This is a genomic window from uncultured Pontibacter sp., from assembly GCF_947492645.1.
Taxonomy (GTDB): Bacteria; Bacteroidota; Bacteroidia; order Cytophagales; family Hymenobacteraceae; genus Pontibacter.
Map to the genome: position 1 here is coordinate 288356 of NZ_CANLMZ010000003.1, position 115343 is coordinate 403698.

Consider the following 115343-nt stretch of genomic DNA (forward strand, 5'->3'; position numbering starts at 1 on the left):
TCCCAATCAAAAACCAGGTTTGTGTACGAGAGCACAGGGCAATTCAAGTTGGTGCTCAGCGACGACGGCAGAGGTTTGCAAGGAGGCTACCATTACGACCCTCAAAACCACATCCTAAGTATAAAGTATGGCTCGCACACCGATACCGCCCTTGTAAGCTGGGTAAACAAAAACAAAATGATACACATGACCAAAGACGGAAAAACAAAAACCGTGTTGGAGCGTGAGTAAAGTATACTTACCGGCTGCTGCCCAAAGCGTTCATACGCCACAAATTAGCATTCTATCATAAGCCTTTGCAGCAGTTCACAATTTAAATTAGAATCTGCAGCCTTACCTGCTGCTGCAGGGTTGCTTTACAATGTGCAAACACGTAATTTGCCACATTGCAATTGTCTTACTATTACAAAATCAAGGCTGTGTCTTCTGTTTTCACTACATACGTAAAGCTGGGCTTTCATCATATTTTCAACCTTCAGGCCTACGACCACCTATTGTTCTTGTTGGCGCTTTGTGCCATTTACACGCTAAACGATTGGCGCAAAGTATTAGCTTTAGTTACCAGCTTTACTATTGGCCACTCTATTACGCTGGCACTGTCCACGTTCAATATCATTAAGTTTGATACTGCGCTTATCGAGTTCCTGATCCCGGTAACGATACTTTTTACCTGCTTCACAAACTTCTTTAAACTTAAGGGGGCAGCTACAAAACAACGTACTATTCTGTCGTTTCATAACCTGTTGGCCATTTGCTTTGGGCTGATACACGGCATGGGCTTCTCTAACTACCTGAAGTCTTTGCTGGGCCGCGGCTCTGACACCTGGATGCAGTTGCTTGCCTTTAACATAGGCATTGAGCTGGGCCAGCTCCTGATCGTGGCTATCCTGCTTCTAATTGCCTTTGTCCTCATGAACGTCTTCAACGCCAAGAAACGCGACTGGATTATGGTGCTGTCGAGTGCAGCAGCAGGCATTTCGCTTATCCTGATTATGGAAACCAATATTTTTTAGCACACAATACCTAAACTTAATAGCTCTTAATGCTGATGAGAAAACTATTTACTGGCTTAGCTTTGGTTGGTTTGCTTGCAGGCCCTGCTATAGTGCAGGCCCAGGACAACACCGATAAATCTAAGTTTAAGCAACTGCAGCAGGAGCTGCCAACGCCAAACACGTACCGTACCGCCTCTGGCGCACCGGGCCACGAGTATTGGCAACAACGTGCTGATTATACTATAAAAGTTGAGCTGGACGATAAGAACCAATCCATTAAAGGCTCCGAAACCATTACCTATACCAATAACTCCCCGGATGTGCTCTCCTACGTGTGGGTGCAACTGGACCAGAACATCTACGAGCCCAACTCGATGACGAACCTGACCCAGACCGGCGGGCTAAACGACCGTATGTCGTTGCAGGCCGTGGAGCACCTTACCCGCGAGAAGTTTGACGGAGGTTTTAAGATTGAGCAGGTAAAAGACCGGAACGGCAAAGCGCTGAAGTATACCATCAACAACACCATGATGCGTATAGACCTGCCTTCGCCGCTTAAAACAAAACAAAGCTTCACTTTTAGCATCGACTGGCACCACAATATAAACGATCAGAAAGCCTTGGGTGGCCGCTCAGGTTATGAGTATTTCCCGGAAGACGGAAATTACCTGTACGAGATGGCGCAATGGTTCCCGAGAATGGCTGTTTATGACGATGTAAATGGCTGGCAGCACAAGCAGTTTTTAGGCAGCGGCGAGTTTGCTTTGCCTTTCGGAGACTATAAAGTAAGTATAACCGTACCTGCCGACCATGTTGTTGGCGCAACCGGCGAGCTCCAGAACGCGAGCCAGGTACTTACATCAACACAACAAAAGCGCTGGGCCGATGCTGCCAAAAGCGATAAGCCTGTAGTAATTATCACACAAGACGAAGCTACAAAAGCAGAAAAAAACCCGGTAAACAACAAAAAGACATGGGTTTATGCCGCTAAAGATGTACGCGATTTTGCATGGGCAAGCTCCCGTAAGTTTATCTGGGATGCCATGAACGTGAAAGTGGCCGGCAAAAACGTGCTGGCCATGTCGTATTACCCAAAAGAGGCTAACCCGCTCTGGGGGCAATACTCTACTGAGGCAGTTGCGCACACGCTAAAAGTATATTCTAAGCATACAATTGATTACCCTTACCCGGTGGCCATATCGGTTCACGGGCCTGTAGGTGGCATGGAGTACCCGATGCTTTCGTTTAACGGGTACCGCCCTGAGGCAGATGGCACCTATTCTGACCGTACTAAGTATGGTTTGATCTCTGTGATTATACATGAGGTAGGCCATAACTTTTTCCCGATGATCATCAACTCGGATGAGCGCCAATGGACCTGGATGGATGAAGGCCTGAATACGTTTATGCAATACCTGGCAGAGCAGGAGTGGGAAAAGAACTACCCATCGCGCCGCGGTGAGCCTGCCAACATTGTGGAGTACATGAAGAGCGCTAAAAATATGCAGGTGCCTATCATGACGAATTCTGAATCTATACTTCAGTTTGGCAACAATGCCTATGGCAAGCCAGCTACGGCTCTTAACGTTTTACGTGAAACAGTAATGGGCCGCGAGCTTTTCGATTATGCTTTCAAGGAATACTCCACCCGCTGGGCCTTTAAACACCCAATGCCAGCTGATTTCTTCCGTACCATGGAAGATGCCTCAGGCGTTGACCTGGATTGGTTCTGGAGAGGCTGGTTTTATACAACCGATCATACAGATATCGCAATCGAAAACGTGAAATGGTTTACCATTGATTCGCAGAATCCGGAGTTTGTAAACGCACAGCTACGCGAGCAGCAAAACAAGGCACCTAAAACGTTATCGCAGCAACGCAACCTAAGCGCTATACCTAAAACCAGGCTGGACGAAAGACCAGAGCTAAAGGATTTCTACAACAGCTACGACCCGTTGGCTACCACAGCCTCAGACCAGCAGCGCTACCAGGCTTTCCTGAAAGACCTGACACCGGCACAAAGAAAAGTGCTTGACTCTGGCTTGAACTTCTATGAAGTGGGCTTTAAGAACCTTGGAGGGTTGGTGATGCCATTGATCGTGCGCATGGAGTTTGAAGACGGATCAGAAGAGATTGTGAACATTCCGGCAGAAATCTGGCGCTACAACAACGAGGAGATCACCAAAGTGTTTATTACAGAGAAGCCGGTGGTTAATTTTGAGCTAGACCCATACCTGCAGACTGCGGATACGGAACTATCTAACAACGCCTACCCTCGTCGTGTAACGCCATCAAGATTTGATATTTACAAGCAGCAGCAGCGCGAACAGCAAAACCCAATGCAACGCGAACGCGCCACCAGCCGCAACAGCACGAACAAATAAGCTTATTTCACTTCAAACAGCAAAGCCCCGGAGCACATCCGGGGCTTTGCTGTTTGTAAACCTTAAAGCACTTATACTTTCAGTTGCTATTTAATCCTATACATCATTACTTTACCAGATGCGGAGCAAAAAAGAAACGACAGTAGCTACTCGTGCTGGTTGCCGCTTCTGGTTAATCGCCGCCATACTTATTTATAAAGCTTTGCGACACTCTGTCCCCTTTTCTAACATAAGGCCTGATAATTAAGCGCGTGCTGTTTTCGTAAGTAAAGAATTTATAAACCCAGTTACTAAGCACTACAAGTTTGTTCCGGAAACCGATGAGGTACATGATGTGCACGAACAGCCAGATAACCCAGGCAAAGAAACCGCCCAGGTGCATGTTGTTTGGCAGGTCTGCCACAGCGCGGTTGCGCCCGATAATAGCCAACGAACCCTTATCATAATATTTAAAAGGCTCGAGCGGCTCTTTTTTGATAATGCGTTTCAGGTTCTTTGCCAACAACTTGCCTTGTTGTATGGCTGGTTGGGCTACGCCTGGGTGGCCTTTCGGGAACTCAGGCGTTTTCATCATGGCCACATCTCCTATGGCAAAAATATTGTCGTATCCCACTACCTGGTTAAACTCATTCACAAGATACCGTCCGCGCTCTACGCACTCTTCTGGCAAGCCCCCGATAACAGCACCAGAAACGCCAGCAGCCCAGATCAAAGTATTTGTCTTTATTTGTTCACCACCCTTCAAAATAGCCGTTTCGCCATCATAGCCCTCCACTAGTGTGCTTAGCTTAATGATGATGCCCATCTCGTTCAGGTACTTGTAGGTTTTTTGGCTAGCTTCCGGCGACATCGGGGGCAATACCCTATCCATGCCCTCTACCAGGTAGATGTTCATTTTAGTAAAATCCACGCCGGGATAATCAGAAGGCAAGATATGCTTTCTCATTTCGGCAAGCGCTCCGGCAGTTTCTACACCGGTGGGGCCCCCTCCCACAATCACAAAGTTAAGCAGGCTTTGCTGTGCCTCCGGGTCGGTCGTCATGCTGGCCTGCTCAAAGCATTGCAGCAGCTGGCTGCGCAGGTTTAATGCGTGGGGTATCTGCTTTAGCGGGAAACCGTACTTCTTTATCTGCTCATTGCCAAAGTAGTTTATTTTAGTGCCTGTGGCAATTACAAGAAAATCGAATGCAAGGTCGCCTACAACTGTTTCCACAGTTCTGGCAATAGGGTTTATGTTGGTAACCTTCACCAGCCTGAAATAAAAGTCTTCGTACTCGTCGCCGCCAAACATCTTGCGGAGCGGCTCGGCAATGGAATCCGGTTCTAAGCCGGCGGTGGCTACCTGGTACAAAAGCGGCCAGAAGCCATGGTAGTTTTGCCTGTCGAACATCACCACCTGGAAGTTTTTATCAGAAAGCTTTCGGGCTAAATTAATGCCTCCGAACCCCCCTCCTATTATTACCACCCGGGGTTTAGTGGTAGCGGGTATATTAAGCGATAGCTTATCAGGTTTAAGCATAGTTTATTTTGTTTAGGTCGTGTTACAGCAAGCTGAAATTTGCTGCGCTGCGTGTACAGAACATACAGCTCTCTATCGCAAAATAACGCAGGGGACTGCAGTAAGTTACTTTTATACTTGCTATAGCGCTTGCATAAGGTAATTAAAAGTATAAATCAGCACCCAAAGTATAAGCTACAGCCTTAGCGGCATGGCTTACCACCCTGTATAAACCGTTGATAAAACTATACTTGCAGGTACGGGCTACTTGTTGTTGCCTTTAAATATCGCATCGATAAGTGCCGGAATGGCAAAGGGACTAATGGTAGGGTACATAACCCTGTTTTGCTGTTGCTGTATTTGCTGCTGGTTCCAGAACCTGAAGTTGGCGGCACCATCCATTGGGGTATTCTTAAATAATTCTTCCAGCCTTTCGGGGTCGAGGTTGCGCATGGCCATGGCGCGGCCCTCGTCTGGCAACTTCACATTTGCGACAGCTTCTCTAAAATCACGTTCTGTTGGCCACGGGAAAACATCTACCGTCGGAAGCTCGGTTGGGTCTTCCTGCATCTGCATAATAATAGAGTAGCTCTCGCTGCTATAAGTTTTTGGGATGATGAGGTATTGCTTTTTATACCCCAGGGCACTAAACAAAACGCTATCACCGGCCACTACGGGCATCGAGAAGAAGCCGAATTCGTTTGATTGGGTTCCCCGGTTGGTTTTAGGAACATATATACTCACGCCAGCCACCCCATAAAGGCTATCGCCGGTAGCTACAAAACCAGATAGCTGCACCACACGCTGTTTGCTTTGTGCCACTGCTTTTTCGGGCATGGCAACTAGCAGTAAAAGCATAACGATAATAGCTCCCAGGCTCTTTCTAAAGTATTCTTTAGCTGTTGTGTTGTGGTGCACTCTAAAAATCATTTCGTACAATAATATGATTTATTATTTTATAATAGCAGCTTTTACCTAATTTTGTTTCTGTTTCCACAGCAACCATGAGGCTCAAACACTTCAGTATATCCTTTGGCGAACAGATTCTTAAAGCGCTCGCAGACGAATCTCGCATCCGCATCCTCAACTTGATTTTGCGCAACAAAGAGATGTGCACTTCTGACCTGGAGCAGGTGCTTGACTTTACCCAGACAAAAACCTCCCGCCACTTAGCTTACCTGCGCAATGCCAGCCTGGTAACCAACCGAAAGATAGACCAATGGGTATTTTATACTATCAAAGAGGAAGGGGCAGACTTTACAACTCAAATCTTTAATTACCTGGAGCGCGACACGTTGCTTCAAAAAGACCAGGAAACATATGAGATTCTATACTCTAACCGCGAACTGGCCATCAATAAATTACAGACCCGCCGCTGGGTGGCGCCATAGGTTTTAGGGTGTTGCTATAACTGTTAAACCGCTGTTTTATTGTAAGGTTTAATTTAAAGCACCGCCATCGTCTCAAACTTAAGCGCAACATAGCTGTTTAAGGTTCGTTCACGAGATTTTCTCCTTATATTTTGCCCGCATGAAAACGTACCAGCACATCCTCTTCGACCTTGACCACACCCTTTGGGACTTCGAGAAAAACTCGGAAGAGACTATTTATACTTTGTACGACCAGTTTGAGCTTGCCGGCTTCGCAAAGTTTGACCGCACCTCTTTTTACAAGAAGTATAAATTTGTGAACACGCTGATGTGGGACCTCTACAACAAGGGCAAAATAAACCAGAAGGAACTGCGCGAGTACCGGTTTAAGAAAACGCTGATGGGTTTGGGCTTGGAGGAGCATGAAGTGCCGGCAGGCATATCAGAAGCATACACAGATCTTTGCCCTACAAAAAAGGCAGTTTTTCCTTATACTTACGAGGTGCTGCAGTACCTGCAACCAAAGTATGACCTGCACATAATCACCAATGGCTTTAAGGAAGTGCAGCATGTAAAAATGGCATCTTCTCAATTACAAAGCTATTTTAAAGAGATTGTAACATCTGAGTGCTGCGGCTATAAAAAACCAGACCGCCGTATGTTTGAGCATCTCTTAAACCGCATAGAAGTTAAACCCGCTGATTGCCTGATGATTGGTGATAACTTTGAATGTGATATTGAGGGTGCCATGGCATGTGGGATAGACCAGGTATATTTTAACCCTGAAGGTGTTCGTAGCAAAAAACGTCCAAAACCCACTTACGAAATCATGTGCCTGAGTGAGCTGAAAGCCATACTGTAAAGTATAAACTAGTCCTTGCTGTTGCTTTTAGCTTCTATGGCCTTAAACTCATCCTGTATGTTTCTGATCTGGGCTTTATCAGCAACTCTTAACAATTGATCCATGGAGTTTTTCCTGGAGTCTAGTTTTGCCATCACAGATTTAACCTGCTTCCATTCTGTTGCAGACCAAACGCTTTGCCGGCTACGCACTTTTCCGATAAACGTAATGTAAGCATGTTGTAGGTTTGATGCAGTAAGAGCACTTATGTCAGCATAAGGCCCTAATAGTTCTTTTTCAAAGCTTTTAGCGGCAGGCTCCGTTTGTAGCAGTTCTTGAGAGAGATGATTGCATATAACAGGGCTAGCTGCCTCTACTGCAAAAGAAAAAGCCAGAAGCAGTAAGGCTCTACTATAATGCGTAGCAATTGCTTTCATAAACTTGTTGCTCCCTCCTTGTAGGTTTACGAAACTGTAAAACTAAAGTATGTAACGCATCCCATGGGGTTGCTCCAGCGGCTTATCCGGCTCCAGAAACGCCGGCATCCCTGGCCTGCTCATGCAAAAAAATCGAATAATAAGCCTTACCTTTGTATATACCCGCTCCTAAAGCGCGTTAAATCTGAATTTTATCTTTAAATCTGTAACTATAAAACAAATGGCAACCGGATTTTTTAAAGTACCCACTCCAGTAAACGAACCTGTAAAGTCTTATGCACCGGGGTCGCCGGAGCGCGAAGAGCTGCAGCGCACTTATAAAGAACTTAAGTCGAAGAAAATCGATGTGCCAATGTACATTGGCGGCGACAAAGTATACACCGACAACAAGCACCCAATGCTGCAGCCACACGACCACCAGCACATACTGGGTCATTTCAGCTATGGCGATGCGTCACACGTGGAACAGGCTATCAATGCGGCTTTGGCTGCACGCGAGGCTTGGGCTAGTATGGGTTGGGAGCACCGTGCTTCTATCTTCCTGAAAGCCGCTGAATTATTGGCAGGCCCTTGGAGAGCACGCATGAATGCAGCCACCATGCTGGGGCAGTCTAAGAACGCATACCAGGCTGAGATTGATTCTGCTTGCGAGTTGATCGACTTTTTGCGCTTTAACGTGCAGTACATGACGGAAATTTACCAGATGCAGCCAGAGTCATCTCCGGGTATATGGAACCGCATGGAGCACCGCCCACTAGAGGGATTTGTGTTTGCGCTTACGCCATTTAACTTTACAGCCATTGCCGGTAACCTGCCTGCTTCAGCAGCTATGATGGGTAATGTGGTAGTTTGGAAACCTGCTAACACGCAAGTATATGCCGCTCAGATGATCATGGAGCTTTTCCGTGAAGCTGGCTTGCCAGATGGCGTTATCAACCTGGTTTATGTAGATGGCCCAACTGCTGGCGACGTTATTTTTAACCATGCTGATTTTGCCGGCATTCACTTTACCGGCAGCACAGGCGTATTCCAAAACATCTGGAAAACAATTGGCAATAACATCCATAAGTATAAAACTTACCCACGCATAGTTGGCGAGACAGGAGGCAAAGACTTTATACTTGCTCACCGTTCTGCTGACGCTAAAGCATTGGCTACAGGCATAGTGCGCGGTGCATTTGAGTACCAGGGCCAGAAATGCTCTGCTGCCTCTCGTGCTTACATCCCGAGCAACCTTTGGGAAGAGGTAAAAGGCTATGTAATAGAAGACCTGAAAACCTTTAAAATGGGTGCTCCGGAAGATTTCAGCAACTTCATTAATGCCGTTATTGACGAGAAGTCTTTTGATAAAATTGCCAAGTACATTGATGATGCCAAGGCAAGCAACGAAGTAGAGATAATCGCAGGTGGTAACTATGATAAGTCGAAAGGTTACTTTGTGGAGCCTACTGTACTGTTCTCTCATAACCCGCAGTACATCACCATGTGTGAGGAGATCTTCGGGCCTGTAATCTCGATTTATGTGTACGATGAGAATAACTTTGAAGAAACAATTGAGCTTGTAAACGCTACTTCGCCTTACGCCCTAACAGGAGCTATCTTTAGCCAGGACCGTTACGCTGCCGAGTATGCTACTAAGAAATTAGACCAGGCTGCCGGTAACTTCTACATTAACGATAAGCCTACAGGCGCCGTTGTGGGCCAGCAGCCGTTTGGTGGCGCGCGCGCATCCGGAACTAACGATAAGGCCGGCTCTATGCTGAACCTGCTCCGTTGGGTATCGGCACGTTCTATAAAAGAAACGTTTGCACCGCCAGTAGATTACCGTTATCCATTCCTGGGAGAGAACAAGTAAAAAAGTATACCTTATTAAGTATAAATCCCCTATTAGCATTTGAGTTGATAGGGGATTTTTTATTACCTGCCATTTGGCACATAATTTATACTTTTGTTTTTTTAATAGACATACCTTGTAACACCGACTCCAACACGATGATATGAAACAACTTATACAACTAAAGCTAACTCTAATTTGTACGGCTATCATACTTTTAGTGGCAGGCTTTACTACTACTGCGCATGGCCAAGTTTTACCTGGCTCCAACGATCCAAGTTTTAATACAGCAGATGTAACATACAGAGCGGGAGAAGGCTTTAACGGTACTGTTTATTCTGTAATTCCGCAGCCTGATGGCAAGTTGGTGATGGGTGGAGAGTTTACCTCCTTTAACGGCACCACCACGAACAGGGTCGTACGCCTTAATGCCGATGGTTCGCTTGATAATACCTTTAGCTCCGGAACAGGCTTCGATGGTTTTGTTCATGCCATTGCCCTGCAGCCTGATGGAAAAATACTTGTTGCAGGAGGCTTTTCTTCCTATAAAGGTACCTTCAGTCGCAAAATTGCTCGCCTAAACGCAGACGGTTCACTTGACGAATCTTTTGATATAGGATACGGCTTCTTCAATGACATTTTATCTATGGTCCTGCAACCTGATGGCAAAGTGATTGTGGGAGGAACTTTTACGTCTATAAATAGTACCGCTCGTAACAGAATAGCGCGTTTGAATGCAGACGGCTCCCTGGATACATCTTTCAATCCAGGCCAGGGATTTAATAGCAATGTTCAGGCAATGGTTTTGCAGCCGGACGGTAAAGTAGTGGTAGGAGGTTATTTTTCAACCTTCAACGGTGTTTCCCGCAGCAGGATTGCCCGTTTAAATGATGATGGTTCGCTGGATGTTACTTTTACAGTCGGTACAGGCTTTATCACAAGCCAGAACAGTTTTATCAGAGCCTTGGCATTGCAGCCTGATGGTAAAATTGTGGCGGGAGGTGCAATCGCCCAATACAACGGCACTAACCGTAGAATGATTGCCCGCATTAACGCCGATGGCTCGCTAGACAATTCCTTTAATGCAGCTATTAAATCTGGCACATCAGTAGGCTTTAATGATTATGTAAGTTCTATAACCCTGCAGTCTGACGGCAAGATAATGGTGGGTGGAGAATTTACTGCCTTCTACGGAAATAGCTCGAACATCAACATAAACAGGATTGCCCGTTTACATACAAATGGCTCTCTCGATACATCTTTTAATCCGGGAACAGGCTTCAGTCACTATGACGACAATATTTATGCTATAACTATACTACCGGATAGCAAAATGATCGTGTCCGGTTCATTTTGGTCATTTAACGACTTACCCCGTTCACGCATTGCCCGGCTAAACGCAAATGGCACCGTTGATAAAACTTTTAATCCCGCAACAGGAGTAAGCCATTCAGTAAGCGAAATGATCTTACAACCCGATGGGAAAATACTTATAGAAGGATCATTTGGATCTTATAATGATGTTGTGCGCAATAGTATAGCCCGCCTCAATGCCGACGGGACATTAGACCCTTCTTTTAATCTTGCCCAGGGATTTGACAATAGAACTTCCGCAATGATTTTGCAACCCGATGGTAAGATTATAGTCGGAGGAGCGTTTACTAAATTTAACGGAATTGCCCGGCGTAACATTGCCCGTCTAAACGCCGATGGCTCCCTGGATACTTCCTTCGATCCTGGATCAGGTTTTAAAAAAGATTATCAGGATAGCGGTGTTGGTTCTTTGGCAATACAACCAGATGGTAAAATTGTGGTTGGAGGCAATTTCACATCGTTTAACGGAACCGCCCGACACTACATCGCGCGTCTCAACGCCGACGGGTCCTTGGATGCTTCTTTTAACCCAGGGAATGGTTTCGATGGTAGTGTTTATAAGCTTGCTCTACAGCCTGATGGTAAGATAGTCGCAGTATATTCAAGTTATTATCTTTCAGGATCAATTTTAGTTCGCCTTAACGAAGACGGCTCTCGTGATAATTCATTTTATTCAAAAAAAATTAATTATACCGTACATTCTGTTGCTCTACAGCCAGATGGAAAAATTATAGCAGGCGGAGCATTCACAAATAATTATGACCCAATATACTACAGGATTATCCGACTAAACGCCAATGGAAGGCAAGACGAATCATTTGTTACAGGAACAGGTTTTAACAATGATGTTTTAACTATTGCTCAACAGCAGGATGGGAAGATAATAGTGGGCGGAAATTTTACCTCCTTTAACGGCACCTCTACCAACCGTATTGCCCGCTTGAACGATAACGGAACATTGGATACTTCTTTTGATCCGGGAACAGGCTTTGATGGTAGTGTTGAGGCAGTCGCCTTACAGCCTGACAATAAAATTGTAGTAGGAGGCGGCTTCTTGTCTTATAACGGAACGCCCAGGAGAAGAATTGCCAGGTTATATGGCGCAGAAGACACACCTTTAAGCACAGATAAAGCTGTAAGGAAAAAGTTAGACGTGCAGGTATATCCTAATCCAACCTCAGGAGACATTAATCTAGTTTTCGATGGTTCGGAAGCTACTACCCGTATTGTTGAATTAATACTGTACAACAATATCGGCCAGCCTGTTTTGCAGCGGGTAATTACACCGGAGCAGGCGAAAGCAGGAGTAAAGTTACCTACAACTAACTTTGCAGCAGGAGTTTACCACCTGAGGGTAAAATGGAATGGCAGAACCATATCTACGCAAGTGGTGCTGCAGAAATAATATCATTTAATTCAACCACATCAGAAAGAACAGTATACATAATCTTGCATTAAAGTATAAAGCCCTGCTAAGTTATTTGGCAGGGCTTTATACTTTAACCTAAAATCATCAAAAAGGGGTATTTTACGCTATTCTTCTTTTGCCTTACTTTACAAATAATTTAGTCGTGCTATAAGCAAGGCAAACTAGCTGCGATGCTTAGTCAAATTACGGGTGCAGACGTCATACCCCATATGGCAGAGCAGCTGCAATCTGTACGCTTGAATATCCCTTACTATAAACCCAACCCTTTACCCGAAAGCCATACTTATTAAAGTATGGCTTTTTCATGCCCCCTGAGGAGGTCGTGCAGGAAACTGCGGCATTAATAGCTGTATCAACACGAAAGTGCAAACTTAACCTCTATTTACACCACAGTTATCCTTTTGATTAATGGCTATTTATACCTAATTTTGCTCCCAAATTTCAAGAAACGATTACAGAGTTATGGAACCAACTGTAAATCAGTATGTACCATCGGACTACCTGCCGATAATTATTCAGTTTGCGGCTGCACTCGGATTTGTGATTTTTGCACTTGTGCTAACGCATTTGCTTGGCCCGAACCGCAAAAGCGAAGTAAAAGGAGCCTCTTGGGAAAGTGGTATCGAGTCTGTGGGTGATGCCCGTACGCCAATCTCCTACAAGTACTTTATGACAGCCATTCTGTTTGTGCTGTTCGACGTGGAGATTATATTCATGTATCCGTGGGCGGTAAACTTCAGAGAGTTTGGATTAGACGGCTTTCTGCAGATGTTTGTGTTCATGAGCATGCTGCTGGCTGGCTTCTTCTACGTGATCAAAAAAGGAATTCTGAAGTGGGAATAACCCATTAAACTTTTCACAAGGCTTCTGTGTTCAGATAGTCGGTGTAATTGCACCGAAACAAGACACAAGCAACCATATTGAAATGAGCGATAATAACGATATTAAACTAGTAGAGGCACCGGATGGCATTTCAGGTGCAGGTTTCTTTGCCACCTCATTTGAGAAAGTAATTGGATTGGCCCGTAAGCACTCGCTTTGGCCTTTGCCGTTTGCTACCTCTTGCTGCGGTATCGAGTACATGGCCACTATGGGCGCTAACTACGATATTTCCCGCTTTGGTTCAGAGCGCCCAAGCTTCTCGCCACGCCAGGCAGACATTCTGATGGTGATGGGTACGATTGCTAAGAAAATGGGCCCTGTAGTAAAGCAGGTATACGAGCAGATGGCTGAGCCGCGCTGGGTTATCGCCGTAGGTGCATGCGCCTCTTCTGGTGGTATTTTTGATACTTACTCTGTACTGCAAGGTATTGACCGCATAGTGCCTGTAGACGTGTACGTACCAGGCTGCCCTCCGCGCCCTGAGCAAATTTTGGATGGACTGATGCGTGTACAAGACCTGGCAGAAAATGAATCGCTACGCCGCCGCAACTCTCCGGAGTATCAGGCACTTTTAGCCTCTTACAATATTAAATAAGCAAATGGAGCTTACGAACGAAAACGTACTCGGCAAGATCATAAGCGAGTTTGGTGAAGAGAATATCTGGGATGCATTAAACCCGGATGGCATCATGACTATTACAACTAACCGCGAATCGATTCACGAGCTGATCAAATACTTGCGTGATGATGAAGAGCTGCAGATCAGTTTCCTGACTACCATGTGCGGTATCCACTTCCCGGACCACAAAGACAAGGAAATGTGCATGATGTACCAACTGCACAGCCTGCGCCACAACTATCGCATCCGCATCAAGGTATTCATGCCTGCTTCGGACCCGGTGATGCCTACTATGACAGACCTTTACGCCACCGCCAACTGGATGGAGCGCGAGGCTTTCGACTTTTACGGCTTTATCTTTACCGGCCACCCGAACCTGACGCGCATCCTGAACATCGAGGAGATGGAATACCACCCGATGCTGAAGCAGTACCCGCTGGAAGACCAGACAAGGGAAGATAAAATCAATACATATTTCGGACGCTAAGCCAAAGGAGTAAAACATGGCTACTGAAAATAAAAAAGCCGAGCTTACTGACCTGGAACAATTCCGCCTAGACCACGGACTTGCCCTGAAAGAAGAGCCGCAATTAACCACGCTTAACCTGGGGCCAACGCACCCGGCAACGCATGGTATTTTCCAGAACATCCTGCAAATGGACGGTGAAAAGATCATGGACGCAGTTCCTACGATTGGCTACATCCACCGTGCTTTTGAGAAAATAGCAGAACGCAGACCATTCTACCAGATCACACCGCTTACTGACCGCATGAACTACTGCTCATCCCCTATCAATAATATGGGGTATCATATGACGGTAGAGAAGCTGTTGGGTATTACTATACCAAAGCGTGCGCAGTATATCCGCGTGATCATGATGGAGCTGGCACGTATTTCGGACCACCTGATCTGTAACTCAATTCTGGGTGTGGACTCTGGTGCCTTTACAGGCTTCCTGTACGTGATGCAGGAGCGTGAGCACATCTACGACATTTACGAAGAAGTATGCGGTGCCCGTTTGACAACAAACATGGGCCGTATCGGCGGCATGGAGCGCGATCTTTCTCCAAAGGCATTGCACCTGATCGACGAGTTCCTGAAGCGCTTCCCGAAAGTATGGGCAGAGTTTGAGAAAATGCTTACACGCAACCGTATCTTCATCGACAGAACGACAGACGTTGGCGCTATCTCTGCAGAGCGTGCACTTAGCTACGGCTTTACCGGACCTAACCTGCGTGCTACGGGTGTAGACTACGACGTGCGCGTGATGAACCCATACTCTTCTTACGAAGACTTTGAGTTTGAAATTCCGGTAGGCTCTAAAGGCGATACCTATGACCGCTTCTTAGTAAGAAACGAGGAAGTATGGCAAAGTTTAAAGATCATTGAGCAGGCGTACAAAAACCTGCCTGAAGGATCTTATCACGCTGATGCACCGCACTATTACCTGCCTCCAAAACAGGAAGTATACCGAAACATGGAAGCCCTGATCTATCACTTTAAAATTGTGATGGGTGAGATTGATGCTCCGGTTGGCGAAGTATACCACAGCGTAGAGGGCGGTAACGGCGAATTAGGTTTTTACCTGGTTAGCGACGGTGGCCGCACACCTTATAGATTGCACTTCCGCAGACCATGCTTCATTTACTACCAGGCATATACAGAAATGATCAAAGGTGGCCAGCTGGCTGACGCGATCCTGACGCTGAGTAGCCTGAACGTAATTGCTGGCGAGCTGGACGCTTAATTAGAATTATAAATTACCATTTAACATTGGCCTTTGGCCGGTGACAATATAAAAATGGCAGAGACTATAAACGAAGTAAAGTTTTCTGATGCGGCCATGGCCGAAATTCAGCGCTATATAAGCCACTACCCAGAAGGACGCCAAAAATCAGCCTTGCTGCCTATCCTGCACATTGCGCAGGCGGAGTTCGGCGGGTGGGTTAGCCCGGAGGCAATGGACAAGGTAGCGGAGATCCTGAACATCAAGCCGATCGAAGTATACGAAGTAGCTACTTTCTATACGATGTTCAACCTGAAGCCAGTTGGCAAGCATGTACTGGAAGTATGCCGTACTGGCCCTTGCTGCCTGCGTGGTGCCGATCAGATGATCGATATGATCAAGCAGAAACTGAACATTGAAGAAGGCGAAACAACGGCAGATGGTATGTTTACCCTGAAGCCGGTTGAGTGCCTTGCTTCATGCGGCAGCGGCCCAATGCTGCAGGTGCGCGAACTATACTATGAGAACATTGATTCAGAAGAGAAACTGGACCAGTTCCTGGAGATGATGCGCAACAAAGAGCACGAAACGCCAACCTGGGCTAAGTAATTTTTGATTTTGTGACAAAGACTTTTTGACAAAGACTTAGTATGTTATCTCTTTTGTCCTTTGTCTTACAGTCCATTGTCAATCAACAATAAAGTATAATCAGGCAGGCTGCCGTTAAAGCAACTGTCAAGCTATATATCCTGCTAAAATGGGACTTAAAATATTAACCGAACATATTAACGTACCAGGCATCGAGACGCTGGAAGTATACCGTAAGCATGGCGGCTACAAATCTGTAGAGAAAGCCCTGAAAACGATGTCTCCGGATGAGGTGGTGGAAGAGGTAAAAACATCAGGCCTGCGTGGCCGTGGTGGTGCTGGTTTCCCTACTGGTATGAAGTGGAGTTTTTTGGCTAAACCAGAAGGCGTTCCACGTTACTTGGTTTGCAACGCCGACGAATCGGAGCCGGGCACTTTTAAGGACCGTTGGTTCATGGAGAAAAACCCGCATGCTTTGGTTGAAGGTATGATTACCTCCAGTTACGCGTTGGGAGCCAATACCTCTTACATTTACATCCGTGGCGAGTTGTTGTTCGTGCTTCGCATTCTGGAAAAAGCCATCGCTGAGGCGTATGCAGCCGGTTTGCTGGGCAAAAACATACTTGGCTCAGGTTACGACCTGGACCTGCACGTTGCTCCGGGTGGTGGTGCTTATATCTGCGGCGAGGAAACAGCTTTGCTGGAATCTCTGGAAGGTAAGCGTGGCAACCCACGTAATAAACCTCCTTTCCCAGCGGTAAAGGGTCTGTTCCAGTCTCCTACGGTGGTAAACAATGTGGAGACCATCGCTTCTGTGCCCTGGATCGTGAATAATACTGGTGCTGAGTATGCCAAGATTGGTGTGGGCCGAAGCACAGGTACAAAACTGATCTCTGCCAGCGGTAACATCAACAACCCAGGAGTATTCGAGATTGAGCTGGGCGTGCCGGTAGAGGAATTTATTTACTCTGACCAATACTGCGGCGGCATCTGGAAAGGTAAGCAACTGAAGGCAGTAGTGCCTGGAGGTTCTTCGGTTCCAATTCTACCAGCCAACCTTATACTTAAAACAGCAGCCGGCGAAGATCGCCTGATGTCCTATGAATCATTGTCTGACGGTGGTTTTGTGAGCGGCTCTATGCTGGGTTCAGGTGCCTTTATCGTGTTTGACGAAGACCAATGCATCGTGCGTAACACGTGGAACTATGCCCGCTTCTATCACCACGAGTCATGTGGTCAATGTAGCCCATGCCGCGAAGGTACAGGCTGGATGGAGAAAGTGTTACACCGCATCGAGTACGGTCACGGACATCAGCAGGATATCGACCTGTTGGTAAGCGTAGCCAAGCAGATTGAGGGTAACACGATTTGCCCACTTGGTGATGCAGCTGCATGGCCGGTAGCAAGTGCAGTGCGCCACTTCCGTGATGAGTTTGAGTGGCACATCAAGCATCCGAAAGAAGCAACAGCTCCGGGTGCCGTGTACAGAGGCCAACTTGACGCAATTACAGCTTAAGAAATTAACTACTGCTATACTTTAGTAGCTTAAATACAGCACAATTTATACTTGTGCGCCAATAATAGGAAACTTACAAATGGCTAAAATAACATTCGACGGCATCGAGGTAGAGGTAGAAGATGGAACTACCATTCTGCAGGCTGCTAGAAAAATTGGTGGCGATGTAGTGCCCCCTGCCATGTGTTTTTATACACCTTTAAAAGGTAGTGGCGGTAAGTGCCGCGTGTGCCTTGTAAAAGTAACACAGGGCTCTGCAAAAGACCCACGCCCTATGCCTAAGCTGGTGGCCTCGTGCATTACGCAGGTTCAAGACGGTATGGTGGTAGAGAATACTACAAACGAGGATGTACTGAACGCAAGAAAAGGTATCGTAGAGATGCTGCTGATCAACCACCCGCTGGATTGCCCTGTTTGCGATCAGGCTGGTGAGTGCGACCTGCAGAACTTGTCTTACGAGCACGGCGTGAGCGCTACACGTTACGAGGAAGAGCGTCGTACGTTTAACAAAGTAGATCTGGGCCCTTACATCCAACTGCACATGACGCGTTGCATCCTGTGCTACCGTTGCGTGTATACAGCTGATCAGATTGCTGATAACCGTGTGCATGGTGTGCTTGGCCGTGGCGATGCCGCTGAGATCGGTACTTACATTGAGAACGTGATCGACAACGAGTTCTCTGGTAACGTGATTGATGTGTGCCCGGTTGGTGCTTTAACAGACAAGACATGGCGCTTTAAGAACCGCGTTTGGTTTACGAAGCCAATGGATGCACACCGCGATTGCCCTACCTGCTCTGGTAAAGTAACGCTTTGGACGCGTGGCGAGGAAGTTCTTCGTGTAACAGCCCGCAAAGACCAATATGCTGAGGTGGAGGAATTTATCTGCAACACCTGCCGCTTTGATAAAAAAGAGGTGAAGGACTGGACAATCGAAGGGCCGCGTCACATTGACAGAGGCTCTGTAATTTCGGCTAACCACTATGAGCTGCCGGTTGTCAACGTTCCGATTGTACCAAATTTACCAGTATCCACTAAGAAAAACCTTCCACAGGAATAAGAAATGGAGTCTGTAGACCTATTATACAAAGCGATATACATTCTGGCGATTTTCGGCATAACCCTGTTGATCGCTACTTACTCAACATACTTTGAGCGTAAGATAGCTGCCTTCATCCAGGACCGCGTAGGCCCTAACCGTGCAGGTCCGGCTGGTTTGCTGCAGCCTTTAGCCGATGCAGGTAAGTTGTTTTTTAAAGAAGACTTTATACCTAATAAGGCAAGTAAAGCGCTTTTCATACTAGGTCCTGGTATAGCCATGCTAGTTGCTACCATGTCTAGCGCAGTAGTACCCTTCGGAGATAAACTTATTATTGGTGGCCATGAGATTAATCTGATTGCCATTGATGTAAACATAGGTGTACTTTACGTATTCGGTGTTGTATCGCTTGGTGTATATGGTCTGATGGTAGGTGGATGGGCATCCAATAACAAGTTCTCGCTGTTGGGTGCCATTCGCGCGGCATCACAGAACATCAGCTACGAACTGGCAATGGGGCTTTCGCTTATCGCTGTTTTAATGCTTAGCGGAACATTGTCTCTAAGAGAAATTGCAGAGCAGCAGAGTGGCTTTAACTGGAACATCTGGTACCAACCGCTTGGCTTTATTATTTTCCTGGTATGTGCTTTTGCAGAGTGTAACCGCACCCCGTTCGACTTACCTGAATCTGAAGCAGAACTTATCGGAGGATACCACACAGAGTATGGCTCTATGAAACTGGGTATGTACCTGTTTGCGGAGTATATAAACATCTTTGTAGCGTCTGCAGTAATGGCAACGTTATACTTTGGTGCTTACAACTTTCCGTTCATGGAAGATCTTCGTGCCGCCATCAGCGATCCTGTTTTAGCGAACAACGTGGTAACTATAGTTGGTCTGGTTGCAATGTTCACTAAAATATTCCTGTTCATTTTCTTCTTCATGTGGGTTCGCTGGACGCTTCCGCGTTTCCGTTACGACCAATTGATGAAGCTTGGCTGGCAGATCCTGATTCCGCTTGCGATACTGAACATTATGCTGACAGGCGGCGGTATTCTGTTAAAAGAGTATTTATTTTAAACTATAGTACCGAAATTTGAATGTTGCCGGGAGTATACCTGTTGAAAGTATAAACCTGCTACCCCAACACTCATAATCGAAATAGAGATGGAACCACTATCAAATAGAAGCAAGAAAGTGCAGAAAAGGGAGATGACCTTTACAGAAAGGGCTTACCTTCCTGCTATTGCACAAGGTCTTGGTATCACCCTAAAGCATTTCTTCAAAAAGAAAGCAACTGTACAGTACCCGGAACAAACACGCGAAAGAAGCGATGTATGGCGTGGCCTGCACGTGCTTAAGCGCGATGAAAATGGTGCTGAGCGTTGTACTGCGTGTGGCTTATGCGCGGTGGCTTGCCCTGCCGAGGCCATCACCATGACGGCTGGTGAGCGTAAGGCTGGTGAAGAGCATCTTTACCGCGAAGAAAAGTATGCAGTAACCTATGAGGTGAACATGCTGCGCTGCATCTTCTGCGGACTATGCGAGGAAGCATGCCCTAAAGCTGCCATTTTCCTGCAAGACGACAAATTAGCGCCTGCACGTTACGAGCGCGATGAGTTTATATATGGCAAAGACCGTTTGGTTGAGCCTCTTAAGACTACAGAAACAAAATAGCCCGATGACAGAGAACCTGTTCTATTTCCTGACTTCGCTTACGCTGCTTAGCGCCCTGATGGTAGTAATATCAAAGAACCCAGTACACAGCGTACTGTTCCTGATCATTACCTTCTTTACGATATCCGGCCACTACATTCTGCTTAATGCGCAGTTCCTGGCAGCGGTAAATATTATTGTGTATGCTGGTGCTATCATGGTTTTGTTCTTGTTCGTGATCATGTTTCTGAATATGGGCAAGAATGCTGAAAATGCTGTAAAAACCTCTGTCATCAGTAAAATAGCCGGTACACTAGCCGGTGGTTTACTTTTTGTAGTGATGATAGCTGCTCTAAAAGATGCCGCCATAGTTGGCTATAACCCTGAAACTTACAACTCGCAGGTGGGTATGGTAGAGAACTTGGGTAAGGTACTGTTTACACAATACCTGCTGCCATTTGAGCTTGCCTCCGTGCTGTTCCTGGTGGCTATGGTTGGTGCTGTGATGTTAGGCAAAAAGGAAACAGGAGAACAGCATTTTTAAGAAGTACTTTTCGATTTTTAAATACTGAAAGGGTGCTGCCATTGTGGTAGCACCCTTTTTTTATGACATTCTGAAGTGTTATATGATTTACAAGTATAGCATAAGGGAAATCCTCAAAGTAGAGAAGGTGGCGGCAAAGCTTATCCTCTACTCCACCGTTAACTCTACCTCCAGTAACTCAGACCCTCCTTTATCATCGTCGGTAACAATAATTGCTTTATACTTATTTTGATTTTCAGGCATTGTTACAATCAATGATTCTGCTTTGCCTTTATAAACGCTGCCATTTGTGTTCGTTAACTGCACAGCTGGCACTTGCAAAGGATTTGCAGCATCAGAGGCATAAGGCAAAGCCAATAAATCTATCACCCCTATAAAACTACCCAGCACTTCTCCGTCATCAATGGCATTAGAAGTAGCTTCAACTGACGCTGTGACGAAAAGCTTGCCTTCGGAAGTATAAGCACCTGAAAAGCCTGCACCGTTCTGCCCAACTGCAGGTAGCATAAAATAATAGGCTGCAGCGGCAGGCAACCCAGCATTACCTAAAATATAATCCTTAAAGTCTCCAGTATCAAACCGGAAAAGCACATTCGCCTTATTACCTATAGAACGGTGAAGCAAGTAAGTATAAATCTCGTCGGTGGCTAAACCTTCAATATTCAACTCGCCTTCGGTTTTAATTTTGAGAATACTTTTCAGGAAAGTAAAGAACCTGCTAAAATCAACCTCCCGCACTTTCATGTTCTCAGACAAATTAACCCAATAAGCTTTGTTCCTACTTTCGCTTGAGCCGGACCCTAGCAGCAGCAGCATGTTATCGCGGCCATACGTGAAGTGTGCCATACTTTCCAAGTCAGGCTTTTCCGCTTTCGGGATACGCCCGTTTTTAAAGGCTGTAGTATCAAAAAGAGGGTATTTGCGCTTTAACTCGAATGCCTCCCCTAACTGGTAAAGGTAAGGCGAATCGTCTCCGAGCACATAGTAGCTGCCCTCCACATATTCGATACCGGATGCGGAAGGGATTTGCTGTAACATGCGCTGTTGTAAAATAGACGCTTCTAGTTTCATACTTTCCAACTTGGTTAATACAGGGGCTTCAGTTGCAACAGGCCCCGTTGATTTGCAGGAACCAAGCACAATCAAGGCAATAGCAAAGCAAATATTATATTTATTAAGCATAGCAGCAGGAGTCAGAATTTAACATAGCTACGCAAACATGAAGCAAAAGTATAAATCTTCCAAAACTGCACCTTGAAATGGAGCTTCCCAAATTATTTAACTTAAAGCTTGAAAAGGGGCAAAAACCATAAAGTACTGATCCGAAGAAGTATGGAAATAAGTTATGGATTTTACAAAAATGCCGGTAACTTTGCGACTTGATTTTTGGACAGTAATTTATCAGTAATACGTTCAGTCCCATATAAGATGAACCAAATACCTGAGGTAATCAGAACCATTCCGTTAGAGTATTACCTGTTCTTTAGCACCGCCTTGTTTACAATCGGTGTGATCGGAGTGCTCACACGTCGTAACGCCATCGTAATTTTCATGTGCATCGAGCTTATGCTTAATGCAGTTAACCTGCTTTTAACAGCCCTTGCCTCTTACAGAGCCGATGCAAGTGCACAGGTTTTCGTGTTCTTTATCATGGCAGTAGCAGCAGCCGAAGTGTGCGTTGGCTTGGCCATAATCGTGATGACGTACCGCAACATCCGCTCTACCGATGTGCAACTGCTGAACTACCTGAAGTGGTAAACAGCCTCTAAATAACTCTGAATTAGCTTAAACATATACACAGATGCAAGAAATTGTAATGCCGCTTAACAACCAGGGAATGGCACTACTTTGTCTGCTTGTTCCGATACTGCCCCTGCTGGGCTTTATTCTGAACGGCCTGGGCAACCGCAAACTGGCAAAAGGCTTGGTAAGTATGATCGGGTGTGGCACCGTACTGGCGTCGTTCCTGATCTCGATTTACCTTTTCCTTGATTTTACCGCTAATGGCAGCCGCGCCTACATGGTGGATTATTACAACTGGATATCAGCAGGCGATATGCAGATTGGTTTCTCGTTTATGATTGACCAACTGACGCTGCTGATGATGCTGATGGTAACAGGTATCGGATTCTTTATCCACCTGTATTCTGCCGGCTACATGAGCCACGACGAGAACTTTGGTAAGTTTTTCTCCTTCATCAACCTGTTTATGTTCTCGATGTTACTGCTCGTAATGGGCTCTAACTACGTGATGATGTTCGTGGGCTGGGAAGGTGTAGGGCTTTGCTCCTATTTGCTGATAGGTTTCTGGAACAAGAACACCAACTACAATAATGCCGCTAAGAAAGCCTTCGTGATGAACCGTATCGGTGACTTAGGCTTCCTGCTGGGTATTTTCCTCATCTTTATCACATTCGGCTCCGTTAGCTACCCGCAGGTTTTCGCTGAGGCTGCCCGTTATACAGGTGGTATCGATTCTACGGTAATGATCGCGATTACCCTGCTGCTGTTTGTTGGCGCCATGGGTAAAAGTGCTCAGATTCCGTTGTTTACCTGGTTACCAGATGCGATGGCGGGTCCAACTCCGGTTTCGGCCCTGATACACGCGGCAACCATGGTTACGGCTGGTATTTACATGGTGCTTCGTTCCAACGTGCTGTATGTACTGGCTCCTACTACCCTGGAAGTTATCGCTATTGTTGGTGTAATTACAGCTGTAGTAGCCGCTACTATAGGTCTTGCTCAAAACGATATCAAAAAGGTACTGGCTTACTCTACTGTATCACAGTTAGGTTACATGTTCCTGGCACTTGGTGTGATGGCGTTTTCTTCGTCTATCTTCCACGTACTTACACATGCATTCTTTAAAGCGCTTCTGTTCTTAGGTGCGGGTTCGGTTATACATGCCATGAGCAACGAGCAGGACATCCGCAACATGGGTGGCTTGCGCAAGTACCTGCCAATAACCTTTGTTACCTTCCTCATCGGAACACTTGCCATTGCTGGTATTCCTCCGTTTGCTGGTTTCTTCTCTAAAGATGAGTTGCTGGCGCATGTTTGGGAACACAACAAATTATTATGGGGCTTAGGTATGCTGGCCTCTTTTATGACTTCATTCTACATGTTCCGACTGGTATTCCTGACCTTCTTCGGAACATTCAGAGGCACAGAATCACAGAAAAGCCACTTGCACGAGTCACCAATGTCTATGACATTACCGCTTATCGTCCTGGCTATACTTTCTACAGTAGGTGGTTTCCTTGGAATTCCGGCTGTATTTGGCGAGAACATGCACGTGCTGCAAAACTACCTGGCTCCTATTTACGGTTATGCCCAGGTAGCTAACGCTGCTGCTGTAGCGCCGCTTCATATAGATCACGCTACAGAATGGATGCTGATGGGCATGTCTGTAGCGGTGGCAGTTATAGCCGCAATCATCGCTTATGTTATGTATGTAAGCAAAAGAACGGTTCCGGTTGCAGAGGGTACGAAGCTTTCTCCTATCCACAACCTGATTTACAACAAATACTACATCGACGAACTATACGACACCATTATTGTACGCCCGATCATGTGGATGTCATCTGCCTTCCATCGCATACTTGATGTGGTTGTAGTAGATGGCATTGTGAATGGTTTTGGTAAACTTGTAATGCAAAGCGGACGATCGCTGCGCTACGCACAAAGCGGCGTTATCGGGTTCTACATTTTAGTAATGGTGTTCAGCATCGTTCTGATTCTATTTTTAAACTTCTTTATCGGATAAGGTTTTAAGAAGATGATTACAGCTCTTTTACTTTTCTGGCCTGCCTTAGCTGCACTACTGGTGTTGCTAATAAAAGGACAAGGTGCCAAGAAAGTGGCTTTTGTAGCAGCGCTTATTGAGTTCGCGCTGTCACTTTTCGCTCTCTCTGGATTTGACGCCCAAAATGGCAATACACAGTTAATGCTTAACCTACCATGGGTAGAGAGCGCAGGCATCAGCTTTAGCATCGGCATGGACGGCATTAGCATACTGATGGTACTGCTTACAACATTCCTGGTGCCGCTTATCGTGCTTTCGTCTTTCAAGCACGATTATAAGAACCCGAACGTTTTTTATGCCCTTATACTCTTCATGCAAACAGGCCTGATTGGTGTATTTGTGGCCATGGATGCTTTCCTTTTCTACTTTATGTGGGAAGTGGCGCTTATACCAATATACTTTATCGCAGCAGTATGGGGTGGCGAGAACAGAATCAAGGTTACGTTTAAGTTCTTTGTATACACCATATTCGGATCGCTGTTTATGCTGGCCGCTTTTGTATACTTGTACTTACAAACACCGGGCACACATACATCAGATATAAACGCGTTCTACCAGTTAGCACTTAGCAGCGGAGAGCAAAGCTGGATCTTCTGGTTCCTTTTTATTGCCTTTGCTATTAAAATGCCAATATTCCCTTTCCATACCTGGCAACCAGACACCTACACAGAGTCGCCAACACAAGCTACGATGCTACTTTCCGGTATCATGCTTAAAATGGGTATATATGGCGTAATCCGTTGGTTGCTGCCGGTAGTACCAATGGGGGTTAGCGAGTGGACAAACCTGGTGCTTATACTTTCGATTATTGGTATCGTTTACGGTTCTATCATTGCCATTCGCCAGCGCGACCTGAAGCGTTTAATTGCTTACTCTTCTATCGCACACGTTGGCCTTATCGCAGCAGGTATCTTTACTTTAAATGAGCAAGGCTTGCAAGGAGGCGTTATACAGATGCTAAGCCATGGTATCAACGTGGTTGGCTTGTTCTTTATCATCGACATCATCTTTACACGCACTAACACAAGAGAGATCTCCAGCTTAGGCGGTATCACACAGAATGCAAAGGCACTTTCGATCTTCTTCATGATCTTATTGCTTGGATCTGTGGCGCTACCACTTACAAACGGCTTTGTGGGTGAATTCCTGTTGCTATCTGGCGTGTTCCAGTACAATTATATTTATGGCGGTGTAGCTGGTTTAACCATTATACTTGGTGCAGTATACATGCTGCGTATGTTCCAGGGCGTAATGTTCGGTACCAAATCTGAGGCTACTGAAAACTTTACAGATCTTACATTTAATGAGAAGGCTGTATTGATTCCGTTGGTGATCATGGTGTTCTGGATTGGTTTGTTCCCGAACACCTTCCTGAGCATATCGGAGCCTGCTGTAATGAACCTGCTAACCATAATCAACCGCTAGCAGCTTAATAAAGAATAACGAGTTTATCAGAAATACGACGACATGACTTCGATTATACTTCTATCCGTATTTGGCATTGCGAACCTCTTTATAGGATTCACGAAGTCTAAGAGGATATTGTTGCCCCTGGCGCTACTGTTTTTGATAGTAGTGTTCGGTGTTAACTTGCTTAGCTGGAACGATACCCAAACCTACTTTAATAACATGATTACCATCGATAATTATGCGGTGGCTTTTACAGGTATCATGGTATTAACAACGTTGCTGCTTATTCCTTTCTCGCAGCGTTATGTGGAAGAAGGCGACTCTAACCTTGCCGAATATTACAGCCTGCTGCTATTCTCGCTGGTTGGTGCCGTTATGATGGTAAGTTACGAGAACATCATCATGCTGTTTGTTGGTATAGAGATACTCTCTATTGCCATGTATGTAGTAGCAGGTAGCAACAAAAAAAGCCTCCGCTCAAATGAGGCAGCCCTGAAATACTTCCTGATGGGTTCGTTCTTTACTGGTATACTTTTGTTTGGTATTGTGCTGATTTACGGCGCAACCGGAACATTTAATATAACAGAGATTGGAGCAGCGCAAATTGCCACAGACGGTGTGATGAGCTCTATGTTTATACTTGGACTGCTAATGGTAGTGATTGGTATATCCTTTAAAATTTCTGCCGCTCCATTCCATTTCTGGGCTCCGGATGTGTATGAAGGATCGCCTACATTCTTCACAGCTTTCATGTCTACTGTTGTAAAAACAGCTGGTGTGGCCGCATTCTTTAAGCTAATGGCAGCTGCTTTTGCTGCATCTTACGCAGCTTGGTTCCCAACGCTTATCGCCATCACGGTACTAACGCTTGTAGTTGGTAATATTGGGGCAGTAGTTCAGTCAAGTGCAAAGCGTATGTTGGCTTACTCCAGTATCTCGCATGCTGGTTACCTACTCATGTCTTTGATCGCTTTTAACAGCAATTCTGCCTCGTCTATACTTTTCTACTCTTTATCATATGCTTCCGCATCGATAGCTGCATTTGGCGTGTTAATGTTAGTAGCAGACCAAAAAGGCTCTGACAAGTATGAAGCATTCAATGGCCTTGGTAAATCAAACCCGTTGCTAGCTTTCGTTATGACGGTTGCCATGTTGTCACTAGCGGGCATCCCGCTTACAGCCGGCTTCTTTGCTAAGTTCTTTGTGTTCTCTGCTGTATTAGAGGACCCTAATATGCTATGGCTTGTAGTTATCGCGGTTATACTTGCAGCTGTAGGTATCTACTACTACTTCAGAGTAGTTATAGCGATGTACATGCAGCCGGCAACTAATTTTGAGAAGGTTCGAGTGGGTAGCTTTGCCTCTTTCACACTTATCTTTATTACTGTATTAACACTACTTCTAGGTATAGCCCCAGCGCTCATCAACGACTTGCTGTAGTATAAAAGCTATATTCACAGAAGAGGCTGCCCCACAAAGGCAGCCTCTTCTGTTTTAAGCAACTCCTGCTGAACCACTTGCAACAAAAGTTAGTACACCCTACTAGCTAATAACCGGGTTGGGCTATGAAGAACGCTTTGGGTTTATACTTTAAAATAGCCATACTTCTGGCAGCTAGCAGTTGCAATGGTCAAACACAACCAGACTCTGGTATCAAAAACCAAACGAATGCAAGAGTAGGTGGGCCCTGCGACACTTGTGAGCTAATGTATGTTGGTATGCCCCAAAGTATAGATGCTACAGACACGAGTAAAGCCTGGAGTGGTGACGGCGACAAACTCGTTTTAACAGGAACTGTTTACAGATCCGATCAAAAGACTCCTGCCCCAGATATCTTGCTATACTACTGGCAAACAAATGAAGATGGTTTATATGCAGATAAGCAAGGTTTAAACCCAGATGTTAAACGCCATGGCTATATTCGGGGATGGGTAAAAACAGATAGACAAGGGAAGTATACTATTTATACTATTCGCCCGGCACCATACCCAAACAATACTATGCCAGCCCATGTGCACATGCTGGTAAAAGAACCTACTCTTGCCAATGAGTATTACATTGACGATGTCGTTTTTGAAGATGACCCGCTACTAACATCACAGGAAAGAAATCAATTTAATAACATTGGAGGAAGCAGCATTGTAAAACCACGCTTGCTACATGATGTGCAGTATGTAAATCGTGACATTATACTTGGACTGAACGTTAAAGATTACCCGGAGCAATAGCTTATACTACAAATTTGCTAACCCGCGCCCAGCATCATCTTTCGGTTGGATAGGCTTAAGCACAACTCTACCATAAGGGCATATTCACATGCGTGTATACTTACTGTGTAATCAAGCCGGCAAGTTATACACAACACTTATCAACCAATGTTATCCACATATCCACAATTACAGCCAAGTTTATACTTTGGATAGTCAGGAAAAGTGATCTATTGAATTCTTTATTGTAGAGTTATCAACAAACAGTAAGTGGATAAGTGTAAATATGTGGATAAACAAGAAGGCCTGCCTCATTTTGTGAGGCAGGCCTTGCTATCTATTGTTGATATATGCTCTTACTGATGCGGTACGTTTTTCATTCTGATGTGTAATTCATCAAGCTGTGTACCCGCAATTGGGGAAGGAGCGTCGATCATTACATCGCGGCCAGAGTTGTTTTTAGGGAACGCAATGTAATCACGGATTGACTCCGATCCACCAAACAATGAGCAAAGCCTGTCGAAGCCAAACGCAATGCCACCATGCGGAGGAGCACCGTACTCAAAGGCATTCATCAGGAAGCCAAACTGAGCCTCAGCCTCAGCGTGCGAGAAGCCTAGCAAGGTAAACATCTGCTCCTGCAGTCTGCGGTCATGGATACGAATAGAACCACCGCCTACTTCTACACCATTGATAACCATGTCGTAAGCATTTGCTCTGATATCTCCCGGACGATCATCAATCAGTTCGATATCTTCTGGTTTAGGCGACGTGAACGGATGGTGCATGGCGTGCCAGCGATTGGAGTTCTCGTCCCACTCAAGCAATGGGAAATCAACTACCCAGAGTGGAGAGAATACGTTCTTATCGCGCAGGCCAAGGCGCTCTCCCATTTCCAGGCGAAGCTCGTTTAGCGCTTTACGGGTTTTATCTTTGTTGCCTGCAAGTATAAGCAGCAGGTCGCCAGGTTCAGCATTAAAGGCTTTACCCCACTCCTGCAGATCTTCAGGAGAATAGAACTTATCTACAGATGATTTTATACTTCCGTCTTCGTTAACTCGTGCATAAACCAAACCTGTGGCACCAATCTGAGGTCGCTTCACAAAGTCAGTCAGCTCATCGAGTTGCTTACGTGTATAGCTTGCTGCACCTTTAGCATTGATGCCGACCACTAACGCTGCGTCATCAAAAACTTTAAAGCCTTTGTTCTTCACAAGCGGGTTCAGTTCCACAAAACGCATATCAAAACGTGTATCCGGTTTGTCGGATCCATAGTATTTCATGGCGTCGGCATAGGTCATGCGCGGAAGCTTATCCAGATGCACGCCTTTCACTTTATCGAAAAGGTGCACGATAAAGCCTTCAAAAGTATTTAGGATATCCTCCTGCGTCACGAAAGACATTTCGCAGTCTATCTGTGTAAATTCAGGCTGACGGTCAGCACGCAAGTCCTCGTCGCGGAAACATTTCACGATTTGGTAATACCTGTCGAAGCCCGACACCATCAGCAACTGCTTAAACGTTTGCGGCGACTGCGGCAGCGCGTAAAACTCACCTGGGTTCATGCGGCTAGGCACCACGAAATCACGGGCACCCTCTGGTGTAGATTTAATCAAAACCGGAGTTTCTACTTCAGTAAAGTAATGGTTATCCAAGTAATCGCGGGTGGCACGCATCATGCGGTGGCGCAGCTCCAGGTTACGGCGCACAGGCGTACGGCGCAGGTCCAGGTAGCGGTATTTCATGCGCAGGTCGTCACCTCCGTCTGTCTCGTCTTCTATCAGGAAAGGCGGCAGTTTGGCTGGGTTTAGCACCTCTAGTTTGTGCACAAAGATCTCGATATCGCCTGTAGGTATTTTATCGTTTTTAGAGTAGCGCTCCACTACTTTACCTACCACTCTTATTACGTATTCGCGGCCAAGCGTGCGGGCCTGGTCTATTAAGTTTTGTGGTGTAACCCCTTCTTCATAAGTTAATTGCGTAATACCGTAGCGGTCGCGCATATCAACCCACAGCATGCCGCCTTTGTCGCGCAGGCGCTGTACCCATCCAGTTAAAATAACTTCTTCACCAACGTTGTCGAGGCGCAGTTCGCCGCAAGTATGAGATCGGAGCATAGTGTCTTATTTTGTTTTATGCAAATGTAATAAATAGCTGTATCGTTTACTTTAACAAAGTTAAAGTTGTTTATTCAAGCAGGTCGCGCATGGCTTCCACGTTGTTTACCTGTATGGCGTCTGGTTCAAGCTTTATCATTTTGGTAATGCGCGAGCGGGATTTGCCACCAAACAGCGATACAAAAACGCCCTGTTCCTTCGCCTGTTTTATCTGCTCAAAAGACGCGCTTTTACCTTCGGCACAAATTCCCTGAAATTTACGCTCCACCACAGTCTTTAAGGCTGCATCAAAGTTGCCTCCAGTATCAAGCATAAGCGGGGCCTGCGGGTTTACCTGCCGGAAAGCCTCCAGAAAATCAGGGTCTGGCGAAATGAACATCAGCTTTGCGAACGGGTAATCATACTTCTGCAGCATCGCCAAGAGAGTTTGTGCATAGTATAAATGCCGCTCTGGGTTGTGGTTGCGCAAATCTATCTGCAGCACCGGTGGCTCAGGGTAAGTGGCAAAGCGTTGCAGCATGGCTTCCATTGTAATGATTTCTTCATCATGAAAAAGATCATAGAATAAGCCTCCTTTATACTTTAGTCCAATTACGTCGGCAGCTTTATGGTTCTCTATAAAGCCGTTTTGCGCTGTCATCGAACTCAAATCTACATCATGATAAAGTATAAGCACACCGTCCTGGCTCAGCTGCACATCCACCTCTACCCCATCAGCCCCATGTTCTTCCATAGCCTTTACAATAGAGGCCATACTATTGGAAGGAAGCGGGTTAAACGGGTTTAACGGCGACATAAAGCCAGAACCAGCATGGCCCAGCACCAGCACATCAGCCTTTATTTTAGCGCCCAGACCAAAAGGGTAATATATAAAGGAAAGCGCGCCTAGAACAAGAACCAGTAAGATCGCTGCACCCCATCGGGATTTGCGTTTACGAGTAGCATTCAGGCTGATTTTTTCTGCTGTTGTTTTCAATTTAAAAATGCTTTTGCAATTATAAAGCTAAGGTAACACCAAATCTTTTTAAATACCCTTAAATTTGCACCTGCACAATTTTAACCTTATGCCAAGCACAAGCAAATCATCTGTAGCTAAAGCGTTTACCGCCGATGCCGACACCTTGGGGGAGCAACCCCAGGAACGTTACCTTATACCTTTGTCTGTTATACTTGTAATAGCTTTTGTCATTCGTATGCTGGCTGCCTTTTTCTCGAGGGGCTATGCTTTCAGCGACGATCACTTTGATGTGATTACGATTGCGCAAGGTTGGTTGGATGGCCTGCCGCTGTGGCTGAACGAGCCTATGCCGCCCCGCCACAGCATGCTGTATGTGCTGCTGCACTATGGCTTGTTTTATGTGATGGAGGCGCTGGGTATATTTAGCCCGGAAGTAAAGATGACGGTGGTGCGCGTAATTCATGGGCTGTACTCGCTGCTGATCGTTTACTTTGGCTATAAACTGACGGAGCGCTTATCTAACAAAGCCAATGCGAGGTTAGTAGGATTAATGCTGGCGTTGGTGTGGTTTATGCCTTTTATGAGTGTGCGCAACCTGGTGGAGATGGTGTGCATTCCGCCTTACATGGCTGCCTTTTACCTGCTGCTAAGGCAAGACCAAGCTACTCAAAAACGCCTGATGCCATACTTCTGGGCAGGTGCTTTGTTTGCCCTGTCGTTCACCTTTAGATACCATACTGTACTATTGGGTGCCGGTGCCGGCCTGGTTATACTTTACCGCCAGCAATGGAAAGAAGCAATTACTTTACTAGTAGGTTTTTTAGTTGCTGCTACCCTTATCCAGGGTACGATCGATATTATTTTCTTTGATTACCCTTTCCACTCCATTGTGGCTTATTTCCTGTACAACACCGAGCATGCCTATGGCTACAGCACAGGCCCTGTTTACCGCTTTGCCCTAACTGTACTTGGGTTTCTGGTGCCGCCGGTAAGCGCTTTCCTGGTGATGGGTTATTTCCGTACGGCCAGGTTGGCTCCTGCGCTTTTCTGGGGAGGCTTAATCTTTTTTGTGGCTCACTCGCTGTTCCCAAACAAGCAAGAGCGATTTATACTTCCGATGCTGCCGCTTGTGATGATACTTGGTGTGATTGGCTGGCAAAGCTTTGTTCAGACCTCTGGCTTCTGGCATAAGCGCCGCAAGTTACTTGCTGCTTCCTGGGGCTTTTTCTGGGTGCTGAACATCCTGGCTGCTGTTGGCCTTGCCTTTACTTATACTAAAAAAAGCCGCGTGGCTCCGTTGGTATACCTGTCCGAAAAGCAGAACATGGATGCCGTTGTGCTGGAGTTTGGCAACCACAGCGTTAAAACGCCTCCGCTGTTCTACTTAAACCGTATCAGCGCCGATTACGACCTTTACATGATAGATGATGACATGGTGTGGGAGGAGTACCTGAATGGCAAAAAACCATTACCAGAAGAGTTTGTGATGATTTATACTTTAAACGGCGATAAATCAACTGCCACGTTAGACTCAGCCATACAAACTACGCCATACAAGCCAGATTATGTAGTGGTAGTTGGCACCGATGAGATGGAAGAACGTATGGCACGCCTAAACAGCGTATTTCCGAACCTGAAACTGGAGCACACCATAACGCCATCATTATACGATAAAGTACTGCACTTCCTGAACCCGCGCGTGCACAAAGATGAGCGTGTACAGATTTATGAGGTGGTGCAGAAATAAAGATCAATACTTTCTGCTGTCGTTTCGGGCAAAACGGGAAACCTACCAGGGGCTCTGTAAGGATTTCTCGCTTTGCCTGAATCGACAATAAGTACAGCCCGCCACTACAGGCGTTTATACCGGCAGTTTATACTTTACAATCGCTGTTATACTTGCAAGTATCCTAAGGTTAGCTTACTTACCTCGTAAAAGTATACAGGTAATTAATCGAGAAATTCCAGAAGAACACGATAACGATGGCGCAGAATTTGGCCACGTAAAAGTTAAAGCGAAGGCGCTCGGTAAGGACGTAGATAATAAGGTTATTCAGCAGCAGGCCCACAACAGCCACAATAAAAAACTTGGAGAACTGCCACCCGATTTCAGGATCGAGGCTGCGGAAGGTCCAGATGCGGTTAAGAAAGTAGTTGCTGGTGCTGGCAAGTATAAATCCTAAACTGTTGGCCACATACTTGTTCCAGCGCAGCTTCTCTTTGGCGACATAGGTAACGCCAAAATCGAGTAGCAGGCCTGAGAACCCAACTGTTCCAAACTTCAGAAACTTAAAGAAGAGACTTTGCAGGTATTCTGACATCTTACTTTTGTTACTGCTGCAATGGTGTAACTGCAGCAGCAATTACAAAAGTAATATACTTCGCACAGGCAACCAACCCTAAAAGCTTATTCTGTACAGCCAAGTTTATTCAGTTACTGCTGTATCTGGCCAGTTGCAAGTATACTTTGTCGAGAAAAGTATCGTGTTTGTATAGTTTATTTTGAATGCTTGCTAAGAATTATTTAATTGATTATTAGTAAGTTTCACCTAACACAAACACCGCTCATGGAACTAGTTATTCAGAACCTCTCCAAAACTTACCCTAACGGCACAAAGGCTCTAAAAAATATAAACCTGACCATCCCAAAAGGCATGTTTGGTTTACTGGGGCCTAACGGCGCTGGTAAATCGTCGCTGATGCGTACCATTGCCACCCTCCAAGAGGCAGACACGGGCAGTATTATGCTCGGCGACCTGGATGTACTCCGCCAGAAAGAAGAAATGCGAAAGGTGTTAGGCTACCTGCCACAAGAATTTGGCGTTTACCCAAAAGTATCAGCAGAAGAGATGCTGGAGCATTTTGCAGTACTTAAGGGCATCAGTAACTCCAAAGAGCGCACAGAGGTGGTAAAAGCTCTGCTGCAGCAAACAAACCTGTACGATGTGCGCAAAAAGAACCTTGGCGGCTACTCTGGAGGTATGAAACAGCGTTTTGGCATTGCACAGGCGCTATTAGGCAACCCTAAAATCATTATCGTAGATGAGCCAACTGCCGGCCTGGACCCTGCCGAGCGTAACCGTTTCCATAACCTGTTAAGCGAGATTGGCGAGAACATCATTGTTATACTTTCCACCCACATTGTAGAAGACGTAACAGACCTTTGCCGCAATTTCGCCATTATCAACAAAGGAGAAGTGTTATTGGAGGGCGATCCGCTGCAGGTAATCGACAACCTGAAGGGCCGCATCTGGCGCAAGTTCATCAACAAAGACGAACTGGTGCAGCACCAACTGCAGCACGAGGTTATTTCATCGCGCCTATTTGCCGGTAAAACCATTATCCATGTCCTATCAGACGTGCAGCCTTCCCCTGAGTTCGAAGCAATTGCCCCTGACCTGGAAGATGTATACTTCAGCAAGATACACGAGGCTAGCCTTCGCGAAGAAGCAGCGCCTGCACATGCAGTAATGAATTAGCTCTCCTGAAAATTTACCCACCGCTGCCCCTCCAAAGAGGGGCAGCGGTGGGTAAGCAACAGTTGCAGGGCAAGGAAAAACTCCTGTTCTGTATCCACGATTCTACAATTCATCATTCCTAAAATTTAGAAGATGTTTAAAGAGATATTTCTTTTCGAACTGAAGTATAGGCTTAAACGGCCTGCTACTTACATATACTTTGGGCTGCTTTTCCTGATGGCTTTCCTGGCGATGCTGGGCTTAGCCGGAGCTTTTGGCGGTAACATCATCATCGGCGATGCCAGCGGTGGTAAAGTGTTCGCTAACTCTCCTTACCAGATAAACTGGATCGTGACGCTGCTAAGCTGGTTTGGCGTGCTGATAACCTCAGCTATGATGGGAACGCCCATCTTCCGTGACTTTGAGCATAAAACCCATTCGCTATACTATACAACACCTATCAGCAAAGCAGGTTATTTGTTTGGCCGCTTTTTTGGTTCGTTCCTGATAACGCTGCTGGTATTTCTGGGGGTGGCAGTTGGTGCCTGGGTAGCTACGGTAATGCCATGGGTAGAGCCAGACAAAATTGGTCCGTTTAACGCCATGTGGTACCTGCAGCCTTACCTGACCATCATTATACCTAACCTTATTTTTACCGGTGCCATTTTCTTTACCCTCGCTACCTTAACCCGCAGCGGGTTATCTATTTATGTAGGTGGTGTTATTTTCCTGGTACTTTATGGGGTTTCGAGCAGCCTCACCGGCGATTTAGATAACGAAACTGTAGCTAACCTGTTGGACCCACTCGGAGCGTCTGCCATTTACTACACCCAGCGCTACTGGACCACCGCCGAGCGCAACACCCTCATGCTACCATTCAGCGACTATGTCGTGGCAAACCGTGCCCTGTGGATGGGAATTGGCCTGGCACTTCTGGCCCTTTGTTATTTCCGGTTTAGCTTCTCGTTTGCAAATGCAGGTATAAAACTTTTCCGCAGGCGGGATAGCGCTGAGGCTGCAGGTGCCTTTGTGCCGTCAGAGCGTTTGCAACTGCCTAAGGTTAGCCAAAACTTTTCGTTTAACCTGAGCTGGCAGCAGTTCCTGAAGCTTGCCAAACTGGAGTATAAAGGAGTTGTAAAAAGCGTATACTTTGTGGCGATTGTGCTGGCCGGGGTTATCTTCCTTTTCGTGTCCGGCTCTCAGATCGGGAAGATGTATGATACCAATTTCTTCCCGGTAACATCGCAGGTGGTGCAGATCCTTAGCGGCACGTTTGCTTTATTCTTCCTCATCATCATCACGTTTTATGCCGGCGAACTGGCCTGGCGCGAGCGCGACAACAATATCAACCAGATTTACGATGCCTTGCCCATACCTAACTGGGTGCCTTTTGCCTCTAAATTACTGGCCCTAATGCTGGTGCAGGTAACGCTGCTGTTCGTTATCATGTTCTGCGGCATCATCATCCAAACCTTTAAAGGCTACTATAATTACGAGCTGGATGTGTATGTAAAAGGCCTGTTTGGGATACAGCTGATAGACTACCTGCTGCTGTGCGTGCTGGCTATGCTGGTGCAGGTAATCGTAAACAACAAGTACCTAGGGCACTTTGTGATGGTGGTATACTTCCTGATGAACATCTTTAAAGGACAGTTAGGCTGGGAGCACAACCTTTACAGCTACAACTCCGACCCAGGCATTACTTACTCTGCCATGAACGGCTACGGGCATTTTGTGTGGCCATTTACAATCTATAAGATTTATTGGGGAGCATTTGCGCTTATACTTGCGGTGCTTGCAAACATGCTGTGGGTGCGTGGCTCGGAGTCTATGCTGAAGTGGCGTTTTAAACTGGCAAGTATGCAGCTAAGTAAACCAACAATGGCTGTAACAGGTGCGGCTATGGCTATTTTTATGGTTACAGGTGGCTACATATACTACAATACCAACATCCTGAATACCTTCCGGACCTCCGACGAGCAGGAAAAACGTTTGGCTGAGTTCGAAAAAACCTACAAGAAGTATGACGGTATTCCGCAGCCCCGCATTACTGACGTGAAGCTGGACGTAGACATTTACCCTGAAGAACGTGCTTTTGCTTTCAAGGGTCATTTCTGGCTCAAGAACAAACATGCGCAGCCCATAGATTCTATCCACATGATGCTGAGCGATGAAGCAGAGGTGAAAACCATGTCTTTTACAAAACAGGCCAAACTGGTGCTCGACGATAAGGATAATGGCTACTACATTTATAAACTGGCCCAACCGCTGCAGCCCGGCGACTCGCTTAAACTGAACATGGATTTGCTTTTTGAAACGAAAGGCTTCCGGAACAGCGGCTCCAACACAGGTATAGTATACAACGGTACGTTCATCAACAGCCAGTATTTACCTAAAATCGGTTACCAGGATGGTATAGAGTTATCTGACGACGATATTCGAAAAGAGCATGGCCTTGCACCTAAGCCGCGTATGGCAGCTGTAAACGATGCCGAGGCTCGCAAAAACACCTACATCAGCAACGAAGCCGACTGGATAAATTTTGAAGCCACCGTAAGCACCATACCAAGCCAGATGGCCATTGCCCCTGGTTACCTGCAGCGTGAGTGGACTAAAGACGGCCGCCGCTACTTCCACTATAAAATGGATGCACCTATACTTAATTTCTACTCCTTTTTATCGGCAGAGTACGAGGTTAAAAAAGATAAGTGGGTAGGCAAAGACGGAAAAGAAGTGGCTATTGAGATCTATCACCACAAAGACCACACCTATAACCTGGACCGCATGCTGAAAGGCGTGAAAAAATCGTTGGATTACTTTACAGAGAACTTCAGCCCGTACCAGCACCGCCAGGTGCGCATTCTGGAGTTTCCGGGGTACTCCTCTTTCGCGCAGGCTTTCCCGAACACAATCCCGTTTTCAGAGTCGATTGGTTTTATAGCCGACGTAGACGACAGCAACCCGGAAGATATTGATTATCCGTTTTACATCACCGCCCACGAGGTGGCGCACCAATGGTGGGCACACCAGGTAATTGGGGGTAACGTACAGGGCTCGGTGCTGATGTCGGAAACCATGAGCCAGTACAGCGCCCTGATGGTGATGAAACACGAGTATGGCCCGGAGCGCATGAACAAGTTCCTGAAGTATGAGCTTAACTCTTACTTATTGGGCCGAACATCAGAACGAAAAAAAGAGATGCCGCTATACTTGGTGGAGAACCAAGGGTACATACATTACCGAAAAGGAAGCGTGGTAATGTATGCTCTTGCCGACTTTATCGGCGAGGAGAAACTGAATAAAGCCCTGCAGGAGTACATCCAGCAGGTTGCCTTCCAGGAAGCGCCTTATACTAACTCAATTGAGTTTATGCAGCACATCCGCGCCGCCACTCCAGACTCGCTGCAGTACCTGGTAAGTGATATGTTTGAAAACATTACACTTTACGAAAACAAAACCACCGAAGGGAAGTATGAGCGCCTCAAGAACGGAAAGTATAAAGTAAGCTTTACCGTAGATGCCAAAAAACTTTATGCCGATAGCCTAGGCGCTGAAAGTGAAACTACGATGAACGATTGGGTGGATGTAGGCGTGCTTGCGCGGGAGAAAGTGGATGGCCATTGGCAAGACCAACCGCTTTACATCAAAAAGCACCAGGTAAAGTCAGGGATCAACACGTTTGAGTTTGTAGTTGATAAAAAGCCGTCTAAAGCAGGCATAGACCCTTACAATATTCTGATAGACCGTAATCCGACGGATAACACAAAGTCGTTGTCGGAGAATTTGTAAAGGCTCACCAGCAAGACAGCTTTGTTAAGGTGAGGTGGAAGAATGCCGCTTAGAGTTTAGCTTTAGCCAATATGCCCTTAGCTTGCTTTGTATTTTCACCAGCAAGCTAAGGTAGCTGAAGTATGAGTTACTGGTGAGAACACCAGCTTGGGGCGCTGAATACTACATTAGCTATAACTCTAAAAAGCCTTGCATTACCTAGTGGCCCAAACTTTACAAATCACTATAAATCAAGAAGCCATACCTGTTAGGTATGGCTTCTTGATTTATACTTTAGCTCCGGCTTATGTTATTTAAACATGCCCCCCAGCTTACTACCCAGGCCTTTGCCAAGCGTATCTTTTATATTGCCGCCAACCAGGCTGCCCAATATATCAGATTGCCCCAGGTTATCGGATGCCATTTTGCCAGATACCTTCTGCATGATAAAGTTGATGGCGAACGGCGCCACCTGCTTTGCTACATTCTCTGGTATGCCTAGCTTAGAAGTAAGGTCAGTTACATACTTGCTGATCATGTTATTTGTGCCTGCACCTTCTGTAGCACCCTGGCCACCTTTCAACATATTCATAATACCACCGGTATCACCGCTGGAGGCGCGGTTTTTCACCTCATCCATCAGGTTGTCTTTTGCCAGGTCCACAGACCGGTTCGCGGTATCGGGCTGCAGCTGAAACTTATCCTGTAACTCTCCGGTTAACTGGCCTTTTACCTGGTTTATTATATTTTCTAACATAACTGCTGCTTTATACTGTTAATTCTTGAGATTCAGTTCTATTAAAGTATAACGGCAATATTGGCCTTAGGATGTCTTAAAGGAATTTTAACAACGGCTTTTGCGTTTAAAAACCTGGCAAAGTAATTGTACCATAACCGCCGACAACGCCACTTTGAGCAATATTTTATAGCTTTGCGCTACTATACTTATGAACATGCGATATTTAGCCTTTTTGATGATACTTATGCTGGCAGGAGCAACATTTGCCCAGTCTAAGTTAAAGAAAACACAGATCAGCAAAGAAATCTCTGTGATGCTGCCAAGTGATTTCAACCCTATGCCCGACGACGGTATAGCCCGCCGCTACCCTGCCACTACCAAGCCTCTTGCGGTGTATACCAGCCCCAACGGCCAGATAGACTTTAGTGTAACGCAGAAGCACACCCAGTTTAGATCAAAAGACCTGAACATGCTGCAGGAGTTCTATAAAGCCAACCTGCTGGAGAAATTCACAGACGTTGATTTTATACGTGAGGAGATCGTTGAAATTAAGGGCGAACAGTACATTGTGTTTGAATTTGTATCCAGAATGGCTGATGAGCGCGGTGTAACAAACCTGGCTCCTGTTCAGAAATACAGCATCATCCAGTACACCATCAAAGGAAACCAGCTGATGATCTTTACCATGCATGCGCCTTTCATGCTTAAAAATGACTGGCAGCCAACCATGCGCGAAGTGATGGGATCTGTTAAACTAAACGTAAAGTAAACTAATCATACTTACACAAAAGCCTCTCTTTTGCCAAAGGGAGGCTTTTTTATTTGTGCTGATTTTACCAATTCGCCAGGCCGGTCAAAATCCTGCTGCAGGAACAGACCGCGACCTGCAGCGGCTCCTCCTAAAATAGTCGTAAATTTTATACTTTAGTTCTTAACCCAAGTATAGCTTTTGTAAATCAGCATAACTTATACCTTTGCAAGTATGGCAACAGACTTTTTATCGATACACAGCGACGAACACTACATGCAGCAGGCATACCTGCAGGCGCAGCAGGCTTTTGAAGAGGGCGAAATACCGATTGGGGCTGTGGTAGTGGCCAATAACCGCATTATAGCCAAGGCATACAACCAAACTGAGAAGCTAAACGATGTAACTGCCCATGCCGAGATGCTGGCCCTTACCTCTGCCGCCGAATACCTGGGCAACAAATACCTGAATGATTGCACCCTGTATGTAACCGTAGAGCCTTGCGTGATGTGTGCCGGTGCCAGTTACTGGGCGCAGTTAAAACGTGTGGTTTTCGGAACATCTGAGCCCAAACGCGGTTATAGACGTGTAGGTAATTTGCTACACCCTAAAACAGAGATGGTAAGCGGCATAATGGCATTAGAGTGTGCCGAGCTGATGTCGTCTTTCTTTGCAGGTAAAAGAAATTAACTAACTTTGAAACGAAGTCGTACACGTAAAAACTTTGTACGGCATCTAATTTTCCACACATAAATATATAAAAAACTATGGCTTTCGAACTTCCGAAACTACCTTATGCTTACGACGCTCTGGAGCCGCACATCGATGCGCGCACCATGGAAATCCACCATACAAAACACCACCAGGCTTACACCGATAACCTGAACAAGGCCATCGCTGGTACCGACATGGAGAACATGAGCATCGAGGAGATCATGCGCAATGTTAAAGAAGACAACAAAGCTGTTCGCAACAACGGTGGCGGTTACTACAACCACAACCTGTTCTGGACGGTGCTTTCTCCGAACGGTGGCGGCCAGCCGTCAGGCGAGATAGCTGATGCGATCAACTCTGCCTTTGGTTCATTCGACCAGATGAAAGAAAAGTTTAACGCAGCTGCGGCTACACGTTTTGGTTCTGGCTGGGCATGGCTTTGCGTTAAAGACGGTAAGCTGGAGATCTGCTCTACTCCAAACCAGGACAACACTTTGATGCCGTTTGCAGAAGGTTGCGGCGGTCAGCCAATTCTTGGCCTTGATGTATGGGAGCACGCTTATTACCTGAACTACCAGAACCGTCGCCCTGATTATATCAGCGCCTTCTGGAACGTAGTAAACTGGGAAGAAGTAACGCGCCGCTACAACGAAGCGAAGTAAGTATACTTTATACTCATCAAAAAAGCCCTGCCGGAAACGGCGGGGCTTTTTTGGTTTTGAGTTATTACAGCAAAGTATAATTGCAAACTTCGGATACGCTAAGCTTCTCTTACTCATAAACTTCGTAGTGCACCTGTACACGCTTAACAGTTGTTGGCACCATGGCATGCACCTGCTTTTGGTTACCGTCTACTAAAAACTGATCTACAGGTATGGCTCGGCGACCCTCTGCCTCAAACTCAGCTTTGCTGTATACTTGAACGAGTACCTTTTTGCCTCTGTACTGTTGGGGTAAGGGTACTTTAGTAGCTCTTTTTGTCGGGTCTTCTGTTAGCCAACGTGGTCGGGGCCCTGCTGATGCCGCAAACGGGTGTACCACTTGTATATCCACAAAGTCTTTCTTAGATCCGATTGTTACTGGATTTATGCCACCCGAAGTCAGAGCAACTGGTGAGTTACCTTTAACGCAGCTGCAAGTTGTAACCTGGTCTATCGTAAGGGCATCTACATTTGCATCCCTTAGGTAAGCACCTAATCTTTTATACTTATCCCGCTCCTTTTCCAGGATATGATCATAGCCCACATAACCTAACACTTTAGCCTCTGGGTTTGCTTTGATGGTAGCTAATAAGTTAACTGCCTGCAGAGAGTCGCGGTAATTAGAGCGTGCCATCGGGTCAGCTATTTCTTTTTCCTGGCTGCTCCTGATTTCATGCCCCACTACCTTGAATCCTTTGGCAAGGGCAGCTCTGATAAAGTTGGCAAACGCAGGCTCTTTGGTATAAAACCCCGATGAGGCCACAGGATATTTACGGCTGTTAATCGCTGTATCTTCTTCCGATAGCGCCTCCAGAGAAAGGACAGTATAACCGGCAGCATAAAGAGAGTCCAGGAGTGTAGCTGCAAAGGCCCGGTGCGCCGGCACATGATGCGCCTCGTTAATTAGAACTACAGAAGTGTTCCTGGCTTTAGGCATGATCACAGCAAACGGATCAGCCATCTGTGCATTCTCTGCCAAGCCCTTATCAAGTAAAAAGTTATTTTTTGTGCTATCTGTTGCGCCTACAAAAGACTGATAGGTAGCAAGCGCCTGCTCGTATGCACCTTTATCAAATGATGCCTCGTTAGCTTTCAAATACTTTAATGGAGCCACATAGTTCAGGTTTCCTTTGGCATCAGTAAGGCGCTCATAGGCTCCTCTGAACGGCGATTGCTGTGCTATTCCAACTGTAGGCAAGGCTACGAGGCATATGAGTAACATCACGTATGTTTTCATCCTGAAGTAGTTCATTATCTATATAGTTTGATGAATATAAGGAATTCAGATATCTTTTCTGAAAATAACCCTCAAGTTCTTCAGCGTTTTAGAATACCCGCAGCACCTGCATACTCATTGCCTGACCAATACCCAATAAAGTATAAATCCCTGCCGTAGCACGCAGCCACAGCAGGGATTTATACTTTATACTTTACCTGTAGCTTACTGCTGCGCTACCTGCTTTTTTGCCTTGTAAGCAGCCACACCAGCATCCAAAAACTGCACGAAGTTATTTACATTTAAATCGTAAGCGGTTGGCTTCACCAGTACGTTTTCGTTTTCATCCATCAGCACATAGTATGGCTGTGCATTTACGTTAAATTTGGTTATCTGGTAATCAGCGTACTTTTTACCGATAGTCGCTTTCTCTTTTCCGTCGTAGTCGCTTATGTACTTCTCCGACGCTGCCAGTTCTGTTTTATCGTCCACGTACAAAGCCAGGATAACATAATCTTCGCGCAGGCGCTGCAACACAGCAGGATCAGACCATACATTGGCTTCCATTTCGCGGCAGTTCACGCAGCCGTGGCCGGTAAAATCGATAAAGATCGGCTTGCCTTGCGCAGCGGCGCATTTTTTTGCCTGCTCCAGGTCAAAGTAGCCTTGCAAGCCGTGTGGCAGGTGCAGAAAGTCGGCATACTTTGGTGTATCACAAAGCTGGTTTGTTGTACTTGCTACAGCTGTACCTCCTCCACTTTGCCGGATAATTTTATTGATGTCGAAATCCTGTGTTGTTTGAGGTGGCAGATAACCTGAAAGTGCTTTTAGCGGTGCACCAAACATGCCTGGGATTAAATAGACTACAAATGCAAACGTTGCTACTGCAAAAAACAAGCGCGGCACGCTTAGGTAAGGCAGATCAGAATCGTGAGAGAATTTTAGCTTGCCTAGCAGGTAAAAACCCATTAAGGTAAAAATCACAATCCATAAGGCTAAGTATACTTCGCGGTCTAAAATTCCCCAATGGTATACCTGGTCGGCTACGCTCAGGAATTTTAACGCCAGGGCCAGCTCTATAAAACCCAACACCACCTTAACCGAATTTAACCAGCCACCAGACTTTGGCAGGCTGCTAAGCCACGACGGGAAAATAGCGAATAAGGTAAAGGGCAAGGCAAAAGCCAACGAAAAGCCAAACATGCCTACTACAGGGCGTAGGGTTTCGCCTCCGGCAGAGGCTACCAGTATACTTCCCACAATAGGGCCAGTACACGAAAACGAAACCAACACCAGGGTAAGCGACATAAAGAACACGCCTAAAAGGCCGCCCCTATCTGCCTGAGCATCTACTTTGGTTAAAAAAGAGCTTGGTAAGGTTATCTCAAACAAGCCAAAGAAGGACATGGCAAAAATGATGAACACGGCGAAGAACACCAGGTTCGGAAACCAATGCGTGCTGATAAAGTTAGCGCCATCTGCCCCAAATAATTTGGCCACTACCGTACCTACCAAAGTATAAATGGCTATGATAGACAAGCCGTAAATCAATGCCTTAAATACTGCCTGCCCTCTGTTCTGGCTATTGCCTGTAAAAAAGCTTACCGTCATGGGTATCATCGGGAACACGCACGGCGTTAACAAGGCACCCAGACCAAACACAAAAGCAATCAGCATAAACGACAAAAGCCCCTCGGCCTCGTCGCCGGGAGCTGGCTCTGAGAGTGCGGCAGGTATACTTTCAGGAGCGGCAGCATCGGCAACAGCAGCAGCCGTAGTGTCTACAGCGGTTCCTTCACTTGCGGCATTGTCTGCAGGGGCTGTAGTTACCTCATCTGTACCAAAAACAGCAGGAGTGGTTGGGTTCTGCGGCTCATTTTTGAGTTCAGGCTTTGCTGTTTCCTCAGTAGTATTCTCTTTGCCGGCTGGTGCTGGTGCTGCCACACCGCTTATACTTATTTGTTTATTTGTGAAGGTAAAATCGTCATCAAAAGGGATGCAACGGCCATCCACATCTGTGCAAACCTGGTATTCGTATGTGCCTTTTACCTGCAAATCCGGCTTTAGCACGCGTATCTTTTGTTTGAATTGGGCTGTGCCTACAAAATAAGTATACTCTCCTTCCCACAGGTCGTCGTACTTTTTCTTTGGCTTTACCGGTACAATTTTGCCTACCAGCTCATAAGACGGGTGCTTCTGAAATTTAAACTCTGTAACCATAGGTCCCAGGTCCGGGTCAAAGTCAGAAGAATACAGGTACCAGTCTTTATCTATGCGTACATTAAATATAAGCTCTACCTCCTCGCCTACTGCGGCCTGCTTTTTAGACACATCGTAGCTCCAGGTGGCGGGTTTTAATACCTGCGCCTGCGCAAAGGCAACTGCCAGTATTAAAAACAACCATGTTGCTATAAGTTGCTTTACAACGTTCTTTTTATTCATGGGTGATACTAAAAATAAAGATTAGTGCCAGTTTTATACTATATGCCTGCACTTGTTTCTGTTTCACAGTTTATACTACAAAAGTATACAATTTTAACCGGACAAGACTTATGCAAGCCGGCTTTCAGATAAACAACACGTATGGCTGCCTTAACGCTCCTTAAACTGCTCTAAAAACCTTGCCTGCCTATACGCTCCGCCTAAGTTCCAAATTTGGCTTATGCAAGCAGTAAACTTTATAATAAAATCAACAATGCAATTTTGTACAATAAACAAAGCTCTCTATGCAGCACCAGGGCTAATTTTATACTTTATAATCAATATATAAATACAAAAAAGCATAAATTTTATAAATAATTACATATAAATACAACCATACTCCTATATATACCGTATTAAATACTATAATAAATCAAAATATTTCCATTTACCAGCAAAAGTACGCTATATACTCTTGGAATTGTAACTTTTACGGATAAGAGAGCACTAATAAGAATTAGCACGGAATTAAAGGGGCTACAATTATGTATAACAGTAATAAGAATGAATGTAATTATACCACCAACTATGGAAAGTAATGCCAATCTGCAGCAAGAGCTGTTGTTACGTACAGTATGTGGGAGAGAGTACAGCAATGTATTTAAAGCCATCAAACTTGTGCGCGATGAAAAGCATAACTTCCATGTCGTTTACAGAACGTATTCTGATGAATACATTTATTCTTGCTGTAACCCCTTCCAGGATACTTACGCAGCCGATACTTACAAATTGATTTCTGAGACAGAGGCAAAGCAGATTTTTATGCCCCGCCTCTCTCAGAGCAACGCTCGTGAGTTATTTAATACCGCAGAAGCGTCCTCAAAACAGATAGTCCTCTGAACTGCTGTTAAGTATCCCAAAACAAAAAGGTGCCTTCGGGCACCTTTTTGTTTTATACTCAATAGAAAAAAATCTATATTACAACTGGTGGGGCAGTTTACTTAAGTATAAAGTTTAGCAAATACTGCGCTTTCGCACCTACCCTTGTAGCACAAGCACGTATTTTAATTAATTTTACGGCTTGCTACTTCTATAAGCTGAGCACATAACTATGATATTAGACATCCTGTTAACCATTTTCCTGGTTTTACTGAACGGTTTCTTCGTAGCCGCCGAATTCGCGATCGTGAAAGTGAGGTCTTCGCAGATTGAGCTACGGGCGCAGGCAGGAAACAATATGGCTAAGATGGCCCACCGCATGATTACCCACCTCGACGCCTACCTTTCGGCTACGCAGCTTGGTATTACTCTTGCCTCGCTTGGCCTGGGTTGGATAGGCGAAAGCGTCGTTTCCAGAATGGTAATTAACGTAATGGAGTTCTTCGGCTTTAGCGGCGGCGAAGCATTGGCTCATACTATAGCGCTTCCGGTTTCGTTTGCCATCATCACAGTATTGCACATTGTGTTTGGCGAGTTAGCCCCAAAATCGCTGGCCATACAACGCTCCGAGGCCACATCGCTGGCAGTTGCTTACCCGCTTCGCTTCTTTTATGTAGTTTTCAGCCCTTTCATATGGCTGCTTAACGGCCTGGCAAACCTGGTATTGCGTGCTATGGGCATACAGCCTGTGCACGGCGCCGAAGTGCACACAGCAGAAGAGCTAAGGCTGCTTTTCGAGCAAAGTGCCGAAGGGGGCGCTATACACAACAGCCATCATGAGCTAATCGAAAATGTGTTCCTCTTTAACGAGCGCATGGTAAAGCAAATACTGGTGCCCCGCACTAAAATGGTGGCCATAGATATCAACATTTCTGAAGATGAGTTGATGGATGTGATCTTTAACGAGGGTTACTCTCGCCTGCCTGTTTACAGCGGCAACATTGACAATATTGTAGGTATACTATATGTAAAAGATATACTGAGCATCATTCGCCAGGGCAAAGGCATTAACATAGAACAACTGATGCGCCCTGCTTATTTCGTACCCGAAACCAAGAAAATCAACCTGCTCTTAAAACAGTTCCAGCGCCGCCACATGCACATGGCAATTGCCACCGATGAGTTTGGCGGTGTATCGGGCATCGTGACCATTGAGGATATTATCGAGGAACTGGTTGGCGAGATACAGGATGAGTATGATGAAGAGGCTCCTATAGTTGAGCGCATCAATGATTTTGAGTACAAGGTAAACGGCTCTGCGGCCATAACCGATGCAAACGACTACCTGCCTTACCCATTGCCTGAGGGTGAAGATTATGAAACTGTAGGCGGCCTGATGAACTTTATTTACGGGCACATACCAGAAAACCTGAACGACGTAACCAGCTTTAACGAGTATGATGTACGCGTTTTAGAGAAATCGGAGCGCCGTGTGGAGTGGGTGCTGCTGGCTGTGAAAGAGGAGTTCCGCGAGCAGATCAGTTCCTGATAATGAAGCGCCACCAAAGCCTGATACCGATTTCGCGGCAGCACCACAGCGGCCTGCTAACGGCAAGGCTGTTGCAACATGGCGCACCTCCTTATAAGGGCATGCCTGCTACCCCAGAAGCAAAACGAGACTATACGTTGGGTTTTCTGCAGGAGCACTTGCTGCCGCACTTTAAGCTGGAAGAAGAAACAGTATTTACACTTGCCCCGGGCATATCAGAAGATCTTGCGCAGCAAACCCGGCAACTGCAGGAGCAGCACCGGCAACTTGAAAAGCTGATAATTGCCTTACCCCATGCTACCAGCCTGGATTTACCTGAAAAGCTACACCAAATTGGAGAGCTGCTGGAGCAGCACATTCGCCTAGAGGAACGCGTGTTTTTTGAGCAGTTGCAGCAGGATCTATCCGACGAACAATTGCAGGTGCTGCAACAGATGGTGCTGCAGCATTTAGGTTAAAAAGCCGTTGTGCTTCTATACCTGCCCCGTAAACCAGCCGCTGTACATCACATAGTTATTGGCTACATTTTCCAGGCCTGCTATCTGTTCCTGGCTTAGCTGCTTTACTTTTTTGGCCGGTATACCCGCGTAGATCCACCCCGATTCGCAAACGGTATTCTCCAGCACAATGGCGCCTGCGGCTACAATACAATTTTTCTGCACCAGCGCATTGTCCATTACAATAGAGCCCATGCCTATCAGCACATTATCCTCTACGGTACAGCCATGCACAATGGCATTGTGCCCGACAGATACATTGCTGCCAATGGTGGTAGCGGTTTTCTCGTAAGTGCAATGTATCACAGCGCCATCCTGGATATTGGTTTTATCGCCTATCCGGATGCTGTTCACATCGCCACGTATAACGGCGTTAAACCACACAGAGCAATGGCTGCCCATAATCACATCGCCTACAATGGTGGCGTTTGGCGCTATAAAGCACTCATCTCCCATCTGCGGCTTTATTCCCTTTACCGGAAGTATAACTGGCATACTTTTAAATTATGTAGTAAGAATTATGAATGAGGCAAAGTTACACCTTATCCTGTATATCCTGATTCAGACAACCAGGCGCTTCCAGGTGCCTTTCATGTAATTATATTTTAACGTGCTGGGTAAGGCTTTCCAGAAGTATTTGTTCATTTCTACTGCAAAACTGGGTTGCATGTAGCAGTTAATGGTGCAGCCTTCGCATTCGGGTAGCCGCCCCTCCTGCTGCTTTAGCGCCTCTACTTCCTGGCTCAAGTATAAACGGTGCAGGTTACCTTGTATCGGAAAGCTTTTTGTGCCCAGGTGGTAACACGGCAGCACCAGTTCGTTTTCAGGAGAGATAACAAGGGTAGTGCTTGCTGCTTTACAGACTGGTTTTGCGGTATGGTTGCCTCCATCGCGCCGTAATTGTATAAAACCCTCGTTTAAGTATACTTGCCGGCGCTTGCCAAAAGCCGACAGGTAATCTAACTCCTGTTCTGTTAGCTGCTCCCCGGTTTCTACCTGGTTGTACTCAAAGGCCGGGTTAAGTATAAGCACAAGCTTGTTCGGAAGTATAATTTTCTGGTACACTTCCTCTAGCTGGTGCAAATTGCTTTTAAATACTGTAAATAGTATATCCGGTTTCTCCCCGAGCCGCTTCGCCACCTCTATAGACTCCATCACGAAGTCGTAGCAAGCCACGCCCCGGCCAGTATCATGCTCGGTTTTATCGGTAGAGTCCAGGGAAAAGTGCAGCATGTCTACTTTGCCTTTCAGGCGCTCGGCCAGTTTGGGGTACAGCAGGCCATTGGTGGTAAGTGTTGTTATAAAACCCATCTCATGCGCCATGCCCAGCATCTGGTCTATGTGCCGGTGCAGTAGTGGTTCGCCCCCGGTAAAGTCTATCACCTGTACGCCCAGCCGCTTTAGGTCCAGCAGGTTTTGGTGCACATCCTCCAGCGTAATGTATGGCGATGGCTTTTCCCAGATGTCGCAGAACGAGCACTTTGCGTTACAGCGGTAGGTAACGTAGTAGTTGCAAAGCACAGGTTTCGATCTCAGGCGCATTAGTTAGGTTTTAAGAATCCAAAATTAAGGATTATGACTGAAGTATAAGGTACGAAAGTATAGATGTGTTTGTCTTTTATACTATCTACAGCACCTAGTATTTATATTTACATACTTAAACACAGCCCATTATACTATGAAAAGACAAAACATTTCTTCCGGTGCAGTTTGGGAAGACACTATTGGCTACAGCCGTGCCGTGCGCGTGGGCAATACCATTGAGGTAGCCGGCACCACCGCCACCAATGGCAACGAGGTTATTGGCAAAGGCAGCCCGTACGAGCAGACAAAATATATCCTGCAAAAAATTGAGCATGCATTGCAACAGGCCGGTGCCTCGCTGAACGATGTGGTGCGCACACGCATTTTTGTAACCGACATCAGCCGTTGGGAAGATGTCGGACGTGCCCATGGCGAGTTCTTTGGAAGTATAAAACCTGCCGCTACAATGGTAGAAGTAAGCGCATTGATCAACCCTGAGCATTTGGTAGAGATAGAGGCGACCGCCATACTTGCCACTACATAGGCAGCTACAAAACCCGTTTTTTATCGTTTTTAAAAGCAATACTGCCTGCAATGCACAGGTAACACAAGCTGTTTATCTGGTTTTTGGCTGCAATTGTATAGAGATGTAGGCGCTTTGTATAAAAAAAATTTATACCGGTGTTAAACCTTTAATTTTGTAATGCATCTAATATGCAAGGGGTATTCTTGGTTAAGGTGAGATATAAGTAAGAGCCCATCCATCAAAGGCCGCATCTTCGGGTGCGGCCTTTGTGTTTTTTAAAACTGCTGATGCGGACGTTTTTGCTGTTCAGGATAATTTAGCGCAAAGCAGCCGTACTTGTGTAAAACAATAAGCGCCTGAGCATTGCTGCTCAGGCGCTTTCCTTATAAACTAAGTTACCCTTACGGCATATACAGGTTTGCACCCGGTCCTATTGGCAGGTCTAGCAAGATCCAGATAATAAACATGATGATCCAACCGATCAGGAACACGATGGAGTACGGCAGCATGGTAGAAATTACCGTACCAATACCCGCTTTCTTATCGTAGCGCTGTATAAAGGCCACAATCAACGCAAAGTATGACATCATCGGTGAAATAATGTTGGTAACGCTATCTCCGATGCGGTAAGCCACCTGCGTAAACTCTGGCGTATAGCCCAGCAACATAAACATCGGAATGAAAACCGGCGCCATAATGGCCCATTTCGCAGAAGCCGAGCCCATTACCATGTTGATAGAGGCCGCTACAAGTATAAACATGATCATCAACGGGATACCGCTTAAGCCCATGGTTTTCAAGGTATCGGCACCGTTGATGGCAAGTATAAGCCCCAGGTTTGTCCAGTTAAAGTATGCCACGAACTGGGCGGCAAAAAACACCAGTACAATGTAAGAGCCCAGCGTTTCCATGGATTTGGACATGCCGCGCATCACATCGCTGTCGTTTCTGATAGTTTTGGCCCCGATACCGTAGGCAATACCCGCAATACCAGCCAGCAGGAAAATAAAGGCCACAATACCCGACATAAACGGCGAGTTCAGGATATCACCTGTCTCCGGGTTGCGCAGGTAACCGTTCTCCGGAATAAGACCACCAAGTATAAAGGCAACCATTAAAAGTATGGCAATGGTAGCATACAGTATACCGCGCTTCTCCTGTGGGGTTAGGCGGTCTATACTTTGCGGCTTCTCATCGCCTTCGTACTCGCCCAGCCTCGGTATTACAATCTTCTCCGTAACCCAGGTGCCTAGTCCTGCAACAACAAACGTAGAGGCAAACATGAAGTAGTAATTAGCCGCAGGGTTAACTGTATAGTTCGGATCAATTATACGGGCCGCCTCTGTAGACAGACCAGCCAAAAGCGGATCGATGGTGCCTAGCAGCAGGTTGGCGCTATAGCCCCCCGACACACCGGCAAACGCAGCGGCCAGACCAGCCAACGGGTGGCGACCAGCAGCCAGGAAAATAACCGCAGCCAAAGGCACCAGCAATACATAGCCAACCTCAGATGCTGTATTAGAAATAACACCCGAGAACACAATCACAAATGTGAGCAAACGCTTCGGTGACGAAAGCACTACCAAACGCAGCACCGCCCCGATCAGGCCTGTGCCCTCGGCAATACCAATACCAAGCAAGGACACTAACACCGTACCCAGCGGCGCAAAGGCTGTAAAGTTGGTAACCATGCGTGTCAGGATCATGTGGAGGCCTTCTGCAGAAAGCAGGTTAACCGGTGTTACTGTTTCGCCGGTGCCTGGGTGCACCACAGCCAGGTCAAACTGGCTGGCCACCCACGACAGGATAATTACCAGTAAGGCAAAGCCGGCAAATAGCGTAGCAGGGTGCGGCAGGGCATTGCCTATGCGCTCCACCACCGACAGGAACTTATCTATTCCTGATTTTTTCTTCTGAAGTTCAGTCATAAAAGATTGGTATTGGTTGGTGTGACAGCACAAAAATGGAAGGTATTTGTGTGCCGCCATCCTTTAAAAGGTTTTCGAATTTGGCAAAAAAAAGCCACCTCCCCAAATTTTACCTAAAAAGCCATATATTAGCCAACCTGTATTAACACGTGTTTACCCATGATACCACCTCTACAACCCGGCGACCGTATTGCCATACTTTCTACTGCCCGCAAAATTACAGCTTCAGAAATAGAGGCTGCTGTATCTGCTTTTGAGAGTTGGGGATTAGAGGTTGTGCTGGGCGAAACCATTGGGGCCAGTTATAACCAATTTGCCGGCGACGATGCGCTGCGCTTGCAAAACCTGCAGCAGATGCTTGACGATGAAAGTATAAAAGCCATCGTTTGTGCCCGCGGCGGCTACGGCACTACCCGCATTATAGACCAGGTTGATTTTACCGGCTTTAAAAAGCACCCGAAGTGGCTCGTTGGTTTTAGTGATGTAACTACGCTGCACAGCCACATACATAACCTTGGCTTGCCTACCATACACGCCATTATGCCGGTACTTTTTGCAAAAGAAGGAGCCGGGCCGTCTGTAGAAAGCCTGCGCCAACTGCTGTTCGGCGAAGAGATATGTTATTCACTTGCCCCACACGCCTTTAACCGATCGGGCACAGGCACGGGCCAGTTGGTGGGTGGCAACCTGTCTATGCTGCACACGCTTACCGGCACCCGCTCCGATATCAGCACCGATGGTAAAATCCTGTTTCTCGAAGACCTGGACGAGTACCTCTACCACATAGACCGTATGATGGTGCACCTGGACCGCAGCGGCAAACTAGCTAACTTAGCTGGCCTTATCATTGGCGACATGAGCGACATGCATGACAACACCGTTCCTTTTGGCAAAACTGCCTACGAAATTATACTAGAGCACACCGGCAAGTATAACTACCCTGTTTGCTACGGTTTTCCGGTTGGGCACGAGCCCCTTAACCTGGCGCTTGTTTGTGGCAGAGAGGCTACTTTAGCGGTAAGTGAGGCTGGCGTGAAACTAAGTTATTGTTAAACACCTACATGTATAGTGCAGATAAGCGTATGTTTACTGTTATCCGGTGGTTGTAGCAAATTTGAATTAAGAAATGGAATACCCAGAAGAGTATGAATTGATGGCAATATTTGAGAGCGAGCCTGATATGCTTGACTCTACAACTGATGTTCCGTTTTACTATAACAAATCAACTTACAAGTACAGCAATCCTGAAAAAGAAGTAATTACTTTCTCAATGACGCCTTCCTATGATGAAGTTTCAATTAAAGTGTCAAAGGAAAATTTTGAGATTGCTAACATGAATCTGCAACACATTTCTTCCTTAAGTGTGCTTAGTGACAATAAAGAAGAAAAAAGAATAATGTTAACTGGAAGAAACTATGTACTAAAGGTTCAGTTGAAACCAAGGTTTAACATCCAATTTGCGGAAGAGTTAGCAATATAAAAACTGGCTACAACACGGCACAGGCTCCATACTCGGCTGCGCCTCGTTCACAGCCTGTACTAATCCGTTAATCGAAACTCAATTTACATTAATTAAATGGTTTGGGGTAGCTACGTCTCTATTGTACCTCGTGTCTGTTTTTTTAATATCATGTACATGCACGCCAACCTCTTTCAAGCAGCTTTATCTATACCCTTCTGTCGCACATCCTGGTAATAATTACAGATACTATTTAGCACGCATTGCTCACATTTGGGGCCGAAGAAGGTGCAGATGCGCTGCCCGTGGCGCAGCATGTGTATATGGAAGTTATAGAGTTCTTCAGGTTCCGGAGGCAGCATCTCTAAAAGTATGGTGTGGGCTTTGTTGGCTGTTGCCTTCGCTCCTATAAGGCCTACGCGCTGGCTAATCCGGAACACGTGCGTATCAACGGGCATTACCGGCTTTTTAAAATTGAAGAGCAGCACCAAAGTTGCCGTTTTCAAACCAACACCGGGCAAGCGTGTCAGCCACTCCATCGCCTCTGCCACAGGCATATCCTCCAGAAAATCTATACTTATCTCGCCACGTTCTTCTTTTATAATGCGCAAGGCTTGCTGTATCTGGGGCGCTTTCTGGCCGGGGTAGCGGGTGGTTTGTATTGCATCTACCAGTTCATCTACATCAGCGTTCATAATTCCTTCCCAGTCCCCGAAGCGCTCCATCATGGTATAGTATGCCTTCTCCTCGTCTTTGTGGTTAGTGCGGTGCGATAGCATGGTAGAGATAAGCTCATGCATGTGGCTGCGCCTTGGGTCAAGTATGCGGCGTCTGTATTCCTGGTTCAGCAATTCGTGGGTTAGCTGTGTTTTTTCGTCGGCAGGTAATTGGTGCGCGTCCATGGGTTAAGCAATTAAATGGATTATCTCTTTACGGTTTCGCCGGAACCATGTTAAGCAGAACCTGAGCAATAATCTGTAACACTATGTAAAATAAACACTTCTGATGAGCAACCGTTTGCACAGGGTTTGCACTTTTCCTACCCAATTATACTGTACGCACACAACTATTTACATCTTTTAACGCTATACCTCATGGTAATTTGGCTTTATACTGCTCTTACTGTATGCAAATAAAATTTCTGGGAACTGGCGGCGCTTTCGATACAGACTACCTGAACTCGGCTGCCTTGTTGGATTATAATGACAAGCACTTTCTGATAGACTGTGGCTTTACTGTTTTCCCGACGCTTATAAAAAAGAGCCTGATTAACAGAGTTAATTATATTATACTTACCCACCTGCACAACGACCATTGCGGTAGCCTTGCAAATTTGCTGCTTTACAAGAGCATCGTGGAGAAGGTAAAACCGCCTGTTATACTTTACCCCTCCGAAAGCTTTAGGCAAGAAGTGTACAAGTTTTTGAAGATACAGTTAAAACAACCCGATAAGTATGCAGAGTTTGTGCCCCTGGAGCAATTTGAAGGCATAACAGCAGTAGATACATTTGGGCAACACTCAGAGGGTATGCAAACTTACGCCTACATCTTCGACAACGATATCCGGTATGTGTACTCCGGCGACCTGGGCAAGCCTGAGGTGCTGTTTGAGAAACTGGAGAAGATGCCACACAAGCCAACCTACGTTTTCCACGACATCACCTTTAACCCCGAAAACGATGGGCACACCTACTACAAAAAGCTGCTGCCCTACTTAAACGGCCTGGACATGTTTGGTTACCACTGCGACCCTACACAAAACCCCTCGGATAACCCCATACGACTTGTATTTTATGAAAAAGACCTGATGGCGTAGTGGCTGCTGCTGTATTTAACAGTACTGCAGCCAGCGGCATACTTTGCTTCTGAGCCACAGCCTAAATCAGCTTGGCAATGCTTGCGCCGGGTGCCTCAAAGGGCCTTTAAAGTATAAATCTATAAAACCCTTTCGCTGCATTTCAGGTTATCAACAAACAAATTATGCCGCCCTGCAAAACGCTATGAATACAACGCAAAGACAAGCCAAATCAGCCAACAAACCTTTCCTGGGCCAGCCACTACACATCGCCTATAGCATACTTTTAGGTTTATACTTAATTTATACCGGCCTTACCACTCCAGACCTTAAAAACTGGGCACTCGAGAATACATTAACGCTATCGCTGGTAATTTTCCTGATTGCGTTTTACAACATTTTCCGGTTTTCAGACCTCAGCTATACTTTGATTTTCCTGTTTCTGCTGCTGCACATGTATGGCAGCCAGTACCAGTACGCCGATAATCCTTTTGGAGAGTGGCTGAAGACAGCCTTTAACCAACCCCGCAACCAGTATGACAGGATTGTGCACCTGGGCTTCGGCTTGCTGCTGGCATACCCCCTGCACGAAGTACTTCTGGATGGCTTTAAAGTAAAACGCGTTTACAGCTACTTGCTACCCATGGAGTTAACGCTTTCGTTTAGCGCCTTGTATGAGCTGGTAGAATGGATTGTAGCTGACCTGGTATTTAAAGACCGCCAACGTGGTATGGATTTTCTGGGGATGCAAGGGGATATTTGGGATGCCCAAAAGGATATGGGGCTTGCATTGGCGGGTGCTTTTGTAGCGATGCTGCTTGCCGTTTTTCTAAAAAAAAGACCTGCTCCACAAAGTAGGCAGGCCTGATATGCATAAGTGACGTTAAAAGCGCGTTTCTATTTCGCCTCATCGCCTGTATACTCTATTTTAACTTTACCCTTCCGGGTTTCTATCCGCATTTTATCCTGTTCTATTTTTATACTTACCTCATCATCCTGGTACAACAGGTTGTGGTGCCGGTAAAAGCTATGGCGCTTTTTCATGTGGCGGGCAAACTGCTTCAGGGGCATGCCATGGGCTAGTTGCGCATCCTTCCGCAGCGCTGCCTGCATTGCGGCGGCTTCGTCGTCAGCGATGGCAGCTGCTCCTGCATTATCTCGGCTACTCCCCAGCAAAGCATATGCATTTGCGTCGCTTATGCGTTCGCAGGCGCTAAAAACACTTACCAGCAGCAGGCTTAGCAGGCCCATTTGTATATACTTTTTCATACTTGTACTTCTCTCAGGCCAAAGGCATCTCCTTTGGTACTTTATCAGCTTTTACAGGATGCTTTATAAAAAACCAGCCGCACCAAGAGGTGCGGCTGGAAAATCATCCAATATTCACTTTAATCAATAAGATCTTATAAATCGCCACGCTCAGCGGCTTTTCTCATTTTCTCGTTTGCATAAATAGCTATCTCTACGCGGCGGTTTTGCGCACGGCCAGATTCTGTAGAGTTATCCGCTACAGGCTGATCGAAAGCATAGCCTTGCGTGGTAATACGGCTGCGGTCTACACCCATTTGAGCGGCATAGTTTGCCACAGACTGCGCACGACGCTCCGATAAAGCTTGGTTTAGGTCACGTGAACCAGTATTGTCGGTATGGCCCTCGATAAGGATATTTGTGTCCGGATACTTTTTAAGTGTAGTAGCTAGCTGCGATATCTCTGTTTTAGCACCAGACTGCAACTCCGCTGAGTTTGTGCTGAACAGGATGCCAGAGTTGAAAGTGATCTTGATACCTTCTCCTACACGCTCAACCTTTGCATTTTCAAGGTCGCGCTGCAACTCTTCGGCCTGCTTATCCATGCGGCGACCGATAAGGGCACCTGCTGTACCACCCACGGCTGCACCAATAATAGCGCCTGTAGCGGTGCTACCTGTTGCTTTACCAATGGCGCCACCCAATACAGCACCAGCACCAGCACCAATTGCACCGCCCTTAGCAGTACGGCTGGCATTACACGATGTAAAAAGTATAGCAATCAAGGCAAAAGCTGCCAGATAAATTCTCATGTTTTTCATGGTCTTCATATTTTGTTTCATTTACGAACAATTAAGTTCTGTGCTTAATACTCCTATTTTTTTAAAATGTTCCGTGCTCTTGCCATACTTGAGCACGGCAGTAAGTATGAATGGGTGCAATAATTTTAGCTTGTACCTGGTACATAACACGTTATATTGCCTATACTATATACTTTAACGTCTATAATTAATTCTTGTTTATTATAAGGCGTTGCTTTCGGTGCAATTTAGTGTATGCCATGCTGTAGCAAGTATAAACGCAGCAGGGCCCGACGGAAGAATCCGTCGGGCCCTGCTTTTAGCTTTTTAAAGCTGTACTAAATGCGCCTTATTTTACTTGGCCGCTTTCAGCTGCTTTTTTAAGTTCATCGTTTGCAACGATGATGATCTCTACACGGCGGTTCTGCGAACGGCCTTCTGCAGTTGTGTTGTCAGCAATTGGCTGGTCGTAGCTGTAACCTTTTGCTTGCAGGCGTGAGCCATCCACACCTAAGCTTCTGGCATAAGCAGCCACAGAGGCAGCACGTCTTTCAGAAAGCTTTTGGTTTAACTCATAAGAGCCTGTATTATCGGTGTGTCCTTCTACAATTACGTTAGTGCCTTCGTACTCTTGCAGCGTTTTAGCCAGCTTCTCGATATCGCGTTTTGCGTTAGCGCTTAGTTCTGCTGAGTTAACCGCAAATAAAATACCTGAGTCGAAGTTTACGCGGATAGCCTCGCCAACACGCTCAACTTTTGCATTCTCCATGCTCTTCTCCAGCTCTTCGGCCTGCTTATCCATGCGGCGACCGATAACAGCGCCTGTTGCGCCACCCACGGCTGCACCAATAATGGCACCTGCAGCTGTATTACCCATTCTGTTACCGATAATACCACCTACAACTGCACCACCACCGGCACCAATCAAACCACCTTTCGTAGTTTTATTCATACCTTTTTTATCCGCATCGGCTGTATTGTTATCTGTAGTTGAGCCTGTTGTGGTACCTGTATTACCGCCATTGCTTGCCGTTGGGGCAGTTGTTTGGCAAGATGTGAATAGCATGGTAACAGCTAAAAGCGAGCTCAAAGAAAATTTTACTAGTTTCATGTGTTTGTTGGTTTGGTAAATGTTTTTTTCTGTTTTTACTTTAGATAAGGGCTCATACATGTATCTGTTGATCGCCTTTGCAATCGTTGTGCCAAAACTATATTAAGCTTTAGCTATACACGAAAAAATATATCTTTTTATTTTATTCCAGCCCATATAAATATTCTTGTTTTACGGGCTAGCAACCATTTCGGTAAAATAAAAGCGCCTGCCGTTTTGATGGTGGCAGGCGCTTTTATCTATGCAGCATCCATCATAATTAAGATGCTTTTGATGTTTTGGCAGCCTTAGGTTTTGTACTGCTGTTTGCTTTATCCTCCACAATCATACTTAATAGGTCGGATAGTTTGCTCTTTAGTTCTTTGCGGTCCACTATAAAATCAAGGAAGCCGTGCTCTAACACGAACTCAGCGCTTTGGAAGCCCTTAGGTAAATCCTTGCCAATTGTTTCTTTGATAACGCGTGGGCCGGCGAAACCAATAAGTGCGCCTGGCTCTGCAATGTTAAAGTCGCCTAGCATGGCGTAAGACGCTGTTACACCACCTGTAGTAGGATCTGTCAGCATGGAAATGTATGGCAGCTTCTCTTCTGCCAGCAATGCCAGTTTTGCAGAGGTTTTAGCCATCTGCATCAACGAGAAACCAGCTTCCATCATTCGGGCACCACCAGACTTAGAAATCATCATAAATGGTGTGCGGGTTTCACGGGCATGATCAATGGCGCGCGCAATCTTCTCTCCTACCACAGAACCCATAGAGCCACCAATAAAGTTGAAGTCCATACAGGCAATGGTAATTTCCTGGCCGTTCATTTTACCGTAAGCTGTACGCACGGCATCTTTAAGGCCCGTTGATTTTTGGGTAGCGGCAATACGGTTAGGGTATGGCTTGGTATCTACAAAGTCCAGCGGGTTGCCTGAGGTCAGGTTCTCGTCCAGCTCTGTAAATGCGTTATCATCAAAAAGTATGGCAAAGTATTCTTTAGAGCCGATGCGGTCGTGGTAGTTACACTTAACGCAGGTGCTCATGTTTTTGCGGTGCTCGGCCATACTGGCTACGGTTTTGCAACTTGGGCACTTGTACCACAATCCGTCCGGCGTTTCTTTCTTCTGCTCTGTAGGTGTAATAATTCCTTTTTCAGCTCTTTTAAACCAAGGCATCATAGTAAAAAGCGTGCTTGCAGCACTTTAAAGTTAATATACGACTGCCACACAGCACCGTATCAAAATGAAGTGACCTGCTTTTACCAGCCCGTAATCCGGAGCTTTGGATAAAGCAGGTCACAAAAATATGTAATAATCAGCAGTTCTGCTACAAATTATGCCAATGTAATATCGTTGCTCAGATACACATCCTGGATAGCGTTAAGTAACTCCACGCCAACCTTCATGTCTTTCTGGAACGCTTTACGGCCAGAAATTAAGCCCATGCCGCCTGCGCGCTTGTTTATAACCGCTGTGCGTACTGCATCTGCCAAGTCAGATTCGCCTTTAGACTCACCGCCAGAGTTGATCAGACCGGCACGGCCCATGTAGCAGTTTGCCACCTGGTAGCGCGCAAGATCAATCGGGTTGTTAGTAGTCAGCTTGTCGTACATCGCCTTATGAGACTTAGCGAAGTTAATAGCTGTAAAACCGCCGTTGTTCTCAGGAAGCTTTTGCTTGATGATGTCTGCCTGGATGGTTACGCCCAGGTGGTTGGCCTGCGCTGTAATATCGGCAGCTACGTGATAATCGGTACCGTCTTTTTTAAAGGCGTTGTTACGGGCATAGCACCAAAGTATAGTTGCCATACCTAACTGGTGTGCTCTTTCAAAGGCCTCAGCTACCTCAATTATCTGGCGAGAAGATTCCTCAGAACCAAAGTATATGGTTGCTCCTACTGCTGCAGCTCCTAAATTCCAGGCCTCATCCACAGAACCGAACATGATCTGGTCAAACTTATTAGGGTAAGTCAGCAGTTCGTTGTGGTTGATCTTAACAATGAAAGGAATTTTGTGCGCGTATTTTCTGGACATCATGGCCAGGTTACCAAACGTTGTGGCAACGGCATTACAACCGCCCTCTATGGCAAGCTTAATGATGTTTTCCGGATCAAAGTAAATAGGGTTTGGCGCAAACGATGCACCGGCTGTGTGCTCTATGCCCTGGTCTACAGGTAAGATAGAAACATAACCTGTCCCGCCCAGGCGGCCATGGTCAAATAACTGCTGCAGGCTGCGCAGCACCTGTGGGCTACGGTTTGACTGAGCAAAGATGCGGTCCACAAAATCAGGGCCTGGTGCATGCAATTGCTCTTTAGAAATAGTTTTGCTTTCATACTGCAGCAGGTTTTCTGCTTCAGAACCAAGTAAAGAAACGATGTTATCGTAAGTCATTTGTCTTGTTATTTTGTGATAGAGACACTTTGATTTGGTGATACAAATATATAATCAAAAATTTAATTCTTTATATACTTTGATTTTACGATACAATAGAGGCTTCAGAAGTATAAAAGGTGGCTTAAAACGCTACTGCACCCTTCTCCCAAGTATAAAGCATATGTTCATAACCCCAACATCATACTTACAATTGGTTAAAAAGTTATAGGCAACCCAGCCTAATTTTCAGTTTTGGTGCAGCTGTTTTTTGCCGCTCAGGCCAATAGATTAGATTTAAACTGCCTAAGATCATTTTTATACTTGGCAACGGCTTATCTTATACTTCCACCTGCTGCGCCGTTAAACCGATGCTTACACCCTGTCATATTATTACATCTTATCCTCAGGTTGGCTCGTTTATATATACTGCTAACAAACTAACCATCTGACACCTATGAAAACTCTTGGCAAACGCTTCATACATAAGGCATCTTACCTGTTACTTACCACGCTGGTACTTATACTTTGGACTTGCACCCCTACAACCAGAATAACCGGCACCTGGAAAAGCCCTGAGGCAACAAGTAAGCCGTTTAACAAAATTGTGGTTGCCGCACTTACGGACAATGTGCGTGCAAGAGAAACAGTAGAGGCTGATATGCAGGCACAGTTTCAGGCCAGGGGCCTGGCCGTTACCAAAAGTATAGATTTGTTTCCGCCAAACGCAGCGAGCAAAAATGGCCCTGATGTAGACTTATTACTAGACAGGCTGAAGGACGATGGCTATGATGGCATCATGACGATTGCCCTTATTGACGAAAAAACAGAGACAAGATATGTGCCCGGCACCCAGGGATATGCCCCCATGACACGCTTTGGCTGGTACGGCAGGTTCAGGGGATATTATTCGTATTGGTACCCCACCTTGTATGACCCCGGATATTATACCGAAGACAAAGTGTACTTTCTGGAAACTAACCTATACGACGAAGCAACAGAGAACCTGGTTTGGTCGGCGCAGTCGCAATCATATAGCCCATCAAGTTTAAGAAAAGCCTCTGAGAAGTTAGCCGAAATTACTGTAAACAGGATGTCTCAGGATGGAATTATAAAATAACCCAAAATAGAAGCGGTGCACCTGGTTTAGGTGCACCGCTTCTATTTTATACTTGCCTAAGTGCTTTGTTACTCGTTATACAACACATGCAGCACCGTTTGCCCTACTGCTTTTAAGGTATTCTTACTGATCACATCCATGTTGTCCGTATGCCGGTGGTGGTAAGGCCCAAAGTAATCGTCTGGGTTGCTCATGTTATACTCGATGATGTCGATCATGCGGATATTCCCCCAGGCGTTCACATAAGTATGGTCGTCAGTAATGCCGGGTGCGTTTACATACTTAAAGTAATCGGAGTACCCAATGCTGTTACCTGCTTTCCATACTTTATCCACAATCTCTTTGGCATATTGCAGCGAAGTGCCTTCCCTGGCAAACTTAGCGTTCTCGGCACCTACCATATCCAGGAGTATGCCGTAGTTGGCACGGTAGTTTGGCGTGTGCTTGTTCTTGCTCCAGTACTGTGACCCCAGGCACCAGTCGTTGTCCATGTTAGGATACTTGCTGTCATCAGGCCTGCCGTAATCCTCCCCGTCAAAGAAAATCATGTCTACTCCAATTTCCGGCTTTTGCTCCGAAGTATGGATGGTTCTGGCAATCTCCAGTAAAACCCCTACGCCGCTTCCTCCGTCGTTGGCTCCGTCTATCGGTTTGTCCTGGTTTTCGTCGTCTTTATCAGCAAACGGCCGTGTATCCCAATGTGCGGCCAGCAACACGCGGTTAGCAGCCTCGGGTTTGTAAGAAGCAATGATGTTGCGCAGGTTCAGCATTTTGCCATCGAAAGCACGCATCTGAAAATTCTGCACCTTTACCTCGGCACCATATGCCCGCAGCTGTTGTATAATCCATTCGCCGGTAGCATAATGTGCCGGTGTGTTTGGCACGCGTGGCCCAAAGGCTACTTGCTCCTGAATAAAAGTATAAGCTGAATCGGCGTTAAACGCTGGTGCCTTAACTGCAAGTACTTCCTTTTCTGCTACAGCAGCTTGCTTTGCTCCGCCCTTCTCGGCAGAGTCGCAGCTATACATAGCCAAAGCGCCTGCAGCTAAAAGTACCAGCGTTTTCAAATTATTCTTCATAAGCCCAGTCTATTCCGGTTTTCATGTCTTTGATCACGATGCCCTGTTTCTTGAGTTCTGCACGGATGGCGTCTACTTTATCATAGGCTTTGTTTTCTTTAGCCTCTTTGTAAAAACCAAGCACCAGGTGCAGCATATCGTCCATGTCGCCAACTTGCTCTTCCTGCAGCCCCAGCACATTTAGCACCAGCTCCCCGTAAGTGCTGCGGATGGTATCAAACGTGCCCCTTTCAAGCTGCGCAATATTGAGCTGCCCTAAGTGCAAACTGTTTATTTTTTTGAGCAGATTGAACAAAGATGCAATGGTACGGGCCGTATTCATGTCATCGTTCATGCCACGGAAACAGTCCTCTGTCAGCTTCAACAAATCTTCGTTCAGCTTTGCATCCGGCGCTATTCCTGCTCCATCTTCAGGGTACTGCAGCTTCTTCAGCACATTCAGCCCGTTCATCAGCTTTGTATACCCTTTGCGCGCTGCCTGCAAGGCCTCGTTGCTAAAGTCGAGGGTGCTGCGGTAGTGTGCCTGAAGTATAAAAAAGCGTATTGTCATCGGAGAATACTTCTCCTCCAGCATGGCGTGGTTGCCGCTAAAGAGCTCGCTCAGGTTAATAAAGTTGCCCAGCGATTTACCCATCTTCTGCCCGTTTACCGTGATCATGTTGTTATGAACCCAGTATTTGGCGGCATCGGTGTGGTTGTTGCTGGCCTGGCTTTGCGCTATCTCGCATTCGTGGTGCGGGAACATCAGATCCAGTCCTCCCCCATGAATATCAAAGGTAGTTCCCAGGTATTTTCGGCTCATGGCAGAGCACTCCAGGTGCCAGCCCGGAAAGCCATCGCTCCATGGCGAAGGCCAGCGCATGATATGCGACGGCGAAGCTTTTTTCCAGAGCGCAAAGTCCAACGGAGAGCGTTTGTCACTTTGTCCTTCGGTATCGCGGGTGTTTGCCATCAAATCCTCTATCACTCTCCCCGAAAGCTTGCCATACTTGTTGTTTTTATGATACGCCTGCACATCAAAGTATACCGAGCCATTTACCTCATAGGCCATACCGTTGCCCAGTATTTCCTGTATCATCTCTATCTGCTCGATGATATGGCCTGAGGCGCGTGGCTCAATATCAGGGCGCAACACGTTCAGTTTGTCCATGTCCTGGTGGTATACATTGGTGTAGTGCTGCACTACCTCCATTGGCTCCAGGTGCTCCAGCTTCGCTCTCTTCGCAATTTTATCCTCCCCTTCATCGGCATCATTTTCCAGGTGCCCTACATCAGTAATGTTTCGCACAAAGCGTACTTTATACCCCTGATACTTCAGGTAGCGGTAAAGCACATCAAAAGTAACGGCGCTACGGGCATGGCCCAGGTGAGGCTCTCCGTAAACAGTTGGGCCGCACAGGTACATCCCAACAAAGGGCGCGTGCAAGGGCTCAAACTCTTCTTTCTTTCGCGTAAGCGTGTTGTATAGGTTCAGTTTCTGTTGCATGGTTATTTTAAAGTATAGGCACCATTGGCAGCCGTACTTATTTACTTGCCATTATACTTGGCTATTGATGGTTCAAAACTATAAATATTGTGCCCCTTCTCCTAACGCTAGTCCTGTACTTTAGGCTGCAAAACATACTTTGCTGATATAGGAAAATGGTCAGACAGCCCCATTTCGTAGTGAGTTTCGTAATCATACGCTTTCAGGGCCTCGCTATAAAACTGGTTATCGATACGCAGAAAAGGCAATGGCCCATTATACGTGGCGCCCACACCGGAACCGGCCTCTACAAAGGCATTATTCAGCACTTTCGCCAGCTCGTTATAAGTATAACTGAAAGGAATATCGTTAAAATCGCCGCACACAATTACAGGGTAAGGCGACTCGCTGATATGCTCCAGCAGCAGCTCCACCTGGTTGCCTCTGGCAATAAACCCACGCTTTAAACGCCGGGCCAGGTTACGCCCTTCTTTCTTAAAGCTTTCTTCGTTTCCTATAGCCGAGTAAGTGTTCTCTATGTCCTGCGACTTTATGCTCATCGATTGTAAATGCGCCGTGTATACTCTTATAGTGTCGCCTTTTACGTTCACATCAGCCCAGATGCCGCGATTATGGTTAGACTCGCCAAAACGAATAACGCCTTTATTCACGATCGGGTATTTCGAGAAAATAACAATACCAATATCAGCTTTGTTGCGATCAACATATGAAACGGAAAAGAACCTGTACCTGTCGTAGCGCGTGCCGATTTTACTTACGGTGTTGTAGGTATCGGACCCACGGTTACTGTAAAACTCCTGCAAGCAGATAATGTCAGCAGGGTGTGTCGCAACCCACTCCACCATGTCCATCGAAGCTTGCCGTTCGCTACCGTCTTTATCAGCGTAAGCATTAAAAACATGCGTGTTAAAGCTTAGCACCTGCAGCCGCTTTGCGCTTTCGTTTACTTCTTCTGTTGCGTTAACGGAAACCAAGCGGGCATAATAATTCCAGCCAAGTATAAGTACTGACAGCGGCAGCACCAAAAGCCACGAACGGCGCAACAGCCAGTATATCAGGAAAAAAAAGTTGAGCACCAGCGGCCCCGGCAATGAGAAAGAGATAAAGGCAGCCGGCCAGAAACGCTGTGGCGGCACCTGCAGGCATACCACGCCCAGCAATATCCAAAGCACCACCAGGGTGTTCAGAATTAGCCACACGCGCCTACGGATTGTCTTGAAAGTTGCCGCCATAAAAGCAAACATACAAATTATGCTTTTATCTATACCACACCTACCCTCAGAATATGTTCATACAGGTGCACGCGTCTACACTTTGTAAGCGGGTGCACGAACTATTAATATGGCAGGTTTGTTAGTTTTTACTTGCCCTTGGGTATCTGATGATTCACTTGAAATTGCGAAGGAACGGAGAGCCTAAATTATTTAAAAGCTTAACTACGCGCACTATGTTGTATATATAATGTTTTTGTAGTAAATTTGTGGCGTTATATCCAAGGAGTGAGGGGACAAATAAAGTCCCCTTCTTTATTTCTTAACCATTGACTATGGCACTTACCGCGCAAATTATAAAAGCAATGGCGGAGGACAGCCTCCCCGACAGCGATCTTTTTATAGTAGATATTTCTGTTTCAGATTCTGCGGTACGCCCTAAGATAACGGTGCTTGCCGACGGAGAGCAGGGAATTACAATAGACCAATGCGCGACCATTAGCCGCCGTATCAACAAGAGGATTGAAGAAACCTTCGGTGAAGAAATCAGCTATGTGCTTGAGGTTAGCTCACCGGGCGTTGATTTCCCGCTTACACAGCCACAGCAGTATAAGCGCAACGTTGGCCGCAATCTTAAAGTAAAGATGCAGGATGGCACCGAGAAGACAGGCAAGCTGGAAGAAGTAACGGAAACAGGAATAAACCTGCTGGAAGAAAAAAAACAAAAAGGCAAGAAGGCAACGTATGAGCCTGTGCAAATACCCTACGGGGACATTGTGAAAGCAAATGTTGTAATATCATTTAAATAAAAAGATAATGAACAGTTCAGTCCTGATCGAGTCGTTCGCTGAATTTGCGAAATTCAAGAACATTGACCGTCCGACCATGATGCGTATACTCGAAGACGTATTCCGCACCATGATCCGCAAAAAGTGGGGTACCGACGAGAACTTTGACATCATCCTGAACGTGGAGAAGGGTGACCTTGAGATTTGGCGCAACCGCGAAATCGTGGACGATAATTCTGAGGACATCTGGGACCATGATAAGATTGCTTTATCTGATGCACGCAAGATAGAGCCTGACTTTGAAGTTGGTGAGGAAGTATCAGAAGAGATACAACTGGAAGACTTTGGCCGTCGCGCAGTTCTTACTGCCCGCCAAACGCTTATCCAGCGCATCAAAGACATGGAAAAAGAACTGCTGTTTCAGAAGTATAAAGACCAGGTAGGTGAAATCATCTCTGGGGAAGTATACCAGGTATGGAACCGCGAGGTGCTATTGCTTGACCAGGAAGAGAACGAACTGCTTATACCTAAAGGCGAGCAGATCCCGAAAGACCGTTACCGTAAAGGCGACCAGGTGCGTGCTGTTGTACAGCGCGTGGAGATCGTGAATGGTAACCCGAAAATCATACTTTCTCGTACATCTCCAGCATTCCTGGAGCGTTTGTTTGAGAACGAGGTACCGGAGATTTTTGATGGCCTTATCGCTATTAAGAAAATTGTTCGTGAGCCAGGCGAGCGTGCTAAAGTAGCCGTAGAATCTTTTGATGACCGCATTGACCCGGTAGGTGCCTGTGTTGGTATGAAAGGCTCTCGTATTCACAGCATCGTACGCGAACTGGAGAACGAAAACATCGACGTTATCAACTATACAGATAACCTGGAGCTTTACATTCAGCGTGCCCTTAGCCCTGCTAAGATCAGCAGCATGAAGATAAACGAAGAAACCGGACGTGTGTCTGTGTTCCTGAAGCCAGATCAAGTGTCGTTGGCTATCGGTAAAGGCGGCCAGAACATCAAGCTTGCCAGCAAACTTGTTGATATGGAGATCGACGTATTCCGTGAGTCTGAATCGTATGAGGAAGACATCAGCCTGGAAGAATTTACTGATGAGATTGAAGACTGGGTAATTGCAGAGCTTCGTCGCATTGGCCTTGATACAGCAAAAAGCGTATTGGCAATAAGCAAGGAAGATTTGCTGCGCCGTACAGAACTCGAGGAAGAGACCATTGATGATGTGCTCTCTATACTTCGGGAAGAGTTGGAAGAAGAAGACAATCAATAGTTGTTAGTTGTGCTTCGTTAGTATAATTTTGAAATAATTTTACTGCGGGGCACAGCTTAACCTTATTACAAGGCAGCTATACTTTTACATTAGAATTAATAAGACAGCATATAGAACAACATGGCAGAAGAAACAACAAGGAGGCTTAAACAGGTTGCGACTACTTTAAACATTGGTACATCTACCATTGTGGACTACCTCTCTGCTAAAGGTTTTGACGTGGAGAACAGGCCAACCACCAAAATCACAGCAGAACAGTTCCATATGCTGGCTAAAGAATTCGCATCTTCTATGCAGGACAAGCAGGAGGCAGAGGAGTTAAACATCGGCAAGAAACCACAGAGCAACCAGGTTATCGAGTCGGAGCCTCAGCACCAGCCAGAAGTTAAGAAGCCAAACGAGCCCGAGCAGGAACTGCAGATTAAAACAGTACACCAGCCCAAGGCAGCGGCGGAAGAGCCTAAAGCACCTGAGCCTGTTAAAACAGAAGAGCCGGCAGTTGAGGCTAAATTGCCAGGCATTAAAATATTAGGTAAAATCGAACTGGACTCTAAAGGACGTCCTGTACAGAAGAAACCAGAGCCAAAAGCGGAAACACCTGCACCAGCAGAAACTCCGGCTCCTACTCCGGCTCCGGCACCAACTCCTGCGCCAGCTGCTGAGGTAAAAGCAGAAGAGGCTCCAAAACAAGAAGTACCGGTACAGCCAGAAGCGCCTAAAGCGCCAGTAGCAGAAAAACCGGCAACCCCTGAGGCACCTGAAGCACCAGAGCCAAAACCAGAGGCAGCAGCCTCGCCTAAAGCGGAAACTCCGCAGCAGGCACCAGTAGCTGAAAAGCCTGCTGAAGCTCCTAAAGCTGAAACAACTACACCGCCTGCTGAACAGCAAGCACCTGCAACACCTGCACCAGCTAAACAAGCTGAGCCAGTTGCTGCAGATAACGAGAATAAAGGACCAATAGAAACGATTACAGGAAAAGCCGACCAGCTAAAAGGTCTGACTGTACTTGGCAAAATAGAACTGCCAACAGAGTCCAGAAGAAAAGGATCCAAGCCGGTAGCATCTTCTGACGAGAAGAAAGGCAAAAAGAAAAAACGTAAGCGCATTATGGTGGCCACAGAAGGCCAGCAGCCAGACGGACAGCCAGGACAGCAGCAGCAAGGTCAGCGCCCTCAAGGCGGTGGTCCTCAGCAAGGCGGCCGCCCTGATAACAGAAACCAGCCAGGACAAGGCCAGAACCGGCCAGTTAGACCAGCTGGAGGTAAAGGAGGCCCACGTAATGCACCAGCTCCACGACCTGATAAGAAAGAGGTTACTGACAAAGAAATTCAGGAGCAGATTAAGGCAACGCTTGCCAAACTTAGTGGTGGTAAAGGTGCCGGTGGTAACCGTGCCAAATATCGCCGCGAAAAACGCTCAGCTATTGCAGATGCAACAGAAGAGCGCCGTATGCAAGAGCAGGCCGAGTCTAAAACACTAAAAGTAACTGAGTTTATCTCTGCCAACGACCTTGCGTCTTTAATGGATGTGAGCGTGAACGACGTTATCAAAGTGTGTATGCAGCTTGGTATGTTCGTTTCCATCAATCAGCGCCTCGATGCCGAAGCCATCACAATTATTGCTGATGAGTTTGGCTACGATGTTGAGTTTATGACATCGGAAGAAGAGCAGGCCCTGGAAGAAATGCAGGAAGAAAACGAGGATGACCTGGAAGAACGCGCTCCGATTGTAACGATCATGGGACACGTTGACCACGGTAAAACTTCCTTGCTAGACTACATCCGTAATGCAAATGTAACAGCCGGTGAAGCCGGAGGTATCACACAGCACATTGGTGCTTATAAAGTAAAAACTGAAAGTGGACGTACAGTTACTTTCCTGGATACTCCTGGTCACGAAGCCTTTACAGCGATGCGTGCCCGTGGTGCCAAAGTAACGGACGTTGTTATTATTGTAGTTGCAGCTGATGACTCGGTGATGCCTCAGACAAAAGAAGCAATCAACCATGCACAGGCAGCAGGCTCTCCGATAATAATTGCACTAAACAAAATAGATAAGCCTGGCGCAAACCCAGACAAAGTTCGTGAAGAGCTTGCCCAATTAAACGTATTAGTAGAAGAGTGGGGTGGAAAATACCAGGCACAGGAAGTTTCTGCTAAAACCGGACAAGGTATACCTGAACTCTTAGAGAAGGTATTGCTTGAGGCAGAATTGCTGGAGCTAAAAGCTAATCCAAGCCGTCAGGCAATCGGTACTGTAATTGAGGCATCGCTTGATAAAGGCCGTGGTTATGTAGCTACCATGCTTGTTCAAACTGGTACACTACACATCGGTGATATTGTGTTGGCAGGCTCGCACTACGGTAGAGTAAAGGCCATGACAGATCACCGTGGCAGAAAAATGAAAGAAGCAGGCCCATCAACTCCAGTACAGTTACTCGGTTTAGATGGAGCACCGCAGGCAGGCGATAAGTTCCTGGTAATGGAGTCGGAGCGTGAAGCCCGTGAAATTGCCTCTAACCGTTCGCAAATGCAGCGTGAGCAAAACCTTAGAACACGTAAGCACATTACACTTGATGAAATCGGCCGTCGTTTAGCGATCGGTACATTTAAGGAGCTTAACGTGATTGTAAAAGGTGACGTGGATGGTTCAGTAGAAGCACTTTCTGACTCATTATTGAAACTGTCTACTCCAGAGGTGCAGGTAAGCATCATCAACAAAGGTGTAGGTGCAATTTCTGAATCTGATGTATTACTAGCTTCTGCTTCTGATGCCATCATCATTGGCTTCCAGGTTCGTCCGTCACAAAACGCGCGTAAACTGGCAGAGCAAGAGCAGATTGATGTGCGACTGTACTCTATTATCTACGATGCGATAAACGAGGTGAAAGACGCCATGGAAGGTATGCTTGCACCAACACTTAAAGAAGAGATTGTCGGTAACGCTGAGGTTCGTGATGTGTTTAAGATAACCAAAGTTGGTACAATTGCCGGCTGTATGGTTACAGATGGCGCCATCCAGAGAAACTCTAAAGTACGTTTAGTACGCGACGGTATAGTAGTGCTTGATGGGGAGATATTAGCATTGAAACGCTTCAAGGACGATGTGTCTGAAGTGAGACAAGGCTATGAGTGCGGTATCAGCCTGAAAAACTACAACGACATTCAGGTAGGCGATATCATTGAGGCTTACACAGAGAAAGAAGTGAAGCGTAAACTTTAATAAAAGTAATAAATAACAGAAACGCCCCGGCTGCCATAGTAGTCGGGACGTTTCTGTTATTACCTGTTTATAAAAAGAGCCACTCTGCTAGGAGTGGCTTCTATACTTTAGTTTCTTCTTTTCTGGCGTTTCTTCAGCTGTTTTTTATCACGCTTGTGCTTTTTCATCATCTCCTCTTCCTTCTTCAGGATCTCCTTCATCTTTTTGCTTTTGGCAATTTGCCTTTTCTCAAAAGACTTACGGCGGCTACCTTTCTCTTCATACTCATTAAAGCGCTTATCCATTCCCTCGCCTCTTCTGCCAACGGCATCAACGGAGGCTCCTTTAGTTTTTACTTTAGAGGTACCCCAATACTCATCTTTAGAGCTTGTACTACTCTGGGCAGTAGACTGAGCCTTTACCTCAGAGAAAGCAAGAAAACAACCGAAGGTAAGTAGCGATAAGATTATTTTTTTCATAAAACCTGCATGTGTTTGGTAGTACAACGCACAAAAGGGTGCAATGTATACATTTAACGGAAGAACAAAGTATAAAACTTTAAAAGTTCAGCTACTTAAAACTATAAGAAATACCTATACCAAGTGTCTCCTTTAACTGCAGGCGTGGCCCTAGCTTTACAGTCTCATCATTTTCTACTCTGTCAATGTTAATATCGTCATCGTAAATCATGTGCACAAACAAACTCGCTGAAACTAGCTTATTTACTTTAAAGTTGATGAGATTTTCCCAGTTCATATCGACATTTTTTGGGTTATGAAGGTAGTTCGAAAACAGGTCTAACTTCGACTGAAAAATTATATTCTGCATGATTTCTTCTCTATACCTGATATTGACATAGCCACCAAATTCCTCACGCAGCCGCTCTCCCGTACCAGGTATAGGCTCTCCCAGTATGTTCCGCTCAGCAGGTTTAACTCCAAAAGCACCTAAGTCAGCGAGCCTTTGCTTGCCCACAATAGTAAACTTACCTGTAAACGGAGATATAAAAACAGACAGCTTCTCATTTGGCTTATAATCCATACCTATGGATGCCAAAGCAAAAGCAGGCGCAAAAAAGTCTGACAGCATACTATCGCGTGATGGCGTGTAAGTTGGTGTAAGCTGGGTTTTTACGTTTACCTGGGCTGTATAGAACCAATCTTCAGATGCACGGTGGCCATACTTAAAGTTCAGCTCCAACTTATCATCGCTTTTCTGTAACCGCTGCTTCTCTAGCTTTAAAGTGCCATAGGTAAGATCTAAAGAGTTATGCCAGGTGTTATGCCCCTTGGCATACTTAGCAAAAACATTAGCTATGCCTAAAACAGACAAAGAGTTCTGGCCGCCAGCTGCCCAATTGCTTAAGCTTACCTGGCTAAAGTTGATAGTTCCGGTACCACCGAAGTCCCATGCTTTTGTTGTGTCTGCTACAACAGGAGTAGTAGCCTGAGCAAAAGCCGAGGCACCCGCTGACACTAGAAGTATAAAAGAGATAAAGGCGTTTGTAAGAATTGATCGAATCATGAAGAAAGTAAAAAATGAGCAATAGTTAAGTGAAGCAGATATAACTCAAAGCTTTGTAGAGCTGTTTTGCTTCAGGATATCCCTAATTTCAGAAAGAAGCATTTCTTCCTTGTTAACTGGCGGTGCTGGCTTGGCAGCCTCTTTCTCGCGTAAGCGGTTAATTGTCCGAACAAGTACGAAGATGGCGAAAGCAATTATAAGGAAATTAACCACGGCCTGTATAAAATTACCGTAGTTAATGGATACTGCATGCTCCACCACGGCACCGTTCTCTACTACAGCCTCCTTTAGCACAAGCTTTAAGCGTGAAAAATCAACGTTACTTATTAGCAAGCCCAAAGGTGGCATAATCACATCATCAACAAGAGATTTCGTGATACCGCCAAAAGCAGCACCAATCACTACACCAACTGCAAGATCGATCACGTTGCCTTTTACAGCAAACTTTTTAAACTCGGAAAGAAAAGCCATTTCTCAAATTTAGTGGTAAAACAAAACTTTACTTCGGCACTTTACTTATACACAGAAGCGCGATTGTGACAGCCGGCAGCAAAGGGCAAAACATGCCTAAACTAATTTGCTGCTCACGAAATTAACTAAATCACTATATTTGTGCTGAAAAATAAGAACAGAAAAGGCGAAAAAAACCTATGGCTACTTACGAAAACCTACTGCTTGACCTTAATAATGGCATCCTAACAATCACGATAAACAGGGCAGATAAGCTGAATGCGCTGAATATTGAAACAATCCGGGAAATCAAAACTGCCATACAGCAGGTTTATGACGACGAGGACGTGAAAGGTGCTATTTTTACAGGTGCAGGTCAGAAAGCGTTTGTGGCAGGTGCTGATATTTCTGAGATAGCTGAGCTAAGCGAGTTAAACGCGCGTAGTTTTGCAGAAAGAGGCCAGGAGGTTTTTGCCATGATAGAGCGCTGTAACAAGCCTGTAATTGCCGCAGTAAATGGCTTTGCACTAGGCGGAGGCTGCGAACTTGCAATGGCTTGCCACATGCGAGTAGCCAGCGAAAACGCTCGCTTTGGCCAGCCGGAAGTAAACCTTGGCGTAATACCAGGCTACGGGGGCACGCAGCGCATGACACAACTGATCGGTAAAGGCAAAGCTATGGAGCTGATGATGACTGGCGACATGATTACAGCTGAGGAAGCGAAAGCGCTTGGGCTTGTAAACCATGTAGTGCCACTAGAGGACCTGCTGCTGAAATGCAATGAGATTTTAGGTAAGATTCTGGGTAAAGCACCTTTGGCTATAGGGTTAGTTATTGAGTGTGTTAACGCTGTGTTCAACAAAGATGAAAACGGTTACCAAACAGAAGCCAACTCATTTGCGCGCTGCTGCTCTTCTGATGACTTTATAGAGGGCACTAACGCTTTCCTTGAAAAACGCAAGCCTGTCTTTAAAGGGATTTAATCTTATCTATTCTCAACCCCGACCCTTTAAAGTATGAGTATAGCCAAGAAATTGGTCGGGCAGACTGCTGCCTATGGTTTAAGCAGTATCGTAGGCAGAGCTCTTAATTACCTGCTCGTTCCGATTTACACTAATGTTTTCCTGCCGGAAGAATATGGTGTATTTTCATACTTGTATGCTTTTGTAGGCTTCTTAAACGTGCTGTACACATTTGGCATGGAAACAGCCTTTTTCCGGTTTGCCAACAAGCCTGGTGCAGACAGGCACAAGCTCTACAACCAGGTATTAAGCATTATACTTTGCACCAGCGTTATACTTTCGGGTATACTGATGCTGCTCTCCGGGCCTATTGCAGACTATAAAAACTTTACGCCACAGGAGCAGAATTATATAGTATGGCTTGCAGCCATACTTGCCATAGATGCCATCGTTGCCATACCTTTTGCCTGGCTTCGGCTACAGAACAAAGCTATCAAGTTTGCCTCCATCAAAATGGCAAACATACTCATTGTTATAGCCGCCAATTTATTTTTCCTGGTGCTGTGCCGCGACATTTACAACGGTGCGTACCTGCAGGAGCTACGCCCCCTAATCACCTCTATTTATGACCCAACGCTTGGCATTGGTTATATAGTCCTGATAAACCTTTGTGCGAATGCACTACTTATACCAATGCTCTGGAAAGAGCTGCGAATATTTAGATTTGAGCTGAACCTGGAATTACTGCGCCCTATGTTGGTGTATGCTTATCCGCTTATGCTGATGGGCATGGCCGGCATGGTTAATGAGTTGATAGACCGTATACTTTTAGAAGAGCATCTGCCTGAAAACTTTTACCCGGGCCACAGCAATTATGCAGCAGTAGGTATTTACAGCGCCTGCTACAAACTGTCAATTTTCATGACGCTTACGCTGCAAGCCTTTCGCTATGCTGCAGAACCGTTTTTCTTTTCACAGGCCGAGGACAAAAATTCACCAAACACCTTTGCCCTCATCATGAAATGGTTCGTGATTGCCTGCGCTTTCATATTCCTGTTTATCTCGGCTAACATGGAGATTTTTGCCAAGCTATTCCTTCGTAAGCCGGAGTATCATGAAGGGCTGATGGTAGTACCAATACTGCTGCTGGCAAACTTGTTCCTGGGGGTGTACTACAATTTATCAGTCTGGTTTAAACTGACAGATAAAACAAAGTATGGCACTTATATTAGTTTTGCCGGAGCGGCGGTAACTATACTTTTCAATTTATTGCTGATACCCATACTTGGCTACATGGGCTCGGCTATTGCTACCTTTATTTGTTACTTTGGTATGGCCCTTGCCAGTTACTTGCTGGGCAACCGCCACTACCCTATTCCCTATCCCGTTAAAACCATAACCGCCTATATTTTATTTGCAATTGCGCTGGTGTGGTTGGCTTTGGCCGTAGAAATTGATAACTTCTGGCTGCGTCATGCGTTTCAGTTGGCTGTGTGTGCTGTCTTTCTGGCAGTAGTATGGCTTCGCGAACGCTCCCGCTTCCTTACATTTTAAGCTTTTTAGATAAGATGAACAACAAGAACCTGAAGGTTAACGTCATTAACCAATCTAAGCACGCGCTTCCGTCTTACCAAACCATACACTCGGCTGGCATGGACCTGAGAGCAAACTTAGAAGCACCCGTTACACTAAAGCCATTGCAGCGAGCCTTATTGCCAACAGGCCTTTTTATAGAGCTGCCCGAAGGCCACGAAGCGCAGATCCGCCCTCGCAGCGGACTTGCATACAAACACGGTATATCTATCGTAAACAGTCCGGGCACGATAGACGCAGATTACCGTGGCGAGATAAAAGTACTTCTGGTAAATCTATCTGACCAGGACTTTGTAGTTGAAGACGGAGAGCGCATTGCTCAGATGGTAGTCGCAAAGTATGAGCGTGTAGCATGGGCTGAGGCAGAAGCGCTTACGGACACAGCACGTGGTGCAGGAGGATACGGAAGCACAGGTACAAAGTAGTATAGTTACGCGTTTAAAGTATACTAGTAACTACTGCCCCGGACAACGACCAAATAATAAACAGTAGAAAATACTGCGGCAGACGCTGCAAACTTAAATTATACATTGAACCATAAAAAATAGCTATGAGGATAATAATACCGATGGCAGGTATGGGCAAGCGCATGCGCCCACACACATTAACGGTACCGAAACCACTTATTCCTATTGCAGGTAAGCCCATTGTGCAGCGCCTTGTAGAGGACATCGCAAAAGTATGCCAGGAGCCTATAGAAGAAGTAGCCTTTATAGTTGGGCGCTTTGGCGATAAAGTTGAGGCAGACCTTAAAGGTATAGCCGAAAAGATTGGCGCAAAAGGCAGCATCCATTACCAGGATGAAGCTCTTGGCACAGCGCACGCCATTATGTGTGCTCAGGATGCTTTATTGGGTAAGGTAGTAGTGGCTTTTGCCGATACTTTGTTTAAGGCAGATTTTCAGCTAGACACTAATGCAGACGGCACTATTTGGGTACAGCGCGTAGAAGACCCGCGCCCTTTTGGTGTTATCAAACTAAACGAAAACAACGAGATTACCGATTTTGTAGAGAAGCCGCAGGAGTTTGTTTCTGACCTGGCTATTATCGGCATCTATTATTTCCGTGACGGAGCGTACCTGCGAAGCGAGTTGCAATACCTGCTGGACAATGACATCAAGGATAAAGGTGAGTACCAACTTACTAATGCCTTGGAGAACATGAAGAATAAGGGCACTAAGTTTATACCTGCCGTTATCTCAGAATGGTTAGATTGTGGAAATAAAAACGCAACAGTTTATACTAATCAGCGCTATTTAGAGTATATAAAAGACGAAGAAGGCTTGGTTGCCTCTTCTGCGAAGCTGGAGAACGCGGTGATTATACCTCCTGTATACATTGGCGATAATGTTCAGATTACTAATTCGGTAATTGGCCCACATGTTTCCATCGGAAACAATAGCAGCGTATACAATTCTATAGTGAGCAATTCTATTGTTCAGGAGAGCACCAACCTTAAAAACGGCAATGTTGCAAACTCAATGCTTGGCAATTTTGTTGTGTATGAGGGTCGTCAGTCCGATCTCAGCCTCGGCGACTACAACACGCTTATAGACTAGAGTACCATGAACACATTCCGAAACATCCTATTCGCTACTTGCTGCGTTTCTATGCTTGCAGCAGCAGATGCCCATGCGCAGTCTTCTAAAAAGAAGGCCAAAGCAGCTAAGGAGGCAGCTACTGCACAAGCCCCAATGGTTAAAGAACCATCGGAGCAGGAAAGGCAGATTAGCGAAGCGTTGTTTCTGGATGGCCTGAAATATTTTATGCTGGAGGACTACCAACAAGCCCTCCAGCTTTTTCAGAAAGCCCATACGGTAACGCCCAATAACGCAGGGCTAAACTATAAAATCGGCGAAACTTACCTGTTTCTGAAAGATGCCAGAGCTGCCGTGCCATTTGCGCAGGCAGCTGTTGCCTTAGACAGCAAAAACCCATACTATTACCTGCTGCTGGCGCAGCTCCACACAGACCAGAAACAGTTTGATGCCGCTGCACAGGCTTACAACGACTTGTTGCGCAACGTACCTGATTCGGAGGAATATCTTTTTAACCTGGCCGATTTATACTTGGCACAATCGCGATATGATGATGCCCTTAAAACGTATGAGCGCATCGAAAAACAATTTGGCGAGTTAGAGCAGCTAACAGTAAGCAGGCAACAAATTTACCTGCGTCAGAAAAACATAGAAAAAGCAATTCAGGAGGGCGAAAAGCTAATTGCCAACTACCCTACTGAGCCACGTTACTTCTTAGCGCAGGCAGAACTGTACAATGCCAGCCAAAAGCCGGATCAAGCTATTTCCGTACTGGAAAAGGCGCTTAACCTGGACCCCAATAACCCATTTGCACACCTCATGCTCTCTGACCTGTACCGCCAGAAAGGCAACCAGGCTGAGTCTGAGAAAAGAGTAAAATTAGCGTTTGCCAGCGCTGAACTGGATATTGATACCAAGGTGCGTATTCTGGTGGATTTTATACGCCAATTACCTAACCCTGCTATCGAGGAGGTATCCTTGGAATTAGTAGACCTTACTATCAAGAACCACCCTCAAGAAGCGAAGGCTTATGCAGTAGCCGGTGACCTGCAAACAATTGTTGGCAAAAAGGAAAAGGCGCGAAACAACTATCTTGAAGCCGTTAAGTTAGATGACTCCCATTTTAAAATATGGCAGCAAATTGTACTGCTAGACGCGGAACTGGCACAGGCTGACTCATTAGTAATTCATTCAGATAAAGCGCTGGAGCTGTTCCCGAACCAGGCTGTTTTCTGGTTTTATAATGGTACCGGCCATATGATCGAGAAAAACTACACGAAAGCAGTTAAAGCACTAGAGCAAGGCAAGCGCTTATCGGTTGGCGAGCCAGAACTGGTAGCACAATTTAACTTGCAACTCGGAGACAGCTATAACTCCCTTAAGGAGCACGCAAAGTCTGACGCAGCTTACGAAGCTGTGCTAGCGCATGATGCCAACAACGCACACGTGCTAAACAACTACAGCTACTTCTTATCGTTGCGTGGCGAGCACATGCAAAAAGCCAGAACCATGTCTGAGCGCCTTGTAAAGCAGCATCCCACTAACCCAACCTACCTGGATACTTACGCTTGGGTACTTTACAGATTAGGGGAATATACTGAGGCCCGGAAATACCTGGAACAGGCAGTTGCCATATCAGATGATGCCACCATTGTTGAACACTACGGCGACGTATTGTATAAATTAGGCAAAAAGGAAGAGGCCGTAAGCCAATGGCAGAAGGCAAAACTAAAAGGAGAGGCCTCAGCCCATATCGACAGAAAAATAAAAGACAAAAAGCTTTATGAGTAAACACCTTTTGGTGGCATTGTTGGCAGTACTCCTGTTAGCAGGCTGTAAAAAAGAGACCCTGCCTAGCACAGCCTCAGAATCAACAGCAACTGTAGGTCGCGTTACAGTAAATAACCTGGATTTCACATACCTTAACTCCAAGGCTCAAATCACTTTTTCAGATAAGAACGATAATTTGTCATCTGGCATCTCTATGCGCATCAAGAAAGACAGCGTCATCTGGATTTCGGTGCAGCCGGGCCTTGGTATCGAAGCGGCTCGCATGAAGCTAACCCAGGACTCTGTTTACATGATTAACCGTTTACAGAAAGAATTTGCCGCTACCGATTACAGCTTTCTAAGAAGCAAACTTAACGTAGATGTAAATTTTGATGTGATACAATCTATTTTATTGGGCAATTACCAGTCGCAGGGTACTGAAAAGGTGATGGCAGCCAATGATATGCAGCACATACAGCAAACGCGCCAGCACATGCTTTTCGACTATTTTATCAACCTTAGTAACAGTAAACTTAAGCAGCTAAATGTACAGGATAACAGTAATGGCAATACAATTACTGTAAAGTATGACAGCTTTAATAAAGTAGGTACTGTTCCTTTTGCTCATGATTTAGCGGCACAGGTACTGCAAAAAGGCCAGGTTACAGATTTTACGTTGAAACATAGCCGCATCTCTATTACAGATCAAAATTTGGATTTCCCTTTCTCCATTCCGAAAGACTATAAACGCCTTACTTTTAATTAAATCTGACACCGCATTGGTACTTCACTTATAGTTTTGCCATATTTGTAGACTAAGTGCATACCAACCTATAGTTTAATGAAGGCCCTTTACCGATTAGTCTTTTTACTGAGCATACTTTCTATACCCTTGGCTGCTCAAGCCCAGAAGGTAAAATCCAAAGCACAGCTCGAAAAAGAGAAAAAGGAAAACCTTAACAGGATAAAGCAAGCGAACCAGATTCTGCAGCAAACCAAAAAGCAGAAAGAAGCCTCTATTGGCCAGCTTAATGCCATCAAGGAAAAAATCACCGTTCAGACTGGTGTCATCACCAACATATCCCGGGAGATAACATACATACAATCTGATGTGCAGGAAACAGAAGGCATTGTAAAATCCCTGCAAAAAGACCTGGACAACCTGAAGGCAGAGTATGCCACAATGGTATACGCGGCATCAAAAACAGCTAATAGCTACAACAAACTAATGTTCCTGTTTGCCGCTGAATCTTTTAATCAACTGGTGATGCGCCTGCGCTACCTGCAACAATACTCTGATGCGCGCCATAAACAGGTAGAGCAGATAAGCAAGGTACAGGCTGCACTAACAGGCCAGCTTAATCTTTTAGAGTCAAAGCGAAAGCAGAAGCAAAACCTGTTAAGCAAACAAATTGCAGAAAGCAAAAACCTGCAGACGCTAAAAGTGCAGCAGGACAGCGTAATTAACCGCCTGAGCAAGCAGGAAACTAATTTAAAGCAGGAGGTTGCGCAGCGCCAACAGGCAGTAAAGAAGCTTGATAAATTAATTGCCGACATTGTACGCGAGGAAATAGCAAGAGCGGCACGAGCAGCGCGTGAGGCTGGCAAAGCCTCTAGTGGCAGCAGCAGCAAAATGACACTAACTCCAGAGGCTGCTTTGATATCATCTTCGTTTGCCGGAAACAGGGGAAGGCTGGCATGGCCTGTAGAGCGTGGCTTTATATCACAGAAGTTTGGTCGCCACAATCACCCTGTATTAAAAGGTGTAGTTGTAGAAAACCGCGGCATCGACATCCAAACCTCACAGGGAGCAACAGCAAGAGCTATATTTGAAGGTAAAGTACTTACAGTTGCATCTGTACCGGGCATGAACAATATTGTAATGGTACAACACGGTGAGTACTTTACTGTTTACGCAAAGCTTAAATCAGTTAATGTGACCACAGGCCAGACGGTAAAGATAAAAGACATTATAGGCACCATATACACCGATACAGACGGGACAACTGAACTCCAGTTCCAGGTATGGAAGAACAGCGACAACATGAACCCGGAACTTTGGCTACTTAGAAAATAACTCCTGCTGCCATAAATGGGAAATGCACGGCTTTAGCCGTGCATTTCCCATTTATGGCAGCAGGTAATACCTATTTATACTGTTAACCACTCTATGATTAGAGGCGTACGCACAAAGTAGTATTTATTCCATATAGCCCTAAAACAAAAAAACACCCTACAGTGCAGGGTGCCTTTCCAAGCTATGAAAACAAACTTAATATTTTATATATAAGTGCATCTTTGGGTTTCCAAAACTTGCACTATCATTTCTAACTCTAAATTACTACGTAAAGATTAAATCTGCAAATAATAAGCTAATAATTCAGCATTTATGATTAATCGTTGTATAGCTATACTACTATCTTATTCCTTTTGTTACTGAAATATATATATTTTTTTTAAGATATAAGTTTCCTGCACAAGAAGAAGTCAAATTCATATCTCTCTAATCAGAGATAATGTTGCTTTAAAACAGGTAATATAATTTTAAGAGTATACTTCCCTATTTAATGATCTTACAACAAGTATAATGCCAACAACTCTCAGAATATATAACCTGCTGATAAACAGCAATAAGCATAATAAAACAACAAACCCATCTTCCCAATTTGGGACAATATACTTCATACACCTCCCATCTTTAGATAACTTCATCCTCTATCGGAACCCAACACTTGAAATATAGAAGCGACCTACTTTAATACAAGCTCTGAAATGTATTGCAGCTATTTAAGCTATAGTATACAGTAATTAAACTTATCTCGGTTGTTGTGGGTTTATTTAAAATATTAACCCTAATTTTGCGATATACATTTTTAAATTTAACAACATGGAAATCACTAACATTTTCCTATTTATTGGTGGTCTTGGCGGCACAGAAGTAATCCTAATTCTGGTTGTTATTCTTTTACTTTTCGGTGCAAAGCGCATCCCTGAACTTGCTAAAGGTCTTGGTCGCGGCATCAGAGAATTTAAAGACGCTACGAAAGAAGTTAAGAGCGAGATTGAGTCTTCTGTAAAAGACGACGATCGCACAAAATAAGCTAACCAAGTAGCAGCTATTACAGAGGCTATGTGTTTAACTACTGTTTTCCTTTTCCTGGGGGACCTGGGGGGAGGAGAAATGCTTGTTGTAATGACAGCAGTCCTATTATTGTTTGGCGCAGATCGTATACCCAGCATTGCACGCTCTTTTGGGCGAGGTATGAGGGAGTTTAAAGATGCGACAAATGAAATCAAAAATGAATTAGAGCGTTCTGTCGAAGACGAAAAGAAGTCAAAATAGATTGAAACAGTATAACTCGCTACAGGATATTCGCACTGCCATAGCCAATGAGCAGCTCACGTGCCGGCAGTTGGTGGATCATTACATCCACAACATCAAGGAAAAGGCTGAACTAAATGCATTCCTCGAAGTATTTGAGCAGGAAGCATATACACAAGCCGATATCGTAGACCATAAATTAGCCAACGGCACCGCCGGAAAACTGGCAGGTATGGTTATAGGCATTAAGGATGTGTTAGCCTTTGAAGGCCATAGCCTTCAGGCTTCCAGCCAGATCTTAAACGGGTTCAAATCGTTGTATACTGCTACTGCGGTGCAGCGTTTGATTGCTGAGGATGCCATCATTATCGGACGCCAGAACTGCGATGAGTTTGCGATGGGTGCCTCTAACGAAAATTCATCTTTTGGCCCTGCATTAAATGCAGATGACACCACACGGGTTCCGGGTGGCTCTTCAGGTGGTTCCGCAGTTGCTGTTCAAGCGGACCTTTGCTTAGCCTCTATAGGCTCAGACACGGGTGGATCAGTACGCCAACCAGCGTCATTCTGTGGTGTGGTAGGGCTAAAGCCGACTTACTCGCGTATTTCCCGCTACGGCCTGATAGCTTATGCTTCTTCATTCGACCAAGTTGGTATAATTTCTAAAAGTGTGTCGGATGCGGCGCTGTTGTTAGAGGTAATGGCTGGCAAGGATGAGTATGACAGCACGGTAAGCCAGCGCGAAGTGCCTGCCTATAGCCAGCAGTTAGCTACTGATAAGAAGTATAAAATCGGGTACATCCGCGACTGCTTCGAAAGCGAAGGCTTAGATACAGAAGTTAAGGATGCTATACTTGGCGTGAAAGACATGCTAAAAGAGTCGGGCCATGAAGTAGAGGCTGTAGATTTCCCGTACCTTGACTACATCGTACCAACCTACTACATACTGACTACAGCAGAAGCCAGTTCTAATTTAGGCCGCTACGATGGCGTAAAGTATGGCTACCGCTCAGAAAACGCTACAGACCTTACGTCACTTTACAAAAAAACAAGATCTGAAGGTTTTGGTGCTGAAGTACAGCGTCGTATTATGCTGGGCACTTTTGTGTTAAGTGCTGATTATTACGATGCATACTATACAAAGGCTCAGCGCGTTAGAAGACTGATAAAAGAGAAAACAGACGAGTTGCTGCAGGCTTACGATTTCCTTATCTTGCCTACAGCTCCTACTACTGCTTTTAAGTTAGGAGAAAACACAGCAAATCCGTTAGCTATGTACTTAGCTGATATATTTACTGTACAGGCCTCTCTAGCAGGTGTCCCAGCCATTTCTATACCGGTTGGCCGTGATGCCAACGGCCTTTCCATCGGGTTGCAGCTGATGACCCGCTCATTTGAAGAGTCGCAGATGCTTGCTCTTTCAAATTATATACTGGATAAGATAACCGTTGAAGCATAAACTCCAATGACATATTATAGACTATTTATAGTAGTAGCCGCCTTGATTGGCAGCTTGAGTGCTACAGGCACACAGGCTGCCAATTCTGGTTTTATTAGCGACACGTTACAGCCCGAAGCAGACACCACTTTCCTTTCCCAGGATGAGTTGGCGTTAATGGTTGAGTACATCCCTAATGAACCTAATGAAGTAATCCAGGATCGCTTAAGCTGTATTGCGTCTGATATACCTCTTGAGTTTAACAAGTATGTTAGAGCCCATATCGATTACTTTACCATTCGCAACAGAAAGTATACCCGCACCATGCTGTCGCGCGAGAATGTATACTTCCCTTTGTTCGAAAAGTACCTGGAGAAGCACAACATGCCGCAAGACCTGAAATATCTTGCTATAGTAGAATCGGGTCTTAACCCGAAGGCAGCTTCGTGGGCAAAAGCAGTAGGACTATGGCAGTTTATACCTGTAACCGGTAAAGAATATGGCCTGGAACAAAACCAGTACATTGATGAGCGCATGGACCCGGAGAAATCCACAGATGCGGCAATGCGTTTCCTTAAAAGACTTTACAGAACCTACGGCGACTGGGAACTGGCTTTGGCTGCCTATAACTGCGGACCTGGAAACGTAAATAAGGCTATCCGCAAGGCAGGCGGTGGCAAAAGAACCTTCTGGGAGATTTACCCTTACCTTCCGCGCGAAACTCGAAACTACATACCGTCTATGACGGCTGTTATTTATGCCATGAATTATGCTCCTGAGCATAACATCTTCTCAGATTCTATACTTTATACCCCAGATGTAGCCTACCTAGAACTTAACAAGGTAGTAGACTTGGAGAAGCTGGCAGAAGAACTGCACCTGGCACCTGAAGAGTTGATGGCGCTGAACCCGGAGATAAAGAAGACCAAGATTCCGGAGCATCTACTTAATTATAGAATTCGCATTCCTGCCCAAACCGCAAAGTTGGTAGCATCGATTAACGACAAAGAGTGTATACTTATAGCAGCTGCACCAGTTAAGCAACCCGAATCAGAAGCAAGCCCGGAGCCAGCAAAAGCAACCGTATTACTGGCTAGCACAAAGGCTGAGGCTGCTGAAGAAGGAGCACAATCAACAGCAAAAACAACTTATACTGTACGCAACGGAGACAACTTATCTGTTATCGCTCAAAACTATAACATATCTGTTGCAGAGCTAAAAGAATGGAACAGCATTAAGGGCAGCAGCATTATGCCAGGCCAAAAGCTGTCGATCCACAAGCCTGCTGATGAAGTTGCTGCCACACCATTGCTGGCATCAAGTGAAAAGACTGGCAGCTCAGCAAAGGAAAAACCTACCAAAATAACCACAGAGCGAGTAAAAAAAGACAAGCTGATTTACCACGTGCAACCCGGCGATACACTTTGGACTATTTCACAGCGGCACAATGGCCTTACAGTAGAGCAAATCAAAAAGCTTAACAAGCTAAAGACTAACGCTATTCAGCCTGGGCAAAAACTCATACTTGGATAGAATTTATACTTTGTACCTCAACTAAAGAGCACCTCTTAATGCAAGAGGTGCTCTTTAGTTTATAATTCAGGCTGTTTCATTAGGCTAAGGAGTTAAATAATTGTAATTTCTGCTGCACAATGGAGAAGAGCGCTTATCTTTGGAGGCTTGATTTTGGATTAACGCGAAAAACTTATGAAATTGGTCTTTAGCAAGATATAATTTGTAAAAAGCCCAAAAGTGTTGTCCTGAATTGAGCTGTAACAACACAAACAACAACGCATACAAATGATTAAAGTAAACAAAGAAGACGCCTTGAACTACCACATGCAGGGCCAGCCTGGCAAAATAGAGGTAGTTCCTACAAAAATGTTGAGCACGCAGCACGATCTTGCGCTTGCATACTCTCCGGGCGTTGCCGAACCTTGCAAAGAGATAGCCGCTGATAAAGACAACGTTTATAAGTATACAGCCAAAGGAAACCTGGTAGGTGTTATATCAAACGGCACAGCTGTGCTTGGTTTGGGTAACATAGGTCCAGATGCCTCAAAGCCTGTAATGGAAGGAAAAGGCGTTCTTTTCAAAAAATTTGCTGGTATTGATGTATTTGATATCGAAATTGACTGTACCGACCCGGCAGAGTTTGTACGAATTGTAAAGTCTCTGGAGCCAACATTTGGTGGCATCAACCTGGAAGACATAAAGGCCCCTGAAAGTTTTAAAATTGAAAATGCGCTAAAGGAGCAGATGAATATTCCGCTCATGCACGACGACCAACATGGCACAGCCATTATCTCATCTGCAGCACTTTTAAACGCCCTGGAGCTTGCTGATAAAAACATCGGCGATATTAAAATGGTAGTAAACGGTGCCGGTGCCGCCGCTATTGCCTGTGCCAAGCTATACGTTGCTTTAGGCGTAAAAATGGATAACATCGTCATGTTCGATAAAGACGGCATTATCCGTCCGGAACGCGACGACCTGGATATTTACAGAGCTCAGTTTGTAACGCTGCGCAAAATAACCACACTCGAAGAAGCCATGCGAGATGCTGACGTCTTTGTTGGCTTATCGGCAGGCAATGTGCTTCCGCCGGAGTATGTAAAACTCATGGCTCCAAATCCGATCATTTTTGCGCTGGCAAACCCTGATCCTGAAATTGCTTACGATGTGGCAATGGCAACCCGTGAAGATCTTATCATGGCAACAGGCCGCTCCGACCATCCTAACCAGGTAAACAACGTACTTGGTTTCCCATACATTTTCAGGGGTGCTTTGGACGTGCGTGCCACCGAGATAAACGAAGCGATGAAACTGGCTGCTGTACACTCGCTTGCAGCGCTTGCCAAAGAGACTGTACCAGAGATAGTGCATAAAGCTTACGGTGACAACACCATATCTTTTGGCCGTTTCTACTTGATACCTACACCACTAGACCCTCGCTTGATTACTACCGTATCACCGGCAGTAGCAAAAGCGGCTATGGAAAGCGGTGTTGCGCGCACTCCTATTACCGATTGGGTAAAGTATGAGCAGGAGCTTAAAGAGCGTATCGGCATTGATCAGAAGTTAATGACACGCATCACCAACCAGGCAAAGGAAAATCCTAAGACGGTTGTTTTTGCAGAGGCCGATCATTACAAAATTCTGAAAGCAGCACAAACCGTAAAAGAGCAACGCATTGCGAATCCGATACTGCTAGGTAACCGCAAACGCATTCAGGCTATCATCGAAGAGACGAAGCTGGAACTGCAGGGTGTTACTATCATCGATCCGTTTGAGGAAGATGCCAAACGTGAAGAGTATGCCCAGTTGCTTTACCTGAAACGCCAGCGTAAAGGCCTTACCTTGTTTGATGCCCGCCGCCAAATGCGTGATAGAAATTACTTTGGAAGTATGATGCTAGAGTGTGGAGAGGCTGATGCGCTGATTTCGGGCTTAACCCGCGATTACTCTAAAACCATTGTACCGGCGCTCCAGGTAATTGGCGTAGAGGAAGGCATCAACAAAGTGGCAGGCATGTACATTATCCTGAGCAAAAAGGAGCCATACTTCTTCGCTGATACTACCGTAAACGTTAACCCAACAGCCGATGAGTTAGTGGATATTATAGGACTAACAGCGCGTACTGTACGCTTTTTTGATACTGAGCCACGCATGGCTGTGCTGTCTTACTCTAACTTTGGATCGGTACAGGGCGACATACCTAAAAAAGGCGCAGAGGCCGTACGAAAAGCAAAAGCTAAATACCCTAATTTACTGATTGACGGGGAGATGCAGGCCAACACAGCACTTAACCGAAACCTGCTACGCGAACACTACCCGTTTAGTGAGTTGGCTGAAAAGGGTGCTAATACACTTATATTCCCAACACTTACTTCGGGTAACATTGCTTACAAGGTGCTGCAAGAAATTGGGGGTGCCGAAGCCATTGGTCCTGTACTGATGGGCATGCGTAAGCCTGTACATATTTTACAGTTAGGCAGCTCCATCAGAGAAATTATAAACATGGTAGCTATTGCTGTCGTAGATGCTCAAAACTATAACAATCAACATATATAGATGATAGCCTATATTGATGGCAAATTAACCTATAAAGATCCTACCTACGTCATCATCGATGTGAATGGCGTGGGGTATCAGATCAAAATATCGCTGGGCACTTATTCTTCGCTGCCAACTGGTGAACGCTGTAAACTGCACACGTACCTGCACATCAAGGAAGATGCGCATACGCTTTATGGCTTTACTACTGCAGCAGAGAAAGAAGTGTTCCTGCTTTTAATATCTATCTCAGGAGTGGGCCCCAATACGGGGCTCATGATCCTGTCTTCTCTCTCAGTGGATGAAGTGCAGCAAGCAATTATCAGAGAAGATGTAAGAACGATTCAGCAAGTAAAAGGCATTGGCGCTAAAACGGCCCAGCGTGTTATACTTGAGCTGAAGGATAAGATGAAGAAGGAAGCGCTGCTGACGGATACATTAGTGCCTGCTGCCTCACACAATACGAACAGAGCCGAAGCGTTATCAGCGTTAGTTACTTTAGGCTTTGCTAAGAACGTGGCTGAGAAAACACTAGACTCTATTATCAAAAGAGAGGGAGGCAATCTGAGTGTGGAAGAGTTGATAAAGTTTGCCTTGAAATCGTCTTAAACAGGTATACCCAATTTGATCTGGAAAAGTAAAAAACACAACCTGCTCCTAGTATCGGTTGCAGCTATTTCTATGCTGACTTGGTGGTCGCAGGCGGAAGTACTGCGCTCACCCGGAAGGATTAAGTATACCATTCTCCAAAACCTGCTATCCCGTCAGGATACAGTTAAAAAAGATACTGCTTATATTCCAAGCAGGAGGCCAACTTTTGTGCCTAGCGATAGGCGCGGCAACCCTTTTAGCACACGCTCCACCTCCTCTCCTCTTCTACTTGGCCAACCAAGCAATCTAAAGTTAAACGTAGAGCTAGACGATAGCCTGCAACTTTATAATATTACGGAGACATTAGGAGACGTAAATTATCGTCCACCATCCTCCATGACGCTGCAGCAATATTCTGAGTGGCAGCAACGTGAATCTATCCGCAGTTACTGGCGAACCAAATCTGCCGGCCTGGATGGTGAAAGCGTGGTGAGCAGCAACAGGCTTATACCTAAAATATATATCAGCCCTGCCTTCGACCGCATTTTTGGTGGCAACTATGTAGATATACAGCCAAATGGTAACGTTTCGCTTAAATTTGGCGCACGCTTTAACCGGAACCAGAACCCAACTATACCCCTACGCCAGCAGCGCACCGGCGACTTCGATTTCGATCAGAACATCTCCCTAAACCTGGTGGGTAAGGTAGGTGAGAAAATGCGCATCAACTTTAACTGGGATAACAACGCCAACTTCGACTTCGAAAATAACATGAAGTTGGATTATACGGGCTACGAAGAAGAGATAATTCGCAAAGTGGAGGCCGGTAACGTAAGCTTGCCACTAAATAACTCGCTTATTACAGGTGCCCAAAACCTGTTTGGTATAAAAACGCAACTGCAGTTTGGCCGCCTGGGTGTTACTACTATTGCATCTAATGTGCGTGGGCGTAACGATGAAGTGATTATCCAGAACGGGGCACAGAACAAACCTTTCCAGATCAGGATAGATGAGTATGACAAAGACAGGCATTTCTTCCTATCCCAGTTTTTCAGGAACCGCTATGACCAGGCGCTCGCTAAGCTGCCGCTGGTAAGCTCGGGCATTGTGATCCGTCGCCTGGAGCTGTACGTTACCAATAACAACCGCTCCACCGAAAACCTGCGCAACATGGTGGCCCACATGGACATCGGTGAGGCCGACCCGTTTAGAAACAGGTTTGAGACGCGGCCACCAACGGCACCAGCAGATAATGATAACAACTCGCTTTATAGCTTATTAAATAACACGCAGGCCCGCAACAACAGCACCGTAGATGATTACCTGCGCAGCCAGGGCTTACAGAAAACAATCGATTTTGAGCACGTACGTGCCCGCAAGCTCGACCCAAGAGAGTATAAATTCAATCCTCAACTCGGATATATCTCGCTTAACTCTGCACTACTCCCAGATCAGGTGCTGGGTGTGTCTTTTGAGTATACTTACAACGGCCAAACATACCAGGTAGGTGAGTTGATAGAAGATTACCAGAACCTGGACGACCAGAAAGTTGTCCATATGAAATTGCTGCGTGCCACGAACCCGGCATTAGAGTACCCAACCTGGGACCTGATGATGAAGAACGTGTATAGCCTGGATGCCACGCAGGTAAACCGCCAGAACTTCCAGATGCAGATCATCTACAAAGATGATGAAACGGGGGTGGATATTACAAGTATAAAAGAGCCAAGCCCTATCCAGAATATTCCGCTGGTGGAGGTGTTAAACCTGGATAACGTAAACACAAACAACGATAAGCCAAGTGACGGTAACTTCGACTTTTTACCAGGCATTACCATTGATACTGAATCCGGTCGTATTTTCTTTCCGCAGGTAGAGCCTTTTGGTAGCTACCTTGCTCAAAAACTAGCCGGCAGACCAGAGTTGATCGAACGCTACGTATTCCAGGAACTGTATGAGCAAACTCAGACAGACGCACAGCAGAATAACGTAAAAGCTAAATTCTTCCTGAAAGGCCGTTTGCAGGCCACATCCGCCGATGAGATCACCTTGCCAGGCTTTAGGATTGCAGAGGGTTCTGTGGCAGTATACTCGGGTGGTACGCGCCTCGTAGAAGGCACAGACTACCAGGTGTTCTACGACCTTGGCCGCATCAAAATACTTAACCCAAGCTACATTAGCTCGGCCAGCGATTTAAGGGTAACTTATGAAAAAGCTGAACTGCTGAACATACAGCCTCGCTCGCTATTAGGTGCCAGATTTGATTATAGGCTGAATGACGACGTAAATATTGGTGCTACCGTTTTACACTTAGCCGAGCAGCCATACATTAACCGCGTAAGTATAGGCGATGAGCCATCTAACAACACGATTTACGGCTTTGATTTAAACGTGCAAAAAGAATCGCGCTTCCTGACGAAGATGACGGATGCAATACCGCTGATACAAACCAAGGTACCTTCTTTGATATCGTTCAGCGGTGAGTTTGCCCAGTTAGTGCCCGCCAAAACAAAGTCTGCTGTAAATGAGGATGGCGCTTCTTACATTGATGACTTTGAAGGTGCCGAAACACCTTACAGCTTGGGTGGCTTCAACAACACGAGCTGGCGATTAGCTGCCACACCTGCTCCTCTGGTACCAGGTGTTGGCCTTGCCAACGCCTACAACAGAGCTAAATTAGCCTGGTATACTATAGACCAGATTTTTTACCGCGATGCAGATAATTTAAGGCCTGATAACATCACAAAAGAAGAGCTTGCCAACCACTATGTGCGGGGCGTTAGAAGAAATGAGGTGTTCCCGGGCCGCGACCCTGAAGTAGCCAACACCTTTGAGTATACTTTTGATTTAGCCTATTACCCAAGAGAGCGCGGGCAGTATAACTATAACCCTCGCCTTACACCACAAGGCCTTTTAGCAGACGACCCACGTAATAACTGGGGTGGTATCAGCCGTGATATTTCGTTTGATACAGACTTTGATAATGCCAACATCGAGTACATTGAGTTCTGGATGATGGACCCTTTCATCTCTGGGCCAAACGGAAGAAAAGATGCACAAGGCAATCCGATTACAAGCACAGAAGGCGGACAGTTGGTATTTAACTTAGGTAGTGTATCAGAAGATGTGCTACAGGATAACCTATACTCTTTTGAGAACGGCTTACCAACAGCAGCGGATAATCTGCAAAGTATACAGGAAACGCTCTGGGGACGCGTGACTACGCAGCAGTTCCTGACGGATGCCTTTACAGGTGTTTCAGGTGGTCGCCAGTTTCAGGATATTGGTCTGGATGGTTTGAATGATGCGAGCGAACGTACCTACTTCCAGAACACATTCCTGAACCAGATACCGGGCACACCACCGCAGATTGTACTTGATGACCCATCAGGAGATAATTTCCTGCACCACCTGGATGCAAGCTATGATGCGCAGAACGCTGGTATACTTGCCCGTTACAAAAACTTTAACGGCATGGAGAATAACTCCCCGGAAAACAGCCGTTTCTCTAACTACGCTTTCCCTGACAAAGAAGACCTGAACCGCGACAACGTGATAAACGATGTGGAGCAGTACTACGAGTATAAAATAGACCTACAGCCAGGCCAGTTAAATGTTGGGCAGAATTACATTGTTGATGCTATCCAGAACAACGAAGTTACCTGGTACCAGTTCAGAGTGCCTATCCGCCAGCCAACCGGAACCGTAGGGGGTATAAGCGGCTTCAAATCGATCAGGTTTATGCGCATGTACCTTACGCAGTTTGCTGACCCGGTAGTAATGCGTTTTGTGCAGTTCCAGTTTGTGGCAAACCAATGGCGCCAGTACCTGCAGCCGATCACCGATGGTAATCCTTGCTTAACCTGTACTGATGATGCCAGATCGTTTACGATCTCAACTGTAAACATCGAAGAAAACGGGCAGTCTACAGAAGGAAGCATTCCGTATGTAGTGCCTCCGGGAATTGAGCGCCTCCGCGATTACGCTTCTACCAACGATCGTCGCCAGAACGAGCAGTCGCTGCAGCTTTGCGTGGATGAGTTGAAAGACTCTTTCTCTAAGGCTGTTTACAAAAACATCTCCCTGGACATGCTTATATACAAGCGCCTGAAGCTGTTTATACATGCTCAAAGCCAGGACGCAGGCATACAGAACGGTGATGTACAGGCATTTATCCGAATAGGTACTGACTTTACGCAGAATTACTATGAGTATGTAGTTCCGCTGGAGATTACACCCCAAGGCAGCTTAACGGCAGATGCCATCTGGCCTCAAGGCAACCAAATTGATATTGCTCTGGAAGAATTCGTGAATGCCAAAGTACTTCGCAACAGGCAGCCGGGCTTCGATCGTTTCAGGCCGTTTGACGTGAACATAGACGGTAAAACCATACGCGTGGTAGGTAACCCGGATTTTAGTGAAGTGCAGAGCATCATGATCGGTATGCGTAACCCAACAGACAATGGGCAGCCGCACTCTGTGTGTATGTGGGTGGATGAGCTTCGTGTAACAGATTTCAGAAACCAAACAGGCTGGGCAGCCAACGGACGTTTAAATACCAAACTCGCAGACTTCGCCAACATTACCGCCACAGGTGCTTATACTACGGTTGGTTTTGGTGGCCTGCAGCAGAAAATATCGCAGCGCGCACGTGAAAACACAGCGTTGTTTGATGTAAGCGCCAACATTGTGGCAGATAAGTTCTTGCCAGAGAAACTGGGCATCAGAGTACCGCTGTCGGTACAGTATGGTACACTAAACAGCGAACCTCAGTTTGACCCATTAGATAAAGACGTACCGCTGGAACAATCGCTTACCAGGTTTGATACAGAAGAAGCTAAAAAGGAGTATAAAAAGGAAGTAACCACCCGCGAGACCAGGAAAAGTATAAGCCTGCTTAATGTGCGCAAAGAGCGAACCGACCCAGAGGACAAGGTGCGCCCTTACGACATCGAGAACTTCTCCTTCTCCTACTCTTATGCGGAGCGCCTGTTTACGAATATCGAAACTGACAGAGATTTTACGAAGACGTATAATGGTGCTGTGGCTTATACTTACAATACCACACCAAAAAACATTGAGCCATTTGCCAAATCAGAAAGTCTGAAGTCGCCGTACCTGCGCCTGATAAAGGACCTGAACTTTACGCCGTTGCCAAGCAGCTTTAATTTCAGGGCAGACCTGGACCGCCGCTACAACGAAACGTTCCTGCAGCGCCGCGATTCAGAAACAGGTCTGATCACGACGAGAGGCATCGACCCGACTTTCCAGAAGTACTTTTACTTTAACCGCATCTACGACCTGAAGTGGGACATTACCAAAAGCCTGGCCCTAGACTATACTGCAACAAACAGAGCTATTATAGATGAGCCTGACAACAGAATAAACAAGGAAATCGACTCACTAGCTTACAAGAATAAAGTTATCTGGGATAACCTGAAAAACTTTGGCCGTAATACCAATTTCAACCAAATGGTGGCAGTTAACTATAAATTGCCTTTGGAGAAATTCCCGCTGGTTGATTGGATCGGAGCTGATACCCGTTATGCCGTAAACTACATCTGGACGGCTGGCTCTACTGCCCTGAACCAGGATACTACTTTCAGGTTAGGTAACACCGTAGAAAACAACACCGAGTTTACAGTAAACGGTAAGTTTGACCTGGTGAAGCTCTACAATAAAGTGAAGTTCTTGAAAGCTGTAAATACACCTGCTCCGGCAGCACGGCCTGCTGCACCAGCGCCAGGCGACACAACGGCTAGCAAGCCTGCAGCAGAAATGAAGTTTGCGAAGGGGCTGGCCAGAGTATTGATGATGACACGCTCGATCAACTTCACATACTTGCAAAACCGTGGCACTATGCTGCCGGGCTATTTGCCAAGTACGCAATTTTTCGGGTTTGATGATCAGTTTGAGGCACCGGGCCTGCCGTTTATACTTGGCAAGCAGTACGACCTGGATGATTTATACTTCAGGGCGAAAGAAAACGGATGGTATACCGACAGCAGCCAGTATCTGAACACGCCGCTTAGTGGTATACTTACTCAGGATTTCAGGGCACAGGCAAACCTGGAGCCGTTTAAGAGCTTTAACGTGCAGTTGGATGTGCGCCGCAATAAATCAACTATCGAGGAAATCTTCTACCGCAAAGAATTTGATGATTTTGGAGAAGTAGGAACCGTAGATCAGCGCCAGAATCCATTTAACACAGGTGCCTTCTCTACTTCGTTTATGGCGATCGGTACCCTGTTTGAGAACACAAGCGCCGGCACTTCTAATTCATTTGAAAACTTTATCCGCAACCGTTACGATGTGCGGGAAAAGCTATCTGCCGCCAACGCCGCAGCCGGTGACTCAGGTTATACTTTAAACTCTCAGGATGTATTGATAAAGTCGTTCCTGTACGCTTACCAGGGCCGCGATATAAATGGCTATAAAGCCGAGCCGGATGATAACCCGTTCAAGCGTTTGCCTATTCCTAACTGGCGTTTAGATTACAATGGTTTGTCGCAGCTGCCGTTCTTCCAGCAATGGTTTAGCCAGGTAAATATTACGCACGCTTACAACTCAAGCTACAACGTTACCAGCTTCACCACATCGTTGCTTTACGACCAGGAGCCGGATGGCTTCGCAAGCGCTAAGAACAACTTTGGGCAGCTCGTGCCATACTACATCGTAAACCAGCTGACGGTATCGGAAAGGTTAGCGCCGTTGCTGGGGGTAAACTTCAGGACAAAAACCAACCTGACTGGCCGTATAGAGTATAAGATTGAGCGGAACCTATCGCTGAACCTGACCAACGCGCAGGTAACCGAAACGAATGTAAAAGACTACGTAATCGGGTTAGGGTACGCGACAAGTAATTTCAGGATACCATTCAGGATTGGCGGGCAGCGCCGTGTGCTGGAAAATGAACTGACCATGCGCCTGGATTTTTCGGTGCGTGATAACCAGACAGTACAACGGGCCATTGCCACAGACGACGCAGGCTTTGAAGTAAGCCAGAACCAGATTACGAACGGAACACGCCAACTGCAGTTGCGCCCAACAATAGATTATGTACTGAGCCAGCGCCTGAACATACAGTTTTATGTGCTGCGTACGGTGTCAGATCCTAAAATATCTACATCGTTCCGAAACAGCGTAACCGAGGGTGGCGTTCAACTACGAGTTAGTTTACAATAAAATTTTAGCATTGCGAAAAAGGCCGTATTTTTGGGCTGTAATCTTAAACAGATAAATCAAATGAACTTACCAGAGAACCTAAAGTATACCAAAGACCACGAGTGGGTACGCATTGAAGGCGATGTAGCATATGTTGGCATCACAGATTTCGCACAAAGCGAACTTGGCGATATCGTTTATGTAGACATCGATACTGTGGACAAAGACATTAACCGAGAAGACGTTTTTGGTACAGTAGAGGCCGTTAAAACCGTTTCTGACTTATTTAGCCCACTAAGCGGTACAGTACTGGAGTTTAACGAAAAACTAGAAGGCAGCCCTGAGTTAGTTAACTCTGACCCTTACGGCGATGGTTGGATCATTAAAATGTCAATCGGTGATGCAGGCCAGACAGCAGACTTGCTTTCTGCGGATGCTTACCGCGAGCTGATCGGTCAGTAATTTTCGGTTTTACAGATTAAGCCGGTTTGATACTACGCTATAATCTATTTACCATATTGTGGGCAGTAATGATCCTTTTAACGACATTACTGCCCTCTTCTTCTATGCCCTCGCTCTCCATTTGGGAGCTTTTTTCTTTTGATTCTTTCGCACACGCTTTTCTGTTTGGTGTGCTTACCTTCCTGATGATCGTCGGGCTTACAAAACAATTCACCTACATTAAGCTTCGCCATTACGCCATCAGAACCAGCCTGTTCATCAGCTTTGCATTTGGTGTTTTTGTGGAGCTGATGCAGCATTTCTTTATCCAGGGCCGGCAAGGCGATTTAATGGATGTGCTTGCCAACACCCTTGGCTGCCTGCTAGGCATCGTGCTGTTTAAGTGGGTGTACATCTGGTAGAAATCACTATACTTTACTTCTTTTAGTTTCGGATGCTTATCTTTAACAGATGAAGCAATTTTATACTTGCCTGCTGTTTATACTTGCTCTTACAGGCGCCGCCGCTGCGCAAGACATGCCTCGGGTACGCCAAACAATTGATACCCTGGCCAGCCCATACTTTCACGGGCGCGGCTATATTTTAGACGGAGACGCCAAAGCGGCCAACTACATCCGCGACAGGTTTAAGCAAACCGGGCTGCAACCACTCGGCAACTCATACTTCCAGCCCTTTTCTTTTCAGGTGAACAGGATAACTGAAACACCACAGCTGCAAGTAAATAGCAATACATTAGAGCCCGGAGCCGACTTTGTGGCACGCGCCTCCTCTCCCTCCGGTGCTGGCAAGGCAACTGTACTTATGTTGGATAGCCTTATACTTACAGATGCCGCCGCGGCACAGAAATTCTTTTCGAAACGGTTTAAGGGCAAGGCTATTGTATACCGCCAGCAGGATGCAAAACTCGTAAACCAACTATCGCAGCCACAGCAGCTTAAATTACAACAAGCCAGGGTGCACATTATACTTCAGCCGAAAGGCCTTCTTACAGCGGTTGCACGGCAGGCAGATGCTGTGCCGGTGCTCGAAGTGCTTGCCGCTGCCTGGCCTGCTGGTGCCAAAAGTATAAAGTATAGTATAAAGAACAGCTTAAACCAGAAGCATGAGGCCCGTAATGTTATAGGTTACATAGAAGGCAGCACCAAGCCCGACTCTTTTTTAGTTTTCACGGCACATTACGACCATTTGGGTGGCCAGGGCAAACGCGTATACTTTCCGGGGGCAAACGATAATGCCAGCGGCACAGCCATGCTGCTGGAGTTAGCCGACTATTACAGCAAACCCGAGAACAAACCACGCTATAGTATAATTTTTATAGCCTTTGCCGCTGAAGAAGCCGGGTTGCTCGGTTCACTCCATTATGTGCAAAACCCACTATCTCCACTTGCAGATATCCGTTTCCTAGTAAACCTCGATTTGCTGGGCACCGGCAGCGAAGGATTGATGGTAGTAAACGGGCAGGTACACGAGCAAGAGTTCGCTCTGCTCAATGCGATCAACAAAGAACATAATTACCTGCCCCAGCTCAAGCGGCGCGGCAAAGCAGCCAACTCAGACCATTATCCTTTTTCAGAACAGGGCGTTCCGGCATTCTTCTTTTATACTTTGGGCGGAACAACAGCTTACCACAATACCCACGACTATGCCAGCCAATTACCTTTAACCAAATTTGCAGAAGTATATAACTTGATTCTGAATTTTGCGGCACACTTACAGTAATTTTAAAAGCTGATCTTACCCGAAGCTGCAAGTATAAATCTCCGTAACATACAATCGCTGCTTCTAACACCATTCTATCATTCCCAAGATGCTTTAACAACATTAAAAGCCTAAAATATAACTGTTAAGGTGGCCCGGAGGTATTGTGTTATTGCGTCCATTTTTTTAGCTTTAGTGTTATTATGCGTTTCTCAGCCAGAGAAAATCTTTGTTTATCACTATTCAAGTATGCTAAACTTTTACAGGTGTTACAAGAACTGTTTGCTGCTCTTGCCTTTTATGGCCTTGCCTTTTGCGCTGCATGCTCAAACCAAAGAAGATGCTGCGCTGCAAAGGCAGGCAAAGGTTAAACTGGCACCTGTATTGCATCAGGCGCTGGATCAGAATAAGGCCGGCAACTACAGAGTAGCAATAAAAGACAAAGCAGCCTTTAAAGCGTGGCTAAAGGAGCAGCACCTAGAGCTTAAAATACAAGACCAAAGCGGTACATCTAATGTCGTTTTGCTTACTGCCGTAAACCCAGACCAGCTTAAGAAGTTGCTCAGCTCCCCTTACGTTACGTTTATAGACAGGCCCAACAGAACACCCAAAGTTGAAGCAGAACTGAAAGACGTAAATTTCGCTGCAAATAATATTCCGGTAGTGCAGGCCCGCTTCCCCGATCTGAACGGTGACGGAATGGTGGCATCTGTAAAAGAAGGGGCTTTTAACCCTGATGACATCGACCTGAAGGCACGTGTACTTGCCCCCGAAAACTTTGGAGAGGCCTTTACCCCACATGCCACCACCATGGCTACCATTATCGCCGGCGCCGGCAACTCAGGGCCACGAGGCAAAGGCATAGCCCCCAAAGCCATACTTGCCACATCAGACTTCAAAGAGCTCTTTCCTGATAACAGCAATACCTTTGTTGCCAACGGCATTAGTGTGCAGAACCACTCTTACGGTGTGGGCGTGGAGAACTATTACGGACTTGAATCTGCCGCCTACGACGCACAAACGTTTCAGAACAAAACGCTGCTGCATGTTTTCTCGTCGGGGAATAGTGGCAACCAAGTTGAAACAACAGGTACTTATGCCAACCTGCCGGGCTTTGCTAATCTAACCGGTCAGTTTAAAAATTCTAAAAATGTACTTACCGTTGGCGCAATTGAGCCGGATAACAAAATAGGCTTGTTAAGCTCGAAAGGCCCTGCTTATGATGGCAGAGTAAAACCTGAAGTGGTAGCTTATGGCATTGGGGGCACCTCTGAGGCAGCCGCTGTTGTAACTGGAGTGGCTGTGCTGGTGCAACAGGCTTATAAAAATAAATTTGATGGCACCCTGCCTTCTGCTGCCCTTGTAAAAGCGGCCTTAATTAACAGCGCCGATGATGTTGGGCGCAAAGCGGTAGATTTTGAGTCAGGTTTTGGGAATACAGATGCCTTGGGCGCGATAAAAAGTATCCAAGATGCCCGCTTTATTGAGGATGCAGTAGCACAAAACGAGCAAAAGGCATTTTCGATAACTGTACCGGAAGGTGCCAAGGCCTTAAAGGTAACAATTGTCTGGCACGATACCGAAGCGCAACCCAATGCAGCTAAAGCCTTAATCAACGACCTGGACCTGGAAGTTAAGCAAAGCAACTCAAACACAAGCTGGCTCCCCTGGGTTCTTAGCACCTATCCGCATGCTGATTCGCTGGCCAAACCAGCAAAACGAGGCATAGACCGACTGAACAACATAGAACAGGTTACCATAGACCTGCCTGCTGCCGGAACATATGGGCTTCTCGTAACTGGCTACCAGGTGCAGGACGAGGACCAGGCGTTTAGCCTGGTCTATGAGTATGAGCACGAACTGGAGTGGTTATATCCTGCGCTGGGGCTAAGCTTAAAAGCCGGTGAGGTAAACAGACTACGCTGGCAAGGAAGTATACTACCTGAACCTGCGCAACTAGAGTATAAATTTTCTCAAGACAAAAGCTGGACACCTATCCAAGAGGTAAGTGCAACCGATTTATACTTTGACTGGGAGGCTCCTGATACCGTGGCCTTGGCACAGCTCAGGCTTACAACGGAAACACAAAGCATAGAGTCAGCACCTTTTATACTTACGAAACAACTTAAGCTGCAAGTTGGCTTCGACTGTACCGACAAAGCGATGGTATACTGGCCTGCTATAAGCGGTGTGACAGCGTATCAATTACTTTACATTGACAAAGCCTACCAGGCACCGCTACTGGTTACACCTGATACACTAAGTATACTTGATAAAAAAACGCTGCAAAGTTTAGGCGATTTTATTTTGGTAGCACCTGTTGTAGAAGGTATGCTAGCCGAAACAAGCGATGCCGTAGCTTTTGAGCAGCAAGGTACAGGTTGTTACGTTAAAAGCTTTTTACCGGAGCAGTTTGTAATGGACACCATGCGCTTTAACCTGGAGTTGAGTACCCTTTACCAAGTAGTGTCGGTTACGCTGGAACGCCAGGTAAAGGGCATTTACGAGCCTGCAAAAACAATAAGCCCTGTTACAAGCACCACAGTTCAGCTTACCGATTTAAACCCTGACCAAGGCAACAACCGCTACAGAATTAAAATAGAAACTCAAACCGGCACTTTTTATTACAGCGATGAAGAGGAGGCAATTCATGTAACGGAGAGCATTGTGCAAGTGTATCCTAATCCAATAACTGCAGGCGCTGCTCTATCCATTGCCACAGTAGATGATGCAGCTGTGGTGCAGCTTTACGACCAGCTTGGCCGGTTAGTAAGAGAAACTGAAGAAAACGGCGTAATCAAAACCCTGAACACTACCGGCCTTACGAAAGGCTTGTACATACTGCGGCTAAAAACCGCCGATGGCAAGTATACTGCTACCAGGGTGCTTGTACTGTAATCTATACTTTAGGAGTTTATACTTCGGGCTAAAACTAAAACAAGAAGTATTGCAGCAATTTGGCGAAGTAGCAGGTTAGTTTATACTTTAACAGCCTATTATCCGGGAACAAAGCTATACTTAGGTATACTGGCTGTATTTTACACAAGTATAAAAAGCCCTGAAAACAGAAAGGCTCCTGCAAATAAGTGCAGGAGCCTTTCTGTTTTATTTATCTACCTATTAGTACAGGTAATCTAAAGCAATTTTATCATTTGAGTTAAACGGACGATTCTGGCCAGAACCGATACAAGCCAGCATCCAGGAATTTGGATCTGCAGCAGCAGGCGTGCCCGGAACCTGAATTGCGCCAACAGAGCTGGCACCTTCATTTGTATAACCGCCACCGCAGCTATAGCTTCTGTCCATGTAATCGGTGTGGCGGAAACCGATGCAATGACCGATTTCGTGGGCAAGAATTGTGGCGAACCAGTTTGTGTTAGGAGATTTACCAATGTATCTCTCAGCAACCAGAACTTTATTATACGGGTTGCCATTCGTTGGGAAGCCAGCAGATGCCAGGTATTGAGCAGATCTAGGTGCGGCAGAAATGGCGATGTTACCACCAGAAGACACACGCTGCATGGTGATAGAAAGCCCCTCTGCATTATAACGCGCAATTGCTTCGTCTAATGCCGGGCCGTAGCTGGCAGGCAACTTAGGATCCATTGAGATAGTGATTACCCTTGAGCCAGAAACAGCCACCAGGTTTGTGGTGCGGTACTGCTCGGCTTCACCTACACGTAACGCCTTGGTATTGTGCGCAGCTGTCAGGTCGTTGTTTGATAAGAAAATGTCGCCTTCAACTACAAAACCGCCATCTACCTTTAGCACGTTTTGGTTGCTAAAGCCAAGCGCTTTAATCTGAGTCAACACTTCCTGAGAAGCTTCTTCTTTGTTTGTAATTTCCTCTTCCTGCTGGCAAGAAGTGAATCCAAGTGCAGCTACTACAGCTGAGAATAATAACAGGCGTTTTGCAAACATGTTTGTAAGTATTTTAAGTTAGACATACTGGTATTACAGGAGCAGGATGATCATCAAAGCGTTTTATGAGAATGTTTTAGCAGCAAGCCCCTACACCCCATGTTAGCTCTAATCAAAGTTTAAGTATACTCCTCTTATTGGCACAAAAGGAGCCCCAAGTACATGGGGCTCCTGAATTTATACTTTAACTGACCTACTAGTACAGGTAGTTAAGCGCAGTTCTGTCGTTTGAGTTGAACGGACGGTTGCCACCTGTTCCGATACAAGCCAGCATCCAGGAGTTTGGATCTGCAGCTGTAGGTGTACCTGGGATGTGAACAGCGCCAACTGTGCTGGCACCTTCGTTGTAATAAGAACCGCCGCAGCTATACGCTCTGTTCATGTAGTCGGTGTGGCGGAAACCGATGCAATGGCCGATTTCGTGGGCAAGGATAGTGGCAAGATAGCTTGTACCAGGGTTAGAACCCATATAGTCAGAGTTTACCTGCACTCTGTTGTATGGGTTGCCACCTGATGGGAAACCAGCAGAAGCAAGGTAAGAAGATCCTGATGGAGCCTTCGTTAACAGGATGTTGTATCCAGAAGAAACACGCTGAAACTTAATTCTAAGGTTTTCTGCGTTATAGCGACGGATAGCCTCATCTAAGCCAGCAACATAAGTTGATGGTAAGCTAGTAGAGATGGCCACTTTAATAGTACGAGTAGTGCTACCAACGCTAACAAGGTTATTTGTGCGGTATTGCTCGGCTTCGCCTACACGCAATGCTTTCTGGTCGTAAGCACTCGTAAGGTCTTTATCGCCTAAGAAGATATCTCCTTCCACAATGTAACCGCCATCAACCTTCTGCACATTCTGGTTGTTAAAGCCCATGGCAGCAATCTGGCTCAACGTCGACTCAGACACTTCAGACTTGTTTGTGATTTCCTCTTCCTGCTGGCAAGAAGTAAAACCGATTGTAACTGCCAGGGCAGCTACCGCTAGTAAACGGTGTAATTTCATAAACATTAAAAATTAAAAGTTAGACATATAGTTAAATAAACAGAAATACAAGTGCATCATAGCGCCAGGCAACCCCTCAAAAGCCATCAGAACACAGCTATTGCGAGCATAAGCGGACAGATTAAGTCTGTTAAGGGTGGAAGGAGGGCTGAACCAGAACTTAAGTTGCCTAAAAGCAACTATGGGCAAGTGTCCAGTATTTCAAAAGTATAAGATAACATCCTTTAAAAACAGGAATAATTGCAATTGAAGGTAACATAGCCTAAACGGGCAGGAGACTAATATGGCATCAAAATTTAAAAGAAATCCTATCAAAAATGTACCTCTTTTCGTGCAAAAAGTAACAAATGCTTTTTACCTATATTTAACTGATTTTATACTTGTGCTGAGCGGTTTATAAACAAAAAAAGTCCGCCTTACAGCAACAGTTGCAGTAAGGCGGACTTAAATATCCGTTGGTGAGGGTTAAAGAATATTATTGATCTGTTCTTTTATCTTTTCGAGTTCTTCTTTCATTTCTACAACATGGTGCTGTATGGTGGCATCGTTTGCCTTAGAACCGATAGTGTTTATCTCGCGGCCGATTTCCTGAGATATGAAGCCGAGCTTTTTACCGGTTGGCTCCGGCAGGTAAACTGTCTCGGTAAAGTAGTGCAGGTGGTTTATAAGCCTTACCTTCTCTTCGGCAATATCCAGTTTCTCCATAAAGTACACCATCTCCTGCTCAAAGCGGTTCTTGTCAAAGTATTCTGAATTGGATATCTCTGCCAGGTGCCCCCTTACCCGGTTACGGATGTTCTCCATGCGCACAGGGTCGTGCTTCTCGATCTCGGCCAACAGTATCCGTATTCTGTCTATGTAAGACATGATCTCGGTTGTTAAGGCCTTGCCCTCATCAGCACGAAAGACATTTAGGTTTTTGATTGCCTCCTCTAGCAGCGGCTGCACTACCTCCCAATCCGCATCGCCGGATTCCTCGTCCTGCTCCTGCTGCAACACTTCAGGCATGTGCAGCGCCAACCGGAACAGGTCCTGCTTTGATGCACCTACGGCATCAGCAGCCTGGCTTAACTCGTTATAGTATACTTGCAGCAAATCGCGGTTAATGTTGTTCTTGGCCTTCTGCGATTTGTTCTTGGTATAATCAACAGAAACAGACACCTTACCTCTTACAAGAGCTTTGGTAAGCATATTTCGTATTTCGTACTCTCTCTCGTTCAGGTACCGCGGCGTGCGCACACTCAGGTCCATTCCCTTAGAGTTCAAAGATCTGATTTCGACTGAAATCGTGTATTGATCAGAATCAAGTCGGGCACTCCCGAAGCCTGTCATGGACTGCAACATAATCTTATTCTAAAAATGATACTTTGGCAAATTAAGTATAATTATTCACTTTTGCGTTGCAGGCAGCACCAAAGCTATCAAAAGCCCGTTCTAAGTGTGTGCGTGCCAATATATTTTAATTACCTTTGTACATGAAATTTGGTGTAGTAGTTTTCCCGGGGTCCAACTGCGACCAAGACCTTGTAGATGCTGTGCAACACGGCATTGGGCAGGAAGTTGTAAAACTGTGGCACAAAGACCACGACTTACAAGGCTGTGACTTTATACTTTTGCCAGGCGGCTTCTCTTACGGAGACTACCTTCGCTCTGGTGCCATAGCGCGCTTCTCTCCTATTATGCAGGAGGTGGTGCAGCATGCCAACCGCGGTGGCTATGTAATGGGTATATGCAACGGCTTCCAGATTTTAACAGAAGCTGGTTTACTGCCTGGCGCCCTGCTGCGCAACGTAAACCAGAAGTTTATCTGCGATAACGTATACATTAAGCCTGTTACAAACAACCTGCTGCCAACCAGCCAGCTTAGCCTAGACAAAGCTTACAAAATACCAGTAGCCCACGGCGAAGGCCGCTACCACGCCGACAAAGAAACCCTGCGCAAGCTGGAAGACAATGACCAGATCATGTTTAAGTACAGCAGCAACGTAGCCGATACACACGATATGTATAACATAAACGGCAGTTTGCTTAATATTGCCGGTATCAGCAACGAGAAGAAAAATGTGTTTGGCATGATGCCGCACCCGGAGCGCGCCGTAGATCCTGAGCTAGGCAACACCGATGGCCTGGCCATTTTTGAATCGATTATGCAGGCTGTAAACGCCTAATTAAGTATAAAATATTCTTTAAGAGCCCACTTGCACCATACTGCAGGTGGGCTTTTGCATTACTACAAGGTATACTTTGCAGCAGCCAATGCGTAAGTGCAGTAGCAGTTTCCTTTAAATTTTATACTTTTGCACCCACAATGAGAAAAGCTACACCATTCATATCCCTCACTCCACCGTGAGTTCTCTGTAAGCTAACTTCTTTTTTCTCCAGGCACCGTAGCAAAAGGTTCTGGAGACTGTTTCTGTATGCTCATACTTTATTTGCATGGTTATACTTTGTACAAGCTGTACGTGCGCTAATAAGGCAGCCTATGTCCTGTTTTAATTTTTTTCTATAGATGAAGCCTTTAGTACGTTTGTTCGACTTCAGTAAAAAAGTCGATTATAAAATTGAAGTTCTGGCTGGCCTTACTGTTGCCATGACCATGATCCCGGAATCTCTTTCCTTTGCCATTATCGCGGGCTTCCCGCCCTTAGTTGGGTTGTATGCCGCTTTTATAATGGGTTTGGTTACAGCCATACTTGGTGGCAGGCCCGGTATGATATCCGGTGGGGCCGGCGCAACCGCAGTTGTACTTATTGCCCTTATGCAGTCGCATGGCCTTGAGTATGTTTTTGCGGCAGTTGCCCTAGCCGGTGTTTTACAGATACTTGTCGGTTTGTTTAAGCTAGGCAAGTTTATTCGCTTAGTGCCTCAGCCGGTTATGTATGGTTTCGTAAACGGTTTGGCAATCATCATATTCATGTCTCAGATAGAGCAGTTTAAAACGGTGGTAAACGGTGAATCAACGTGGCTGCTGGGAAGTGAGTTGTACATTATGGCTGCATTGGTTGCTTTAACAATTGCTATTATTGTGTTGCTGCCCCGCATTACAAAGGCCGTACCGCCGTCTTTGGTGGCTATTATTGTTGTATTTGCTGTTGTGTTTGGCTTTGGCATAGACACTAAAATGGTAAAAGATATTGCAGCTGTAAGTGGTGGCTTCCCTCCTTTTCATGTGCCCGAGGTGCCGCTAACACTTGAGATGCTGCAGGTAATATTTCCTTATGCGCTAATTATGGCCGGAGTAGGCCTTACAGAAAGTTTGCTTACCCTGAACCTGGTTGATGAAATTACCGGCACCCGTGGCAACGGCAACAGAGAAAGCTTGGCACAAGGCAGCGCAAACCTTCTTAACGGCTTCTTCTTCGGGATGGGCGGCTGCGCCATGATAGCGCAAACGCTGGTGAACCTGTCGGCTGGTGCAAGGGCCCGCTTAGCCGGTATTGTTGCTGCCATCACTATTCTGATAATCATACTTGTGGGGGCTCCGGTTATCGAGCGTGTTCCGATGGCTGCATTGGTAGGCGTTATGATCATGGTTGCCATCGGCACTTTTGAATGGATCAGTTTCCGGATCATCAATAAAATGCCTAAGCATGATGTGTTTGTGGGCATTCTGGTGGCTGCCATAACGGTTTGGTTGCATAACCTTGCCCTTGCCGTGCTTATCGGTGTTATTATAGCGGCCCTTGTATTTGCCTGGGAAAGCGCCAAGCGCATCAGAGCCAGAAAGTATACAGATGCCAGCGGTGTAAAACACTATGAAATGTACGGCCCTTTGTTTTTTGGGTCTGCGGCCGCATTTACTGAAAAGTTCGACGTTTTAAACGATCCGGATGAGGTGATCATCGATTTCAAGGAAAGCAGGGTAGCCGACATGTCTGGTATTGATGCCTTGAATAAACTAACCGAGCGTTACAACAAAGCAGGTAAAAAGCTACACTTAAAGCACCTGAGTCCAGACTGTTTGCTGCTGCTCAAAAACGCCGAGAACGTGATTGATGTAAATATCCTTGAAGATCCTAACTACGCCGTCGTTACCGATAAACTGGCTTAATGCAAGTATAAACGGAGTATAAAAAGGAGAGGCCATACTTTGTAAAGTATGGCCTCTCCTTTTTATACTTGCTTAAATGTAAAGTTACGGCACCAGTTTATTCGCTGCATCAATCATGGCCAGCACCTCGCCAGGATGCTTGCCTATACGTTCGGCACGTTCTTTTCCTAAGCGCACCATTACAATGTTTTTCTCAGGTATAACAATAATGTATTGCCCAAGTATACCACGGGCGTAAAAGATGTTCTGCCCTTTATAATCAGGTATAAGCCACCATTGGTAGCCGTAAAAATCTACTTTTTGCTTATCGTTGGCATCTACCAGCCCGCTAGCTGTAAGCGATGCTTTAACGTAGGCAGGCGGCACAATGGTGTCGCCGTTCCAGGTGCCGTTGTTCAGGTATAGCCTGCCTATACGCGCAAAGTCGCGGGCATTGGAGTAAAAGCAGCAGTAGGCTTTCTCTATTCCGTCGCGTTGGTCCAGGCTCCACTCTGCATCCTCTTCAGCGCCTAGCGGTTTCCATAGCTTTTCTTCTACCAACTGGCTCAAGCTTTTGCCTGTAGCTGCTTGCAGCACCAACGCCAACACCTGCGTATCGCCGCTTTTGTAACTAAATTTTAAACCCGGTGCCTCCACAGCTTTAAGCCTGCTAATCACCTTCTTTAAGTCAGGGCCATAGTATGCTTCTGTTGTTACAGAAAAAGGGCTGCTATACGATTCATCCCAATCCAGGCCAGAACTCATCCACAGCAAATGCTTTATCCTGATTTTGGCTTTGTTGCCTTCCTTAAACTCCGGAAGAAAATCAGCTACGGGCTGCTCTACACTTCTGATGTGGCCTTCTTTGATCGCTATCCCCATCAGCATACTTACCATACTTTTAGCCATCGAAAACGAGTTACTCAGCGACTCATCTGAATAACCGTCCCAGTACTGCTCGTAAAGTATAGAATCGTTGTGGACAAGCAGAAAGGCAACAGACTGGATATCCAGGTGGAGTTGCACAAGCTCATCGGGCAGGCTCACTTTGTTGTATCGTGAAGCTAAAGGCCACGGCTGTGATTTTCGGGGTGCGTCTATTTTGCGCTGGTCAAATATGTCGCGGTCATCTATATCTGCAAAATTATATACTACAGCCTTGTAGATGTAGTTCTTGTCAGCCATATATATCCAGGCTGCTCCTAAAGCAAGCAGAAGTATAGCGCCTATGCCGAAGCGCTTCGTTTTTCTATTCATGCCAAGATGTTAGAAGTCGTAACCTAAGGTTATATAAAACTTAGGCCCTTTACGTTCATAATCTTCTTCGCCCCAGGCTACGTCAAGCTTTCCGTAAACACCTAGCAGCGTGGTACGCGCACCAAAACCATAGCCAACCAAAAACGGGTTACGGTAGTTAATTACAGTTACCTCGAACGGGTCTGTTTCGGTTGGGCTTACTTTACCCCCGATTACGCGTGTGTTGATGGAGTTATTGCCTGTAAAAGGGTTGGAGCCATTATAAGCAGAGCCGGCATCGCCAAAAGCTGTAAGCTGCAGGTTCCGGAAGAACCCGGATGGAATAGGCCCATTGTACAGGTACTGCACTAAAGGTACGCGCAACTCTACGTTTGCCATCAGGTATTTGGTGCCATTGCGGGTGTTAAAGTTAAAACCCCTGAGTGGTGTGGCATACTCCAGGTAAAACAGGTCGGCAGGAGATTGTATCAGAATATCATTTTGCTCTGTCTCATCATCGTCCTCGGCAAGCAGCCAGTTATCCATACCGCCTATCAAGAAGCGCTTAGGCGAGTTACCGAAGTATGAACCATAGCCTACACGTGCTGCGAGTATTATCTGCCGGTGTATTTTCTGGTAATGGCGCAGGTCAATGTAAAATTTGCTAAAGTTAACCGACGACTCTTCCAGGCCTTTAAGCGAAAGTATACCCGCCTTCATGCGAGTGCCCTCTCTCATGTTTACTCCTGTACTTACCGAGTTATCATACACAAACTCTATGTTTGCCCCACCAAAATTTGTGATGCTATCCGGGGTGGCAAAGCTGTTTACAAAAGTAAAGCGGGTGTTAACAAACTTTGGCTGTGCCCTTAAGCTGGTGCTGTGGCTAAGTGGATAAACCAGTATAGGAGAAAACTCATTTTTAGAGAAGCGAAGCCTGGCGCCGGTTTCCTCTACTTCAGTAAGTATAATATCGCGGCGGAACTGGAATCCCATGTCCACGCGGTTTTTCAGGTTCATGTATTCTGCCCAAACACGGCTCGTTTCCAGGTCGGTTCTGATAAAGGCACTCCCCCTGATGTGGTGGTTCTCGAACAGGTCGCTCATATTAACGCCTGCCACTATACCAAAGCCTAACTGTGGGTCTGAGTAAACGGAGGTAACGATTTCCTGCACACTAAAACGCACATCGTAGTCCAGCGGCCCGGAAATTTGCTGGTTTGCAGTTGCTGCGCTTGGCCGCCTTACAGTAGTATTGTTAGCCCTGGTGCTGTCGGTTTTAACAACTTCCTGGTCCTCCACGTCAAACTGGTAGTTCTCTATGTTTACTTCGCCTTCTGTTCTGGCTGGGGTTTTCTTTCTGTTTTCGCTTTCCAGTAGCTTACGTGTAGCTGCTGCCTGCTGTGGGGCTCTTACCCTGGCCTCAAGTATAATCTGGCGTGATGTTTTTGGCAGCTCCTGCAGCGTCGCGCCTTCGTAGGCTGGCACTAAATATACAAAATCGCGGGAGCGGTCTTTCGCCACAAAAGCCAAGGTGTTGGAATTGCTTACAAAGTCATAGTCTTCGATGCCCTGTATAAAGTTGGTAAAAGGCGTACTGGTGCCGGTGCTAATGTTATAGCGGTACAGGCTTCTGATGCCACTTGCCTCGCCTAAGTATACAATATTGCCATCTTCGGTGGCGCGTGGCCTTAACTCGCTGGCAACCGAACTGGTAAGCTGCCGCAGGTTTACTCCCTGCTCATCAAGCAAAAAGATATCGTAGTTGTTTACAATGCTTGCAAAAGAGGCAGTTTGCGTGGCTCCGGTTGTATCTACCCAACGGTTAGAGCTAAAGGCAATGCCTTGGCCCCCACGTAAAAATGCCGGCTGGATATCGTCGTAGATATCGTTTGTTAGCTGCTTTTGCAAGCGCCCGTTAGCACTCAGCATAAAAATATCCGTCTGTCCGTCTTTTAAGGCACTTACAACTATGCGCTGGCCATCTTCAGAATAGCTCATGTCATATACCTGCGTAAACTGATCCAGGGTGGCGGCGGGTGTTGTCAGGTTCTCGTAGAAGGGCAGTAAAGTATAACGGGAGCGGGCATCTACCTGTCGCAGGGTCATTTTGCCTCTGCGGGCTTCCACGAAACCAAGCTGGTTGTTAGACCTCCATGCCAGTACAGGCAGCTTGTAGTCTATCATCTGGTCCAGGGTTTTGTAGCCGCCGCGCCACACCACGCGGCTCTTCTTGGTGCGCACATCCTGCACGATAATCTTAAAGTTGCCATTGTCTATTTCGGAGTAGGCAAGCAGGGTGCCGGCAGGGTTAAGCGTAGGCGCAGCGTAATGATGCTCGTGCTTGTTCTTCTTAAACAACCTGGCTGTTTCGGGCACAGGCACCAACTGGTTATCAGAGCGGGTGTTTATTTGTACGTAGTAATTGTTCCAGTCCTGCAGAAACCGCTTGTATGGTATGTTCAGGCTGCTGGTGATGCCAATTTCAACATCGCGGGTAATGCGGGTAAGGTTTAGTATGTTCTGGATAGAAGTATAGCCGTAGCGCTCGGCAATGTAATTCCACATCGACTGGCCTGTAAGCTCGGGATCGCGGGTAAAGAAAACCTGTGGGTTCTGCTTCGATTCCTGCAGCATGTCGCGCATAAAGTTGTCCATCCGGATACTCCAGCCCTCTGCTGTGTAAGCCGCCACCCCGCTGATAAACCAATCAGGCAAGCGCAACAGGTAGCTACTCTGCAAAGCCTCTTTTAAACTGCCGCCATACATCATATCGTTCAGCAGCAGCTCGGTAAGCGTAAAACTCAGGTCGCGTTTAAATTCTGTTTGTGTGCCTTCAAAAGCCAGCTCAATCTTGTTTTTCATAAACAAGGTTTCGCCGCCTGTCTGGTACTGGTCCTGGTCTAGGCCAATGTTGCTTTGGCGCAGGTCAGTAGTGGAGTTGTAAAGTATAAGTGTGATTTTGGAATAGGGATAATACCCGATCAGGCTGGTAATGCGCTTCAGTTCCCTTTCAGCGTAGTCGGCTGCGTTAAGGGCTGCTTCGTTGCCTCCGCTATAGAAGTATATATTGAAATTCTGGGTGCTGTATAGCTGCCAGTTAAAATTTTTATATTGAATGCGGCTCTTTCCGAAAACATCCCGGCCAGGCTGCGCCTGCAGGGTGTTTGCAGCTAGCGAGCACAGCAAAAAGAGCAACAATAACCTTGTATAAAAACGCATGCGCTTAGGTTTGATGGTTCTGGTGTTTTATGTAGTCGTAATATAACGAAAAATATCGCGAAATGTGTATCTCCGGGAGCAGCTCAGTTTTACCTGCCAAGGCATCTGCAAAATTGTCAGCCAGGTATGGCGCCATCAGCACCCCTTTTGATCCCATCCCGTTAAACACACTTAATTGGCTATACTCCGGGTGCGTACCGGCCAATGGGTGCCTGTCGCGCACAGCTGGCCGTATGCCCGCCCTGTGGTTTATCACTTTAAAAGATTTTTGGGTGATCTGGCTAAAACGCTCCGAAAGCTCATCTTTACCGGCTTCCGATGGTTCTTCATTGGGCTGGCGCCAATCGTAGGTTGCCCCAATTTTAAACCTGCTGCCTTCTACCGGAACAACGTAAACCGCCTTATTATAGATGCAATCCGACTTGAAATTATCCGGTTCAACATCAAGCACCTCGCCTTTAGTGGGCTGCAGCGGTAACCATTTAAAGTATGGATTACGCACTACCTGGTAGCCTTCGCAGAAAACAAGCTTCTTCGCCGTAATGTTTTTATACTGCACACCGGTCTCTGTCAAGTATAAGTGCTCCATCTCGAAGCGCTCTGGCAGAAGCATTCCCTGCTCCAGCAATTCGTTCTCGAGCAGGCGCAGCGTCTCCTCCACTTTCAGGTAGCCGCCCTTGTTAATCATAATGCCGCCAAAGGGGTCTTGTACATCTGGCTGGTTTATACTTTGGGTGTGCGTTGCAGATATATAACCCTGCCAGCCTTCGTCTGCACTTTTAGCCATCCAGGTATTCTGCTCCCCTACCGATGAGAAAATTTTATAGATCGGCTTACGAAAGTATAGTTGCTGCCCGTATCGCTGCTCCAGTTCAGTATAAAAAGCATCGGCAGCCGGTATAAACGCATCAGCCAGCCACGCTTTAGCAAATCTTTTGCCGGCCACCGGGTTCACCAAACCTGCCGCTACCTTCGATGCAGTATCTTTTCTGGGCTCATCAATCACCAGCACCTGGTAGCCTCTTTTGCGTAAAGTATAGCTTAAAACGGCGCCTGCCAACCCATGCCCAACAACTATAAAATCGTAATTCATAGAGGCAAGTTACAAGATGTACTGGTGAAATTCGTAACTTAGGCTCCGATTTTGTGGGCTAGAAAGCAAAAAAGTATAAACGATGAAGATTACCTGCCTTACCTTTAATCCGTTTCAGGAAAACACTTACCTGCTGTACGACGACACCAAACAATGTGTGGTGGTAGACCCGGGTTGCTACGAGAAACACGAACAGGAAGAGCTTAAAAAGTACATTGCAGACAATAACCTGAAAGTGGTGCGCCTGTTAAACACACATTGCCACATCGACCACGTGCTGGGTAACAAATTTGTAGCCGATACCTATAACGTAGCGTTAGAGATACACCCTGAAGATGAGCAAGTGCTTCGTGCCGTGCCAACCTATGCCTCTAACTATGGCTTTCCGCAGTATAAAGAGCAACTGCCAGGAAAATACCTGAAGGAAGGCGATACCGTTAAATTTGGAAACACAGAACTAGAGGTGCTTTTTGCTCCGGGCCATGCTCCGGGCCATATAGTTTTTTACAACAAGGCAGATAAGACCGTGATTGGCGGTGATGTGCTGTTCCAGGCAAGTATAGGCCGCACAGACCTACCCGGCGGTGATTTCGACACGCTTATCCAAAGTATAAAAACAAAGCTGTTTACCCTTCCCGACGATGTAACAGTTTACCCGGGCCATGGCCCTGAAACTACCATCGGTTACGAGAAAAAGTATAACCCATTTCTGCGGTAGTATACTTACCGCCACTTTACATGAAAAAACACATACCCAACGCCATTACCTGCCTTAATCTTTTTTCGGGCTGCCTGGCTTTATACTTTGCTTTTGAGGGGCAACTGGTTTACACGGCTTATCTGGTAGGCATTGCCGCTGCGCTGGATTTTATGGATGGCATGATTGCGCGTGTACTGGGCGCTTACTCCGAAATTGGCAAACAGCTGGACTCATTAGCCGACATGGTATCTTTTGGCGTAGTACCCGGCACAATCATGTTTATACTTCTTCAGCGTAGCGGAGACAGCTTCCTGGGCTTTCCGATTGAGATAGTAGCGTTCTACGGATTTCTGATCACAATTTTCTCGGCGCTGCGCCTGGCTAAGTTTAATATCGATACCCGCCAGACCACTTCATTTATTGGCTTGCCTACGCCGGCCTGTACTATTTTTGTAGCCTCGTTGCCGCTTATACTAGAGCACGGCGACTTAGCCCATTACGAGTTTATACTTAACCCCTGGGTGCTGGTTATACTTATAACGGTGCTCTCTTACATACTTGTGGCCGAACTGCCGTTGTTCGCTCTTAAATTTAAAAACTTAAGTTGGCAGGATAATTCTGTTCGGTTTATTTTCCTGATTCTGTCGGTTATCTTGGTGGCTCTTCTTAACTTCGCAGCCATACCACTTATCATAGTGCTGTACATACTTTTGTCTATCTTCAAAAAAACTTCAAACTCATGAAATTCATCGCTGAAATTGATGTAATGCCTCGTCCGGAATTGTTAGACCCACAGGGTAAGGCCGTACTGCTTGGCCTGGAGCACCTTGGCCTGGACCAAGTAGATGATGTACGTGTTGGAAAACACATCACGTTGAATTTAGAGGCTGAGACTGAAGAAATTGCCCGTGAGAAAGTTGATAAAGCATGTAGCAAACTGCTGGCCAACCTAATTATGGAGTCTTATACTTATGAATTGAAACAGGCGTAAAATCCTGCTGAAATACAATAAATTACCTGTAATTTTGTTACTTTGCAAAAGGGTGCTATAGCAAGTAAACTATGGCACTCTTTTACAACAAAACTACGGTTATCTAATGGGGCAATTCCGACTCGTTTTTATTAGCGCGTTCCTGCTTTTGAGCCTACTCGCCTTTCAAACCAAGGCGCAGCAAAGTATAAACATAAACTGGCAGGGCTATGAAGCGGTACTCCCTTTAAACAACCTGCCTGCTAAAATCCCTACGTTTGCAGGCGCTACCGTTGATCCCACAGAGCGTATTCCTTACTACCGTTTCCGATTACCTTACCACATCGAGAACCTGTCTCTAGCTGAGGCTGTTTATCAACCCTTTACTTCCGAAGACCAGAAGCTGTTGGCAAAGTATAACTTTGGCTCTACCCCCGAAGTGCATATCACTAACAGCACTAAAAACAAAACCCAGGTAGCTGTAATAACTATACTTCCTATCCGGCGCAACCCGCAAACAAGCCAGCTTGAGAAATTAACCTCTTTTAGCTACAAGCATAACCTGGCAACAGCCAAAGCATCTAATGCCCGTACCAGCACCGCAAATTTCAGCAACAGCTCTGTATTGAGCACCGGCACCTGGTATAAACTTGCGGTCACAGCATCAGGCGTGTATAAAGTAGACAAGGCGCTGCTCCAAACTTTAGGTGTAAACACTCAAGGGATTGACCCTAAAACTATACAGTTATATGGCAACGGCGGCGGTATGCTTCCGCAGCCAAACAATAGCAACCGCCCCGATGACCTGGTAGAGAACTCGGTCATGGTAGTGGGCGAAACAGACGGACGCTTTGATGACAACGATTATGTATTGTTTTACGCGCAGGGCCCGCACACTTGGGAGTATGATGCTACGCAAAAGCAGTTTAAGCATAACTACAACGTTTACACCGACACCGCCTTTTACTTTTTAAGAATCGGATCTGCACAGGGCAAGCGCATAAATACCCGTGGACAGACAGCAGGAGCAGCACAAACTATTACAACTTACAACGAGCGCCACTTTCATGAGCGGGACCTCAAGAACATGGTTTTTTCTGGCCGTGAATGGTATGGAGAGGAGTTCAGCTCGTTTGTTTCCTCTCATAACATCAGCTTGCCCATTTCAGATATAGTGGCTGGCTCAGATGTTAAACTTACTGCTTTCCTGATGGCTAACGCACCAACGGCAACTTCTTTTACCGTTAAGGTAAACAACCAGATGCTAGGCACTCAGTCCATACCTTCGCGGGGTACATACAGCTATCACCCGGAAGGCACAAACAGTATACAAACTTATACTATAAACCAACAAGCGCTTGGTGCCCCCACAACCCTGGAAACAAACCTAACCTTTAGCACAGGCGGCAGTTCTACCTCTTTGGGTTACCTTAATTACCTGCAGCTTAACTACGAAATGCAGCTAAGATTTAAGGGCGAGCAAACCAGCTTCAGGTCAGTAGCAAGTATGGCCACGCCTGTAAGTATGTTTAGGATAGCGAGTGCACCTGCTGGCGCCATGGTATGGGATGTTACCAACCCATTGGATCCGGTACTACAGCAAGCCGACGCAGGTTCAGAACTTAGCTTCAGCACTACTACCAGCACCTTGCACGAATTTGTAGTGCTGCAAAGCAACATCACCTTTAAGCCTATTGCAGCAGGCAAAGTAAATAACCAGAACCTACACGCTCAAAACTTAGATGGTGCATTAGATTTTGTGATCATCACT

The 115343-nt window shown here is 46.0% G+C and carries 95 protein-coding genes (2 of these 95 running past the window's edge); 64 read left to right on the top strand and 31 right to left on the bottom strand.

Annotated elements, in window-relative coordinates:
• From Q1A23_RS04065 to Q1A23_RS04075, 3 genes are all read left to right on the top strand, one after another.
• On the top strand, positions 1-231 hold the 3' portion of the coding sequence (locus Q1A23_RS04065; protein WP_299819809.1) for a hypothetical protein. It extends 174 nt beyond the left edge of the window; 231 of the gene's 405 nt are visible here — the last part of the coding sequence; the start codon falls outside the window, past its left edge; it ends in the stop codon at positions 229-231.
• A 188-nt stretch (positions 232-419) separates the two neighbouring features.
• On the top strand, positions 420-1013 hold the full coding sequence (locus Q1A23_RS04070) for a HupE/UreJ family protein (RefSeq protein ID WP_299819812.1): 594 nt from the start codon (positions 420-422) through the stop codon (positions 1011-1013).
• A 35-nt stretch (positions 1014-1048) separates the two neighbouring features.
• Positions 1049-3379 carry a M1 family metallopeptidase gene (locus Q1A23_RS04075; RefSeq protein WP_299819813.1) on the top strand — a complete coding sequence of 777 codons (2331 nt, stop codon included), beginning with the start codon at positions 1049-1051 and terminating at the stop codon, positions 3377-3379.
• Between the two features lie 172 nt (positions 3380-3551).
• On the opposite strand, the gene Q1A23_RS04080 is transcribed toward Q1A23_RS04075, so the two are convergent.
• Complete coding sequence (locus Q1A23_RS04080; RefSeq protein WP_299819815.1) at positions 3552-4898, bottom strand: NAD(P)/FAD-dependent oxidoreductase; 1347 nt, start codon at positions 4896-4898, stop codon at positions 3552-3554.
• A 243-nt stretch (positions 4899-5141) separates the two neighbouring features.
• Positions 5142-5807, bottom strand: coding sequence for a carboxypeptidase-like regulatory domain-containing protein (locus tag Q1A23_RS04085; protein ID WP_299819817.1), 666 nt, complete (start codon positions 5805-5807; stop codon positions 5142-5144).
• 74 nt (positions 5808-5881) lie between these two features.
• On the opposite strand from Q1A23_RS04085, the gene Q1A23_RS04090 reads away from it, so the two are divergent.
• On the top strand, positions 5882-6268 hold the full coding sequence (locus Q1A23_RS04090) for a metalloregulator ArsR/SmtB family transcription factor (RefSeq protein ID WP_299819820.1): 387 nt from the start codon (positions 5882-5884) through the stop codon (positions 6266-6268).
• Positions 6269-6407: 139 nt separating this feature from the next.
• Positions 6408-7109, top strand: a complete 702-nt coding sequence (locus Q1A23_RS04095; RefSeq protein WP_299819823.1) for a YjjG family noncanonical pyrimidine nucleotidase — start codon at positions 6408-6410, stop codon at positions 7107-7109.
• An 8-nt stretch (positions 7110-7117) separates the two neighbouring features.
• Here Q1A23_RS04095 and Q1A23_RS04100 read toward each other — a convergent pair whose 3' ends face one another.
• Positions 7118-7525 (bottom strand): hypothetical protein, encoded by a 408-nt coding sequence (locus Q1A23_RS04100; protein ID WP_299819826.1) that lies wholly within the window; start codon positions 7523-7525, stop codon positions 7118-7120.
• 220 nt (positions 7526-7745) lie between these two features.
• Here Q1A23_RS04100 and pruA point away from each other — a divergent pair, with 220 nt between their 5' ends.
• From pruA to Q1A23_RS04160, 12 genes are all read left to right on the top strand, one after another.
• A complete protein-coding gene (pruA, locus tag Q1A23_RS04105; protein WP_299819829.1) occupies positions 7746-9380 on the top strand; it encodes an L-glutamate gamma-semialdehyde dehydrogenase in 1635 nt (544 codons plus the stop codon).
• A 142-nt stretch (positions 9381-9522) separates the two neighbouring features.
• Positions 9523-12138 carry a T9SS type A sorting domain-containing protein gene (locus Q1A23_RS04110; RefSeq protein ID WP_299819832.1) on the top strand — a complete coding sequence of 872 codons (2616 nt, stop codon included), beginning with the start codon at positions 9523-9525 and terminating at the stop codon, positions 12136-12138.
• Positions 12139-12624: 486 nt separating this feature from the next.
• Positions 12625-13005: an NADH-quinone oxidoreductase subunit A gene (locus Q1A23_RS04115; RefSeq protein ID WP_299819837.1), complete on the top strand. Its 381-nt coding sequence runs from the start codon at positions 12625-12627 to the stop codon at positions 13003-13005.
• A gap of 82 nt (positions 13006-13087) precedes the next feature.
• A complete protein-coding gene (locus tag Q1A23_RS04120) occupies positions 13088-13639 on the top strand; it encodes an NADH-quinone oxidoreductase subunit B (RefSeq protein WP_299819840.1) in 552 nt (183 codons plus the stop codon).
• A gap of 4 nt (positions 13640-13643) precedes the next feature.
• On the top strand, positions 13644-14150 hold the full coding sequence (locus Q1A23_RS04125) for an NADH-quinone oxidoreductase subunit C (RefSeq protein ID WP_299819843.1): 507 nt from the start codon (positions 13644-13646) through the stop codon (positions 14148-14150).
• Between the two features lie 16 nt (positions 14151-14166).
• On the top strand, positions 14167-15411 hold the full coding sequence (gene nuoD, locus Q1A23_RS04130; protein ID WP_299819846.1) for an NADH dehydrogenase (quinone) subunit D: 1245 nt from the start codon (positions 14167-14169) through the stop codon (positions 15409-15411).
• 54 nt (positions 15412-15465) lie between these two features.
• Positions 15466-15999 (top strand): NAD(P)H-dependent oxidoreductase subunit E, encoded by a 534-nt coding sequence (locus Q1A23_RS04135; protein WP_299819849.1) that lies wholly within the window; start codon positions 15466-15468, stop codon positions 15997-15999.
• Positions 16000-16147: 148 nt separating this feature from the next.
• On the top strand, positions 16148-17494 hold the full coding sequence (nuoF, locus tag Q1A23_RS04140; RefSeq protein WP_299819852.1) for an NADH-quinone oxidoreductase subunit NuoF: 1347 nt from the start codon (positions 16148-16150) through the stop codon (positions 17492-17494).
• 79 nt (positions 17495-17573) lie between these two features.
• Positions 17574-18554 (top strand): 2Fe-2S iron-sulfur cluster-binding protein, encoded by a 981-nt coding sequence (locus Q1A23_RS04145; protein ID WP_299819854.1) that lies wholly within the window; start codon positions 17574-17576, stop codon positions 18552-18554.
• A 3-nt stretch (positions 18555-18557) separates the two neighbouring features.
• Complete coding sequence (gene nuoH, locus Q1A23_RS04150) at positions 18558-19613, top strand: NADH-quinone oxidoreductase subunit NuoH (protein WP_299819857.1); 1056 nt, start codon at positions 18558-18560, stop codon at positions 19611-19613.
• A gap of 87 nt (positions 19614-19700) precedes the next feature.
• Positions 19701-20210, top strand: a complete 510-nt coding sequence (locus Q1A23_RS04155; protein ID WP_299819860.1) for an NADH-quinone oxidoreductase subunit I — start codon at positions 19701-19703, stop codon at positions 20208-20210.
• Positions 20211-20214: 4 nt separating this feature from the next.
• Entirely contained in the window at positions 20215-20733 is a 519-nt protein-coding gene (locus Q1A23_RS04160) for an NADH-quinone oxidoreductase subunit J (RefSeq protein ID WP_299819863.1), read from the top strand.
• A 147-nt stretch (positions 20734-20880) separates the two neighbouring features.
• Here Q1A23_RS04160 and Q1A23_RS04165 read toward each other — a convergent pair whose 3' ends face one another.
• Positions 20881-21804 carry a hypothetical protein gene (locus tag Q1A23_RS04165; protein WP_299819866.1) on the bottom strand — a complete coding sequence of 308 codons (924 nt, stop codon included), beginning with the start codon at positions 21802-21804 and terminating at the stop codon, positions 20881-20883.
• Between the two features lie 357 nt (positions 21805-22161).
• Here Q1A23_RS04165 and nuoK point away from each other — a divergent pair, with 357 nt between their 5' ends.
• The 5 genes from nuoK to Q1A23_RS04190 all read left to right on the top strand — a co-directional run bounded on the left by nuoK (position 22162) and on the right by Q1A23_RS04190 (position 28176).
• Positions 22162-22491, top strand: coding sequence for an NADH-quinone oxidoreductase subunit NuoK (nuoK, locus tag Q1A23_RS04170; RefSeq protein ID WP_299819869.1), 330 nt, complete (start codon positions 22162-22164; stop codon positions 22489-22491).
• A 43-nt stretch (positions 22492-22534) separates the two neighbouring features.
• A complete protein-coding gene (gene nuoL, locus Q1A23_RS04175; RefSeq protein WP_299819872.1) occupies positions 22535-24499 on the top strand; it encodes an NADH-quinone oxidoreductase subunit L in 1965 nt (654 codons plus the stop codon).
• Positions 24500-24511: 12 nt separating this feature from the next.
• Positions 24512-25963: an NADH-quinone oxidoreductase subunit M gene (locus tag Q1A23_RS04180; protein WP_299819875.1), complete on the top strand. Its 1452-nt coding sequence runs from the start codon at positions 24512-24514 to the stop codon at positions 25961-25963.
• Between the two features lie 42 nt (positions 25964-26005).
• On the top strand, positions 26006-27388 hold the full coding sequence (locus Q1A23_RS04185) for an NADH-quinone oxidoreductase subunit N (RefSeq protein ID WP_299819878.1): 1383 nt from the start codon (positions 26006-26008) through the stop codon (positions 27386-27388).
• A gap of 125 nt (positions 27389-27513) precedes the next feature.
• The gene (locus Q1A23_RS04190) at positions 27514-28176 is read left to right on the top strand and encodes an intradiol ring-cleavage dioxygenase (protein WP_299819881.1); all 663 of its coding nucleotides are present in this window, start codon (positions 27514-27516) and stop codon (positions 28174-28176) included.
• A gap of 335 nt (positions 28177-28511) precedes the next feature.
• Here the strand turns inward: Q1A23_RS04190 and aspS are convergent, their stop codons facing one another.
• The gene (aspS, locus tag Q1A23_RS04195; protein WP_299819884.1) at positions 28512-30272 is read right to left on the bottom strand and encodes an aspartate--tRNA ligase; all 1761 of its coding nucleotides are present in this window, start codon (positions 30270-30272) and stop codon (positions 28512-28514) included.
• Between the two features lie 70 nt (positions 30273-30342).
• Positions 30343-31248 carry a glycerophosphodiester phosphodiesterase family protein gene (locus Q1A23_RS04200; protein ID WP_299819887.1) on the bottom strand — a complete coding sequence of 302 codons (906 nt, stop codon included), beginning with the start codon at positions 31246-31248 and terminating at the stop codon, positions 30343-30345.
• A gap of 88 nt (positions 31249-31336) precedes the next feature.
• Here Q1A23_RS04200 and Q1A23_RS04205 point away from each other — a divergent pair, with 88 nt between their 5' ends.
• The gene (locus Q1A23_RS04205) at positions 31337-32977 is read left to right on the top strand and encodes a glycosyltransferase family 39 protein (protein WP_299819890.1); all 1641 of its coding nucleotides are present in this window, start codon (positions 31337-31339) and stop codon (positions 32975-32977) included.
• Positions 32978-33155: 178 nt separating this feature from the next.
• On the opposite strand, the gene Q1A23_RS04210 is transcribed toward Q1A23_RS04205, so the two are convergent.
• Positions 33156-33551, bottom strand: a complete 396-nt coding sequence (locus Q1A23_RS04210) for a GtrA family protein (RefSeq protein ID WP_299819893.1) — start codon at positions 33549-33551, stop codon at positions 33156-33158.
• Between the two features lie 246 nt (positions 33552-33797).
• Between Q1A23_RS04210 and Q1A23_RS04215 the strand changes: the two genes are divergently transcribed.
• Positions 33798-34709 (top strand): ABC transporter ATP-binding protein, encoded by a 912-nt coding sequence (locus Q1A23_RS04215; RefSeq protein WP_299819895.1) that lies wholly within the window; start codon positions 33798-33800, stop codon positions 34707-34709.
• A 132-nt stretch (positions 34710-34841) separates the two neighbouring features.
• Entirely contained in the window at positions 34842-38477 is a 3636-nt protein-coding gene (locus Q1A23_RS04220) for a M1 family aminopeptidase (protein ID WP_299819898.1), read from the top strand.
• Positions 38478-38766: 289 nt separating this feature from the next.
• Here the strand turns inward: Q1A23_RS04220 and Q1A23_RS04225 are convergent, their stop codons facing one another.
• Positions 38767-39213 carry a hypothetical protein gene (locus Q1A23_RS04225; RefSeq protein ID WP_299819901.1) on the bottom strand — a complete coding sequence of 149 codons (447 nt, stop codon included), beginning with the start codon at positions 39211-39213 and terminating at the stop codon, positions 38767-38769.
• Between the two features lie 190 nt (positions 39214-39403).
• Here Q1A23_RS04225 and Q1A23_RS04230 point away from each other — a divergent pair, with 190 nt between their 5' ends.
• From Q1A23_RS04230 to Q1A23_RS04240, 3 genes are all read left to right on the top strand, one after another.
• Positions 39404-39964, top strand: a complete 561-nt coding sequence (locus Q1A23_RS04230; protein ID WP_299819904.1) for a hypothetical protein — start codon at positions 39404-39406, stop codon at positions 39962-39964.
• Positions 39965-40177: 213 nt separating this feature from the next.
• Complete coding sequence (locus Q1A23_RS04235) at positions 40178-40633, top strand: nucleoside deaminase (protein ID WP_299819907.1); 456 nt, start codon at positions 40178-40180, stop codon at positions 40631-40633.
• A 77-nt stretch (positions 40634-40710) separates the two neighbouring features.
• Positions 40711-41319 (top strand): superoxide dismutase, encoded by a 609-nt coding sequence (locus Q1A23_RS04240; RefSeq protein ID WP_299819910.1) that lies wholly within the window; start codon positions 40711-40713, stop codon positions 41317-41319.
• Positions 41320-41428: 109 nt separating this feature from the next.
• Here the strand turns inward: Q1A23_RS04240 and Q1A23_RS04245 are convergent, their stop codons facing one another.
• On the bottom strand, positions 41429-42610 hold the full coding sequence (locus Q1A23_RS04245; protein ID WP_299819913.1) for a hypothetical protein: 1182 nt from the start codon (positions 42608-42610) through the stop codon (positions 41429-41431).
• Positions 42611-42799: 189 nt separating this feature from the next.
• Positions 42800-45016, bottom strand: coding sequence for a thioredoxin family protein (locus Q1A23_RS04250; protein ID WP_299819916.1), 2217 nt, complete (start codon positions 45014-45016; stop codon positions 42800-42802).
• A gap of 567 nt (positions 45017-45583) precedes the next feature.
• Here Q1A23_RS04250 and Q1A23_RS04255 point away from each other — a divergent pair.
• The 3 genes from Q1A23_RS04255 to Q1A23_RS04265 all read left to right on the top strand — a co-directional run bounded on the left by Q1A23_RS04255 (position 45584) and on the right by Q1A23_RS04265 (position 47881).
• Complete coding sequence (locus Q1A23_RS04255; protein ID WP_299819917.1) at positions 45584-45895, top strand: hypothetical protein; 312 nt, start codon at positions 45584-45586, stop codon at positions 45893-45895.
• A gap of 211 nt (positions 45896-46106) precedes the next feature.
• A complete protein-coding gene (locus tag Q1A23_RS04260) occupies positions 46107-47423 on the top strand; it encodes a hemolysin family protein (protein ID WP_299819919.1) in 1317 nt (438 codons plus the stop codon).
• A gap of 2 nt (positions 47424-47425) precedes the next feature.
• Positions 47426-47881, top strand: a complete 456-nt coding sequence (locus tag Q1A23_RS04265; protein WP_299819922.1) for a hemerythrin domain-containing protein — start codon at positions 47426-47428, stop codon at positions 47879-47881.
• A 15-nt stretch (positions 47882-47896) separates the two neighbouring features.
• Here the strand turns inward: Q1A23_RS04265 and Q1A23_RS04270 are convergent, their stop codons facing one another.
• Together Q1A23_RS04270 and Q1A23_RS04275 are read right to left on the bottom strand one after the other, a co-directional pair.
• Complete coding sequence (locus Q1A23_RS04270; RefSeq protein ID WP_299819925.1) at positions 47897-48415, bottom strand: gamma carbonic anhydrase family protein; 519 nt, start codon at positions 48413-48415, stop codon at positions 47897-47899.
• Positions 48416-48481: 66 nt separating this feature from the next.
• Entirely contained in the window at positions 48482-49462 is a 981-nt protein-coding gene (locus Q1A23_RS04275; protein WP_299819928.1) for a radical SAM protein, read from the bottom strand.
• 136 nt (positions 49463-49598) lie between these two features.
• On the opposite strand from Q1A23_RS04275, the gene Q1A23_RS04280 reads away from it, so the two are divergent.
• Positions 49599-49988, top strand: a complete 390-nt coding sequence (locus Q1A23_RS04280) for a RidA family protein (protein ID WP_299819931.1) — start codon at positions 49599-49601, stop codon at positions 49986-49988.
• 383 nt (positions 49989-50371) lie between these two features.
• Here the strand turns inward: Q1A23_RS04280 and Q1A23_RS04285 are convergent, their stop codons facing one another.
• On the bottom strand, positions 50372-51898 hold the full coding sequence (locus tag Q1A23_RS04285) for an AbgT family transporter (protein WP_299819934.1): 1527 nt from the start codon (positions 51896-51898) through the stop codon (positions 50372-50374).
• Positions 51899-52057: 159 nt separating this feature from the next.
• Here Q1A23_RS04285 and Q1A23_RS04290 point away from each other — a divergent pair, with 159 nt between their 5' ends.
• Positions 52058-52951, top strand: coding sequence for an LD-carboxypeptidase (locus Q1A23_RS04290; protein WP_299819937.1), 894 nt, complete (start codon positions 52058-52060; stop codon positions 52949-52951).
• 73 nt (positions 52952-53024) lie between these two features.
• The gene (locus tag Q1A23_RS04295; RefSeq protein WP_299819940.1) at positions 53025-53378 is read left to right on the top strand and encodes a hypothetical protein; all 354 of its coding nucleotides are present in this window, start codon (positions 53025-53027) and stop codon (positions 53376-53378) included.
• 173 nt (positions 53379-53551) lie between these two features.
• Here Q1A23_RS04295 and nth read toward each other — a convergent pair whose 3' ends face one another.
• Entirely contained in the window at positions 53552-54259 is a 708-nt protein-coding gene (gene nth, locus Q1A23_RS04300) for an endonuclease III (RefSeq protein ID WP_299819943.1), read from the bottom strand.
• Between the two features lie 224 nt (positions 54260-54483).
• On the opposite strand from nth, the gene Q1A23_RS04305 reads away from it, so the two are divergent.
• Both Q1A23_RS04305 and Q1A23_RS04310 read left to right on the top strand, forming a co-directional pair.
• The gene (locus tag Q1A23_RS04305; protein ID WP_299819946.1) at positions 54484-55173 is read left to right on the top strand and encodes an MBL fold metallo-hydrolase; all 690 of its coding nucleotides are present in this window, start codon (positions 54484-54486) and stop codon (positions 55171-55173) included.
• A gap of 184 nt (positions 55174-55357) precedes the next feature.
• Positions 55358-56020 (top strand): DUF2238 domain-containing protein, encoded by a 663-nt coding sequence (locus tag Q1A23_RS04310; RefSeq protein ID WP_299819949.1) that lies wholly within the window; start codon positions 55358-55360, stop codon positions 56018-56020.
• Positions 56021-56049: 29 nt separating this feature from the next.
• On the opposite strand, the gene Q1A23_RS04315 is transcribed toward Q1A23_RS04310, so the two are convergent.
• From Q1A23_RS04315 to Q1A23_RS04335, 5 genes are all read right to left on the bottom strand, one after another.
• Positions 56050-56421 (bottom strand): hypothetical protein, encoded by a 372-nt coding sequence (locus Q1A23_RS04315; protein ID WP_299819952.1) that lies wholly within the window; start codon positions 56419-56421, stop codon positions 56050-56052.
• A gap of 134 nt (positions 56422-56555) precedes the next feature.
• A complete protein-coding gene (locus Q1A23_RS04320; RefSeq protein ID WP_299819955.1) occupies positions 56556-57221 on the bottom strand; it encodes an OmpA family protein in 666 nt (221 codons plus the stop codon).
• A 328-nt stretch (positions 57222-57549) separates the two neighbouring features.
• The gene (locus tag Q1A23_RS04325) at positions 57550-58311 is read right to left on the bottom strand and encodes an OmpA family protein (RefSeq protein ID WP_299819958.1); all 762 of its coding nucleotides are present in this window, start codon (positions 58309-58311) and stop codon (positions 57550-57552) included.
• Positions 58312-58570: 259 nt separating this feature from the next.
• Complete coding sequence (gene accD, locus Q1A23_RS04330; protein WP_299820108.1) at positions 58571-59470, bottom strand: acetyl-CoA carboxylase, carboxyltransferase subunit beta; 900 nt, start codon at positions 59468-59470, stop codon at positions 58571-58573.
• Between the two features lie 158 nt (positions 59471-59628).
• On the bottom strand, positions 59629-60687 hold the full coding sequence (locus Q1A23_RS04335) for a class I fructose-bisphosphate aldolase (protein WP_299819960.1): 1059 nt from the start codon (positions 60685-60687) through the stop codon (positions 59629-59631).
• 436 nt (positions 60688-61123) lie between these two features.
• Between Q1A23_RS04335 and Q1A23_RS04340 the strand changes: the two genes are divergently transcribed.
• Positions 61124-61786: a hypothetical protein gene (locus tag Q1A23_RS04340; RefSeq protein WP_299819963.1), complete on the top strand. Its 663-nt coding sequence runs from the start codon at positions 61124-61126 to the stop codon at positions 61784-61786.
• A gap of 68 nt (positions 61787-61854) precedes the next feature.
• Here Q1A23_RS04340 and Q1A23_RS04345 read toward each other — a convergent pair whose 3' ends face one another.
• The 3 genes from Q1A23_RS04345 to Q1A23_RS04355 form a co-directional block, all read right to left on the bottom strand.
• Positions 61855-62865 (bottom strand): M28 family peptidase, encoded by a 1011-nt coding sequence (locus Q1A23_RS04345; protein WP_299819966.1) that lies wholly within the window; start codon positions 62863-62865, stop codon positions 61855-61857.
• Positions 62855-64351: a cysteine--tRNA ligase gene (gene cysS, locus Q1A23_RS04350; RefSeq protein WP_299819968.1), complete on the bottom strand. Its 1497-nt coding sequence runs from the start codon at positions 64349-64351 to the stop codon at positions 62855-62857. Before cysS ends, Q1A23_RS04345 begins: the two co-directional genes overlap by 11 nt.
• Positions 64352-64458: 107 nt before the next feature.
• Positions 64459-65583, bottom strand: coding sequence for an endonuclease/exonuclease/phosphatase family protein (locus tag Q1A23_RS04355; RefSeq protein WP_299819971.1), 1125 nt, complete (start codon positions 65581-65583; stop codon positions 64459-64461).
• A gap of 314 nt (positions 65584-65897) precedes the next feature.
• On the opposite strand from Q1A23_RS04355, the gene Q1A23_RS04360 reads away from it, so the two are divergent.
• The 3 genes from Q1A23_RS04360 to infB all read left to right on the top strand — a co-directional run bounded on the left by Q1A23_RS04360 (position 65898) and on the right by infB (position 70854).
• On the top strand, positions 65898-66371 hold the full coding sequence (locus Q1A23_RS04360) for a ribosome maturation factor (RefSeq protein ID WP_299819974.1): 474 nt from the start codon (positions 65898-65900) through the stop codon (positions 66369-66371).
• Positions 66372-66378: 7 nt separating this feature from the next.
• Positions 66379-67632 (top strand): transcription termination factor NusA, encoded by a 1254-nt coding sequence (gene nusA, locus Q1A23_RS04365; RefSeq protein WP_299819977.1) that lies wholly within the window; start codon positions 66379-66381, stop codon positions 67630-67632.
• Between the two features lie 120 nt (positions 67633-67752).
• Positions 67753-70854: a translation initiation factor IF-2 gene (gene infB / locus Q1A23_RS04370; protein WP_299819980.1), complete on the top strand. Its 3102-nt coding sequence runs from the start codon at positions 67753-67755 to the stop codon at positions 70852-70854.
• A 107-nt stretch (positions 70855-70961) separates the two neighbouring features.
• On the opposite strand, the gene Q1A23_RS04375 is transcribed toward infB, so the two are convergent.
• From Q1A23_RS04375 to mscL, 3 genes are all read right to left on the bottom strand, one after another.
• The gene (locus Q1A23_RS04375) at positions 70962-71312 is read right to left on the bottom strand and encodes a hypothetical protein (protein ID WP_299819983.1); all 351 of its coding nucleotides are present in this window, start codon (positions 71310-71312) and stop codon (positions 70962-70964) included.
• A 91-nt stretch (positions 71313-71403) separates the two neighbouring features.
• Positions 71404-72357, bottom strand: a complete 954-nt coding sequence (locus Q1A23_RS04380) for a DUF3078 domain-containing protein (protein WP_299819985.1) — start codon at positions 72355-72357, stop codon at positions 71404-71406.
• A gap of 45 nt (positions 72358-72402) precedes the next feature.
• A complete protein-coding gene (gene mscL / locus Q1A23_RS04385; protein WP_299819988.1) occupies positions 72403-72828 on the bottom strand; it encodes a large-conductance mechanosensitive channel protein MscL in 426 nt (141 codons plus the stop codon).
• Between the two features lie 179 nt (positions 72829-73007).
• Here mscL and Q1A23_RS04390 point away from each other — a divergent pair, with 179 nt between their 5' ends.
• The 18 genes from Q1A23_RS04390 (at position 73008) to Q1A23_RS04475 (ending at position 100298) form a co-directional block, all read left to right on the top strand.
• The gene (locus Q1A23_RS04390; RefSeq protein WP_299819991.1) at positions 73008-73790 is read left to right on the top strand and encodes an enoyl-CoA hydratase-related protein; all 783 of its coding nucleotides are present in this window, start codon (positions 73008-73010) and stop codon (positions 73788-73790) included.
• 33 nt (positions 73791-73823) lie between these two features.
• A complete protein-coding gene (locus tag Q1A23_RS04395) occupies positions 73824-75323 on the top strand; it encodes a polysaccharide biosynthesis C-terminal domain-containing protein (RefSeq protein WP_299819994.1) in 1500 nt (499 codons plus the stop codon).
• Between the two features lie 14 nt (positions 75324-75337).
• Positions 75338-75787, top strand: coding sequence for a dUTP diphosphatase (dut, locus tag Q1A23_RS04400; RefSeq protein ID WP_299819997.1), 450 nt, complete (start codon positions 75338-75340; stop codon positions 75785-75787).
• Between the two features lie 125 nt (positions 75788-75912).
• Complete coding sequence (locus Q1A23_RS04405; RefSeq protein WP_299820000.1) at positions 75913-76920, top strand: sugar phosphate nucleotidyltransferase; 1008 nt, start codon at positions 75913-75915, stop codon at positions 76918-76920.
• A 6-nt stretch (positions 76921-76926) separates the two neighbouring features.
• Positions 76927-78690, top strand: coding sequence for a tetratricopeptide repeat protein (locus Q1A23_RS04410; RefSeq protein ID WP_299820003.1), 1764 nt, complete (start codon positions 76927-76929; stop codon positions 78688-78690).
• Positions 78683-79435, top strand: coding sequence for a DUF4292 domain-containing protein (locus Q1A23_RS04415; protein WP_299820006.1), 753 nt, complete (start codon positions 78683-78685; stop codon positions 79433-79435). The genes Q1A23_RS04410 and Q1A23_RS04415 overlap by 8 nt, the downstream gene beginning before the upstream one ends.
• Before the next feature lie 75 nt (positions 79436-79510).
• Entirely contained in the window at positions 79511-80746 is a 1236-nt protein-coding gene (locus Q1A23_RS04420; RefSeq protein ID WP_299820009.1) for a peptidoglycan DD-metalloendopeptidase family protein, read from the top strand.
• 810 nt (positions 80747-81556) lie between these two features.
• Positions 81557-81769 (top strand): twin-arginine translocase TatA/TatE family subunit, encoded by a 213-nt coding sequence (gene tatA, locus Q1A23_RS04425; protein ID WP_299820012.1) that lies wholly within the window; start codon positions 81557-81559, stop codon positions 81767-81769.
• 30 nt (positions 81770-81799) lie between these two features.
• Positions 81800-82012 carry a twin-arginine translocase TatA/TatE family subunit gene (locus Q1A23_RS04430; protein WP_299820014.1) on the top strand — a complete coding sequence of 71 codons (213 nt, stop codon included), beginning with the start codon at positions 81800-81802 and terminating at the stop codon, positions 82010-82012.
• Between the two features lies 1 nt (position 82013).
• Complete coding sequence (gene gatA, locus Q1A23_RS04435) at positions 82014-83450, top strand: Asp-tRNA(Asn)/Glu-tRNA(Gln) amidotransferase subunit GatA (RefSeq protein ID WP_299820017.1); 1437 nt, start codon at positions 82014-82016, stop codon at positions 83448-83450.
• Between the two features lie 6 nt (positions 83451-83456).
• Positions 83457-84962 (top strand): LysM peptidoglycan-binding domain-containing protein, encoded by a 1506-nt coding sequence (locus Q1A23_RS04440; protein ID WP_299820020.1) that lies wholly within the window; start codon positions 83457-83459, stop codon positions 84960-84962.
• A 267-nt stretch (positions 84963-85229) separates the two neighbouring features.
• Positions 85230-87503 carry an NADP-dependent malic enzyme gene (locus Q1A23_RS04445; RefSeq protein WP_299820023.1) on the top strand — a complete coding sequence of 758 codons (2274 nt, stop codon included), beginning with the start codon at positions 85230-85232 and terminating at the stop codon, positions 87501-87503.
• Positions 87504-88094: a Holliday junction branch migration protein RuvA gene (ruvA, locus tag Q1A23_RS04450; RefSeq protein ID WP_299820026.1), complete on the top strand. Its 591-nt coding sequence runs from the start codon at positions 87504-87506 to the stop codon at positions 88092-88094.
• Positions 88095-88166: 72 nt separating this feature from the next.
• Positions 88167-95261, top strand: a complete 7095-nt coding sequence (gene sprA, locus Q1A23_RS04455) for a cell surface protein SprA (RefSeq protein WP_299820029.1) — start codon at positions 88167-88169, stop codon at positions 95259-95261.
• A 60-nt stretch (positions 95262-95321) separates the two neighbouring features.
• Positions 95322-95702 carry a glycine cleavage system protein GcvH gene (gene gcvH, locus Q1A23_RS04460; protein WP_299820032.1) on the top strand — a complete coding sequence of 127 codons (381 nt, stop codon included), beginning with the start codon at positions 95322-95324 and terminating at the stop codon, positions 95700-95702.
• Between the two features lie 68 nt (positions 95703-95770).
• Complete coding sequence (locus tag Q1A23_RS04465) at positions 95771-96103, top strand: VanZ family protein (RefSeq protein WP_299820035.1); 333 nt, start codon at positions 95771-95773, stop codon at positions 96101-96103.
• A gap of 49 nt (positions 96104-96152) precedes the next feature.
• Positions 96153-97421 (top strand): M28 family peptidase, encoded by a 1269-nt coding sequence (locus Q1A23_RS04470; protein ID WP_299820038.1) that lies wholly within the window; start codon positions 96153-96155, stop codon positions 97419-97421.
• A gap of 228 nt (positions 97422-97649) precedes the next feature.
• Positions 97650-100298, top strand: a complete 2649-nt coding sequence (locus Q1A23_RS04475) for a S8 family serine peptidase (protein WP_299820041.1) — start codon at positions 97650-97652, stop codon at positions 100296-100298.
• A gap of 222 nt (positions 100299-100520) precedes the next feature.
• On the opposite strand, the gene Q1A23_RS04480 is transcribed toward Q1A23_RS04475, so the two are convergent.
• From Q1A23_RS04480 to Q1A23_RS04490, 3 genes are all read right to left on the bottom strand, one after another.
• The gene (locus Q1A23_RS04480; protein WP_299820044.1) at positions 100521-101321 is read right to left on the bottom strand and encodes a M57 family metalloprotease; all 801 of its coding nucleotides are present in this window, start codon (positions 101319-101321) and stop codon (positions 100521-100523) included.
• Between the two features lie 196 nt (positions 101322-101517).
• Positions 101518-102321, bottom strand: coding sequence for a M57 family metalloprotease (locus Q1A23_RS04485; RefSeq protein ID WP_299820047.1), 804 nt, complete (start codon positions 102319-102321; stop codon positions 101518-101520).
• A gap of 465 nt (positions 102322-102786) precedes the next feature.
• A complete protein-coding gene (locus Q1A23_RS04490; protein WP_299820049.1) occupies positions 102787-103665 on the bottom strand; it encodes a YicC/YloC family endoribonuclease in 879 nt (292 codons plus the stop codon).
• A gap of 131 nt (positions 103666-103796) precedes the next feature.
• On the opposite strand from Q1A23_RS04490, the gene purQ reads away from it, so the two are divergent.
• Entirely contained in the window at positions 103797-104489 is a 693-nt protein-coding gene (purQ, locus tag Q1A23_RS04495) for a phosphoribosylformylglycinamidine synthase subunit PurQ (protein ID WP_299820052.1), read from the top strand.
• Between the two features lie 341 nt (positions 104490-104830).
• On the top strand, positions 104831-106372 hold the full coding sequence (locus Q1A23_RS04500) for a SulP family inorganic anion transporter (RefSeq protein ID WP_299820056.1): 1542 nt from the start codon (positions 104831-104833) through the stop codon (positions 106370-106372).
• A gap of 84 nt (positions 106373-106456) precedes the next feature.
• Here Q1A23_RS04500 and Q1A23_RS04505 read toward each other — a convergent pair whose 3' ends face one another.
• From Q1A23_RS04505 to Q1A23_RS04515, 3 genes are read right to left on the bottom strand one after another with little or no spacing between them, the layout of a single operon-like run.
• Positions 106457-107608 carry a serine hydrolase gene (locus tag Q1A23_RS04505; RefSeq protein ID WP_299820059.1) on the bottom strand — a complete coding sequence of 384 codons (1152 nt, stop codon included), beginning with the start codon at positions 107606-107608 and terminating at the stop codon, positions 106457-106459.
• A gap of 9 nt (positions 107609-107617) precedes the next feature.
• The gene (locus tag Q1A23_RS04510; protein ID WP_299820062.1) at positions 107618-110809 is read right to left on the bottom strand and encodes a hypothetical protein; all 3192 of its coding nucleotides are present in this window, start codon (positions 110807-110809) and stop codon (positions 107618-107620) included.
• Between the two features lie 4 nt (positions 110810-110813).
• A complete protein-coding gene (locus Q1A23_RS04515) occupies positions 110814-111902 on the bottom strand; it encodes an FAD-dependent oxidoreductase (protein ID WP_299820065.1) in 1089 nt (362 codons plus the stop codon).
• 82 nt (positions 111903-111984) lie between these two features.
• Here Q1A23_RS04515 and Q1A23_RS04520 point away from each other — a divergent pair, with 82 nt between their 5' ends.
• From Q1A23_RS04520 to porU, 4 genes are all read left to right on the top strand, one after another.
• Positions 111985-112620, top strand: a complete 636-nt coding sequence (locus Q1A23_RS04520; protein WP_299820068.1) for an MBL fold metallo-hydrolase — start codon at positions 111985-111987, stop codon at positions 112618-112620.
• Positions 112621-112640: 20 nt separating this feature from the next.
• Complete coding sequence (locus tag Q1A23_RS04525; RefSeq protein ID WP_299820071.1) at positions 112641-113345, top strand: CDP-alcohol phosphatidyltransferase family protein; 705 nt, start codon at positions 112641-112643, stop codon at positions 113343-113345.
• A complete protein-coding gene (purS, locus tag Q1A23_RS04530) occupies positions 113342-113593 on the top strand; it encodes a phosphoribosylformylglycinamidine synthase subunit PurS (RefSeq protein WP_299820072.1) in 252 nt (83 codons plus the stop codon). The genes Q1A23_RS04525 and purS overlap by 4 nt, the downstream gene beginning before the upstream one ends.
• A gap of 148 nt (positions 113594-113741) precedes the next feature.
• Positions 113742-115343: the 5' end (the start) of a type IX secretion system sortase PorU gene (gene porU, locus Q1A23_RS04535; protein ID WP_299820075.1), read on the top strand. Its footprint extends 2205 nt past the window's final position; the window shows 1602 of its 3807 coding nt (coding positions 1-1602); its start codon is at positions 113742-113744; its stop codon lies beyond the right edge, outside the window.

Coding starts and splice junctions, on each gene's coding strand:
- Q1A23_RS04075 (WP_299819813.1), top strand. CDS start 1,049: ATGAGAAAACTATTTACTGGCTTAGCTTTGGTTGGTTTGCTTGCAGGC.
- Q1A23_RS04080 (WP_299819815.1), bottom strand. CDS start 4,898: ATGCTTAAACCTGATAAGCTATCGCTTAATATACCCGCTACCACTAAA.
- Q1A23_RS04085 (WP_299819817.1), bottom strand. CDS start 5,807: ATGATTTTTAGAGTGCACCACAACACAACAGCTAAAGAATACTTTAGA.
- Q1A23_RS04090 (WP_299819820.1), top strand. CDS start 5,882: ATGAGGCTCAAACACTTCAGTATATCCTTTGGCGAACAGATTCTTAAA.
- Q1A23_RS04095 (WP_299819823.1), top strand. CDS start 6,408: ATGAAAACGTACCAGCACATCCTCTTCGACCTTGACCACACCCTTTGG.
- Q1A23_RS04100 (WP_299819826.1), bottom strand. CDS start 7,525: ATGAAAGCAATTGCTACGCATTATAGTAGAGCCTTACTGCTTCTGGCT.
- pruA (WP_299819829.1), top strand. CDS start 7,746: ATGGCAACCGGATTTTTTAAAGTACCCACTCCAGTAAACGAACCTGTA.
- Q1A23_RS04110 (WP_299819832.1), top strand. CDS start 9,523: ATGAAACAACTTATACAACTAAAGCTAACTCTAATTTGTACGGCTATC.
- Q1A23_RS04115 (WP_299819837.1), top strand. CDS start 12,625: ATGGAACCAACTGTAAATCAGTATGTACCATCGGACTACCTGCCGATA.
- Q1A23_RS04120 (WP_299819840.1), top strand. CDS start 13,088: ATGAGCGATAATAACGATATTAAACTAGTAGAGGCACCGGATGGCATT.
- Q1A23_RS04125 (WP_299819843.1), top strand. CDS start 13,644: ATGGAGCTTACGAACGAAAACGTACTCGGCAAGATCATAAGCGAGTTT.
- nuoD (WP_299819846.1), top strand. CDS start 14,167: ATGGCTACTGAAAATAAAAAAGCCGAGCTTACTGACCTGGAACAATTC.
- Q1A23_RS04135 (WP_299819849.1), top strand. CDS start 15,466: ATGGCAGAGACTATAAACGAAGTAAAGTTTTCTGATGCGGCCATGGCC.
- nuoF (WP_299819852.1), top strand. CDS start 16,148: ATGGGACTTAAAATATTAACCGAACATATTAACGTACCAGGCATCGAG.
- Q1A23_RS04145 (WP_299819854.1), top strand. CDS start 17,574: ATGGCTAAAATAACATTCGACGGCATCGAGGTAGAGGTAGAAGATGGA.
- nuoH (WP_299819857.1), top strand. CDS start 18,558: ATGGAGTCTGTAGACCTATTATACAAAGCGATATACATTCTGGCGATT.
- Q1A23_RS04155 (WP_299819860.1), top strand. CDS start 19,701: ATGGAACCACTATCAAATAGAAGCAAGAAAGTGCAGAAAAGGGAGATG.
- Q1A23_RS04160 (WP_299819863.1), top strand. CDS start 20,215: ATGACAGAGAACCTGTTCTATTTCCTGACTTCGCTTACGCTGCTTAGC.
- Q1A23_RS04165 (WP_299819866.1), bottom strand. CDS start 21,804: ATGAAACTAGAAGCGTCTATTTTACAACAGCGCATGTTACAGCAAATC.
- nuoK (WP_299819869.1), top strand. CDS start 22,162: ATGAACCAAATACCTGAGGTAATCAGAACCATTCCGTTAGAGTATTAC.
- nuoL (WP_299819872.1), top strand. CDS start 22,535: ATGCAAGAAATTGTAATGCCGCTTAACAACCAGGGAATGGCACTACTT.
- Q1A23_RS04180 (WP_299819875.1), top strand. CDS start 24,512: ATGATTACAGCTCTTTTACTTTTCTGGCCTGCCTTAGCTGCACTACTG.
- Q1A23_RS04185 (WP_299819878.1), top strand. CDS start 26,006: ATGACTTCGATTATACTTCTATCCGTATTTGGCATTGCGAACCTCTTT.
- Q1A23_RS04190 (WP_299819881.1), top strand. CDS start 27,514: ATGAAGAACGCTTTGGGTTTATACTTTAAAATAGCCATACTTCTGGCA.
- aspS (WP_299819884.1), bottom strand. CDS start 30,272: ATGCTCCGATCTCATACTTGCGGCGAACTGCGCCTCGACAACGTTGGT.
- Q1A23_RS04205 (WP_299819890.1), top strand. CDS start 31,337: ATGCCAAGCACAAGCAAATCATCTGTAGCTAAAGCGTTTACCGCCGAT.
- Q1A23_RS04210 (WP_299819893.1), bottom strand. CDS start 33,551: ATGTCAGAATACCTGCAAAGTCTCTTCTTTAAGTTTCTGAAGTTTGGA.
- Q1A23_RS04215 (WP_299819895.1), top strand. CDS start 33,798: ATGGAACTAGTTATTCAGAACCTCTCCAAAACTTACCCTAACGGCACA.
- Q1A23_RS04220 (WP_299819898.1), top strand. CDS start 34,842: ATGTTTAAAGAGATATTTCTTTTCGAACTGAAGTATAGGCTTAAACGG.
- Q1A23_RS04225 (WP_299819901.1), bottom strand. CDS start 39,213: ATGTTAGAAAATATAATAAACCAGGTAAAAGGCCAGTTAACCGGAGAG.
- Q1A23_RS04230 (WP_299819904.1), top strand. CDS start 39,404: ATGAACATGCGATATTTAGCCTTTTTGATGATACTTATGCTGGCAGGA.
- Q1A23_RS04235 (WP_299819907.1), top strand. CDS start 40,178: ATGGCAACAGACTTTTTATCGATACACAGCGACGAACACTACATGCAG.
- Q1A23_RS04240 (WP_299819910.1), top strand. CDS start 40,711: ATGGCTTTCGAACTTCCGAAACTACCTTATGCTTACGACGCTCTGGAG.
- Q1A23_RS04245 (WP_299819913.1), bottom strand. CDS start 42,610: ATGAACTACTTCAGGATGAAAACATACGTGATGTTACTCATATGCCTC.
- Q1A23_RS04250 (WP_299819916.1), bottom strand. CDS start 45,016: ATGAATAAAAAGAACGTTGTAAAGCAACTTATAGCAACATGGTTGTTT.
- Q1A23_RS04255 (WP_299819917.1), top strand. CDS start 45,584: ATGGAAAGTAATGCCAATCTGCAGCAAGAGCTGTTGTTACGTACAGTA.
- Q1A23_RS04260 (WP_299819919.1), top strand. CDS start 46,107: ATGATATTAGACATCCTGTTAACCATTTTCCTGGTTTTACTGAACGGT.
- Q1A23_RS04265 (WP_299819922.1), top strand. CDS start 47,426: ATGAAGCGCCACCAAAGCCTGATACCGATTTCGCGGCAGCACCACAGC.
- Q1A23_RS04270 (WP_299819925.1), bottom strand. CDS start 48,415: ATGCCAGTTATACTTCCGGTAAAGGGAATAAAGCCGCAGATGGGAGAT.
- Q1A23_RS04275 (WP_299819928.1), bottom strand. CDS start 49,462: ATGCGCCTGAGATCGAAACCTGTGCTTTGCAACTACTACGTTACCTAC.
- Q1A23_RS04280 (WP_299819931.1), top strand. CDS start 49,599: ATGAAAAGACAAAACATTTCTTCCGGTGCAGTTTGGGAAGACACTATT.
- Q1A23_RS04285 (WP_299819934.1), bottom strand. CDS start 51,898: ATGACTGAACTTCAGAAGAAAAAATCAGGAATAGATAAGTTCCTGTCG.
- Q1A23_RS04290 (WP_299819937.1), top strand. CDS start 52,058: ATGATACCACCTCTACAACCCGGCGACCGTATTGCCATACTTTCTACT.
- Q1A23_RS04295 (WP_299819940.1), top strand. CDS start 53,025: ATGGAATACCCAGAAGAGTATGAATTGATGGCAATATTTGAGAGCGAG.
- nth (WP_299819943.1), bottom strand. CDS start 54,259: ATGGACGCGCACCAATTACCTGCCGACGAAAAAACACAGCTAACCCAC.
- Q1A23_RS04305 (WP_299819946.1), top strand. CDS start 54,484: ATGCAAATAAAATTTCTGGGAACTGGCGGCGCTTTCGATACAGACTAC.
- Q1A23_RS04310 (WP_299819949.1), top strand. CDS start 55,358: ATGAATACAACGCAAAGACAAGCCAAATCAGCCAACAAACCTTTCCTG.
- Q1A23_RS04315 (WP_299819952.1), bottom strand. CDS start 56,421: ATGAAAAAGTATATACAAATGGGCCTGCTAAGCCTGCTGCTGGTAAGT.
- Q1A23_RS04320 (WP_299819955.1), bottom strand. CDS start 57,221: ATGAAAAACATGAGAATTTATCTGGCAGCTTTTGCCTTGATTGCTATA.
- Q1A23_RS04325 (WP_299819958.1), bottom strand. CDS start 58,311: ATGAAACTAGTAAAATTTTCTTTGAGCTCGCTTTTAGCTGTTACCATG.
- accD (WP_299820108.1), bottom strand. CDS start 59,470: ATGCCTTGGTTTAAAAGAGCTGAAAAAGGAATTATTACACCTACAGAG.
- Q1A23_RS04335 (WP_299819960.1), bottom strand. CDS start 60,687: ATGACTTACGATAACATCGTTTCTTTACTTGGTTCTGAAGCAGAAAAC.
- Q1A23_RS04340 (WP_299819963.1), top strand. CDS start 61,124: ATGAAAACTCTTGGCAAACGCTTCATACATAAGGCATCTTACCTGTTA.
- Q1A23_RS04345 (WP_299819966.1), bottom strand. CDS start 62,865: ATGAAGAATAATTTGAAAACGCTGGTACTTTTAGCTGCAGGCGCTTTG.
- cysS (WP_299819968.1), bottom strand. CDS start 64,351: ATGCAACAGAAACTGAACCTATACAACACGCTTACGCGAAAGAAAGAA.
- Q1A23_RS04355 (WP_299819971.1), bottom strand. CDS start 65,583: ATGGCGGCAACTTTCAAGACAATCCGTAGGCGCGTGTGGCTAATTCTG.
- Q1A23_RS04360 (WP_299819974.1), top strand. CDS start 65,898: ATGGCACTTACCGCGCAAATTATAAAAGCAATGGCGGAGGACAGCCTC.
- nusA (WP_299819977.1), top strand. CDS start 66,379: ATGAACAGTTCAGTCCTGATCGAGTCGTTCGCTGAATTTGCGAAATTC.
- infB (WP_299819980.1), top strand. CDS start 67,753: ATGGCAGAAGAAACAACAAGGAGGCTTAAACAGGTTGCGACTACTTTA.
- Q1A23_RS04375 (WP_299819983.1), bottom strand. CDS start 71,312: ATGAAAAAAATAATCTTATCGCTACTTACCTTCGGTTGTTTTCTTGCT.
- Q1A23_RS04380 (WP_299819985.1), bottom strand. CDS start 72,357: ATGATTCGATCAATTCTTACAAACGCCTTTATCTCTTTTATACTTCTA.
- mscL (WP_299819988.1), bottom strand. CDS start 72,828: ATGGCTTTTCTTTCCGAGTTTAAAAAGTTTGCTGTAAAAGGCAACGTG.
- Q1A23_RS04390 (WP_299819991.1), top strand. CDS start 73,008: ATGGCTACTTACGAAAACCTACTGCTTGACCTTAATAATGGCATCCTA.
- Q1A23_RS04395 (WP_299819994.1), top strand. CDS start 73,824: ATGAGTATAGCCAAGAAATTGGTCGGGCAGACTGCTGCCTATGGTTTA.
- dut (WP_299819997.1), top strand. CDS start 75,338: ATGAACAACAAGAACCTGAAGGTTAACGTCATTAACCAATCTAAGCAC.
- Q1A23_RS04405 (WP_299820000.1), top strand. CDS start 75,913: ATGAGGATAATAATACCGATGGCAGGTATGGGCAAGCGCATGCGCCCA.
- Q1A23_RS04410 (WP_299820003.1), top strand. CDS start 76,927: ATGAACACATTCCGAAACATCCTATTCGCTACTTGCTGCGTTTCTATG.
- Q1A23_RS04415 (WP_299820006.1), top strand. CDS start 78,683: ATGAGTAAACACCTTTTGGTGGCATTGTTGGCAGTACTCCTGTTAGCA.
- Q1A23_RS04420 (WP_299820009.1), top strand. CDS start 79,511: ATGAAGGCCCTTTACCGATTAGTCTTTTTACTGAGCATACTTTCTATA.
- tatA (WP_299820012.1), top strand. CDS start 81,557: ATGGAAATCACTAACATTTTCCTATTTATTGGTGGTCTTGGCGGCACA.
- Q1A23_RS04430 (WP_299820014.1), top strand. CDS start 81,800: ATGTGTTTAACTACTGTTTTCCTTTTCCTGGGGGACCTGGGGGGAGGA.
- Q1A23_RS04440 (WP_299820020.1), top strand. CDS start 83,457: ATGACATATTATAGACTATTTATAGTAGTAGCCGCCTTGATTGGCAGC.
- Q1A23_RS04445 (WP_299820023.1), top strand. CDS start 85,230: ATGATTAAAGTAAACAAAGAAGACGCCTTGAACTACCACATGCAGGGC.
- ruvA (WP_299820026.1), top strand. CDS start 87,504: ATGATAGCCTATATTGATGGCAAATTAACCTATAAAGATCCTACCTAC.
- sprA (WP_299820029.1), top strand. CDS start 88,167: ATGCTGACTTGGTGGTCGCAGGCGGAAGTACTGCGCTCACCCGGAAGG.
- gcvH (WP_299820032.1), top strand. CDS start 95,322: ATGAACTTACCAGAGAACCTAAAGTATACCAAAGACCACGAGTGGGTA.
- Q1A23_RS04465 (WP_299820035.1), top strand. CDS start 95,771: ATGATCCTTTTAACGACATTACTGCCCTCTTCTTCTATGCCCTCGCTC.
- Q1A23_RS04470 (WP_299820038.1), top strand. CDS start 96,153: ATGAAGCAATTTTATACTTGCCTGCTGTTTATACTTGCTCTTACAGGC.
- Q1A23_RS04475 (WP_299820041.1), top strand. CDS start 97,650: ATGCTAAACTTTTACAGGTGTTACAAGAACTGTTTGCTGCTCTTGCCT.
- Q1A23_RS04480 (WP_299820044.1), bottom strand. CDS start 101,321: ATGTTTGCAAAACGCCTGTTATTATTCTCAGCTGTAGTAGCTGCACTT.
- Q1A23_RS04485 (WP_299820047.1), bottom strand. CDS start 102,321: ATGAAATTACACCGTTTACTAGCGGTAGCTGCCCTGGCAGTTACAATC.
- Q1A23_RS04490 (WP_299820049.1), bottom strand. CDS start 103,665: ATGTTGCAGTCCATGACAGGCTTCGGGAGTGCCCGACTTGATTCTGAT.
- purQ (WP_299820052.1), top strand. CDS start 103,797: ATGAAATTTGGTGTAGTAGTTTTCCCGGGGTCCAACTGCGACCAAGAC.
- Q1A23_RS04500 (WP_299820056.1), top strand. CDS start 104,831: ATGAAGCCTTTAGTACGTTTGTTCGACTTCAGTAAAAAAGTCGATTAT.
- Q1A23_RS04505 (WP_299820059.1), bottom strand. CDS start 107,608: ATGAATAGAAAAACGAAGCGCTTCGGCATAGGCGCTATACTTCTGCTT.
- Q1A23_RS04510 (WP_299820062.1), bottom strand. CDS start 110,809: ATGCGTTTTTATACAAGGTTATTGTTGCTCTTTTTGCTGTGCTCGCTA.
- Q1A23_RS04515 (WP_299820065.1), bottom strand. CDS start 111,902: ATGAATTACGATTTTATAGTTGTTGGGCATGGGTTGGCAGGCGCCGTT.
- Q1A23_RS04520 (WP_299820068.1), top strand. CDS start 111,985: ATGAAGATTACCTGCCTTACCTTTAATCCGTTTCAGGAAAACACTTAC.
- Q1A23_RS04525 (WP_299820071.1), top strand. CDS start 112,641: ATGAAAAAACACATACCCAACGCCATTACCTGCCTTAATCTTTTTTCG.
- purS (WP_299820072.1), top strand. CDS start 113,342: ATGAAATTCATCGCTGAAATTGATGTAATGCCTCGTCCGGAATTGTTA.